The sequence below is a fragment of the Devosia aquimaris genome, assembly GCF_020169335.1.
Taxonomy (GTDB): Bacteria; Pseudomonadota; Alphaproteobacteria; order Rhizobiales; family Devosiaceae; genus Devosia; species Devosia aquimaris.
This window is the reverse complement of record NZ_JAIEZN010000001.1, coordinates 111,122-224,093: the sequence shown is the minus strand read 5'-3', so window position 1 is coordinate 224,093 and position 112,972 is coordinate 111,122. Positions and strand designations below refer to the sequence as shown.

Genomic DNA, 112,972 nt, shown 5'->3' with positions numbered 1-112,972 from the left:
CGACGACGAGGAGCGGCGGCGCCTGGGCAATGTGGGCCGGCAGCGCATTGGCGGCCCTGGCGCGGTGCAGGCGATTCTGGATTGCATAACGCCCCGCGACTGAGGTCACGGGGCGCCGGGCCGCTTGGCGTTGGCCAGACTTACTTCTTGTCGGTCTGCGGATCGAGCAGGCGGTGCAGGTGGACGATGAAATAGCGCGTCTGCGCGCTATCGACCGTCAGCTGGGCCTTCTGCTTCCAGGCCACCAGTGCACTGGCGTAATTGGGATAGAGCCCGACGATGTCGACCTTGTCGAGATCGGCGAAGGTGACGCCTTCAATGCTGGACAATTCTCCGCCGATGACCAGGTGGAGCAATTGTTGGCCGGGTTCTGTTTTTTCTGCCATGGGTCAAATCCGTTCGTCGGTGGTGTGCGCAGCAACCGCCTGGCCATCGGCCGGGCAGCCATAGACCTTGATCAGGGCTGCATGGACCAGCGGTTTTAGGCTCATGTCGCCAAGCGCCGCAAGCGCCCCGTGACGCACATCTCGTTTGTTAAATTGCGGGAAGCCCGCACAGACATCGGCAATATCGATGCCCGCCTCGTCCAGAATGACGGCCGCAGCAGCGATATCCCAGTCCTGGCTGCCGCGGCGGCTGGCCACGGCATCGAGCTTGCCGGTGGCCACCTGTACCAGGCGATAGGCCAGCGAGGGATAATAGGGACCGCGCGTATAGTTGAGGCCGGCCTGCTGGAGTTCCTGATGCACGGCGCCGGCCGCGGGAATGACCGGAGCCGCCCCCGGGCGCCGCACCCGGCGGATGATCTTGCCATTGAGCCGCGCGCCCTCGCCCCGTGCGGCGGCATACATTTCATCGCGCACCGGCGCATAGACCACGCCGGCCACGGGAATGCCGTTCTCGACAACGGCCAGGGAGATCGACCAGCTGTCCTCCCCGCGCAGGAAGCCGCCCGTGCCGTCGATGGGGTCGACAACAAAGACGCGTTCACAATCGAGCCGGGAGGGATTGTCGGTTGTCTCTTCGCTCAGCCAGCCATAAGTGGGCCGCGCCTGCAGCAGCGAGGCTGCCAGATAGCGGTCCACCATGATGTCGGCCTCGCTCACGGGCGAGGCATTCTCCTTGTTCCAGCTCTTGACGTCGCGGCGAAAGAAGCCGCTGGCAATGATGCCGGCAGCCACCGCGCTGGCGCGGAGCAATTCGAGGTCGTCGCTGTAAGTCGTGGCTGGAACTGGCATATTCGGGGCCTTTTAGGCTGGCCCCGGGGTTTGGACAAGGGCCGCTCACATCGGTGATCCCAGCCGGCCCGGCCAGGCAGGGTTAACGGGGCCCCATCGGGTGCAGTTAACCGGTTCCTACCCGGTGCAATACCCTGCTAACCCTCTCGGAAAACAAGATAAATTTAACCCAACCGATTAAGGTGGCAGGTAAGGGCCCGGGGTATGTTGGAGGCACAAAAGAGAGCACCAAAAATCAGCTCTCGAAGTTGACAGGAAGGCGAATTCAAATGGTTCATGGCGTTTCGATGGAAGGATCGTCGGTCGTTCTGGCATTTGGCACCCCCGCAGTTGCGGACCGGCGCTTCATTGCTGCAAACGACAATGGCCCCAAGGATCCGGTCAAGACCGTCACGGTCCGCCGCATGCTCGACCAGAGCGGGGTCGCCATCAAGATCAAGGTTCCGGTGACCGAGTTCATCGGCGTTGCCGTGGCCACGTCCATTTCCGGCGAAGGTGTTCTGACCAGTTCGATCGAACTGGTGCATTCCGACAGCGCGCTGAACTATCGCGTGTTCGAGGAAGAGGGCAATCAGAGCGTCGTCGCCGAATGGCAGAACTGGGGCAAGAAGCTGCGCCTGCCGCTGTTCATCAAGGCCGGCGACGGTGCCTACATGCCCTATAGCCAGCAGGTTGATGGCGTCATGCTGGGCAGCAGCGCCTCGCGCCGCAAGCTCGCCGCTGAAGCCGGTCGCCGCCCCCGTTTCCTCAACCGCCGCACGCCCGGCCAGGTTGACGCCTGAGTTCTGCTGCCTCCAAAGCACGTTGAAAGGGTTGACCGGTGGTGCGGTCAGCCCTTTTGACGTTTCCGGTAGCTACCAGACCCAGTCGGCCAGCAGCGCCAGCGATAGCGCCATGCCGACATAGGTGTTGGCGTGAAAGCGCACATAGGGGTTGTTGGGCACATCGGCATTGAGCGTCTGCACCTGCCAGGCCAGGAGCCCCGCCGCCACCAGCGAGAGCAGCGCGAAGACAATGCCCGCCCCGGCTACCGTTGCAGCGGCCAACCACAGCATATAGGCGCCGATATAGAAGCCCGAGACGATCAGCCGCGCCTTGTTGCCGAACAGGCGCGCCGTGGATTTCACCCCGATCAGCGCATCGTCCTCGACGTCCTGCAGCGCATAGATCGTGTCATAGCCGATCACCCACAAAATGGTGCCGAGATAGGCGAGCAGCGCCGGCATGGCCATGCCACCGGTCTGTGAACTCCAGCCCACCAGGGCGCCCCAGGAGAAAGCCAGACCCAGGAAAGCCTGCGGCCACCAGGTGACGCGCTTCATGAAGGGATAGATGGCCACGAGCACCAGCGAGGCCACGCCGGCCCAGACGGTGAAGCGATTGAACTGGAACAGGATCACCGAGGCCAGCAGCGCCTGGGCAATCATGAACGCCAGGGCGTCGCGGGCGGTGACATCGCCGGCGGGAATGGGCCGCTGGCGGGTGCGGGCGACATGGCCGTCGATGTCGCGGTCGACAATATCGTTGAAGGTGCAGCCGGCGCCGCGCATCAGCGCCGCCCCGATCAGCATCAGAATCGCTGCGCCCCAGTCAAAGCCACGTGTGGGCGCGGCCACGGCCGCCAGGCCCAGCCCCCAGACGCAGGGCCAGAACAGCAGCCAGATGCCGATCGGCGCATGCCAGCGGGCCAGCCGCGCATAGGGGCGAACCTGCCGGGGCAGGTAGCGATCGACCCAATTGTCCGAGGCTGCTGCGGCTGGACTGGTGGAACTGGATGCGGGCTGATTGGTATCGGACATGGTGCCACGATCTCCGTTTGGGGCGACGGGACCGGGCAGCGGGCCTGCCACGATCCCGTCCTTAGACAAGCTCAGGATGAGGTCTACTGTGTTCGCCGCGTTTAGAGTAGACCTCATGGTGAACCCGAAGTGCCACAAGGTCGTGGCAGAAACCTGCTGCGAAAACTGATGCCCCGTACCCACGCCACCCTGCCCCGCCTTTATGTCGCTTCCGATCTGGTCGCCGGAGCCCCGGTGGACCTGGGCAAGGATCAGTCGCTCTATCTGGCCGCCGTACTGCGCAAGGTGGTCGGCGACGAAGTGGTGCTGTTCAATGGCCGCGATGGCGCCTGGCGCGCCCGGATGACCAGCGATTCCAAACGCTCGGTGTCGCTCGACCTGCTTGAGCAGATTGCGCCTCAGCCTGCCCCCAGCGACCTCTGGTATGGCTTTGCCCCGCTCAAGTCAGAGCGGCTCGACTATGTGATCCAGAAGGCCGTTGAGATGGGCGTGGGCACCATCCAGCCGGTGCTGACGCAATTTACCCAGGTCAGCCGCCTCAAGCATGAGCGGCTCGTGGCCAATGCCGTCGAGGCTGCCGAGCAGTGCGAAGTGCTCAATGTGCCGACGGTGGCGCCCGAGATCAGCCTGTCGGCGCTGCTCGACACCTGGCCGAGTGATCGCCGGCTGATCCTGGCCGATGAGGGCGCGGCCTCGGCATCGCCCGTGGAACGGCTGGCCGGGCTGGCGAGCGAAAAGATCGGCTTGCTGATCGGGCCGGAGGGGGGATTTTCCGATACCGAACGCGAAAAGCTCCTGGCCCTGCCCTATGTCGTGCCGATCAGCCTGGGTCCGCGCATCCTGCGGGCCGATACGGCGGCCGTGGCCGGGTTGGCCGTCATTCAAGCTATCATCGGTGATTGGCGATAAAAGGCGATTGCTTTCGGCTTGGGCGACGCTATGTTCGCCCGCACTATTGACCCTCTTGAGACCGAGGACTCTTCATGGCCGGCGCAGACAGCTATAGCCCTCTTATCGAATCCCGCGCCGACCTGATCGAAGCGCTGTCGCGCGGCTGCAAGCCGCAGGCCGACTGGCGCATCGGCACCGAACACGAAAAGCATGTGTTCCACACCAACCCGCTGCGGCCGGTGACCTATGAGGGTCCCAACGGGATTCGCGCCCTGCTCGACGGGGTGCAGGCCGCAACAGGCTGGCAGCCTTTCTACGACGGCGACAATCCCATCGGCCTGCGCAACCACGAATATGCGGGCGGCATCTCGCTTGAGCCGGGTGGGCAGTTCGAACTGTCGGGCGCGCCGCAGGTTGACCTGCATGCCTCGGCCGCCGAACTGGCCGAGCACCTTGCCGTCAGCAAGGCGGCGGCAGCTCCGCTCGATATTCATTTCCTCGGCCTGGGCGTCACGCCCATCTGGTCGGTCGATGACATCCCGGCCATGCCCAAGTCGCGCTACGGCATCATGAAGCCCTATATGGAAAAGGTCGGCACGCTGGGCACATCGATGATGTTCCGCTCCTGCACCGTGCAGACCAATCTGGATTTTTCCAGCGAAGCCGACATGGTGAAAAAGCTCCGCGTCGCCCTGGCGCTGCAGCCGGTCGCTACCGCGCTCTTCGCCAATTCGCCCTTCGCCGATGGCGTCGATACCGGCTATCTCAGCTATCGCAGCCACATCTGGCTCAACACCGACAATGCCCGCACCGGCATGCTGCCCTTTGTCTTCGAGGAGGGCTTCGGCTTCGAGCAATATGTCGATTATGCCCTTGATGTGCCGATGTATTTCGTCATCCGCAAGGGTGCCTATGTCAATGTCGCGGGCGAGAGCTTCCGTGCCTTCCTCAAGGGCGAGTTGCCGCAGTTGCCGGGCGAAAAGCCGACAATCAAGGATTGGGAAGATCACCTCTCGACCATCTTCCCCGAAGTGCGGCTCAAGCAGTTCCTTGAGATGCGCGGCGCTGACATGGGCGACGAAAAATCGGTGACGGCGCTGTCGGCGTTCTGGACCGGTCTGCTCTATGACGAGATCGCGCTGGAAGCCGCCTATGAGATGATCAAGCCGTGGACGCCGGCGCAGCGCGAGCAGATCCGCAAGGATGTGCCCAGGCTCGGCCTCGAGACACCGCTCGATCGCAGCAATCTCTATGACTATGCGGCCCAGGCCGTCGGGATCGCCGAGGCGGGCCTGGTGCGCCGCAACCGGCTCAATGCCGCCGGCAAGGACGAGACCATCCACCTGGCGCCGCTCGAAGAGACGATCCGCCTCGCCCAGACGCCGGCCGAACGCTGGCGCGCCAAGCTCAATGGCGAATGGGGCGGCGACATCACCCGGATCTTCAGCGAAGCCGAGATGTAGGCCCGCGCTGCCCCGGCTTGGGGCGAAGAAATCCTTGCCTCCGCGCCGCTGGTCGTGCATCACGCGCCCAACAGGCACGGAGGGCGGCAGATGCGGGTTTTGGTGATCGGTTCGGGCGGGCGTGAGCATGCCCTGGCATGGAAGATCGCGCAGTCGCCGCTGCTGACCAAGCTCTTCATCGCCCCCGGCAATGGCGGCACCGGATCGGTGGCGGAAAACCTTGCGGTTGATGTGACCGACCATGCGGCAGTGGTTGCGCTTTGCCGGCAGCACCAGATCGACTTCGTCGTCGTCGGCCCCGACGCCCAGGTGGTGGCCGGGCTGGGTGATGATGTGCGCGCGGCGGGCTTTACCTGCTTCTGCCCGTCCAAGGCCGCCGGCCAGCTCGAAGGCTCCAAGGGCTTCACCAAGGCATTGTGCGACGAGATGGATATTCCCACCGCCGCCTATGGTCGCTTCGACAATGAAGCCGCGGCCCTGGCCTATCTCTATACCCAGGGCGCTCCGATCGTGATCAAGGCCGACGGCCTGGCCGCCGGCAAGGGCGTCACCGTGGCCATGTCGGTCGAAGAGGCCGAAGAAGCCATCATCGACTGCTTCTCCGGTGCCTTTGGCGCGTCCGGCGCCGAGGTGGTGATCGAGGAGTTCATGGAGGGCGAGGAAGTCAGCCTCTTCGTGCTCTGCGACGGCACCAACATCCTGCCCCTCACCACCGCGCAGGACCACAAGCGCGCCTTTGATGGCGATACCGGCCCCAATACCGGCGGCATGGGCGCCTATTCGCCGGCTCCGGTGATGACGCGCGAAATCTATGACGAGACCATCGAACGCGTCATCTGGCCGACCGTGCGCGGCCTGGCCGCCCGCGGCACGCCCTATCAGGGCGTCCTCTATGCCGGGCTGATGCTGACCGAAGATGGTCCCAAGCTCGTGGAATACAACGCCCGCTTCGGCGATCCCGAGACGCAGGTGATGATGATGCGCATGGAAAGCGATCTGCTGCCGCTGCTGCATGCCGTGGCCACCAGCACGCTGGCCGGCCATGATGTCGCCTGGAAGGACCAGTTCGCCCTGACGGTGATCCTGGCCACGCAGGGCTATCCCGGCAGCTATGGCAAGGGCTCGGAGATCAAGGGCGTCGACGCGGTCAATGCCGAGCACACCCATTTCTTTCACGCCGGCACACGTCGCGATGGCGATCGGCTCCTCGCCTGGGGTGGCCGCGTGCTCAATGTCACTGCGCTGGGCGATACGGTGCTGGAGGCGCAGCAGCGCGCCTATGCAGGGGTCGATGCCATCGACTGGCCGGAGGGCTTCTGTCGCCGCGACATCGGCTGGCGCGAAATCGCCCGCAGCCGCTGAACGGCACAGCTCTGAACCTTTCCTCAACTTCGCCGGACTAGTCTCTATGCTGGACGGTCACTGACGAGACGCCGTCGCAACCTCCTGTGGCCAGCGCCTTTTGTGCGCGCCACCGGTCGCCGACAGGGTGCTCTCGCGGGCGGCGGAGCGAGGCGAGATGAGCACGATTTCAGGTCCAAGGATCGGGGTTGCCCTGGGGGGCGGTTCGGCCCGCGGGCTGACCCACATTCCCTATATTGAAGCCATTGATGAGCTGGGCCTCAAGCCCGCGGTGATTTCGGGCACCTCGATCGGCGCGCTGATCGGCGCCGGCTGGGCCTCCGGCATGACAGGGTCCGAGCTGCGCGAGCATTCCTATGCGGTGCTGGGCACCATGCGCACCATTGCCACCAAGCTCTGGGCCATCCAGTTGCGCGGGCTGGGCGGCATTCTCAAGAACGGCATCTCCATGCAGCTTGATGCCTCGAGCATTGTGGACAGCTTCATTCCAGAGGGGTTTCCGCTCGAGTTCAAGGATCTCAAGATCCCGCTCTATGTCGTGGCCACCGATTTCCAGTCCTGGCACCAGGTGGTGTTCAATTCCGGCCCGCTGCGCCCGGCCATTGCCGGCTCGATTGCCATTCCGAGCCTGTTCAAGCCGGTGAGCTATGCCAACCACCTGCTCGTCGATGGCGGGGTGGTCAATCCGCTGCCGCTCGACCAGGCCGATATCGACACCGATTTCCTCATCGGCATTGACGTCAATGGCGATCCCTCCCAGGGCTTGACCAAGACGGACCACAAGGCGCTCGACATCTGGTTCGGCTCGGCCCAGATCATGATGCACTCGCTGACCGCGCACATGATGGCGGCCTATCCGCCCGACATCTATGTGCGACCGCATGTGGCCAATTTCGGCGCCCTGGAGTTCTGGCGCGTGCGCGAGATCGTCGCCCATGCCGACGCCGAGAAAGACCGGTTCAAGCGCATCCTCAGCCAGAAGATCGAGGACTATATCCAGAACCGCCTGCCCGCCGTGGGCATGTCCTGACCCTGCCCCGAAATCGCATCCAGCGCGTCGAATATGGACGGCGCCGACCGTCATGCTAGCATGGCGACCAGGGGGTCGCGCGCAGGGAGAGCGTGTCGTGATTATTGCCGGTTGGATTTTGAGCGCCTTGCTGGTGCTGTTCATTCTGGGCGCGTCGGTGACGCCCAAGCTGATGGGCATGAACGCGGCCATCGAGCCGCTGACCGTGGTGGGCTGGCCCATCAAATATATGGTGCTGATCGGCTGCATCGAGCTGGCCTGCATGGTGCTGTTCGCCATTCCACGCACGGCCCTGTTGGGTGCCATCCTGATGACGGGCCTCCTCGGTGGCGCGCTGGCCGCCAATCTGCGGGTCGACAATCCGCTCTATAGCCATACGCTGTTCAGCGTCTATTTCGGCATTGCCATGTGGGCCGCGCTCTGGCTGCGCGATCCGCGCATCCGCGAGCTGTTTCCGCTGAGCTAGGTCGTTTCACTCTGCATTGGATTTGCGGCTCCTTTGCCTCCCTCCCCCTTGAGGGGAGGGAACGAGGGAGGGGGTCCGTCGGTGGTCATCAGGACCACTCCCACCCCGACCCTCCCATCAAGGGGGAGGGGGCGATTGAACCGCGTCAATCTAGACTTGAAGCGAGCAAGGTCCCGCAAACAAAAAGGCCCGGCTGATGCCGGGCCTCTTCGTGTGGTCAATCGGTCGATCAGACTTCGCGCGGATCGACGTCGGCCGCGTAATCCACGCCGCCCAGACCGAAGCCGAACAGCTTGAGGAATTCCTCGCGGTATTTCGGCAGGTCGGCCAGGTCAGCCAGGCTTTCGGTGGTCAGGGCGGCCCAGCGTTTGGCCAGTTCGGCCTGCATGGTGTCGGACAGTTCCCAGTCGTCAACACGGATGCGGCTTTCCTCGTCCAGGGCAAGGTCGCCGGCCAGCTTGTCGCGGAACAGGCGGTCGATCTGCTGGATCGGGCCTTCGCCCAGGCCCATTTCGTCCTCGACCTTGATCAGCAGCGTCCCATAGAGCGGCACGACAGGAATGGCCGAGCTCGCCTGGGTCACCACGGCCTTGAGCGCCACGACATGGGCGGCGTGCTCGCCATGCTTGGCGCGGATGGCCGCAGCGGCGCGGTCGAGGTCGGCCTTGGCCTTGCCCAGCGTGCCCTTGTGATAGATCGGCCAGGTCAGCTTGCTGCCGAGATAGGTGTAGTTGAGCGTCTGGAAGCCATCGGCCAGCACGCCGGCTTCGGCCAGTGCTGCGATCCAGAGTTCCCAATCCTCGCCGCCCATCACCTTGACGGTGGCGGCGGCTTCTTCCTCGGTCGCCGGCTCGACGGAAATCTCGGAGACTTCACCGGTGCCGGTGTTGAGCGTCTTGGAGGTGACGGCGGCACCATAGGGCTTGATGGCCGAGCGATAGGTCACGCCGTCCTTGGGGTCGGTGCGCACCGGGGAGGCCACCGAATAGACGATCAGGTCCACCTGGCCGAGATTGGCGCGGATGGCTTCGATGGCCTCGGCCTTGACGGCGTCAGAGAAGGCGTCGCCCTCAATGGTCACGGCCACGCGGCCAGCGGCCTTGGCGCGCTGCTCGAAGGCACGGTTGTTGTACCAGCCGGCGCTGGCCGTCTTGGCTTCGCCCGGCTCGCGCTCGAACGACACGCCAACGGTGTCGGCATTGCTGCCAAAGGTGGTGACGATGCGCGAGGCCAGGCCGTAGCCCGTCGAGCAGCCCAGCACCAGCACGCGGCGCGGCCCGGTGGGGATGGGGCCCTTGACCACGACATGATCGATCTGGCGCTGGACATTGGTGGCGCAGCCGACCGGATGGGCCGTGGTGCAGATGAAGCCACGGATCTTGGGCTCGATAATCATGGGCGGTCTCCAATAAGCTCTTGCCTCTGCCAATAGCGCGCCGAAGCGGTTGCGGCTAGTGCAGCGCGGTCAGGACTGGCGTAATCCAACAAAGAACTGCTTGAGCATGGCCTCGGCGCGGGCCGCGCCAATGCCGCCGATCACCTCGGGATGGTGGTGGCAGCTGGGCTGGTCGAACAGGCGCACGCCATTGTCCACCGCCCCTGCCTTGGTGTCTTCGGCGGCATAGTAGACCCGGCGCAGGCGGGTATGGGCGATGGCCCCGGCGCACATGGCGCAGGGTTCGAGCGTCACATAGAGGTCGCAGCCGTCGAGCCGCCCGGTGCCGCGCGTGGCCAGCGCCGTGCGGATGGCCAGCATTTCGGCATGGGCGGTGGGGTCGCCAAGGGTCTTCATGCGGTTGCGCTCAGCCGCCAGCACCCGGTCGCCTTCCATGATCACGGCGCCCACCGGCGCCTCGCCATGGGCGGCGGCCTCTTCGGCCAGTGCCAGCGCCTGGCTCATCGGTGTGGGGGCCGTGTCGGACATGGCTTTGGTGATACTGGGCAAAGCCCTGCCGGGCAAGCCGGTCCTGCCCCGCTGAGGTGGCTCAACCGTCTTGCAGCGCCAGAAAGGCCGCGGCCGCCTGGGTGCGGTGCCGCTGGCGATGCCGCAGCAGGTAGAAGTCCCGCCGTACCGGCGGCGTATGGACGAGGCAGAGCAGCCCTGCCGCTAGATGGGCCCGGGCGACATTGCGCGAGACCAGCGTGGCCCCCAGCCCGGCCTCGACCACGCCGATCACCGCCTCGTTGCCCGGCAGGGCCATGGCGATTTCCGGGGTCACCCCGGCGCGCTGCAGCAGGCCATCAAAGGCAGCGCGCGTGCCCGACCCGGTCTCGCGCACCACCCAGGGCGTGGTGCCCAGATCGTCCGGCGCAATATTGCGCCCGGCCCAGGGGTGACCGGGGGCAACCACCACCACCATTTCGTCATGGTCCAGCAGGTCGCGGCTCAGCGGGTCGCGGTTGACATCGCCTTCCACCAGCCCCAGCTCGGCCCGACCGCTCTCCACCCCGTCGGCTACCTGGTCGGTATTGGCAAAGCCCAGTTCGATCTCGACCTGCGGATAGGCACGGCGAAAGGCCACCAGCCGGCCTGGCAGCCAATGATTGGCAACAGTCTGGCTGGCCATGATCGACAGCCGGCCACGCCGCAGCGCCGACAGGTCATCAAGCGCATTCTCGGCCGCCCGGGCGCTGTCGAGCACGGCGCGGGCTTCGGCCTGGAAAGCCCGTCCGGTATCGTTGAGCAGGATGGCCCGCCCAACCCGGTCGAACAGGCGCACGCCATGGCGGCTCTCCAGGGCCGCAACGGCGGCGCTGACAGCGGACTGGGTCAGATGCAGGCTCTGGGCGGCACGGGTGATGTGCTGCTGTTCGGCGACGGCGAGAAAGATGCGCAACTGCTCAAGGGTCATGCCTGATATTAATCGATTTTGTCGATCAATACTACGATAACGTTCTGTTGGATTGCATGGTCAGTCTGGCGCTATCTGGGCGCAGGAGACGCCCATGACCGTGATCGACACCAGCCCCCATCCCGCCATGCTGCCCCCGCTGGCCGGCAATGCCATCCGGCGCTTTGCTCCCAACTGGTTCGCCGCGACCATGGGCACCGGCGTTGTGGCGCTGGTGCTCGGCCATTTCGGTCAGGTGCCGGCGCTCTATCAGGCCGGCCGGTTGCTCTGGGGCCTCAACATCGGGCTCTTTGCCCTGTTCAGCGTGCTCTATGCGCTGCACTGGCTGCTGCATGCCGAGCAGGCGCGGTGCATTGCCAGCCATACCGTGCTGTCGATGGCCCTGGGCACGATCCCCATGGGCCTGGCGACCATCGCCAATGGTTTTGTGCTGTTCGGGCCTGCGCTGTTGGGGCCTGCGGCGATCAGCATTGCCCATGGCCTCTGGCTGCTCGACTGCGGTCTGGCGATCGCCGCCGGGCTGGGCGTGCCGCTATTGATGTTCACCCGCCAGAGCCATAGCCCGGCGCAGATGACCGGGGTGTGGCTACTGCCGCTGGTGGCCGCGGAAGTGGCCGCGGTCAGCAGCCTGCAACTGGTCACCCATCTGCCGCAGGCCGAACAGGACGGCGTGCTGCTGGCCAGTCTTGCGCTCTGGGCCTGCTCGGTGCCGCTGGCGCTGGGGCTTGTCGTGGTGCTGGTCGTGCGCATGATCGTGCACAGCCTGCCGCCTGCCAGCATGGCGCCAAGCTGCTGGCTGGCCCTTGGCCCGATCGCCACCGGCGCCCTGGGCATGGCGCTGTTCAGCCAGGTCGTGCCGGGCGCCCTGGCCAACACGGCCCTGGCGCCGCTGGCGCAAGCCATGGCCGGGGCCGCCCTTTTGCTGGCCACCCTGCTGTGGGGCTATGGCCTGTGGTGGGTGGGGCTCGCGAGCCTGATCAGCGCCCGCTATTTCGCCACGCCGGTGCCATTCAACCTGGGCTGGTGGGCCTATGTATTTCCGCTGGGCGTGTTCACCCTGGCCACGTGGGCGCTGGCCGATATCTGGGACAGTGGTATCCTCTGGGGCCTGGGCTTCGTGCTGGGGATAGTGGTGGTGGTCACCTGGATGATCGTGGCCCTGCGCAGCATCGGCAGCGCCTGGCACGGCAGCCCGGCAGGTGTTGATGCGGATGCGACCGTGGATCCTGGGTTCGATGATCACGGCAGCGTTCCGGCAAACGCTGTGTCCTCGCAATAGCCGACTGGCGCGCCGGTCACCGTGGCCAGAGCGCAGGCGCCACAGGCGATCAAGTGCGGCACGCAACCGTCACGTTCATCATGGCCCGTGTTGCAAATCCAAGCGAACCGTAGACCCGAATCGCGGCGGTATTGGTCTCAAAGACATGCAGATAGGGGCGCTTCGCCTTGGCACGAATGCGCTCCGCCACAAAGCCCGACAACAGCCTGCCCAGCCCCTGACCTCGCGCATCGGGGTGGACGCAGACGCCGCTCAATTCCACCCACTCCCCCTGACGCAGCCGTTCGCCGGCCATGCCGACCAGTCGGTCCTTCTGCCTTATGCCCCAGAACTCGCCCAGCCGCATGGACCGGGGTGCGAACGGACCGGGGCGCGTCAGCATGGCCAAAGCATACATTTCGGCCTCGTCGGCGGTCCCCAGGCGGACCAACCGATCCTGCTCCGGCATCGGCCAGGCATTGGGCGCCACCATTTGCACGGCGCGGGCTGTCGAGACAGCGGTCAGGCCAGGCGGCAGCACAATGGGTTCACTCTGGACCAGGATGATCTGTTCATCGGGCTCGACCAGGCCTTGCAGGGCCGCCAGGCTGGCTGCACTCTGGTCGGCGGGCGCCGCGAAGGGACTGATGTCGCGCTCGAAGCGCAGCGCGGCTGTTGTGCCCCGCGCCCAGGCAGCCTGCTCGCCGGTTAGGGCCGACCAGATGGGCCGATCAAGCGGGTGCGTCATGGCTCTTGCCCCTGTCCTTCAGTCCAGTCTCCGCCAGCCGATCCTCGATCGTGCTCAACTGCTCCAGCAGCGGCCCGTCCAGATCGACGCAGAGTTCGGCAACGGCGGCAGCCACCTCGGCCCAGACGCCGGCCTTTGATCGCATCACGAGATCGCGCCCGGCCGCCGTCAGGGAGACAACGCGCTGCCGTCCGTCTTCAGCGGAGGTCGCGATGTCCACCATGCCGAGCGCGCACAATTGCAACAGGCTGCGGGTGATGCCGGGCTGGCTGACGCCCAGGGCCTGCGCCATTTCACCAACGGTCAGGGCCCCCAGCCGGTCGATGGCCGCCAAGATGGGGAACTGTGCCGCGGGAACCTCGGTATCGAGGCGCGCCAGGATCTGCTGGGTTCCGGCCTGCAGCCGCTCGCCAATGCGCTTGAAACGGCTGCCCAGGCACAGATAGCCCAGAGCCCGAACCACATCCTCAATGTCGCGCTGTTTTTCCATAACTTGTTATGTAACAGGCCATGATCGTCGCGTCCAGACTGTGCAGCGCCGGAATGAGCATCGGAAACGTCTCGTGCATCGCCTATATTGGCGGCAGGAGAATCGCCCTTGCCCATCCGCCAACTGCCCGAAGATCTGATCAACCGCATCGCCGCCGGCGAGGTGGTGGAGCGCCCTGCCAGCGTGGTCAAGGAATTGGTGGAAAATGCCATCGACGCCGGCGCCTCGCGCATCGTCGTGACCACGGCCGGTGGCGGCAAGACGCTGCTGCGCATCGAAGACGACGGCCATGGCATGGATGCGGCCGACCTCGTGCTCTCGGTCGAGCGCCATGCCACCTCCAAGCTCGCCACCGACGATCTCGACGATATCCGCAGCCTGGGTTTCCGCGGCGAGGCCCTGGCCTCCATCGGCTCGGTGGCCGAGCTGACCATTTCCTCGCGGACAGAGGACGCCGAGTCCGGCCTGCGCATCGTGGTCGATAACGGCCGGCGCATCGGTCCGGTGCCGCAGGCGATGAACCGCGGCACCATTGTCGAGGTCAAGAACCTCTTTGCCCGCATTCCTGCCCGGCTCAAATTCCTCAAGTCCGACCGCTCGGAGGCCGGCGCCGTCACCGATGTGCTCAAGCGCCTCGCCATGGCCAATCCGGCGGTGCATTTCGTGCTCAATGGCAGCGACCGCTCGGCGTCGAACTGGCCAGCGGTCAGCGGCGCGGCCGCCCTGCAGTCGCGCCTGGCGCAGGTGATCGGTGATGATTTCGCGCAGAATGCGGTGACGCTGGCCACAGCCCGGCATGGCGTGGTGGTGGCGGGGCTGGCGGGCCTGCCGACCTATACGCGGGCCAATTCGCTGTCGCAGTTCTACTTCGTCAACGGCCGCTCGGTGCGCGACAAGGTGCTGGTGGGCGCCGTGCGCGCCGCCTATGCCGACTATACCTTCCGCGACCGCTTCCCGGTGGTGGCGCTCTATATCGCCATCGATCCGGCCGAGGTAGACGTCAATGTGCATCCGGCCAAGGCGGAACTGCGCTTCCGCGACGCCGGCGCGGTGCGCAGCGCCGTCATCCGGGCCATAGGCGAAGCGCTGACCGCCGCCGGTTTCAAGGCGTCGACCAGCGTCGCCGAGGGTGTGCTGGGGGCTTTCAGCGCCCCGGCCTATCCGGCACCCGTCGATGTGCCGGGCTCGACCCTGCCCTATCGCGTCCCCGCGCCCGGACCCTATTCCGGCTATGAGCGCAGCCTGCCGGCCGGCAGCGGCAATCCCTTCTCGCCAAGCTTCCGCCAGGGGGCGCTTGATGGCCTCAGCGAGCCCAGCGCCCGCGTCGAGCCCCATGTCGAGGCCAGCCCCGCCGAACTGTCCGAATATCCGCTCGGCACCGCACGGGCGCAGATGTTTGACAATTTCATCATCGCCCAGAATGGCGAGGGCCTCTTGCTGGTCGATCAGCATGCCGCCCATGAGCGTCTTGTCTACGAGCGCTTCAAGGCGCAACTGGCTTCAGGCCCCGTCCCCAGCCAGGCCCAGCTCATTCCGCTGGTGATCGAACTGCCCGAGGAAGATTGCGCGCGCCTCGAAGACGCCGCGTCCGAGCTCGAACGCTTCGGGCTCTACCTCGAGCGCTTCGGCCCCCGCGCCGTGGCGGTACGCGAAACGCCGGCCCTCCTGGGCAATTCCGATATCGACGGGCTGGTGCGCGATGTCGCCGATGGCCTGGCCGAATGGGACTCCATTGCCGCCGTCAACGACCGCATGGAAGCCATCATCGCCCGCATGGCCTGTCACGGGTCGGTGCGCTCCGGCCGTCGACTGCGCGTCGATGAAATGAACGCCCTGCTGCGCGACATGGAGGCCACGCCCCATTCCGGCCAGTGCATCCATGGCCGCCCCACCTATGTCGAACTCAAGCAGAAAGACATCGAGCGACTGTTCGGGCGGAGCCGATAGAACGCTAGAGGCAGGCCCCACCCTGCTCCACGGTGGCGGACGTCAGCAGATCACCCTGATCATACCCAACAACTACAAAAAGCTCACTGCCGCATGCTAGGTCACGTATCCCAGCCGACAGACGGAATCGCTGAACGCTCCGCGCCCCAGAGGGCATCTTCAGATAGGAGGTGTTCCACGCATCGAGGCCAGCCCCCAGCAAGTTACTCGCTACCTGTTCCTTGGGCTCACCGACCTTGAAGAGGTCGGGAACCAAGCTAATATCCGCGTTCCGTCCTGTCATGTTTCGATACTTGTAGAGATAGCGGGTTGTCTCGTTGAGAAGTAGATGCGGCATAAAACTCACGTAGGCGAATAGACCTATCGGCACCACGATCGCCAAGAGCATAGCGGACCCGACGACGATGGCCGCCAGGTCGAAAATGCGCCGCATAACGCCCATAGCGCTCGCCCTTCTGCCCTCTATTGAAACACGCTGGCGCCGCGGTCGGCCACGCCCACGAGGCTCCGGAACCCGGCGAAGAGTTCGCGGCCCATGCCGAAATGCTGGCTGCGCAGGTCCTCGGTGGCCGGGGTGCGGGAGAAGAATTCCTTCTCGTCGCCCAAAAAGGTCAGCGTGCCCAGGTTGGCGTCGAGACGGATCATGTCTCCATCGCGGATCTTGCTGATCGGGCCGCCGTCGACGGCCTCGGGGGTCATGTGGATAGCGGCAGGCACCTTGCCCGAGGCGCCCGACATACGGCCGTCGGTGAGCAGGGCCACCTTGAAGCCGCGGTCCTGCAGCACGCCCAGCGCCGGGGTCAGCTTGTGCAGCTCGGGCATGCCCAGGGCCTTGGGCCCGGAGAAGCGCACCACGGCGATCATGTCGCCGGTCAGTTCGCCGGCCTTGAACGCGGCCTGCAGGCCTTCCTGACCGTGGAAGACACGCGCCGGGGCTTCGATGACGCGGTGCTCGGGCTTGACGGCCGAGACCTTGATCACCGAGCGGCCGAGATTGCCACTCAGCAGCTTGAGGCCGCCGGTTTCCTGGAAGGGTGTCGCCACCTTGGTCAGCACCTTGGGCAGGGCCGATTCCTTGGGCGATGCCTCAAAGGCCAGCTTCTCGTCGATCAGCTTGGCCTCGACGGTGTAGTTGGAGAGGCCATCGCCCCAGACGGTCTTGACGTCCTCGTGCAGATGGCCGCTCTCGAGCAGCTCCTGGATCAGGAAGCCCATGCCGCCGGCAGCGTGGAAATGGTTCACGTCGGCCACGCCATTGGGATAGACGCGGGCCAGCAGCGGCGTTGCGTCGCTCAGATCGCTCATGTCGTCCCAGGTCACCTGCAGCCCGGCTGCGGCGGCGATGGCGATCAGGTGCATGGTGTGGTTGGTGGAGCCGCCCGTGGCGTGCAGGCCCACCAGCCCGTTGACGATGGCCTTTTCGTCGATGATGTGGCCCACCGGCGTATAATTGTTGCCCAGCGCGGTCAGCGACAGCGCGCGCACCGTGGCTTCGCGCGTCAGCGCATCGCGCAGCGGCGTGCCGGGATTGACGAAGCTGGCGCCGGGCAGGTGCAGGCCCATGATTTCCATGAGCATCTGGTTGGAATTGGCGGTGCCATAGAAGGTGCAGGTGCCGGCCGAGTGATAGGACTTGGATTCGGCTTCGAGCAATTCGGCGCGGCCGACCTTGCCCTCCATATAGAGCTGGCGGACCTTGGACTTTTCGTCGTTGGGAATGCCCGAAGGCATGGGCCCGGCGGGCACGAACACGGCCGGCAGATGGCCAAACGTCAGCGCGCCGATCAAGAGGCCCGGCACGATCTTGTCGCAGATGCCCAGATAGACGGCCGCGTCGAACATGTTGTGGCTGAGCGAAATGGCCGTGGCCATGGCGATCACGTCGCGGCTGAACAGGCTCAGGTCCATGCCCGGCTGGCCCTGGGTGACGCCGTCGCACATCGCCGGCACGCCGCCGGCTACCTGGGCGGTGGCGCCGATCTCGCGGGCCGCCTGCTTGATGATGTCGGGATAGAATTGATAGGGCTGATGGGCACTCAGCATGTCGTTGTAGCTGGTGACAATGCCCAGGTTCAGCGTCTTGTTGCCGGCCAGCGCGGCCTTTTCGGCGGGCGAGCAGGCAGCAAAGGCATGGGCAAGATTGCCGCATGACAGCACGGCGCGGTGCACCCCCGCTTCGCGCGCGCCGTCCAGGCGGTTGAGATAATCGCGACGGCTGTCGCGGCTACGGGCCGCAATGCGGTCGGTGACATCCTGAATGGCCTGACGAACAGACATAGGCGAGCTCCTGGTTCTCAGTGGAGCCCTTCGTGGCCAGGGCGGTCAATTGGGGACCGCCGAGGGGACTATGGGCACCAGTAGACGTTCACGGCGTGGCCGGACCGCAGGACGGCACGAATGGGCATGTCCTCGGTGGGACCCTCACCCAGTGCGGTGTCGAGCACGGCGGCCTTTTCCTCCCCTTCGATGTGAAGGTATAGCCCATCCGCCTGGAGGAGGCGCGGAAGGGTAAAGGTGATGCGCGGTTCGCCGGCGCCCGGCGCGCGAATGGAGAGCGTGGGGCCCTCGGCGGTCAATGCCTCGGCCAGCGTGTCGCCGCCGGGAAAGAACGAGGCGGTGTGCCCGTCGCTGCCCATGCCCAGCACAACGGCGGCAAAGGGGCGCGGCAGGTCGGCCAGCAGCGCATTGGTGCGCGCGACGCCGGCGGCGTCCGGTTCGCTGCCGCCCGAATAGAGCGGGAAGAAACGGGCAATGGCGGCCGGTCCCTGCAGCATCTTCTCGTTGACCAGCAGCGCATTGGAGCGGTCATTGGTTTCATCGACCCAGCGCTCGTCGACAAGCGTCACCACGACCTTGGACCAGTCGATGTCTTTGGTCTTGCCCAGCGCCTGGAAGAAGCGCGCCGGGGTCGAACCACCGCTGACGGCAATGGCGGCTTCACCGCGCGTCTCGATCGCCTGGCGAATGCGGTCGGCAACGGCCTCGGCCAATTCCTTGGCCAGAGTCGGCTTGTCGGCAAAGCTGCGGCGCTCGATGGTCATTGTATCTGTTCCAAATTTGTCGGCTCCGGCGCCCCCTCGCCCCTCAGGGGAGAGGGTAGCGGCGCCCGGAGCGCCAGCGACGTGGCAGAGCTGGGGTGAGGGGTGAAGGCCTTTTGGTAGCACTGCAGCGCTGAACCCCTCACCCGGCGCTGCGCGCCGACCTCTCCCCTCAGGGGAGAGGTGGCGACCGTCCGGTCCTTTGTGAGGGGTTGCAGCATGGCCTCAGTTGTCGTCCTCATACCAGGTGCGACCATCGCGCTCGATCAGGGCGATCGAGCCGCTGGGGCCCCAAGTGCCGGCGGTATAGCCCTGCGGCGGTTCGCTCGAGCGGTCCCAGGCCTGGCGGATGGGGTCGACCCACATCCAGGCTGCTTCCAGCTCGTCGCGGCGCATGAACAGCGTCTGGCTGCCGCGGATCACGTCCATCAGCAGGCGCTCATAGGCTTCCGGCGTGCGCTCGGAGAAGGCCTGGGCGAAGCTGAGGTTGAGCGGCACCTCGCGCAGGCGCATGCCGCCCGGGCCGGGGTCCTTGATCATCATCAGCAGCTTGACGCCCTCATTGGGCTGCAGGCGGATGACGAGCTTGTTGGCTTTTGGCGCGCCTTCGGCATGGTCGAAGATCGAGTGCGGAATCGGCTTGAACTGGATGCAGATTTCCGAGACGCGGTTGGCCATGCGCTTGCCGGTGCGGAAATAGAACGGCACGCCGGCCCAGCGCCAGTTTTCGATCTCGGCCTTGAGCGCCACGAAGGTTTCGGTGCGGCTGCCCTTCTTGTCCTCGGGCAGCTCGTCCTGGTAGCTGGCGACCGAAGTGGTCTCCGAGCTCACGCCCTTGTACTGGCCGCGCACGGTGTTCTTGGCCACATCCCCATTGGTGATCGGCTTGAGCGAGCGCAGCACCTTGAGCTTTTCGTCGCGCAGCGCATTGGCGTCGTCGCTGGCCGGGGGCTCCATGGCCACCAGGCACAGCAGCTGCAGCATGTGGTTCTGGATCATGTCGCGCAGCGCGCCGGATTCGTCGTAATAGCCGCGCGTGCCGGCGCCGACGCTCTCGGCCACGGTCAGCTGCACATGGTCGATATGGGCGCTGTTCCAGATCGGCTCGAACAGCGTGTTGGCAAAGCGCAGCGCCAACAGGTTCTGCACCGTCTCTTTGCCCAGGTAGTGGTCGATGCGATAGACCTGATCTTCCTTGAAGATCTTGGCCACGCCATCGTTGATTTCCATCGAGCTGGCCAGGTCATGGCCGAGCGGCTTTTCGATCACCACGCGGGCGTCGCGGCGATAGAGCTTCTTCTTGTGCAGATATTCGGCGATGGGCTCGAACAGATCGGGTGCCACGGCCAGGTAGAAGGCGCGCACGATCTTGGGATCGTCGCGCAGCGCCTTGCCCAGGTCGCCCGAGCCTTCGGGGTTGCTGGCATCGACCGGCACATAGCTGAAGATCTTGACGAAGCGGTCGATCACCGCGGCGTCCTGATATTCCTTTTCGACAAAGGCGGTGATGGCGTCGCGCGCTGCCTTCTGGAAATCGGCATCGCTCAGCTTGGAACGCGAGGCGCCGATGATGCGGCTATTCTCGTCGAACTGGCCATCCTTGAAGCGGTGATACAGAGCCGGGATCAGCTTGCGCTTGGTCAGGTCGCCAGTGGCGCCGAACACCACATAGTCAAAGGGCTGGACGGGAATGATACGGCTGGACACTGGGCAAGTCCCTGTTTGAGGCGGGGTTCAGGCGGAGAAATTCTGTTTGGCGAGGATCACCGCGCCATGCAGGGGTTCGTATTTGGGCAGGGCGACAAAGTCACCATGATGCTTCTGCAAAATGGGAAACAGGCGCTCGCCGAAGCCGCCGACAATGGCCATGACCTTGGCGCCATGGGCCTTGAACCAGCGGGCATAGGTGTCGATGTAGCCCAGCTGGATGTCGAGCATCCTGCGGGCCACCGGATCGTCCTTTTCCAGATATTCGATGAACAGCGGCATGAGCTTGCCGAACTCGGCCGGCGCGCGGCCGATCAGGGCATCGTCGCAGCCTTCCGAGCCGTCGCGGCTGATGATCTTGAGATCCATCTCGGTGGCAAAGGCCCAGCTCATCACGCTCTGGTTGCTGCCGCCCAGCCGCGCCACCACCGCCTTGGTCAGCGGCGAGGCCTCGACCAGGCCGTCCTCGGCCTCGACGGCATAGCGCACCAGTTCGCGCCCCAGGATGGCGCCGCTCATCTGGTCGCCGATATGGAAGCCCCAGCCGCCTGCCTGATGGCGCTTGCCATCGACAATGGACATGGCAGCCGAGCCGGTGCCGACGATGATGACGCCGCCCTCTTCACCACCCAGTGCACCGGCATGGGCAATGTCGATGTCGTCATAGACCTTGACCCCGGCGAAGGGCCAGTCGCGCGCGGCAAAGGCGTCGCGGGCCGAATCCATGCGACCACCGGCCATGCCAAAGCAGGCATAGGTATTGGCGGTTTCCGAGAAATCGAGCCCGGCTTCCTTGAACACGTCGCGCGTGCCGTCAGAAATGGCCTTGAAGGCCGGCTCGCCCGCATCGATCTGCAGATTGGAGCGACCGTTGCGCACTTCAGCGAGCGTTTTGAGATTCTCGTCGGCCAGACGCACGCGGCAATTGGTGCCACCGCCATCAACGCCAAGGTAGTATCTGGTCACGCTCGGATTCTCCGGATCGGAAACAAGGATTCTAGGAGCTGGTTTTGCGGCGGACCATAGTGCGAAAGCCGATAAGACGAAAGTAGGATAAGCCACAAAATGTCCACGCCAATAGGCAGGTTTGCATGGCTTGCCTGCTTGCTGCACAACAGGGGGCGGACAGGGACGGCGGACCCTGTGTTGCCCGCGATCGAAGAGGGAAGAGATCATGACACGACATGTGCTTGTGCTGGGCGGCGCCCGGTCGGGAAAGACAGCCTTTGCCGAGAATCTGGCGCTGCGCGGCAGCAACAAACCGGCCTATCTGGCCACGGCCGAGGCGCTCGACGCCGAGATGCGCGACCGGGTCGCCAGCCACAAGGCAGGCCGCGCCGGGCGCTTCACCACCATCGAGGAGCCGCTGGAGCTTTCGCGCGCCCTCATCAAGGCCGCCCCACACCATGATGTGATCCTGGTCGATTGCCTCACGCTGTGGATCACCAATTTGCTGATCGGCAATCACGACGTCGCCGACCATGTCGAGGCGCTGGGCACCACGCTCGAGCAGATCGAGGATTGCCGCATCATCCTGGTCAGCAATGAAGTGGGCCTCGGGATCGTGCCCGACAATGCCATGGCCCGCACCTTCCGCGACCTGGCCGGCAGTGCCCACCAGCGCCTGGCCGAGCTGTGCGACGACGTCTATTTCGTCGTCGCCGGCCTGCCCATGAGGCTCAAGGGCGAACGGCGGCTGCACCAGGCGTGAGCCAGTTGGCCCAAGAGTCGGCCCACGCTCGCGTTCAGGCTAACCGGCGCGCCACAGCAAGAGCGCCAGCACCGCGCTGACGCCGAGCAGCACATTGAGCGTTGCGCGATAGAGCCCCAGCGCGCGCAGGATGTCGCTGCCGGCCAGCGCGGATTTGCCATCGCCGAAGCTGGGGAGATCGACCATCTCGCCGTCGTAGCTGCGCGGACCACCGAGGCGAAAGCCCAGCGCCCCGGCAAAGCTGGCTTCCGGCCAGCCGGAATTGGGCGAGGCATGCTTGCGCGCATCGCGGCGCGCCATGGCCCAGGCGGCCGACGGGCTGGCATGGGGGGTGATGAAACAGGCCGCCGTGATCAGCACGGCGCTCAACCGCGCCGGGATCCAGTTGGCGAGATCGTCGAGCTTTGCCGCCGCCCAGCCATAGTCGATATAGCGGTCGTTGCGGTGCCCGATCATGGAATCGGCGGTGTTGATGGCCTTGTAGAGCGCGATGCCCGGCAGGCCGAAGATCACCAGCCAGAACCAGGGCGCGACCACGCCATCGCAGGTGCTCTCGGCCAGGGTCTCGATGGCAGCGCGGGACACGCCGGCCTCGTCGAGCGCCTGGGTATCGCGCCCCACGATATGGCTCACCGACTCGCGCCCGGCGTCCAGCGAGGTCCGCAAGGCCAGCGCCACCGCCTGCACAGCCCGGCCCAGTTCCTTTTGCGCGAGGAACGGCGTCGCCAGCAGGATTTCAAAGACAATCCCGCCCGGAAAGGCCCGCACCGCCTGCTGCACCATCACGCTCACCACCAGCACCAGCGCCAACAGCAGGCCATGGGCAACAATGCCGGCCTGGCGCCGCTGCACGGGGCTGCGCGTCGGCGTGTTGAGGCGGGTTTCGAGATAGTCGATCACCTTGCCGAACCACATCACCGGGTGGCCAATGGCCGCCACCAGTTGGGGGGAATAGCCCAGCACACGTTCGAGCAGCAGGGCGAAAGGCGCAATCAGCGCGGTCATGGGTGCGATCTCACCGGTTCGGCGAGCCCGAGCAGGGCATCGATATCAAGATGGGTCTCGAGATGGGCGGCCAGTGCATCGAGCACCGCCTCGATGCCCGCCTCATAGGCCAGATCGGGGCTGGCGACATGGCCCAGCAGCGCCCGGCGGAAGCCATCGGCCGCGAACAGCCCGTGCAAATAGGTGCCGGCGACGCGACCATCGGCGCTGATCGCGCCCTCGGGTACTCCGGACACATGAGCAAAGGGCCGCTGGCGATCGGGTCCCTCGGTCACGCCCATATGCATGTGATAGCCGCTGATCGCCATGCCCGTTGCAACATGGGTCGCCGCCTCGACCCGCAATTGCTTGACCGGCGTCAGCACCGTCGCAACATCGAGCAGGCCTAGGCCTTCCGACACGCCGGGCGCGCCTTCGAGCCCCTCCGGGTCGGCGATGGACTTGCCCAGCATCTGGTAGCCGCCGCAAATGCCCAGCACCTGCCCACCGGCGCGGTGATGGGCCGCGATATCGATGTCCCAGCCATTGGCGCGCAGCGCGGCGAGGTCCCCCCGCGTCGCCTTGGAGCCGGGCAGGATGATGAGATCGGCCTGGCGCGGCATGGCCTCGCCGGGCTGCACCAGCACCACCGTGACGCCCGGTTCGGCGCGCAGCGGATCGAGATCGTCGAAATTGGCGATGCGCGGCAGCTGCGGCACGGCAATCACATAGCCGCCGTCCCGGGCGCCGATACTGCCCTTGAGCCCCAGCACATCCTCGGCTGGCAGGCGCGCCGCATCGGCAAACCACGGCACCGGCCCCAGGCACGGCACGCCCGTGCGCTGCGCCAGAAAGGCGATGCCATCGGCAAACAGGGTTGGATCGCCCTGGAATTTGTTGATGAGACTGGCGCGGATCAGCGCGGCATCGGCGGGGTCGATCACAGCGAACGTGCCGGCAATGGACGCAATCACCCCGCCGCGTTCGATATCACCCACCAGCACCACCGGCACGCCGGCCGCCTGGGCAAAGCCGAAATTGGCAATGTCATTGTGGCGCAGATTGACCTCGGAGGCGCTCCCCGCGCCCTCGACCAGCACGACATCGACCTCGTCCGCCAGCTCGCGAAAGGCCGCCAGCACTTCAGGCATGAGTTGCCCGCGCTCGGCCCAATAGCTGCGCGCACTCATCGAGGCGCGGCGCTGGCCGCGCACCACTACCTGCGAGCCGGTTTCCAGCTCGGGCTTGAGCAGCACGGGGTTCATCGCCGTCACCGGTGCGCGGCGCGCCGCCCGCGCCTGCAGCGCCTGGGCCCGGCCGATCTCGCCGCCATCTTCTGTCACGGCGGCATTGTTGCTCATGTTCTGCGGCTTGAACGGCGCGACGCGGAGCCCGCGATTGGCGAGCGCCCGGCACAGCCCCGCCACCAGCAGGGATTTGCCCACATCCGAGCCAGTGCCCATGAACATCAAAGCGCGTGTCATGGCCTGCTTATGCCGCATCGATCACATGGGCGTAAGAGCCCATGACGCGCCCGATCACCGCGCCCATGTCCGGCAGGGCCTCGCCACGCGCATCGGTGGCGGCAAACAGCGGCTCCAGCCGGCTCTGGCGTGCCGAGGAATAATGGAACTCATGGCCATTGAGCCGCGCCGGCCAGGGCAGATCGCCTGCCTGCAACAGCCGGCGATAGCCGAGCACGCGCTTGGGCCGGTCGATGCGGGTGGTCAGCGGCAAGAGCCCCGTCATGGCGTGGCTCTCTCCCGCCTTGTCGACCAGCGCGTCGCCCAGCACCATGAAGCCCCCGCATTCGCCATAGATCAGCGCACCACGCTCCCGCGCCGCCAGCAGCCCGGTCTTGAACGTCGCGGCATTCGCCAGGGTGGCCCCATGCAGCTCGGGATAGCCGCCGGGCAGAAACACCGCATCGGCGCTGGCGTCCGGCGCCTCGTCGCGCAGCGGCGAAAATGGCGTCACCTGCGCGCCCATGGCCCGCCAGCCATCGAGCAGATGCGGATAGGCAAAGGCAAAGGCATCGTCGCGGGCAATGGCAATATGCTGGCCCAGTGGCGCCAGTGGCGCTGGGCCAGCGGCGCTGTCTCCCAGCGGCATGGCCAGGGCCAAGAGCGCATCGAGGTCAATGAAGCGGCCCGTGGCTCCGGCCGCTTCGTCGAGAAAAGCCTCAAAGGCCCCCACTTCACCTGGCAGCACCAGGCCCAGATGCCGCTCGGGCACCACGAGTGCCGCATTGCGCGGGATGGCGCCCAGACAGGTGATGCCGGTGGCCGCCAGCGCCTCGACCAGCATGCGCTCATGCTTGGCCGACGCGACGCGATTGAGGATCACGCCAGCCACACGCACGCCGGCGCGCCAATGGGCAAACCCGGCCACCAGCGGCGCAATGGATTGGCTCTGCCGGTCGGCATCGACCACAAGCACCACCGGCAGGCCCAGCTTTTCAGCAAGGTCAGCGGTCGAGCCCTGCCCGTCCGCTGCGCCATCAAACAGGCCCATCACGCCCTCGATCAGCAGCAGGTCTGCGCCCGTGGCCTGTGTGCCGGCGAGCTGACGCAGTCGTTCGGGCGCCATCGACCAGGGGTCGAGGTTGACCGCTTCGCGCATTGCCGCACGACCGAGAAAGGCGGGGTCGATATAGTCCGGCCCGGTCTTGGCCGGCGCCACCACCACGCCACGGCGCCGCAAGGCCGCGAGCAGGCCCAGGGTAATCACCGTCTTGCCCGAGCCCGAGCGCGGCGCGCCGATAACCAGGCCCTTAGCCAAACACATGCTCCCGGGCCTGGCCGACATACCAGTCGAGGCTCTCGCGATAGGCGCTCACCGGCCCCAGCACGACAATGGCGGGCGTTGGCACATCGGTCAGCGCGGCGGCTTGGCCCAGTGTGGTCTCGATGACGCGCTGCTGCGGGCTGGCAGCATGGGAGACAATGGCGAGGCGTTCATTCGGGTCCCGCCCGGCGGCCAGCAGCCGACCGGCAATGGCGCCCAGATGCTTGACGGCCATGAACATCACCAGCACAGGCGCTGCCTGGGCCACCGCCGGCCAGTCGACGCCCTGCGGCACGGCGCCGGATTCATCGTGCCCGGTGAGAAACATCACCGCATGATTGGTGTCGCGATGGGTGATGGGAATGCCGGCATAGGCCAGGCCACCCAGCCCGGAGGAAATGCCCGGCACGATGCGGAATTTTATCCCGGCGCGGTGCAATGCCCCGGCCTCCTCGCCGCCGCGACCGAACATATAGGGGTCGCCGCCCTTGAGGCGCAGCACACGCTTGCCGGCCTTGGCCAGGGCAATCAGTTGCAGCGAAATATCGGCCTGCTTGGGCGACGGCTTGCCGCCGCGCTTGCCGGCAAAGATGCGCTCGGCATGGGGCGGCGCCATGGCCAGAAGCTCGGACGAGACCAGCGCGTCATGCACGATCACATCGGCCTGACCGATGCCCGAAAAGGCCAGTAGTGAGACAAGGCCCGGGCCGCCCGGCCCGGCCCCCACCAGCCAGACCGTGCCGGGCTCGAGCTGCGGAAAATCGGCATGGTCGAGCGCAGCGAAATGGCCCTTGCGACGCGGTTTGCGGATCCAGCCAAACATCAGCGCTGCTCCATGAAGCTGGCGGCGCGCACGAGGCCGCGACCTTTGTGCGCTTGTGAGGCCCGGCCCGAACGGGCACAGTTCGCATGGGGAGGCCCGTTGCGACGATGAACATCCTGATCCTGGGCGGCACCGCGGAAGCGCGCGACCTGGCAGAACGCCTGGTGGCGCAGGGCCACGCGGTCACCACGTCGCTGGCCGGACGCACGCAGTCGCCTCTCCTGCCGCCCGGCGAAGTGCGCATCGGCGGCTTCGGCGGCGTTGCTGGCCTCGCGGCGACGCTGCGCGCCGGCGCGGTCGATTGGCTGGTCGATGCCACCCATCCCTATGCCGGGCAGATCTCGCTCAATGCCGTGGCGGCCTCGCGCGAAACCGGCGTGCCCCTGTTGCGCATTCTGCGTCCGGCCTGGACGCCGCCCGATGGCGCCAATTGGACCCATGTCGAAACAACCAGCGAGGCGGCCGCCTGCCTGCCACCAGGCGCCCGCGTGCTGCTCACCACCGGCCATGCCGGGCTCGAGCAGTTCCTTGCGCGCGAAGATTGCCAGTTCATAGTGCGGCTGATCGAGACCCCGGCCCTTGCCATCCCGCCGCACGCGCGCCTGCTGCAGAGCCGCCCACCCTATGGGCTGGCCGACGAGATCGCGCTGATGGATGGCGAGCGAATCACTCATCTGGTCACCAAGAATTCCGGTGGTGGACAGACGGCGGCAAAGCTGGACGCGGCCATGCGGCTGGGGGTCAAGGTCATCATGATTGCGCGCCCCGTCTATGGCCCGGCGATCGAGGTCGACAGTGTCGACGCCGCCGTCGCCCGGCTCAGCGCAGCGGGCTGACCGAAACGCGTCACCGCAAAATCCGGCGCGCAGCGCGCCAGGGCGCAGGTGGCCAGTGCCGACTTGCGCTTGGGCAGCACCAGCGTGCCCGCTTCGGCGGCCACGGCTTCAGCGACGCCGGGCACATCGCCCGACAGATCATCATCGGTCAGCAAACGCAGCGGCACATCGAAATGCGCGGCCAGCGCGGCCAGTTGGGACGCGCCCTGCTTGCGGACATGGGTGGCAATGGCAGTCAGTTGATCAGGCGTCATACCGGCTTCGCTGAGGCACGCGGTGACCAGCGCGACCAGCTCGTCGCTGCGGACAGCCGAGGCGAAGCCGATTCCGGCCACGATCCTGTCGGTGCGGGGCGGCAGTGCCGCAAAATAAGCCGTCATCATCGCCTCTTGGACAAAGAGGCAGGTTCGCTCAAGACCGTTGCAGCTCCGGAGTTGGTCCCCGATTTGGGTCGACCGCACCGAATTCTGTTTCAGTTCCTTCGTGGGAACTCTGCGCATAACCGGTTCTAGGTGCACAGAAGCGCTTGGTCAATCAATGGGTTGGCGCCTATGCGCTGCAGATAAGAATGCTTCTGAAAATGATTTGCAAATTCAAGGACTTGTCGCATCGCGCAACGGCGGCTATGGGCTTTATTTACACCAAGGCAGGACCCGCGCATGACCGCCACCGCAAAACGGACGTTGACCATTGCCGCCGCCAGCCTGGTGGTCAGCGTTGTCGTGCTGGCGCTCAAGATCCTGGCCTGGCGCGTCACCGGCTCGGTGGCGCTGTATTCGGACGCGCTTGAGTCCATCGTCAATGTGGTCACGGCCCTGGTCGCCCTGGTCGCGGTCTGGCTGGCGCAGAAGCCGGCCGATGCCGCCCTGCCCTATGGCTACCACAAGGCCGAGTATTTCTCGGCCGTCATCGTGGGCGTCATGATCATCGTGGCGGCGATCCTGATCGTGCGCGAGGCGGTACTGGGCTTCATGGCGCCCGAACTGCCCGATGCACCCATCCAGGGCATCGCCATCAGCGTGGCGGCCACGGCCATCAATGTGGTCTGGGCCCTGGTGTTGATCCGTTATGGCCGGCGCGTGCGCTCGGTGTCGCTGGAGGCCGATGGCAAGCATCTGATGACCGACGTGGTCTCGACCGGCGGCGTGCTGATCGGCCTGGCGCTGGTCTATCTCACCGGCTGGGCGCCGCTCGATTCGATCCTGGCGGCCTTTGTCGCGCTCAATATCCTGTGGTCGGGCTGGGGCGTCATCCGCGACAGCGTCGGCGGGCTGATGGACGTGGCCGTGCCCAAGGACACGCAGGCGACCATCCGCGAGGTCATCGCCACCAATGCCGAGGGCGCGATCGAAGCCCATGACATCCGCACCCGCCAGGCGGGCCGGATGACCTTCATCGATTTCCATCTGGTCGTGCCCGGCACCATGACGGTCGATGCCGCCCATGCCATCTGCGACGACATCGAGGCCAAGCTGCGCGAGGCGGTGCGCGAGGTGCAGATCACCATCCATGTCGAGCCCGAGAACAAGGCCAAGCATGCCGGCATCGTGGTGGTCTGAGGCGCCTTGCTTCAGCCACCGGGCGCTGGCAGACTCCCCGCCATGCGCGCCCTCGTCCTTATCCTGATCGCCCTCATGTCCGCCCCGGCCCTGGCCCAGGGCTGGCTGCATTATGACAATGCCCGCTTCGGCTTTGGTATTGATATCCCGCCCGGCTTTGCCGGCCAGGGCGAGAGCGACAATGGCGACGGGCAGACCTTCGCCATAGCCGGTAAACCCATCGACCTCCTGGTCTGGGGTGGCAATCTGATGGAGCCGGACTTTGAAAGCGAAGTGGCTGCGGCCATGGGCTACACCGGAGAGGCCGGCTGGAACCTCACCTATCAGGCCAGCACGCCGCGCTGGGCCAGCTTTTCGGGCACCCAGAGTGGCCGCATTCTCTACCAGCGGCTGATCCTGCTCTGCGACGGCACCACCTATGCCGCCTTCCGCATGGAATATTCCACCCGCGACCGCGGGGAGATGGACCCCGCCGTCGACCAAATGGTCGCCTCGCTCAAGGCCGGCGCCTGCTAAAACTCGATACCGGTCTGCGCCTTCACCCCGGCGCGGAAGTGGTGCTTGATCTCGGTCATTTCGGTCACCAGATCAGCGATCTCGATCAACTCGTCCTTGGCATTACGCCCGGTGACGATCACATGGGTACCGGCAGGCTTGTTCCTGAGGAACTCGACCACCTCATCGATCGGCAGATAGTCATAGCGCAGGCAGATGTTGAGCTCGTCGAGCAGCACCATCTTGTAGCTGGGGTCGAGGATCAGGCTCTTGGCCTGCTCCCAGGCCCGCCGCGCTGCCGCCAGGTCGCGCTGGCGATCAGCGACGTCCCAGGTAAAGCCCTCGCCCATGGCGTTGATGGTCACCAGCTCGGGGAACTTGAGCAGCACATCGCGCTCGCCGGTCTCCCAGACGCCCTTGACGAACTGCACCACGCCCACCTTGAAGCCGTGCCCCAGCGCGCGGAACACCATGCCAAAGGCCGCCGTCGACTTGCCCTTGCCCTTGCCGGTGTGGACGATCAGCAGGCCCTTTTCCTGCGTCTTGGTGGCCAGGATCCGGTTGCGCGCCTCGCGCTTCTTTTTCATCTTTTCGGCATGATAGGCGTCGCGCTCGGCCTCGCTCATCAGGTCGGTTTTCTTCAGGGGCTTTTCGGGCAGATCGGTCATGCAAGGCGCTCCGCGTGGGCGATGATGAGGCGCGCCGTTTCGGCGGGCTCGGTCAGTGTGGTGTCGAGGTCGATGCGATTGGGATGCTCGATCCGCAGCAGTGGCTCGGCCTGCCGCTTGCGCCAGGCGCTCTCGACATCGGTGTGCTTGAGCCGTTCAGCGCGTTCGGGCGTGCCAACGCGGGCCGCATGCGCCGCATCCGACGCCGTCAGCAGCACGGGCACGAAGACATTGCCGCGCCGCTCGGCCACGGCCTTGACCTGCTCATAGGCTTCGCGATCCCCCGGATCGCTGTCGAGCAGGCAATTGGTCAGCACGAAGCTGGTGTCGGCCGGCGTCATGGTCTCGATGGCCTTGAACGCCTGGTCGCGGATGACGCCGATCAGGTCCCACACACCCTGCGGCAAGGGCGTTTTACCGTCGGCGCGGATCAGCGAGAAAATGACATTGTTGGCCAGGTGATTGTCGAACAGCCGCGCATCAGTCGCCGCACAGATGGCCCTGGCCGTCGTCAGCTTGCCCACGCCATAGTGGCCGATCAGGTAAATGATGGTGTTGTTCATGTGGCCTCCCCCGCGAGCAGAGCGTAGGCCGAGTTCGAGCGCGGGGTCCACAGCCCGCGCTCACGCGCGTCGTTGAACTTGGCGATCAGCTCGTCATAGCCGTGGGCGTTGCTGGCCTGGATGAAGCCGCGCGTCGCCTCGTCCTCGATGAAGGCCTCGAAGGCCAGGTCGAAGTGATGCGTCTTGACCGCGCCGGTGGTGGCGGCAAAGGCGAACATGAAGTCCACCGTGGCGATGATTTCGAAGGCGCCGCGATAGCCGTGGCGCTTGACCCCGTTGAGCCATTTCGGATTGACCACGCGCGACCGCATGACGTGGCTGATCTCCTCCTCCAGCGTCTTGATCAGCGGCCGCTCGGGGCGCGAATGGTCATTGTGATAGGCCGCCGGCTGGCGCCCGGTCAGCGTCTCGGCTGCCACCGACAGCCCGCCGGCGAATTGGTAGTAATTGTCACTGTCGAGCAGGTCATGCTCGCGATTGTCCTGGTTGTGGATCACCGCATCGATGTCCGACAGCCGGGCAGCAAAGCGGGCGCGTTCGGGCGTGCCATTTGCCCTGGCGCCATAGGCATATTGGCCCCAGTCCAGCGTCTGGGTGGCCAGATCGGCCTTGGATGACCAGGCGCCGCTGTCGATCAGCGCATTGAGCCCGGTGCCATAGCTGCCAGGCTTCGACCCGAAGATGCGATGGCCCGCCGCCAGCCCCGCCGCCTCCTTGTCCTGCCCCTCGGCCATCAGCCCCAGCGCATCGCTGCGCATGCGGGCGGCGATAGGGTTGTCCTCCTCGGGCTCGTCCAGCGCGCCGATGGCGCGGATCGCCCGGTCGAACAGCGCAATCTGCGCCGGAAAGGCATCGCGGAAGAAGCCCGAGATGCGCAGCGTGACGTCGACACGTGGCCGGCCCAGTCTGGGCAGCGGAATGATCTCATAGCCCGAGACGCGCAGCGAGCCCGGGTCCCAGGTCGGCCGCGCGCCGATCAGCGCCAGGGCCTGGGCGATATCGTCGCCGCCGGTGCGCATATTGGCCGTGCCCCAGACCGAAAGCGCCACCGCGCGCAAATGCTGGCCATGGTCCTGCAGATGGCGCAGCACCAGGCTCTCCGCCGATTTCTGCCCCAACTGCCAGGCCGTCGGCGTCGGCACAGCGCGATTGTCGACCGAGTAGAAATTCCGCCCCGTCGGCAGCACGTCGAGCCGCCCGCGCGAGGGCGCCCCCGATGGCCCCGGCGCAATGAACTTGCCGTCCAGCCCATCGATCAGCGCCGCCATTTCCGCCGGGCCGGAGGCCTCCAGGCGCGGCCGGATGATGGCTTCCACCGTTTCCATCACGGCCCGCGTGGCGGTCCAGTCCGGCGGGATCGGCGCGCCATCGACCAGTTGCGCTGCAAGGTGCTCGAGATGTTCCACCACATCGCCCAGCGTGCGCATCACCGCGGTGCCCAGCGCTGGCCCCGTCCACGCCTCGCCCAGCTTTGCCGTCAGCGGGTCGAAACCCAGTTTGAGGTCATCGGCCAGCGCGCGGATCAGCGAGGCCTCGCCGGCCCCCTCGCCGCGCGGCACGCGGGCCAGCGCCACGATGAGATCGCGCTGCAGATCACCCTGCGGCGATTGCCCGAAGACATGCAGCCCGTCGCGGATCTGGGCTTCCTTGAGGTCGCAGAGGAAGTTGTCGATCTTGATCAGCGCCAACGTCTCGTCCTCGGGCAGGCCGATGTCGCGATCGAGCCGGCTGTCCCGGGTGAAATCGAGGATGCGGCGCTTGAGGTCGGCCAGCCGGCGCCGGTCCATGCCCGAGGCGGCGTAATATTCGTCGAGCAGCGCTTCGAGGTCTTTGAGCGGCCCATAAGTCTCGGCCCGCGTCAGCGGCGGCACCAGATGGTCGATGATCACCGCGCCGCTGCGCCGCTTGGCCTGCGTGCCTTCGCCGGGGTCGTTGACGATGAAGGGATAAAGATGCGGCAGCTGGCCCCAGAGCGCATCGGAATAGCTGGCGGCGTCGAGCGCGGTGGCCTTGCCTGGCAGCCATTCGAGCGTGCCATGCTTGCCATTGTGGATCAGCGCATGGGCGCCAAAATCCTGGCGCAGCCACAGATAGGCGGCCAGATAGGCATGCGGCGGCACCAGCGCCGGATCATGATAACTCGCGGTTTCGTCGAGCTGGTAGCCGCGCGCCGGCTGCAGCAACACGGTGACATTGCCAAAGCGCAGCGCCGGCAGATGAAAGCCATCGCCACGCACAAAGGGGTCACCGACCGGATCACCCCAGCGCGCCGTCACCTCGGCCCGGATCTTTTCCGGCAGCGCCGCGAACAGGTCCCGATAGCGCGCCAGCGACAACACCGCCGGCGAGCTGCCGCGCTGCGGCACGGCATTGGTCGGCCCCGCCTGCAGCCGTTCGATCAGTTCCGCCGCCGTCAAACCGCTGAGCGGCGCGTCGTCGGTGACGGCATACCCCGCCTGCCCCAGAGCCTGCAGCATGCGCACCGTGGATTCCGGCGCATCATAGCCCACGCCATTGGCGAGGCGTCCGTCGCGGATCGGGTAATTGGCCAGCACCAGGCCAATGCGGCGCTCGGCGCGCGGGGTGGCGCGCAGGCGGGCCCAGTTGGCGGCCAGTGCCGCCGCCCGCGCAATGCCCGAGGCGTCGGGCGCATAGGCCGTCAGCGGCACCTGGCAGCGCTCGTGCCAGACGGCGTCGGCGCGGTGGCCGACGATCAGCCCGCCGAGGCGGCCATCCACTTCCGGCATCACCAGGAACATCGCCATGTCCTTGGACGACAGGCCCTGGCTGTCGGCCTGCCACTGCGCCGCGGACCGGCCGGACTGGATCAGCTGGATCACCGGCGCGTCCGTGCCCGCAAAGGGATTGGCCTTGGCGTCGAGCCCGTCGATCCCCAGCGCAAAGCCGGTGAGATTGAGAATGGCGGCGGGTCGGACGGCGCCCAGCACCTGCTGCACGAAGCGCACACAGGCCCCCTCCTTGAGCGAGGAGACGAGGACGGGCACCGGCGCCAGGCCCTGATCCAGCAGACCCGAGATCAGCGCTTCAATTGTCGCGGTCCCCGCGCCTTCCAGTGCCGCGCGGTAAAAGAGAATGGGCACATGCGCGGGCGTCTGCCCCATGGGCTGGCAGAGCGCAGCCCTGATGCTGTCGGCATCGGTCACGCCCAGTCCGGGATACCAGAGCCCGAAGCGTGCGAAAGCCTGCGGCTGCAGGTCCTCTAGCCCCTGTCCATCGGCCAGGCGCGCAAACGCCTTGAGAATGGTATCGGCATTGTCCGGCCCGCCGGCGATGAACAGCGCATGCAACCGGCTCCAGTCGTCCGCACTGACGCTGGAGCGCTCCATCAGGATCGGGTCGGGATTGGCGTCGCCGGGGAGCAGCACCAGCGGAATGCGGCGATTGGCGCAGAGCGCCGTCAGCTCATCGACGCCATACTGGAAATAGGCCGCGCCGCCGATCAGCCGCAGCACCACCAGCCTGGCCTGGGCAATTGTCTTTTCCAGCCAGAGATCGACCGAGAGATTGTTGGACAGGCGCAGCGTATTGGCGAGGCGCAGCTCATCCTCGCCCGCCCGGTCGGCCGCGCCCGCCAGCATGGCCAGTTCACTGTCCGCCGAGCTGGCAAACACCAGCGCCCCGGGGCGCTGGTTGAGATCGATCGCCTCGCCCTCCTGCTGGATGGCGCCGGCCTGGGCGGACAGCAGGTGCATGGCGTTTCCTTTGGCCGCCTCTAGGCCGCCTTGGCCTCAGCCTGTTGCAGGCTGGCGGTGATCGCCTCACGGTCGAGCGGGCTCTCCCCGATTACCACCAGCGCGGTTTCGCGGACCTCGCCGGCCTGCCAGGGGCGGTCGAAATAGGCCGTGACGCGCGGACCCACGGCCTGGATGGCGAGGCGCGCTGCGGCACCCGGCACGGCGGCAAAGCCCTTGAGCCGCAGCACGTCGTGGTCCCGAATGGTCCGCTCGATGGTCGCCAGCAGCTCATCCTTGCCAGTGATGGTTGGCAGGCGCAGCGAGAAGCTGTCGAAGTCGTCGTGCTCGTGGGTTTCCCCGCCATGCTCCAGCTCGTGGTGGCTGGGGCGGTTGGCGATATCATCCTCCGAGGACATGCCCAGGCCGAGTAGCGCGGCGATATCGACATGACCATTGGCCGCCCGCACAATGCCGACGCCCGGGCGGAGCTCGGCGCGGATGTTCTTCTCAACGATGTCGAGCATGGCGGCATCGACCAGATCGGTCTTGTTGATGATCACCATGTCGGCGGCCGACAGTTGATCCTCGAACAATTCGCCCAGCGGCGTCTCGTGGTCGAGCATCTCGTCCTTGCGGCGCTGCGCATCGACGGCGGCTTCGTCGCTGGCAAAGCGGCCTTCGGCCAGTGCCGCGGCGTCAGCCACCGTCACCACGCCGTCAATGGTCACCTGCGCCTTGATCTCGGGCCAGTTGAAGGCGCGGATCAGGGGCTGCGGCAGCGCCAGACCGGAGGTCTCGATGACGATGTGATCGAACTTGTCCGGCCGGGCCAGCAGCGCCTGCATGGTGGGGATGAATTCATCGGCCACCGTGCAGCAGATGCAGCCATTAGAGAGCTCGACCATATCCTCTTCGCGGCAGGTCTCGTCGCCGCAGCCGGCGAGGATGTCCTTGTCGACGCCTAGATCGCCGAACTCGTTGATGATCAGGGCGATGCGCTTGCCCTTGGGGGCATGGGCCAGCATGTGGCGTACCAGCGTGGTCTTGCCTGCGCCCAGAAAGCCGGTGATGACGGTGGTGGGGATCTTGGTGGTCATGCGGTGGCTCCGGCGGGCTGGGCGAGACTGCGGTGGGCAAGGACGTCATTGACCTTGCCAAAGATGGTGCCGAGCAGCAGCCAGAACACCATGGACGCGCCCAGGGTGACGGCGGCGAATTCGGTGGCCAGATGGGCCGGCACGGCGCTGGCCTCATCGGGCGCCGCTGGCGCGCCCACGATATGGGGCACCAGCACCAGAGCGGCGGCGACAGCAAAGGCCCAGCCGGCGCGGGTCTTGGCGAGCAGCAGGCAGGCGCCGGCGGTCGAGAGCGCGGTCGCGCCCCACCAGAGCTGGCGCGCGGCGAGATCGCCTGCCGGCATGCCCGGCAGTTCGGGCGGCAGGCCAAAGGCCGGCGCCAGCGAGAAGGCGAGATAGCCCGCCAGTCCCCAGACAAAGCCATTGGCAAAGGTGATCGGGATATTGGCAAACATCGAGACGGCGCCGATCACCAGCGCAAAGCCGGCAGCGGCCAGCATGGTGGCCAGTGTGGTGTAGGCCGTGCGCTCAAAGCCATCGGCGGGGGCCCATTGCGCGGCGTCGCCATGGTCGTGGGCAGCCGGGGTTGCCTCGGCATGGGCATGGTCAGCCGGTGCGGCGTCGTCGTGGCTGTGCCCGGCCTCGCCCTCAAAGGTCTCGGCATGCAGGATCAGCGGCACGACGCGGAACTGCTGGATGGTTGCGGCCACCAGGCCAGCACAAAACGCTGCGACCAGCGCAGCAAAGAACAGATTGCGGATCATTTCTTGTCTCTCGTCGCCCGCCTTAGTGGCAGGGGAAGCCCATGGCGTGGCGCGTGTCGTGCGCACCATTGTGCAGGCGGAAGTCGCCGGCAAAGCCGGTGCCCACCAGAAGCGTCAGGCCCAGCATCAGGGCCAGCGATCCAGCGATCAGACGCTGCGAGAGAGAAAGGGAAAGACCGGAATTGGAAACGGTCGTCGTTGCGGTATTCATGCTGCACCCTCCGTGCGCGGAATAGACAATGGGCTCTGCGCCCGGCTCATGCAACGGCAGGTCTCCTGGCTCGCGGTGATGACCACCTCGCCCGCCTTCCCGGCTTTCGCCAGTGGCTCATGGGCAATGTGCACCGCTTACAGTTGCGGGGGCAGCCACGGTTTTGGCCCCTGATGGGTAATCCGCACCGTGTTCCCTTTTGATCCCCTAGCCGCTGTGGGCGCGGGGAACCGTTACAGCTTTGACATCTACGCGCTGGGCGGGTTGGGGTCAATCCATCGGCAGGAGTTGGACGGCTCAGTCGTCGCCCTCGGGGCCCGGATAGCTGATGCTGACCATGGTGACGCGGGTGTCGAGCTTGGCCAGCAGCGGGTCGGTGGAGGGGATGATCACCTCGCCCGAGACCGGGCCAAGGTCGATGTCGCCAAAGTCCTTGTCGGCCGGGCTGAAGCGCAGCGAGAGGTAGCAATCACTGTCGTTGGAGGCCAGGGTGCCGCTCTCGAACATGGCATAGCCGCCATAGTCCCACCAGAAGCCGCCGATGGTGTAGGGCTGGCCATTGATCGCGGCGATCTCGTCCACCGTCATGCCGATCTCAACGCCATGCGGACCTTCCATGCCGGGCGGCAGGTCGACATAGCTTAGGCCTTCCAGCTTCTCCTCGTCCCACCAACCAAATTGCAGCGTCCTGGCGGGATCGTTGGGAAACACCGTCGTGGCCAGCATGGTGGTGCCTTCGGGTCCCGGCACCTCGCCCGTCACCACATTGTCCGCCCCAAAAGTGGTCTTGAGCAGCGCTTCGGAGCTGTCGGCGCCAAAGGGGCCAGAGCAGGAAAATCCTTGCGCATCCATGGCCAGGGCCGGACCGGCCAAAAGCGCTGAGCAGAGGGCAATCACGGATGCACGGGCGAGCATGGTCGGGGTCCATCAATGGCGGCGGATGGCGCGAAATCTGGCACCAAACGCCCCACCCGGCAAGCGGGCTCGCGCGGCCCCGCCGCGCCTTCTCCGGCACATTGGCGTGAGCACTTTGGCGCTTGGCAGGCGGCACCGGCGCGCGACTCGGCTAAGGCTGGCGCAACAGCCATTCGAGCCGGAGCCAACCATGAAGCCGATCAAGTTCAGCCGCGAGGAAACCAAGGCCATTGTCGGGGAAATCCAGGACTATTTCCGCGAGGAACTGGATCAGGACATCGGCGCCATTCCCGCCGAAATGCTGATGCTGTTCTTCGCCGACAAGATGGGCGCCTATTACTACAACCGCGGCGTCTATGACGCGCAGGGCGTGATCCGCGAGCGCATCGAGAACCTCACCGACGAATTGTTCGCGCTCGAGCAGCCGACCAAGCATCTGCGCTGACGCGGGTTTGTGAAGCGGCCATGCCGGATTGGGGCTTCCAGCGCTGCAATCGCCTCGCTAGAAAGCGCGACCGGCGTGGTGCCGGTTTGCGCAGGAGGAAGCCTTGGGCTTCAATTTCGCCAGCCTGGCCCCCATCGGGCTGCTGCTTGCATCCAATATCTTCATGACCTTTGCCTGGTATGGGCACCTGAAGTGGCCGTCCTCGGCGCTGTGGGCCGCCGTGCTGATCAGCTGGGGCATTGCCTTTTTCGAATACTGGCTGGCGGTGCCCGCCAACCGCATCGGGGAAGCGGTCTATAGCCCGTCCGAACTCAAGACCATTCAGGAGGTCATATCCCTCTCGGTCTTTGCGGTGTTCACCGTGTTCTATTTCGGCGAGAAGCTGACACTGAACCATGGCGTCGGCTTCGGGCTGATCGCGCTGGGCGCCTTCTTCATCTTCAAGGGTCCGATCAAATAGCTCACCAGGCCGGGAACGGGTCCGGCAGGCTGGTCCAGGCCTCGGGCGTGAAGCCCTTGGCCGGCACCAGACACGCGTCGAGCGCGCGGTAGATCGCGGTCTCGTCCATGGGGCCGGTGCCGATGAAGACGATCTCCTGCCGCCGGTCGCCCCAGGTGCGGTCGAGATAGGGTTCCATGCTGGCCTGCCACTCATCATTGTCCGGCCAGCGCTGACGCGGCACCGATGCCCACCAGATGCCGCGCCGCTGCGTGCGCACCAGCGCGCCGGCGAGGCTGAATTCCCCGACATGATGCGGGCGCGTCGCCAGCCAGAAAAAGCCCTTGGCGCGGATGACGCCGGGCAGTGACGTCTCGATGAAGCGCTGCAGCAGCAGCGGGTTGAACGGCCGCCGCGCGCGATAGACAAAGCTGCGCACGCCATATTCGAGCGTCTCGGGCACATGGTCCTTGAAGCCATTGAGCTCCTTGAACCACAGCGGATTGGCCTCGGCCGCCTCGAGGCTGAACAGGCCCGTATCGAGCACATCGCCGAGATCGACCTGGCTGAAATCGGTCTCGATGATCTTGGCAACCGGGTTGAGCGCCTTGAGGATCGTGCGCGCGGCCCTGAGATCATCGCCGCTGGCCGTCGAGACCTTGTTGAGCACGATGACATCAGCAAATTCGATCTGGTCGACCAAGAGGTCCACCAGCGCCCGCTCATCCCCCTCCCCGGCCACCTGGCCGCGGTCGGCCAGGAAATCGGTCGAGGCATAGTCCTTGAGCAGATTGGCGCAGTCGACCACGGTCACCATAGTGTCGAGCCGTGTGATGTCGGAGAGCGAGACGCCGCGCTCGTCGCGGAAGTCGAAGGTCGTGGCCACCGGCAGCGGCTCGGAAATGCCGCTCGATTCAATCAGCAGATAGTCGAACCGCCCCTCCCCGGCCAGGCGCGTCACCTCGGCCAGCAGATCGTCGCGCAGCGTGCAGCAGATGCAGCCATTGCTCATCTCCACCAGAGTTTCCTCGGTGCGGCTGAGATTGGCGCCGCCATCGCGCACCAGTGCGGCGTCGATATTGACCTCGCTCATGTCGTTGACGATCACGGCGACCTTGAGCCCCTCGCGATTGTTCAGGATGTGGTTGAGCAGCGTGGTCTTGCCAGCGCCCAGAAAGCCGGAGAGCACGGTCACGGGGAGCTTGGGTTTGGCGGTGTTTGCGGCAGTCATGGCGGGTTCGCAATCGGCAGGTGGACAATGCGCGATTTGTTATGTTATTACATATCGCATTGCAAGCCACTGAACGGTCGAGCTCTGCGTTGACAGCCAAAACGTTATTACGTTACATGCGCCTCCCCAATCCGGCCGACCTCCAGCAGGACCGCACCCCCTATGCTCGAACCGCGCACGCCGCCCCGCCCACAGCAAGCCTTTCGCGTCAGCCGCACCGACCTGGCCCAGGCCAGCGCCTGGTCGCGGCTCTTGCTGATCGCACCGGTTCTGGCGCTGGTGTGGCTCGTGCTCATTGTGCTGGTGCAGGCATGAGCGCCATTGTCATCGACGATCTGACGCTGGGCTATGAGGGCCACCCAGCTGTTCACCACCTCAACGGCAGCTTTGCCCGTGGCTCGCTGACGGCGGTGATGGGCCCCAATGGCTCGGGCAAGTCGACCCTGCTCAAGGGCATCATGGGTGCGCTCAAGCCGCTGGGCGGCAAGGTGGTGCTGGATGGCTTCGGTCAGCGCGACATTGCCTATCTGCCCCAGATCGCCGAGATCGACCGCAGCTTTCCCGCCGTGGTGGCAGATCTCTTGGCCCTGGGCTTCTGGAAGCGCCGCGGCGCCTTCTCGGCCATTCGCGGCGTCGACCACAGGGAGATGGAGGCCGCGCTCGCCCGCGTCGGCCTTTCCGGCTTTGAGCGCCGCACCATCGATACGCTCTCGGGCGGCCAGTTGCAGCGGGCCCTGTTTGCCCGCGTGCTGGTGCAGGATGCCCCGGTGATCCTGCTCGACGAGCCCTTTGCCGCCATTGACGAGCGCACTGTCGCCGATCTCACCGATCTCATCACCCATTGGCATGGCGAAGGCCGCACGGTGATCGCCGTACTGCATGATGCCGAGCTGGTGCAGGCCAGTTTCCCGCAGACGCTGTTGCTGGCACGCGAACCCATCGCCTGGGGCGCCACCGCCACCGCGCTCACCGCCGACAATCTGCGCCGTGCCCGCCAGATGGTCGAGGCCTGGGACGATCAGGCACCCTGGCATGACCACGACAGCGATCATAGTCATGGTCACCACCATCATCCCGCCGGCTCGGGAGGGGCACACTGATGAACCTCTATGATCTCTTCCTCGCGCCGTTCATGCAGTTCGGCTTCATGACGCGCGCCCTCGCCGGCGCGGTGATCCTGTCGCTGAGCGCCGGGCCGGTGGGCGTCTTCCTCATGCTGCGCCGCATGAGCCTGACCGGCGATGCCATGGCGCACGCCATTCTTCCGGGCGCGGCTGCGGGGTTCCTCGTCTCGGGCCTCGCCATCCTGCCCATGACGCTGGGCGGCTTTGCTGCGGGCCTTGTGGTCGCCGTGCTCTCGGGCCTCGTCTCCCGCTTCACCATCCAGCGCGAAGACAATTCGCTGGCCGCCTTCTATCTCATCTCCCTGGCGCTGGGCGTCATGCTGGTGAGTCTGAAAGGCTCCAATGTCGATCTGATGCACGTGCTGTTCGGCACGGTGCTGGCGCTCAACAATGATGCGCTGATCATGATCGGCGCCATTGTCACCGTCTCCCTGGTGGCCCTGGCCCTGTTGTGGCGGCCGCTGGTGGCCGAATGCCTTGATCCCACCTTCCTGCGCAGCGTCAGCGGCGCCGGCCAGCCGGTGCATCTGCTGTTCCTCGCATTGGTGGTCATCAATCTCGTCGGCGGCTTCCAGGCGCTGGGCACGCTGCTGGCCGTTGGCCTGATGATGCTGCCGGCGGCGGCGGCTCGCTTCTGGGTCCGCAGTCTTGAGGCCATGTGTGCGCTGGCCATCGCCATCTCGGTGGTGTCGAGCTATCTGGGGCTCCTGGTCTCCTATCATCTCAGCGTCGCCTCCGGCCCGGCCATCATCCTGGTCGCCGGCGCGATCTATGTGCTGTCCATGCTGTTCGGCAGTCGCGGGCTTGTCTCCAGCAATCTGCGGCCACGCCGACACCGCGTCGCCTGACGTTCTACCCGGGCGCCTCCTCGCCCAAATCTGTTGAAAGGCCTATGACATGATCCGTTCCAAGCTCCTGATTGCGGCCCTGATGGGCACCGTGCTGGCCCTGCCGGCCAGTGCCGCCGAGATCAAGGCTGTCGCCAGCTTCTCCATCCTGGGCGACATCGTCTCCCACGTCGGCGGCGACCGGGTCGAGGTCACCACGATCGTCGGTCCCAATGCCGATACCCATGTCTACGAGCCCAAGCCGGCCGATGCGCAGGCGCTGAGCCAGTCGCAGGTGTTTTTCATCAATGGCCTGGGCTTTGAGGGCTGGCTCGATCGCCTGGTGGAAGCCACCGGCTTCACCGGCCCCGTCGTGGTGGCCAGCGCCGGCATAGCCACCCACACCATGGCCGATGACGGGCATGGCCATGGCGAAGCCGAGGGTGAGGATCATGCCCATGATGCTGCCGCAGAGACCGAGGCCGGGCATGACGACCACGCCCATGCCGAAGAGAGCGGCGAGATCACCGATCCGCACGCCTGGCAGAGCCTGAAGAACGGGCTGATCTATGTGCAGAACATTGCTGACGGCCTCTGTAAGGCCGATCCCGATGGCTGCGCCACCTACCAGGCCAATGCCAAGGCCTATTCGGCCGAGATCAGCGCACTGGACGCCGAGGTCGTGGCCGCCGTCGACAGCGTGCCGCAGGCGCAGCGCAAGGTCATCACCACGCACGACGCCTTCGGCTATTTCGGCGAGGCCTATGGCGTGCAGTTCCTGGCGCCCGAGGGCATTTCCACCGACAGCGAGGCCTCGGCCGCCGATGTCGGCAGGCTGATCGAGCAGATCCGTGCCGATGGGGTCAAGGCGCTGTTCATCGAGAACATGAGCGATGGCCGGCTGGTCGAGCAGATCGCCCGCGAGACCGGCGTCACCATCGGCGGCGAACTTTATGCCGATGCGCTGTCCACACCCGATGAGGGGGCCTCGACCTATCTGGACATGTTCCGGCACAATGTCGATCTGCTCGTCCCGGCCATGGCCGGCACGCCGGCACAGTAAGGAGACCGCAGCAATGGCGCATTCGCATGACGACCACGCCGGCCATGATCACGTCTGGGCTGCGGATCTGACGCGCAACCAGGCATTGGTGCTGGGCGCGCTGGCGCATGCGGATACGCCGCTGTCGGCCTATCAACTACTCGACCAGCTGCGCGCCGAAGGCTTGCGGGCACCACTGCAAGTCTATCGCGCGCTGGAAAAACTGGTCGAGCGCGGCCTCGCCCATCGCCTTGAATCGCTCAATGCCTTTGTCGCCTGTGCCGACGAGCATTGCCACCGCACCGGGCTGATCGCCTTTGCCATCTGCAGCACCTGCGGCAAGGTCGACGAATTCGCCGATACCATCATCGAAGACCGCCTCGGCGCCTGGTCAGAGGGGCAGGGTTTTACCGTCGAACGCACCACCATGGAAATCCGCGGCACCTGCGGCAGCTGCGCCGCCAGCTAAGCAGCAAGACAACCTGGATTCTCGGCTCCTGTGCCTCCCTCCCCCTTGAGGGGAGGGACCGAGGGAGGGGGTCCTTCAGTGACCCACAGAACCCCACCTCTCCCCTGAGGGGAGAGGTCGCCGCATAGCGGCGGGTGAGGGGTTCAGCCTCTCGGCGCGAGGAAACTGGCCCGCGTCAGAATGCGCCTGACACGAGACTATCGCCTCCTCCGTCAAGGACGCTCTCGGCTCCTGTGCCTCCCTCCCCCTTGAGGGGAGGGACCGAGGGAGGGGGTCCATCAGTGGTCCACAGAGCCACCCGCCCCTGCCCTACCCGAGTGGCGAAGGGGCGATCGAACCACGTCAATCTGGATTTGCATCGATCTAGGCCTGCGCCTCAGCCAGGCTCAGGAAATGCACCGCTGCAGCCCCATACTCGCGGCGATCATCCAGCACAAAACCCTCGGGGATGGCCACTTCGGCCTCAACGCTTTCCTCGAACACGATGACCGCATCATCGGCCAGCCAGCCATTGGCCAGCAGGCCCGCCAGCGCCTTTTCACCCAGGCCCTGGCCATAGGGCGGATCAAGGAACACCAGGTCGAACTTGCCGAAGGTGCCAGGCACGCCCAGCTCGGTGGCGTCGCGGCGCAGCAGCTTGGTGATGCCGCCGACGCCAAAGGCCTCGATGTGATCGCGCACCAGCCCGCGCGCCTCGGCGCCAATGTCAACGAACGTGGCGTGTGCGGCGCCGCGCGACAGGGCCTCAAAGCCCAGTGCGCCCGTACCGGCGAAGAGATCGAGCACCCGCAGCCCGTCGAACACCGGCCCCAGCCGCGAGGCCAGGATGTTGAACATGGATTCCCGCACGCGATCCGCCGTCGGGCGAATGGAATCGTCCGAGGGGGAGATCAGCTGCTTGCCGCGGAACTTGCCGGCCACGATACGCATGGGGGGAACCTTTCAGTAGCCCTCATGGTGAGCTTGTCGAACCACGAGGGCGTGACGCAATGGTGCCACGACCTCGTCCTTCGACAGGCTCAGGATGAGGTCTGTTGAGAACTCAGGCCTTGGGCCGACGCGGACCCGCGCCCGGGCGACCGGCGCCACCGGACGGACGACCACCACCCGAAGGGCGCCCTGCCCCACCGGGACGACCGCCGGCAGCCGGGCGGCCACCGGGCTTGCCATAGCCACCCGGCTTGGGCCCGCGCTGGGGCGCGGCGCCATCGCGCTTGGGCATGGGCTTGCCATCGGCGCGGGTGCGCGGCTTGCCATAGGTCTTGGCTTCCGAGCCCAGATGGTCACGACCGGGGCGGTCGGCGCGGTCCGGACGGGCCGGGCGATCCGAATAGGCCGGACGGTCGCCGCGCGGCTTGTCGGCAAAGTTGCGGCCCGGGCGCTTGGCTTCGCCCTTGAAGGCTGCGCCAGCGCTGCGTTCGCTCTCGGGACGCGTGCGCGGCTCGAAGCTGCGGGCGGGACGATCCCCCGCCGGGGCATCGCCACGGCGCGGACCGCGCGGCGTGCCGGTGAATTCGCGGTCACGCGGCGGACGGGCACCGCCCTCGGGCCGCGTGCGCGGCTCAAAGCCCCGCGACGGGCGTTCGCTGCGCTCGGCAAAGGGACGTGCACCAGCCGGGCGACCCGCACCGGGGCGGTCGGCGAAGCTGCGGGCCGGACGATCACCATCCTCGCGGCGCGGGCCGCGCGGCTTGTCGCCAAAGGCCGGACGATCGCCATAGGGCTTCTTGTCCCCATAGGGTTTCTTGTCGCCGTAAGGCTTCTTGCCCCCGGCGGCGGGGCGCGGCGCCTTCTTGCCATAGCTGCTGGCCGGCTGGTCGTCCGGGTCGCGCCAGGCCGGGCCCTTGCCCAGGTTCTTCTTGACGAACTGCTCGGGCGCGCGACCGTCCTCGTCGAAATGGATGTGGCGCGGCGGCGGCGCATCCTCTTCGTCCCGCGGATCAACGCGCTTGCCCATCGGCTTGCGGCTGTCGAAACGGCCAGGACGATCCTGGCGCGGGCGCTCGGCGCGGCGCTCTTCCTCGGTCTGCTCGGCGCCATCGGTGAAGCGGAAGCGCTGGCGGGCGATCTCGACGGTATTGGTGCCGCGGCCGGTCAGGCGGTCGCGCGTCGGCTTGCCTTCGAGCGCATTGGCCTCGGGCATTTCGCTGTCGAAATCGACATCGGCGGCGTCGGCCAGCTTCTTGCCGAGCTGGTCACGCAGCATCTTGGCCTTGATGGTCTCGATGCCGCCCACCGGAATATCGCCGAGCTGGAACGGGCCATAGCTGACGCGGATCAGGCGGTTGACCTCCAGGCCCAGCGCGCCCAGCACGTTCTTGACCTCGCGGTTCTTGCCTTCGCGCAGCGCCAGCACCAGCCAGACATTGGCGCCCTGCTCGCGCTCGAGCGTGGCTTCGATGGAACCATATTTGATGCCGTCGATCTCGATGCCGTCCTTGAGCTTGTCGAGCGCCGCCTGGGTCACCGTGCCATGGGCGCGCACGCGATAGCGGCGCAGCCAGCCGGTGGCGGGCAGTTCGAGCACGCGCTTGAGGCCGCCGTCATTGGTCAGCAGCAGCAGGCCTTCGGTATTGATGTCGAGCCGGCCAACCGTCACCACGCGCGGCAGGCCATGGGTTTCGAGATGCTCGAAAATGGTCGGGCGCCCCTCGGGGTCCTTCTCGGTGACCACCAGGCCGGCGGGCTTGTGGTAGAGCCACACGCGGGTGCCCTGGCGGGCGGCCAGCGGCACGCCATCGACCATGATCTTGTCGCGATCGGTGACGTTGAAGGCCGGGGTCAGCACCTTCTTGCCATTGACCACCACGCGGCCGGCGGTGATCCACACTTCGGCGTCGCGCCGGGAGCAGAGCCCGGAGCGGGCGATGACCTTGGCGAGACGGTCGCCGGTGTCGGGTTTGGCGGGGGAGGCGTCGTTCAGTTCGCGCATTTGGCGTGCCTTGATGTCATGCGGGACCCATGTGGGCGGCGCAGAAAGGAGAAAGCGGCCGGATCATCCGGCCGCTTGAAGGTTTGAGGAACCGATCGGAGATCAGTTGCCGCTGTTGGTCGTCTCGGCCTTGGTCAGCGACATGCCATTGCTCATCGCCGAGCCGCTGACGGAATTGGCCTGGCGCGCCAGCGCCTTGCGCACATCCTCGGGGCACTGGGGATCGCGGATCGACACCAGGGCACCATTGGGCGCAGCGCAAACCAGGTCGGCATCGCCGACGCGGGTGAAATATTCGTCCGGCGGCAGGTAGAGCGGGCGATCCCCGGTCTTGACCCGCACATCGGCATTGGCGTTGCGCAGGCGCGCCATCAGCATATTGGTTTCGGATTCGGTCAGCGGGCGGCCCGAGATCGAGCGCAGGTCCACCACCTTGGCGTTGCGCAGGCGGGCAAGGTCGGCCTCGGTCAGATTGCTGGTGTCGATCTGGACATTGTCGCTGTCCTTGGGCAGCTGGGCCGCCGCGACCTCGGTGGTCGGCGCCGGCAGCGCCTGGCCGGCCTTGGGCAGGGCAAGCGGCGCGCGCGCCTGGGTGAGTTCGGGCTTGGGCTCTTCGCCGGGGATCAGGCCGACGCCGCGCGCAGTGGTGTTCATCACCTCGCGCTCGAAGGTGCCGGGGTCGGTCAGGGCATTGGTGCCCTCCACCGTGGTGCAGGCGCCCAGCGCCAGGGCCAGCACGAGACCAAGCGAGGCCAAACCGGCCCGGGAGGCCGCCCGAAGAGCAGCATTCTGCCCGGTCAATCCATTACGCATGCAAGGTCCTTCAACATGTCGGAGGCGCTTATAACCCATTGTGGTCGGTAAGACCAGATTCTGGCTGCACCGTGTCAACCTGCCTCAATCGGCCGCTTTTCGCCGTCGCCCCAGGCCAATCATGTCGGCGATCAGCAGGATCACCCCCAGGGTAATGGCAACGTCGGCGATATTGAAGATGTAGAATGACCAGCTGCCCCAGTGCAGGTGGAAGAAGTCGGCCACCGCGCCATAGATCAGCCGGTCCAGCGCATTGGACAGGGCGCCGCCGATACACAGCGCCAGCCCCATGCGGATCAGCGCAGAGTCAGCGCGCACCCACCAGATGGCCAGTGCCACGATGGCCACCAGCATGATCACGCCCAGGCCCCACACCGGCATGCCGCCGAGCAGGCCATAGGAAATGCCGGTGTTCCACACCAGCACATAGTCAAAGAAGTCGGTGACCTTGACCACCTCGCCGCCGCGCCAGCCGGTCATGGCGAAGGGCACATAGCTGGTGAAGACCTCGACGCAGGGCGCGGCACCAATGGCGACACAGTCGCCAGCCACTTGGAAGCCCTTGTGCGCCCGGTCCAGGCCAAAGGCGAGAACGGCCGCCGTCAGCGAATAGTAGACCGACAGGTTGAACAGGGAATTGGTCTTGTCTGTCACCGAAAGCTCCGTTTGCGCCCCTCCCCCTTGAGGGGAGGGTTGGGGAGGGGGTCCCTCAGGTCATCACAAGACGACTCCTTCCCCAGCTTCGCCAGGCCCTTGGCCAAGCTGCGCTACCCTCCCGGGGGAGGGCGGGAGAGAGCCGCTGCCGGGTCCTACAGACCCGCTGCCGCGCGTTCGCGCAGCGCCTGGGCGTCGCGCAGCGTGACATCGGGATAGTCGGGATCGCTGCCCACTTCGGGCAGCACTTTCCACGAGCGGGCGCAGCGCTTGCCTTCGGCCAGCGTCGGGATGACGCTGACGCCGGGCACATCGTCCAGGCGGAAGCCGTCGGCCGGTCCCTCGCCCGCAACGATGGTCACGGCAGAGGTGATGGCGATCTCGGCCAGGTCCTGACCGTCGAGCGCCGCCGCCAGACCTGCGTCGGCGATGTGTACCGTCGGCGCCGCCTCGAGCGAGGAACCGATGCGCTTTTCGCGCCGTTCGATTTCGAGCGCCCCGGTGACCACGCGGCGCACCTGGCGGATCTTCTGCCATTTGGCGGCCAGGCCATCATTGAGCCAGTCTGCCGGCACCTCGGGGAAGAGGCGCAGATGCACCGAGGAAGTGGCCTCGGGATGCCGCTCCAGCCACACCTCTTCCATGGTGAACACCAGGATGGGGGCCAGCCAGGCCGTCAGGCAGTCGAACAGATGGTTGAGCACCGTCAGCGCCGACTTGCGGCGGACGGCGCTGATCGGGTCGCAATAGAGCGCATCCTTGCGGATGTCGAAATAGAAGGCGCTCAGCTCGATGTTCATGAAGTTGGTGAGCAGCGTCACCACCTTGCGGTAGTCGTATTCCTTGTAGGCGCCGCGCACCTGAGCATCGAGCTGGGCCAGGCGATGCAGGATCACCTGTTCGAGCTCGGGCATGTCCCTGGCGTCCACCACGTCGGTGGATTTGTAATGCGCCAGATTGCCCAGCAGCCAGCGCAGCGTGTTGCGCAGCTTGCGATAGCTGTCGACCGTGGTCTGGATGATTTCCTTGCCCAGGCGCAGGTCTTCCGAATAGTCGGACGAGGCCACCCAGAGGCGCAGGATGTCGGCGCCGTATTGCTTGATGATGTCCTGCGGGGCAACCGTATTGCCCAGCGACTTGCTCATCTTGCGGCCTTCGCCATCCATGGTGAAGCCATGCGTCAGCACGCTTTCATAGGGGGCGTGGCCATTGGTGGCGCAGCTTTCCAGCAGGCTCGAATGGAACCAGCCGCGGTGCTGGTCGCTGCCTTCGAGATACATCGAGGCCGGGAATTTCAGATGCGGCCACTTCTGCTTGTTGCGCAGCACATAGGCGTGGGTCGAGCCGGAGTCGAACCAGACGTCGAGCACGTCGGTCACCATCTCGTAGTCGTCGGCCTTGTAGCCATCGCCCAGGAACCGCTGGGCGGCCCCGTCCATGTACCAGGCGTCGGCGCCCTCTTCCTCGAAGGCCTGGGCGATGCGGTGATTGACCGTCTCGTCCTTGAGCACCTCGTTGGTGCCCTTGTTGACAAAGACCGTGATCGGCACGCCCCAGGCGCGCTGGCGGCTCAGCACCCAGTCGGGGCGGTCGGCGATCATCGCGCGCAGCCGGTTCTGCCCGGCCGCCGGGTAGAATTTGGTCGCGTCGATGGCCTTGAGCGCGCGGTGGCGCAGGGTATCGCCCGCTGCGCCCTCGATGTCGCGGTCCATATAGACGAACCACTGCGGCGTGTTGCGGAAGATCACCGGCTTCTTGGAGCGCCAGGAATGGGGATACTGGTGCTTGACGCGGCCACGGGCGACCATGGCATTGCGTTCGGCCAGCGCCGCGATCACGCGGTTATTGGCATCACCCTTCTTGCCATTGTCGTCGATGACGCGTGCACCTTCCAGACCCGGCGCGTCCTTGGTGTAGAAGCCGTCATCGCCCACCACATAGGGGATCTCGGACGAGATGCCCTTGTCGGCCAAGAGGCGGAACGAGTTCATCCAGATTTCAAAGTCGTCCAGGCCATGGCCGGGCGCGGTGTGCACAAACCCGGTGCCGGCATCGTCGGTGACGTGGTCGCCATCGAGCAGTGGCACTTCGAACTCGTAGCCGCCACCAAGGCCGCGCAACGGATGGTTGCAGGAGGTGATGTGCGCAGGGTCGACGTCGCCGATGCGCACGAAGGCCTCGACCTTGGCCTTGGCAAAGACTTCGGCAGCCAGCTTGTCGGCCAGGATGTATTTCTCGCCCTTGGCCGCCCAATTGCCCTCGGGCGCCTCGGCGACTTCATAGAGGCCGTAGGCGATCTTGGACGAGAAGGAGATGGCCCGGTTGGCCGGGATGGTCCAGGGCGTGGTGGTCCAGATGACCACCGAGGCGTTGAGGTCATGGAAGGCCTTGGACGTGATCTCGCCGCCGCCCGAGCGGACCGGGAATTTCACCCAGATCGTGTCGCTCTCATAATCGGCATATTCGATCTCGGCCTCGGCCAGCGCGGTGCGTTCGACCACGCTCCACATCACCGGCTTGCTGCCGCGATAGAGCTGGCCGGTCATGGCCACCTTCATCAGCTCGCGGGCGATCTGCGCCTCGGCGTCAAAGCTCATGGTGAGGTAGGGATTGTCCCATTCGCCCAGCACGCCCAGGCGCTTGAACTCTTCGCGCTGGGTATCCACCCACTGCTCGGCAAAGCTGCGGCATTCCTGGCGGAATTCCACCACCGGAACCTCGTTCTTGTCCTTGCCCTTGGCGCGGTATTGCTCCTCGATCTTCCACTCGATGGGCAGGCCGTGGCAGTCCCAGCCCGGCACATAGGCCGAGTTGTAGCCCAGCATCTGCATGGAGCGGCTGACCATGTCCTTGAGCGTCTTGTTCAGGGCGTGGCCGATATGGATATTGCCATTGGCGTAGGGCGGGCCGTCATGGATGGTGAACAGCGGACGGTCCTTGGCCTGCTCGCGCTGCATGGCATAGATGTCCATGTCTTCCCAGCGCTTGAGCCAGGCGGGCTCGCGGTCGGGGAGACCCGCGCGCATGGGAAAATTGGTCTCAGGCAGGAAGAGAGTGGCCGAATAGTCGGTTTCGGCGGCGCCGGTGGCGGTATCGGTCATGGGAACGGCAATCTTGTGGGAGTTTGGGCTGCCTTTTAGCAAGGCGCAGCCCTTGGGGCAAAGGATGAATTGGGACAGCGGGCGTCGGTGGCAATCAGCCGATGAAGCCCAGTTTGCTGTCAAGCGCGCCCAGGGGACGCGCGGTGGTAATCAGCTCGCGCGCCTTGCGGCTGTCGCGGTCCATCGCCGCGATGAGTTCATCAAGGCCGGAGAACACTTCCTGCCCGCGAATGAAGCCGATCAGCGCCACCGAAATGGTCTGTCCGTAGATGTCTTCGTCGAAATCGAACAGATGGGTTTCGAACGGCGGCTGCTGGTTGTTGAACATGGGCTTGCCATAGGCGGCGACGCCATCAAGCAGCCGGTCACCCAGCCGGGCGCGCACGGCATAGACGCCCTGGGCGAGCTGGAAATTGGGCTGGGTCATAGTATTGGCCGTCGGATAGCCCAGTTCGCGCCCGCGCTGGTCGCCCTTGACCACGCAGCCGTCGAAGAACCAGTGATAGCCGAGCAGGCGATTGGCGGCCGTCACCGCGCCTTCGGACAGCGCGGCGCGAATGCGCGAGGACGATATGACCTCGTGTCCCTCGTCCATCAGGTCCACCACCTCGACGGCAAAGCCATGCCGCTCCCCGGCCTCGCGCAGGAAGTTGGGCGTGCCGCGGCGCTGGCGGCCGAAATGGAAATCGGCGCCCACGGTCACCCCGCTGACGCCAAGCGCATCGAGCAGGAAACGGGCAACGAAATCCTCTGCCTCGATCTGGGAAAAATCCCGGTCGAACGGCAGGATAACAATGGCGTCCAGCCCCAGCGCTTCGGCCAGGCGCGCCTTGGCGTCGCCATGGGTCAGGCGAAACATGAAGGGCGCTGGCGCAAAGACGTCGCGCGGGTGCGGCTCGAAGGTCAGCAGCACGGCCGGGCGCCCGGCCGCGGCGGCGCGCGCCTTGAGGGCGCTCAGCACCGTCTGGTGCCCGCGATGGATGCCGTCGAAATTGCCGATGGCCACATAGGCGCCGCGCAGCGCGTCGGGCACGGCATCGAGATTGTTGAGGCGCAGAAAACTCGGCATCGCGTTCCTACCAGGATAGTCTGGGCAGGAAGCCGGCCATATGGGCGCGGCTGGGGGCGACCAGGTCGGCAATGGCCTGGGGATCGGGCTTGCCGAAGGCGTCGAGTTCGGCGGCATGGATCGAGCCGGTGACGAACAAGAGGTCGAGCCCGAACTGCGCCGCGCCAGTGGCGTCGGTGCGCACGCTGTCGCCGATCGCCAGCACGCGCGACTTGTCGAGACTGCGGCCGGCGGCCACCTCGGCCAGGCGGAACGCCTCTTCGTAGATCGGCTGATAGGGCTTGCCGGCCATCAGCACCATGCCACCCATGGCAGCATAGAGATCGCCCAGCGCGCCGCCGCAATAGATGATCTTGTCACCGTGCTCGACCACGCGGTCGGGGTTGGCGCAGATCATGGGCAGCTTGCGTGCCAGCCACTGCCGGGCGCGCTCGCGATACATCTCGGGCGTGTCGTCATCGGTGTCGAGGTCGGTCACCACCACCGCATCGGCCTTGTCAGCACTGGTGCGGGTGACGTTGAGGCCCTCATAGAGCGCATCGTCCTCGGTAGGCGGGCCGACATGATGGATGCCGCGGCCGCTGTATTTGGCGATCATCACGCGGGTCGCATCGCCCGAGGAGACAATGGCGTCATAGGCCTCGCGGGTCACGCCCAGCCGATCGAGCATCTCGATCAGCGGCGCCGAGGGGCGCGGGGCATTGGTGATGAACACCACCCTGCCCCCGGCCTTGCGATAATTGACCAGGGCCTCCACCGCGCTGGGAAAGGCCGCCACGCCATTGTGCACCACGCCCCAGACGTCGCTCAGCACCGCATCGTAGCGGCCGGCAAGATCGGCTAGGCCGGAGATCGAAGGCAGGGAGCTGGTCATCGCGACTTCCGATGCGAACAGGATGCAGTTCTATGTGGCAGCTTGCCCTTGAGGATCAAGCATAAACCGACGGGCGGATGGCTATCATGCGCGCAGTGGCAGTTGCAAATCCCGGGCAATGGCGCGGGCGGTTGCCTCCGGGCCCTGCATGTCGGTTACCACAAGTGCGCTGAACGGCCGGCTGGCATAGCCCTCGGCATACATCTCCCGGGCGCGGGCAATTTCGTCGGGCGACAATTGCCGACCGCCGCGATCGGCGAAGGCGACATCAGCCGGCGGGTTGAGCGTGACAACGCGCAGCTGTGCGCCCACGCTTTCCGCCTTGTCCCGCAAACGCCGGTAATCCTCGTCGCGCAGCGGCACCGCGACAAAAAGTGCGACACCTTCTGCGGCGATTATGTGGGACTCGATGTGAGCCATTGAGGCGCTTATGCGCACAGCAAGTGGCGCATCATCGGGGGCGTCGTGATCATCGCCATCGACAAAGCTGGCATCGGCCACCAGTCGCGCCAAAGCGCGACCCGTCGTGCTCTTGCCGGCATTGATCGGCCCATTGAGGACGATAATCTGCATGGAAAATCAAGCGTCTGCGCGGCGCAGCGGGGTCACGGCGGCGCGTTGCCGCTCGACCATCAGGTCGGGCCGCACCGGGCCGGGCGCGGCAATATGGGGCCCCTGCACCAGCGCAATGCCGTCCTCGAGCAGTTCGACGATCTGGCGCTCGCTGGTGATCCCCGTCGCCATGAGCGCCACCTCGAACCTATTGAGATAATTGGCAATATCGGAGGCGTGGAAATCGGTGAAGGCTTCGGGCTCGTCGATGAATCGGGCCGCATCAATGCGCAGCGACCGCACATTCTGCGCCGCCATCTCGGCCACATCGACGCGTAAGGTCTTGACATTGCTTATGGAAAATCCGGCGCCCTTCTTGGCCACGGCATCGACCACGGCGCGCTCGGCCGTGCTCAGGCTCTGCCAGTCGGCCTGGCTGATGGCAAAGATCAACCCCGGCGCAAACGCCCGGTTGGCCTCCATGGAAGCAATCAACTGGTCGGCCGAAACGGTATCGGACAAGGTCGCGCGCGACAGTGGTACATAGAGCTTGACCGGCTGGCCATTGGCGCTAGCACGGCGCGATATGGTAACCGCTTCGACAAGGCCCACACCATCGATCATGCGCAGCACGTCTTCGCCGCCGCGCCGTGGCAAAAAGTCAGCGCGATCAGCCATTTCGCCGTCCTGCAGCATCAGGCGTGGCACCAGGTCATAGCCCTGTGGCCGGCGCTGCGGCAGCGTCACAATCGGCTGGACGTGAAAGATCAGCCGGTCTTCAGCCAGTGCCTGCCGCAAGGTTTGCAAGGGGATGACGGGCTCTGGCTCACGCGAAGCGGTGTCCGCGCGCGGCGCCGGGGCAGCGGTTGGCGCGGCGATCATGCGATCGCGCGGCTCGGGCTTGGGCCTGGCAACCCGATCCTCCATCTCCGCCACCGCCTCGGCCACCTGGCGAATGACGGTGCCCAGCACGGAGATATCAGCCTCCACACCCTCAAGCCGGCTGCCGGCGTTGATGTCGGCCATGGCATTGATGCGTTGGCCCAGCACAGCACCGGCCTGGGCGTCGGTCGCGAGCAGCCGTGACAGGTCTTCGATGGCCTTTTCCAGGCGGTTTTCGGCGCGCTGGCGCAGTTTGCGCTCCATCAGCACGATGCTCACGCAGCCGAAGACGATGGCCACGAGGATGGCCTCGGCGGGCGTAAAGGTCAGCCCGAAATAGGCGGTGGCGCCGGCGCCGGCAGCCGCCAGGGCAATTAACGTGTAGACCAATGCCTGCACGGACAAACCTCAGGCCCCTTGTTCAATGCCGGGATTCGGCATCCCCTCTTAGCATTGCCGGGCACAGGGCAAAAGGCGAGCGCTGCTGTCTTCCAAGCCTAATTGCGCACCGTCAGGTGGCCATCAGGTTCCAGGCACGCGAGAAAAAGCGATCAAACAGCAAGAGTTGCGCCGCGCCAACGCTGGCACCAACGCTACCCACCCTGCCCTTGACCGCCGGTGGCGGCCGCTGGGTGATGGTGGGGAGTTGCTGCAGATGATGGTTCACGCGTTCCAGCAGGCGGTCCGCGATGGCGTCTGGCAAGGGACCATCGATGACGGCAGCCTCAATATCGATGACGGCACTGACGCTCATGATGCCACGGGCGAGGGCCTGGCCGGCGCAGTTGGTCCAGGGCTCGACCACGGGCTCAAGCGCAGCCCAGTCCCAGTCTGCCGGGGCACCAGAGGGCTTGGGGAGCCCGGCTTTCTCTGCAGCCCGCATGAAGGAGCCGAGCGACGCGAGGTAGTGCACGAAGCTGGGTGCAACCAGGCCATCGCAGATCATGATGGCGCCCAGCTCGGCCGGGCGGCAGCCGCCCTCGCCAAAGCCTCCATCGAGCACAAGGCCGCCACCGACCGCTATGCCGATCTGGAAATGGGCAAAGCTGCGCATGCGCGGATGTGGCTGGGCGATAAGCTCTGCCCAGGTTGCGGCGTGGCCGTCATTATACCATTCGACCGGCAGGCCGGTTGCTGCCTGCAGCCGCGACTTGAGCTCGAGCCTGTCCCAGGCCTGGGGCGGCTGGTCGGTGACGCCGGCAGGCTGCAGGTTCTTCTCGATTGATGTCGGCGAGGACAGGCCGATACCGACAAGATGCTCGCGCTGCTCATTGGTCAGCGATTCGCGCAGGCGCGCGACTTCGGCGGCAACCTGCTGCAGCAGCGCATCGGCATCGGGTTGGTCAAAATATTGGCGCGTCGGTCGGACGGAAACGCCGGCCATGTCCACAAGCACCACTTCGAAGTGCCGCCAGCCGATTTCTACACCGATGCAGAAGGCACCATTGGGATTGATGAACAGCGGTGTGGCGGGCTGGCCGCGGCGGCCGCGCAGAACCTGGCCGCGCAGAATCAGCCCGCGCTCTTCCAGTTCGGAAACAATTCGGGAGGTCGTCTGAGCGCCCAGGCCCGACAGGCGTGCCACATCGGCATTGGAACTGCCCGGTCCAATGGCGATCAGGCCAAGCACGGTCCGCTCGTTGGCAAGTCGGACACCCGACTGCGCCACGCCACGAACCATGACCTGCATTCTCTCATTCGCGGATTTTTTTTGCATGGGCAACAACTTAACCGAGCTTGGCGGAGGCTAGCAAGAGAGACATCAAAAATACGTTACGTGAGGTGTTGAACGGAAAATTTACCCTGTTGCCCAACAATCGCAACCGACCAGACCTGACGACGGAAGTCGCTCAAGGGACCGGATTTTGTGACCAGACTAGTACGAGGGCCGGGCCGTATGGCGATGCAAGACCAGAGCAATGGCGCCCCGGGTGGACAGCTGATGCTGATCGATCAAGATCAGAATCATGCCCGTTCTGTGGCAGATGCGCTCTCGCAAAGCCTGGACCGATTGACGCAAGTCTGCATCGTAAGCAGCGGTCGCGCCGCTGCAGACCTGCTGCGCGATTCCAGCTTTGACATCATCCTGGCCGATCTTGGCAGTCTGCGCGACCTGGCCGACCATAGCGACGACGCAATGGCGCGGCTAGTGCGCCTGGCAAGCGGCGCGCTTGTGGTCGCGGTCGCGAACGGCACCTCGGTCACGGCCGCGGTCGGGGCGATGCGTGCAGGTGCACATGACTATGTCGCCAAGCCCATCAATGGACAGGCCATGGCCGCGCGGATCAGCGAGCTGGCCCTGCGTCATGGCAAGGGTCGTTCGCTGGGTATCGAATGCCGCGATGGCGCTGCCATCAGCGACTTCGCCGGCTTTATCGGCGCGTCGAGCGCCATGCAGTTCGTCTATGAACAGATCGGACGGATCGCTGCTTCTTCGGCGCCGGTGTTCATTACCGGAGAAAGCGGCACCGGCAAGGAAGTCTGTGCAGAGGCACTGCACAACAAGGGTCACCGCGCCGGCAAGCGTCTGGTCGCCATCAATTGTGCGGCTATCCCGCGCGATCTTATGGAAAGCGAATTGTTCGGCGTGGCGCGCGGCGCCTTCACCGGAGCGCATGAAGACCGCAAGGGCGCAGCCGAACTGGCTGACGGCGGCACGCTTTTTCTCGACGAGATCGGCGAGATGGATCTGTCGCTGCAATCGAAGCTGCTGCGCTTCCTGCAGACCGGCATGCTCAGCCGGGTCGGCGAGGCCGGCGTGCGCCGCGTCGATGTTCGGGTGATCTGCGCCACAAATCGCAATCCGATGCAGTTGATCGCGGAAAAGAAGTTCCGCGAGGACCTGTTCTACCGGCTGCATGTCCTGCCCATTCACCTGCCGCCGCTGCGGCAGCGTCCCACTGACATCATGCCCTTGGCGCGCCACTTCCTGGCGCACTTCGCCAGTGAGGAGCACAAGCGCTTCTCGGGTTTTGCGCCAGAGGTGTCGGCGCTGCTGACAGCCGCCGAGTGGCCGGGCAATGTGCGCCAGCTCCAGAACCTGGTGCGACGCCTGGTGGTGATGTTCGACGGCGGTGAGATCAGGGCCGACATGCTGGCCAAGGCCGATATAGAGGCCAAGGACAACCTGCGCATTGCCGAACCGGAGGCCAAGGCCAGTCGCCGACCGGCTATTCTGCCGATGTGGCAGCAGGAGCAGCGCATCATCGAGGATGCCATCGCCTGCTTTGGCGGCAATGTGTCACTTGCCGCCGCTGCGCTCGAGATCAGCCCGTCGACGATCTATCGCAAGCGCCAGAGCTGGGCCGACATGGCCGTGGCCGGATAGTATCCACGCTGCTGACAAAGCCTGACAGGACACTGCGTTAGCTGCAACCGCATCAACAGCGGGAGCACACTATGACGACCGGCCATATCTTCATCGGCATCAGTCTGGACGGGTTTATTGCCCGGCGGAACCACGACATCGGCTGGTTGACGGAATATCCAACACTAGGCGAGGACCACGGCTTCAATGCCCATATGGACCGGGTTGATGCCGTGGTGATGGGGCGCGGCACCTTCGAGGTGATCAAGGATATGCAGCCCTGGTATTATGCCAAGCCAGTGGTCGTGCTGAGCCACTCGCTCCGCCAGAGCGCGCTGGCAGAGGACATCGCCGACAAAGTGGAAATCCTCGAAGCTAGCCCGCAGGCGGCGATGGACATGTTTGCGGCGCGTGGCTGGAGCCGGGTCTATGTCGATGGAGGCCAGGTGATCCAGTCTTTTCTTCGCGCAGGGCTGATCTCGGACATGGTGATCAGCCGCATTCCCGTGCTGATCGGCGACGGCATCCCGCTGTTTGGCGCGCTGGATGCCGACATGGTGCTCGATCACGTCGAGACCAGATCGTTTCCCTCGGGCATGGTGCAGTCAGTCTATAGGGTGAAGTCTTAGGGCGTGTTGGCTTCGCGCGCCTTGGCGCGGTCCAGTCCGAGATAGTGCTCGCGCAGGATGACGGCGATGCCCGAGGCGACGATGATGGTGGCGCCCGCAATCATCGCAAGGGTCGGGACTTCGGCAAACACCACCATGCCGATGATGATCGTCAGCAGCAGCGAGACATATTCGAACGGCGCGATCACCGACATGTCCGCGTAGCGGTAGCACGAGGTCAGCAGGAGCTGGCCGACGCCGCCGGCAAAGCCGGCGCCGATCAAAAGGGCCGCCTGCTGTGGCGTGGGCATGACCCAGCCGAAGGGAATGGTGAACAGCGACAGCACCGTGGCGCAAATGAAGAAATAGATGACAATCGCCTCGGTCCGCTCGGTCTGCACCAGCTTGCGCACCTGCATCATGGCGAAGGCGGAAAATATGGCAGCGCCCAGCGACGCCGCAGCGCCCGTGGCTTCATCCGCACCCATGGCTGCGCCACTGGAGAACAGCGTCAATCGCGGCCAGAGGATGATCAGCACACCCAGGAGCCCGATCAGCACCGCGGTCCAGCGAAAGACATGCACCTGCTCCTTGAGCAGCACGGCACTGAATACAACGATCAACAGTGGAGAGGCGTAGCCGATGGCGGTGGTTTCGGGCAGCGGCAGCCGGGTCAGAGCAAAGAACCCCAGACCCATGGATGTGACGCCTATGAAGGCCCGGAGCACATGTCCAAGCGGGCGGCTGGTGTAGAGCGCGCTGCGCAGTTGGCGGCGCCAGGCGAGATAGGCCACGACCGGCAAAATGGCAAAGAAGCAGCGGAAAAAAACCAGTTCCCCGGCCGGGATGGTCTGGGTCGCCTTGAGCATGGAGGCCATGACGACGAAGGCGCAGACCGACAGCACCTTGAGCGTGATGCCACGCAGGGGACCGCCGGCCAGTGAAGCCAAGCGATCAGGGGCAACGGGCGCGGGGCGGGTCAAGGTCAACTCGTCGCTGGGATCGAGGCAGGAGCAGGCGCGCCGTGGTGGCGCGCCGGCCGATTAGCGGCTGGCAGACTGTTCCAGCTTTTCCTTGGCGATACGCGCGGTGGCGAACGCCTTGTGCTCGGGGCCAACGGCGCTGCCGGTCTTGACGACCTTGCCGGTGGAATCGTGGATTTCCCAGTGCCAGTTGGCATTGGGGCCGCTGCCGCCCTTGAGGCGCAGCTTGATCTGAAGTGTGTTTTCCTGGGTCATGTCTGCCTTATGGCTCAGCTTTGGCCGGTGCGAAAGAGGCCGCGCAAAAAAAGCGCGGCGCAACCGCGACGCTCCTGGGCAAGGCGGAGCGCCGCAGCGATACCGTTGGAAGGGCCGCTAGACGGCGGAGTAGCGGATTTCGATCCGGTCGCCCCAGAAGGCCAGCATATCGCGGATCGGCTCCACCAGCGGACAGGGGTCGGGATAATACCAGACCTGGTCAACGCCGGTGGCGGTGAGCGTCTTGATGGTGCAGTAGGAGGCCTCGCCCTTGTAGGGGCAGGTTGTGCGCGTCTCGGTTTCTTCGAGGATGCCGGGCTGGATATCGTCGCGCGGAAAATAGACGCGGCGCGGGCAACCGGGCTCATCGAGATGGAGGGCGTTGGTGGAACTGCCGATCTCGGCGTCGTCAAATATGACGTGAACGCGGCCTTCCACGGGGGTGATCTTGATATCCTTGTCCAGACATTGGCGTGTCATGTGATCCTGCCATGGGTTGATGAAAGAGGCAGGCTAGCCCCTTGCTGTGCACAAACTGAGGCCGCCCGATCTTGACTCGCTGACAGGCCGGTCCTATATGCCCGTCAGCTTGTTAGCACTCTCCATGAGCGAGTGCTAACAAGCTCCGAAATTGCATCAAACCCTGCTGCCACCAAGGAGCATATCATGGGCTTCCGTCCTCTGCACGACCGCGTGGTCGTCCGCCGTCTCGACAGCGAAGAAAAGACCAAGGGTGGGATCATCATCCCCGACACCGCCAAGGAAAAGCCCTCCGAGGGCGTCATTGTTTCGGTTGGCCCCGGCGCCCGTGACGAAAACGGCAAGATCAATGCCCTGGACGTCAAGGCCGGCGACCGCGTGCTGTTCGGCAAGTGGAGCGGCACCGAGGTCAAGCTGAACGGCGAAGACCTGCTGATCATGAAGGAAAGCGACATCATGGGCATCGTCGAAGGCTAATCGCCTGTCATCGATCTCCATATTCGTTTCAACCCGACCTAAGGAGCGCCTACAATGGCTGCTAAAGAAGTAAAGTTCTCCACCGACGCCCGTGACAAGATGCTGCGTGGCGTCAACATCCTGGCCAATGCGGTCAAGGTGACGCTGGGCCCCAAGGGCCGCAATGTCGTGATCGAGAAGTCGTTCGGTGCCCCGCGCATCACCAAGGACGGCGTGTCGGTTGCCAAGGAAATCGAACTGGAAGACAAGTTCGAAAACCTCGGCGCCCAGCTGCTCCGCTCGGTTGCGTCCAAGACCAATGACGTCGCCGGTGACGGCACCACCACTGCTACCGTTCTGGGCCAGGCCATTGTTGTTGAAGGCGTGAAGGCTGTTGCCGCCGGCTTCAACCCGATGGATCTCAAGCGCGGCATCGACATGGCTGTCGAAGAAGTCGTGGCTTCGCTCAAGGGCTCGTCCAAGAAGATCACCTCGTCGTCCGAAGTTGCCCAGGTCGGCACCATCTCGGCCAATGGCGAGAAGGAAATCGGCGACATGATCGCCGAGGCCATGCAGAAGGTCGGCAACGAGGGTGTCATCACCGTCGAAGAAGCCAAGACCGCTGAGACCGAGCTCGATGTCGTTGAAGGCATGCAGTTCGACCGTGGCTACCTCAGCCCCTATTTCGTCACCAATGCCGAGAAGATGACCGCCGTCCTCGAGGACCCGGTGATCCTGCTGCACGAAAAGAAGCTCAGCAATCTGCAGGCCATCCTGCCGATCCTGGAATCGGTTGTGCAGTCGCAGCGCCCGCTGCTGATCATTGCCGAAGACATCGAAGGTGAGGCTCTCGCGACCCTCGTCGTCAACCGTCTGCGTGGCGGCCTCAAGGTTGCTGCCGTCAAGGCTCCGGGCTTCGGCGACCGCCGCAAGGCCATGCTGGAAGACATCGCCATCCTGACCGGTGGCCAGGTGATCTCCGAAGACCTCGGCATCAAGCTGGAAAACGTGACCCTGGACATGCTGGGCACCGCCAAGCGCGTCGAGATCACCAAGGAAACCACCACCATCGTTGATGGTGCCGGTGCTGCCGACGACATCCAGGGCCGCGTTGGCCAGATCAAGGCGCAGATCGAGGAAACCACCTCGGACTACGACAAGGAAAAGCTGCAGGAACGTCTGGCCAAGCTGGCTGGCGGCGTTGCCGTGATCCGCGTCGGCGGTTCGACCGAAGTGGAAGTCAAGGAGCGCAAGGATCGCGTCGACGACGCTCTGAACGCGACCCGTGCTGCCGTTGAAGAAGGCATCGTCCCCGGCGGCGGCGTGGCTCTGCTGCGCGCTTCCAATGCCCTCAAGGTCAAGGGTGCCAATGCCGATCAGGAAGCTGGCATTGCCATCGTCCGTCGCGCTCTGCAGGAGCCGGTGCGTTGCATCGCCAACAACGCCGGTGCCGAAGGCTCCGTCGTGGTCGGCAAGATCCTCGAGAACAGCTCGCCCACGTTCGGCTACAATGCCGCAACCGGCGAATATGGTGACCTGGTTGCCCTGGGCGTGATCGACCCCGTCAAGGTCGTCCGTCATGCGCTGCAGGACGCCGCTTCGGTTGCCTCGCTGCTGATCACCACCGAAGCCCTGATCGTTGAAGCCCCCAAGAAGGACGCAGCTCCGGCAATGCCCGGCGGCGGCATGGGCGGCATGGGCGGCATGGACTTCTAAGAAGTCCAAACGCCCAAAGCGTAAAGTGCTCGGACCGGTCAAGCCGGTCCGAGTGGCGGCATGGACTTCTAGGAAGTCGAAACGCCAAATCAGTTCTGGAGTTCGTTTCTTCCCAGTCACGGACTTCACAAGAAAGGCGCGGTGGCAACACCGCGCCTTTTTGCTTGGTGGTGGCGTCTGGAAATGATGGGCCAAGGTGCCGGGCCGTTGTAGCGTCAGGTGCAGCAACCAGGGCCGATTCGATGAAACCCACCCGACGCAGCGGCAGCGCCCTTGATCAGGCCGAGGCCGCGTTCAAGGCCGTGACCACCAAGCCGGTCGCGGCGCCCGCAACCGAACGCAAGCACCCTGAAGGCAAGGAAATGGTGACGTTGCGGCTCGACCGCGCCGTTCTGGAGCATTTCCAGGACGATGGTCCGGGCTGGCAGGATCGCATCAATGCAGCGCTGCGCAGTGCTGCGGGACTGGACGAGGCCTGACCTCTGCCCTTAGCGCGTCAACAGGATGCGCAAAGCCAGGGCAATGGAGACCACGACCACAAGTGGCCGAATGACCTTGGCGCCAAAGCGGATGCCGGTGCGTGCGCCGAGATAGCCCCCGGCCACCTGCCCCGCCGCCATGGCGAGGCCAGCGGGCCAAACCACGTCGCCGGCAAGGATGAAGATGCTCAGCGCCGCCAGGTTGGAAACCAGGTTCAGGACCTTGGTGTTGCCCGAGGCGCGCGTGAGGCCGAGCCCGAACAGGGTGACAAAGCCAATGGCGAAGAAAGAGCCCGTGCCGGGGCCGAACACGCCATCGTAGAAGCCGAGACAAAAGCCCATCACGGGGACGAAGACGGGAAAGCTCAGGCGCGCTGTGCGATCGACATCAGACAGATTGGGCGCAAACAGGAAGTAGAGCGCGATCCCGATCAGCGCTGCGGGGACGGCGATGTCGAGAAGACTGACGTCGAGCTGCTTGACCACCAGGGCGCCGCTGAGGCTGCCAGCGAACGTGAGCAACATGGCCGGCAGCAGGGCGCGGATCGACACCAGTCCACGGCGCCAGAAGGTCAGCGCCGCCATGGCGGTGCCAATGGAGCCCTGCAGCTTGTTGGTGGCCAGTGCCGCGACCGGGGACAGACCGGCAGAGAGCAGCGCGGGCAGCGCGATCATGCCGCCGCCGCCCGCAATCGCGTCGACAAACCCGGCCAGCATGCCGACGCCGGCCAGGGCCAGCAGAACAAGGGGATCAAGCATGATGGCGGTCAGGTCCTGTCGGTGCTGCGGCGACGCTGCAGATGATCGTCCGGTGCGGCCATGTCGGCCAGGCGCCGTTCGTAGATGGGAATGTTGATCATCGACGACATGAAGCCGCTCATCATCAACTGGAAGCCGCAGACGAGCGAGGTGGTGGCGAGGATCACCGGTCGCATGGTCCGGCTGGGATTGAGCGGGCCATAGTCGCGCGCCGCCCATTCCGAGAGGCCCCAGACCAGCGCCGCCAGCCCCACCACCATGAGCACGACGGCAACAAGCAGGATGCGCTCCAATGTCAGGCTCTCCAGCAACCGGTCATAATTGCCGGAGCGGGGGATGAAGCCATAGCGCGAGGCAAAGCGCCGGCCGATGATGGCAAAGGCAATCGACTGCAGCCCGACGATGACGCAGAGCGCGGCCACCAGAAAGGTGTGAATGTCCAGCGTGATGGTCCCCAGCCGCGCCGGCCCGGGCAGGAGAATGCCGCCCACCACCAGGCCGATGCACAGCAAGGCCGCGCCCGGATAGAGAAACAACCAGCGCGGCGAGAACAGCAGCAGAAAGCGCAGATGGCGCCAGCCATCGCGGAACGAACGCAGATGCGGTGGGCGCGACCGCCCGTCCTTGGCTAGCGTCGTGGGCACCTCACGGATGTCGAGCTGGGCGAGCGTGGCCTTGACCACCATCTCGGACGCGAATTCCATCCCCATGGTCCGCAACTTGAGGCCCTGCACGGCAGCACGCGAGAAGCCGCGCAGGCCGCAGTGGAAGTCTCTGACATCGGTGCGGAACAGCAGGCGGCCGACGAAGCTGAGCACGGGATTGCCGATATAGCGGTGGTGCCAGGGCATGGCGCCGGGGGCAATGCCGCCGGCGAAGCGATTGCCCATCACCAGGTCGGCGCCATCGCGCAGTTCGGCAACAAAGGCGTCCAGGCGCGAAAAATCATAGCTGTCATCGGCATCGCCCATGATGACATAGTGTCCGCGGGCAGATGCAATGCCGGCAGCGAGGGCGGCGCCATAGCCCCGTTCTTCAACGGCAATGACGCGCGCGCCGTGCGCCTCGGCAATGGCCTGCGAGCCGTCGGTGGAGCCATTGTCGGCAATCAGCACTTCGCCGGCAATGCCCGTGCGGGTCAAAAAACCCTGCGCCTTGCCAATGCAGACAGCCAGGGTTTCGGCCTCGTTCAGGCACGGCATCAAAATGGTCAGCTCGACAGCGTCGGCCATATGGTCCCCCGGCCTGCCCCCGATTTGTGCCGTGAATCGGGAGGGCTGACAATGTGTTCGTGCCTAGCGTGCTGCGGAGAGCCCCAAGCGTGTCAGGAAGCTTTCCATCAGCGCCGCTTTTTCCGCGGACCAATCGGGCTTGCGCGCGGCAAACAGGCAGGCCTGGCTCTTGAGCATCACACCATCTTCCAGCACGCGCAGGCCATTGGCAGCCAGCGTCGAACCCGTGGTGGTGATGTCGACCACGATGTCGGCAACGCCTGAGGCCGGGGCTGCCTCGGTAGCCCCCAGGCTTTCCACCGTGCGGTACTCGGCAATGCCGGCAGCGGCGAAATGCTGGCGGGTGATGGTGATGTATTTGGTGGCGATGCGCATCCAGCGGCCATGGCGGCTGCGGAAGTCCGACGCCACGTCGGCCAGATCATGCATGTGCGTCACGTCGATCCAGGCTTCCGGCACGGCAACCACCACATCGGCACCGCCAAAACCGAGCGGCTTGAGCGTTTGGACGGCGGCAGGCCCGGTTTCGCTGGTCTCGTGGATCAGATCAAGGCCGGTCACGCCCAGGTCGATGGCGCCGCGGATTAGTTCGCGGGCAATCTCGGAGGCGGGAAAGAAGCGCACAGTCACGTCGGGAACGCCGTCGATGGCGCCAAGATAGGAGCGCGCGCCGCCGGGGCGGGTGATGGTCAGGCCATTTTCGGCAAACCACTCGCGCGTCAGTTCTTCGAGCCGCCCCTTGGAGGGCACGGCAAGGGTCAGGCTGGGGGTGCTCATGCGCGAACCTCGGCTTCCAGACGATCGACCCACACCGAGCAACCCGAGGCGGCGATGGGCGCTGTGGCGCCCAGGCGCTCGAGCAGGCGATCATACTGGCCACCGGACGCCAGCACGTCGCCGCCCGCGCCGGTCATTTCAAAAACGATGCCGGTATAATAGTCGAGGCGCGGCGAGAAACTGGCGTCGAAGACGACAGGGCTTTCGCCCAAGGCATTGAGATGACGGCGGATGGCGCGAATGGGCGCGCCCAGCATCAGCCGGTGCTGTTCGGCCAGTGCTTCGATGCGCGTCAGGGCCTGCAGCGCCGGGCCGGAAATGGAGAGGTAGCTGCGCAGCAACGCCAGGGTCTCGGCCGGAACATGGGCCGCGTCGAGCGCCTGTTGTTCCAGGTAGCGGTCAACGATCTCGGCCGGCCCCCTGCCCTCGTTGAGGCTGAGCCCCGTGGCAACCATTTGCGCGGTCACATCTTCCAGCAGCGCTTCGCGGTCTGGCTGGGCCTCGCGCGGCAGGTCGGGCGCGGCTTCAAGACGGGCCAGCAGCCGCTGCAGGGCCTCGGTGTGGCCGAAGCGATTGCGAATGCGTGGGCGCCAGGCGTCGGGCATGTCGGCCTGCACCAGCAGCGCTTCGAACAGGCCAACACCACCCAGGCGCACCTGCGGGGTGATGCCGTAGATCGAGATCGCAGCGCGGGCAAAAGTCAGCACCTGGTCCAGCGCAACATCGCCATCGGGCTGTGCCAGCAATTCGATACCGGCCTGGTCGAACTCGGCGGCGCCAGTCTCGCGCTGGCGGAAAATCGGCCCGAGATAGGAGAAGGCCGCGGGGCGACCGACGCCATCGGCGATGTAGGCCTGGACGATCGGCAGGGTGAAGTCCGGGCGCAGGCAGTGTTCGGCGCCGGTGGAATCGGTGGTCAGCAGCAGGCGACGGCCGAACTCCTCGCCGGCAAGGTCGAAATAGGCATCCGCGGAGAGCAGCAGCGGCGGCGCAGCACGCGTTGCGCCCTGGGCTTCCACCAGGGATTCCAGATTGACCCGACGGAGCGCGGCGCCGCTCATTGCTGGCTCAGCAGGGTCTGGATGGCGGAGACGAGTTCGTCGCGCTTGATCTCGAACTGGCCGGGGCGCGCCGCTTTCCATTCGGCATTGTCGGCAATTTCCGCAGCGGCCTGCTTGCCGGCAATCAGATCCTTGATCTGCAGGATGCCCTGTTCGCGCTCCTGGCTGCCTTCGATGACCACCGCAGGCGCATTGCGCTTGTCGGCATAGGCCACCTGCTTGCCAAAATTCTTGGTATTGCCCAGGAACATTTCGGCACGGATGCCGGCATTGCGCAGCTCGCTGACCATGGCCTGGTAACGGGCGGTCTGGTCCTTGTCCATCACCAGCACGACCACGGGGCCAACCGGCTCGCTGGCCTTGAGATTGCCGGTGAGCTTGAGGGCATTGGCGAGACGCGAGACGCCAATGGAAAAGCCGGTGGCGGGCACCGGTTCGCGGCGGAAGCGCGACACCAGGCCATCATAACGGCCACCGCCGCCCACCGAGCCGAACACCACGTCCTGACCCTTTTCGTTCTGCACCTTGAAGGTCAGTTCGATCTCGAACACCGGGCCGGTGTAATATTCGAGGCCACGCACCACGGACGGATCGAGCAGCACGCGATCAGAGAACCCGCCGGCCGAGACAAGGCCGAAAATGGAGGCCAGCTCCTGCACGCCCTGCAACCCGGCTTCCGAGCCGCCGATCAGGCCCGCCAGCGCGTTGATGGTCGACACAACATGGGCATTGCTGCCGCGTTCGACGCCAGCTGCGGGAATGCCGCTCTCGACATAGGCGATGATGGAGTCGATCTGGTCGGAGGAGAGGCCGGCGCCCTTGGTAAAGTCGCCGCTCTCGTCCTTGCGGCCGGCGCCGAGCAGCAGCTTGACGCCTTCAGGGCCGAACTTGTCGAGCTTGTCGATGGCGCGCAGCACGGTCAGCTTCTGCTCGTCGGAGCTGACGCCGGCGGTGGCCAGCACGCCGTCGAGCACCTTGCGGTTGTTGACGCGCACCACATACTGGCCCTTGAGGCCCAGCGCATCCATCACGTCGGCCATCATCATGCACATTTCGGCATCGGCCTCGGGGCCGGCGGCGCCGACCGTGTCGGCATCGAACTGCATGAACTGGCGGAAGCGGCCCGGACCGGGCTTTTCATTGCGGAACACATAGCCCTGGCGATAGGAGCGATAGGGCTTGGGCAGGGTCTCGAAATTCTCGGCGAAGTAGCGGGCCAGCGGCGCTGTCAGATCGTAGCGCAGGCTCATCCATTGCTCGTCGTCATCCTGCAGCGAGAAGACACCGGCATTGGGCCGGTCGGTATCAGGCAGGAACTTGCCCAGTGTCTCGGTAAGCTCGAGCAGCGGGGTTTCAACCGGATCGAAGCCATAGCGCTCATAGACCTGCCTTATGGTGTCGATCATGGCGCCCACCGCCGCGATCTCGCCGGGCGTGCGGTCTTCAAAACCGCGCGGCAAACGCGGGGCGATCAGCTTGGTCTTTTCGGTCATTTGGCAGTTCCTGGACGTCGGGCCGTTCCTAGACGATTGGCCCGGAGTAAACAACAGTGGCGCGGCGGGTCGGCGACCGGGGAGGACCCCGGCCGCCATGGACTTTCAATGCCGTCTCCGGTTGTCGAGTCTGGGCACTGCAGGCTGCGATGGCACCGAGTACCACAACAGCGGGCCTTCTGCGGGCGGCAGGCCGACGTCGGCCCGCAGGCTGTCGGGCAGATCGGTCGGCATGCGGGGCCGATTCCACCAGGCCGACACAGCGGCAACAATTACGGAGAACAGCCCACGCTGATGCACAGCGTCGGCGATGGAGAATTCAAGGCGCAGCACGATGCTGCCCTCGGAGAGAGGGTTCTGTGACATGATGACATCCGGGTGCGCGCAAACGCAGTCCGGCCTTCTTTGGAGTCAGGGGAGCAATGAAGGGAACTGGAGTCGCACGCGACCCGGTTTCGATTCAGAGCTGGCTAGGGTTGGAAAATGTCCGCGGTCCAAAGACCAGATTCAGAATGCAGGTGACGCTCAGCGTCGGGTGCATACCGGGTTTGCCATAGCCTGGAGGAGATGATGCGATGCTGTCATTGATACGCCTCCCTCAGGTTAGCACGATGTGGACACTTCCGCTCTAACTCACAGTGTCGTGAGCCGCAACATGTCATGCGACAGTCTGTCCTCGAGACACCAAATTGTTGCGCAATAGCAACACTTAAGCAGAAGCCGGGGCAGGCCTCTTGAACTGGTCGCGCTCGGCTTCGACAGCGCTCCGGCAGAAGCAGTCTTCGGTGTGGTCATTGACCAGTCCCATGGCCTGCATGAAGGCGTAACATGTTGTGGGGCCTACGAATTTGAAGCCGCGCTTGCGCAAATCCTTGCTGAGCGCGCGGGACGCATCTGTCTGCGCCAGCAGGCGCAGGGCGGGCCAGCTCAGATCGTCCGGCCTGTGTTCGGGCCGCGTCTCATAGCGCCAGAAATAGGCGGCCAGCGAACCAAATTCACGCTGCAATTCCAATGCCTTGCCCGCGTTGTGAATCGTGGCAACAATCTTGCCGCGATGGCGAATGATGCCGGCGTCACCCAGCAGGCGCTCGATATCAGCCTCGGTCATCGCCGCGACGCGAGGGATGTCAAAGCCGTGAAAGGCGGCCCGGAAGTTCTCGCGCTTGCGCAGGATAGTGATCCAGGACAGGCCTGACTGGAATCCCTCAAGGCAGATCTTCTCGAACAGACGCGTGTCGCTCACGACCGGCCGCCCCCATTCCTCGTCGTGGTAGTGGCGATAGAGGGGATCATTGCCAGCCCATGGGCAACGCGGCAGGCCATCGAGCGGGGTTGCGGCATCGGAGCCGGGATTTGACATGGCCTAGGCCCTTTCACTATCCAGATGGGCGAGTGCCATGGGGCGGCACCGACGCGAATCGCTGAATGCCATTATCGTCACCGGCACAGCGGCGACCATCCCCGGGGGGCAGAGGGTGATCATTCCAGGACGCATGCGTGCGCTGGTGGTGGACGACAATACATATGCACGTGCGATCTGTGCAGCGAGCCTGGAAAAGCTCGGGGTTCGCGACATTGTCGAGGCCGACGGCGGGGCCGAAGCCATATTGGCGCTGATGACAGCACCGTTCGATGTGGTGCTGATGGACTGGTACATGCCCGACGTGAACGGCGCCGGGCTGATGACGGTGCTGCGCGATACGCGTTTCGGCGCAGCGCGCGAGACGCCAGTCATTCTGATGACTGCCTATGCCAGCCCAGACAATGTCGCCCGTGCGCGGGCCCTGGGCGTCAACGATGTTCTCATCAAGCCGTTTGGCACGCCACAACTGGGCGCAGCGCTCGGACGCATCATGGGCCAGAGCCAGCTGGCTGCCGGTGATGACGCCTACTATCTCTAGCCCGTTAAGCCCCCGCTAAGGATGTCTTTCGGCAATGGCTTAACCATGCCGGTTCATCGAGCATTGGCCATTTTGCAGCATCATCGCCTCTCGGACGACCTGGTGTCGAAGAAAACGAGTGTGACGATGGATAAGCAGATCGTGGCGCGTGCAGGAGTTGCGCTGGCAGTGGTCATGTCTCTGGCCGTGCCGGGCCACGGCGCGGGACTGCAGCCCGGCTGGCGCTTCATGCCGCCCCCAGGCATCACCATTACAGATTCGCGACCGCGCAACGCCTTGCAGCTGCAGGCGAACATGACGGTCAATCCGATGTATCTGCGCCAGGTCGTGCGCTACCCAACGCAGGAACGCAGCGGCACACTGGTGGTCGATACCAAGGCGCACTTCCTCTATTTCGTGCTTGGGGACGGACGCGCGCTCCGCTACGGCATCGGTGTCGCCAAATCCGGCTTCGAGTGGAACGGCACGCACCAGATATCGCGCAAGGCCGAATGGCCGACCTGGACTCCCCCTGCCGAAATGCGCCAGCGTCGCCCCGACCTGCCGCATTCCATGGCCGGTGGACCGAACAATCCGCTGGGTGCGCGTGCGCTCTACATCGGCAGCACGCTCTATCGCATCCATGGCACCACAGAGCCCTGGAGCATTGGCCAGGACGTTTCCTCGGGCTGCATCCGCATGACTAACGCGGATGTGATCGACCTGTATGGTCGGGTAAAGATCAACAGCAAAGTGGTGGTCTTTTAATAAGGAATTTGGCCGACATTGGTGAACGCCTCGCCATGGGGCGTTGAACCTATGGGTCTCTGCCATGCCACCTTTCTTCGATCTTGTTTCGCGTTTCGGGCGGGATGAGCGTGGCGTTTTCGCGGTGATGTTTGCCGTGATGGCCATCGTGCTGATCGCACTGGCCGGATCGGTGGTTGACTATGTAACGCTTGAGCAGACCCGCAATCGGGCCCAGATTGCACTCGACGCGGCGGCGCTGGCGCTGCAGCCGGAAATCTTTGAGACAAACTACACCAAGGAGCAGCTCCGGGCAAAAGCCGAAAAGCTGATGCAGGACCGGATTGGTACCGCCTTCAATGTCACTGCAGCAGTGACGGGAATCGACATCAACGTCCCCGACGGCACGCTCTATCTCAAGGCAACCATGACCTATCCCACCATCGTCGTGCGCCTGGTGGGCATCCAGCAGATGACGGCCACGATCGAATCGGAGGCCACGCGCAAGAAGCTGGCGCTGGAAGTCGCCTTCGTTCTGGATAACTCGGGCTCCATGTCATACACGGGCGCCGGATCCAATGGCACACGGCAGCGCATCCAGTTCCTCAAGGACGCGGCCAACTGCGCGACGAATACACTCTTCTACGACAAGGTCGAAACCAGCTCGACCAACCCGGACACCTGCGTCCCGGCGACCGGCGCCAAGCTGGTGCCCAATGTGCGCGCCGCAGTGGTGCCATTTACAATGTATGTCAATGTCGGCGCTGGTAACTCCAACGCCAGCTGGATCGACACGACGGGCAGTTCCGTTGCTGCCAATGACAATTTTGACAATGACGATAACGAAGACCTCCCTCCGGCCAGTGTGCCGAACCGCTTTACGCTCTTTTCTGCAACCGGCGTTGCCTGGCGCGGTTGCGTGGAGGCGCGCCCGCATATCAAGACTGGCAGCACGGTCAACCAGTATCTCGATACGGACGATGTGACGCCAACGTCGGGTAACTCGCTGTATGTTCCGCTGTTGTCACCGGACATGGTCGATGGCGTCGGTTCCAACAGCTACATCGGTGACACGCCGGCGGTCTGCGATCGCCCGGCCTATAACGGCACGACCTGCACGATCACTGAAGGACGCAGTTGCTATTGGTGGGGCTGCGGCGGATCGTGGACCGTCTCGGTCGTCCCCACAGGTCCGACCAACTTCAACCACAACAGCAAATACTCAGGCGCTTACTACGGATCCCATGCGCCAACGTGCTCGTGCCGCAGCATCAGCTGGGGCGGCTGGAGCTCGGGCGGCACTCAATATCGCACAGGCACCTGCACTGGGGGCGGCTATGTGCCTGGTGGCCTAAGCCAGCGTGAGTTGCAGGAACGCGTGTGCAAGTACTATCAGGCCGCACCCGACGATTTCTCCTGGGGACCCAATGCGGACTGCACCCGAACCGCCATTCTGCCGCTCACCACCTCGCCGACGAGCGTGATCAACACGATCAACGCCATGAGTGCGGAAGGCGGCACCAATATTCACCAGGGCGCGGTCTGGGGTTTCAACGCGCTGTCGCCGACAGCGCCGTTTACTGAGGGATCTGCCTACAACTCTGCCACCTCAAAGGTGATGATCCTGATGACCGACGGCGAGAATACCGCCTACAATTTGTCATCCCACTGCGACGATCCGCAGCGCAATCTCAACGGCAGTTGCTACAACTCGGCATATGGGTTCCCCTATAACTCCAAGAACACCAACGGCAACTCCTCGAGTGGCGGGAACATTGAACGCCTGGGCTATCTCGGCGCGCCCAACAGCACGCTGGTGACCGATATGAATACGCGCACCAGCCAGACCTGCGAGAACGCCAAGGCAGCCGGGATCACCGTCTACACGATCGGTCTGGCAACCAGCCAGGCACAGCAGAGCACGCAACAGGTTGTCGAGACCATGCTGCGCAACTGCGCCAGCACACCCGAGCGCGCCTTCTTCCCGCAGACACCTGGGGAATTGCGGTCCGTGTTCGCGGACATTGCCAACGACCTGTCGGCACTTCGGCTGGCTCTGTAACGGGGGAGTGGTACCGCCTCCCCGGATTGAACGGGGGACCTCTAGATCCACAATCTAGCGCTCTAACCAACTGAGCTAAGGCGGCAAGGGGCTCATCAAGGGAGCAATCAACATCGCGTCCCGACAGCGCGCGGAACATAGGTTGAGAAGATCAGGATGACAAGCACCCTTTTTGCCTTCGACGCTGTCAATTTTGCCGCAACCGATCCTGTGGGAAATCTCGCGAGCCGACAGCACGATGACAATATCGTAAGGGATTGCGCTTTAACCATTTTGCCAGAAGCCGGGAGGTCCGGCGGGCGGTCGCTCTGGACCGTCCCCTGCCCGACCTATATTGAAGAAAGCTTAAGGTTCCGGGCACAGTTGTGTCGGAATGGCACACTAGGCTGCCACACGCCGGAACGGAGATGACGAAGGTTCATGGATGCTGACTGGATCACATCGCCAAGTGCCCGCCGTGTGCAGCAGCACGCGGATGATCCACGTCCCGCATGGCTGTGGTCCCAGGACGGGCAGACACTGATCTGGAGCAATCCGGCGGCAGAGTTGTTTCTGGCCAAGCTCAAGAAGCACGGTCTGAAGCGGGCACAGCCCGCGGTGCCGATCAAAGGCCAGGTCAGCCGCAATATCCGGCTCGGATCTCCGGGACGGACCAGCCTGGCGCGCATACAGTTTCTGGCGGGCGACAAGCCGGCTTCTGCCACTTGTGCCACGACGCCGCTGATTTGGCAGGATGGACAGACCGTGCTGCTTATCGTGGCGGTCGACCCCATTGCCGACGCCGTACTGGCTGAAGCTTCAGGTGAGTCCAGTGCACCTGAACCCCTGCCGAGTGAGACGGAAGAGCACGCTCCTGTGCCGGACTTGCCGCCAGAGGCCGCGGAAAGCTCGCCCGACGATCTGGCGGCCTGGAGCGCGGCGGCCGAGGCTGCCAGCGAGACACCTGCCGAGCCCGAAGCGCCGACCGAGATGCCAGCGCAGATCGAGACGCTGATCGCCCAGGACGAGGCCGCCTATGCCCATGAGCTGGAAAGCTGGCGGGCCGCCGAACAATCTGGCCACTCCCCGATTCCCGAGGATCAGGCCATACCCGACGACGCCGATGTCGAGAGGCCTGAGGCGGACGACGAGGCAGCGTCTGCCTCTGCCTCAGAGGCGGACGAACCAATCTCGGCTGATGCGGCAGCTCCGACAGGATCGCGGCTGAGTGCCTTGTTGGACCGCCTGGCGGCCGATGAAGCGCTCTATACACCCCTGACGGAAGAGGACGACCGGCCACCAGTCTCGCCACCGGTTGAACCCCTCGATGCGCATGACGCAGCCGAGCCGGAGACCGCAGAACCGGCGCAAGATCTGTCGCATCAGACTGCGCCGGCCGAGACCGACGGAGCGGCCGAAGCAGAACAAGAGAACTCGACTCTCTTCCGCGTGACTGGCCAGGGCTTCCGGCCGTTGTCACAGCGGGCCGACGACACCCAGCCCAAGTCTGGCGATGAGCTGCTGGCGCTCGACATGGCTGAAGACGCCCAGGACCAGGCCGAGCTGGCCCGGCTCGATGGCGCCGATGCGCCGGCTTCTGACCGGCCTTTGGCGGCCGAAGAACCGCAGCCGGACGGCGACGCGCTGGCAGCTGTCGGTACGCCCACTCTGGACACGGAAGTGGTCGAGCGGGTGTCGCGCTACAACTTTGACGAGCTCTCGCGCATTCTCAACGATCGCGTGGCCGATATCGGCATGCCCCCGGCTGCCGTTGCGACGCCGGCGACCGCCAACACCAGCGCCTCCCTGGTCAATCTGGGCGGCGAGACGCTGGTGCTGAACCGTCTGCCGCTGGGCATATTGGTGTTTCGCGATCAGCAAATCCTGTTTGCCAACCGCGCGATCACCGACATGGTGGGCTATGAATCGGTGGAGGAACTGCGGGCCGCCGGGCTGGCCGCGGTATTCCCCGCAGCCGGACCGGATGGGCAGGAGGCTGGCCCGGTCAATCATCTGGTGCAACGCGACGGCACGCTGGTGCCGGTGACGGCGCGGTTGCAGTCCATGTCCTGGCAGGGGCGCCCTGCCCTGATGCTGTCCGCGAGCGCCACCGAAGTGCGGACCGGACACGAGGCCGCCGTCAACGCCTTTGCCCAGAGCCTGGCTGATATTGTCGGTGATGGATTCTTCGAAGCCACCCGCAATGGCGTGATCAAGTCCATGTCGCCCAAGGCAGCCAGCATGCTGGAGCAGTCCGGGCCGACCGAGGGCAAGGCGCTTGCCAGCCTGATCGCGCCCGAGGATGTGCCTGCACTGCGCAACTTCCTGGATCGGCCGGCGCGATTTGCCGAAACCGAGCGCCCCTGGCTGACTATCCGGAGCGGCGCCGGCGCGGCGGGCGTTACCCTGTTCGCCCAAGGCCAGGCCGGCGTGGTGACCGGCTATTTCGGCTTTGTCCGCGCCCGGACCGTGCCGCAACTGCGCCTCACCAGCACGCCAGACGCCGACCCCGCCCTGTTGGGCCGGATCAGCCGCGGCGTTCGACGCCCGCTGAACTCCATCATCGGCTTTGCCGACATGCTGCATGCCGCGGGGCCCGATATCGACGCAGAACGGCTGGCCGAATATGCGCGTGACATCAGCCATGCCGGACAGGACATTGCCGCGCTGGTGGACGAGTTGGAAGACTATGCGCGCCTGCGCGACGGCCGCTATCTGGCGCAGCGGGCCACCATAGAGTTGACCGAGTTGCTCGAAGGCTGCGTGCTGCGCATTCGCCAGCATGCCAGCAACGGCCGGGTGCTGGTGCGCAATGCCATTTCGGAAACGCTGCCCCGCCTGACAGCGGACCGGGCGTCGCTTGAACAGGCAGTGCTGAACCTGTTGGCCAGCGCCATCGACCAGACGCCGGCGGGTGGTGCTGTGGTCATTTCCGCCCAGCGCACCGACGATGGGGGAATTGCCGTGCATGTGCGTGACAGTTCGAACCACAATGTCGACATGGGCGAGCGCTTCGTGGTGTTTCGCGACGGCACAGGCCGAAACGGACAGGCGCTGACTCCGGTGCGTTCGAGCGTCGGGCTGGCGCTGACGCGATCACTATTGGCCGTCAATGCCTTCTCGTTGTCGGTCGATCCGGCTGGCGAGCAGGGCATGCTGTTCACCCTGACCATTCCGGCAGATCTGGTCGCGGCGCCCGGCGAGGATCAACCGCAGGCCTGAGCGCGACCATGCGGCGGTTTTGTCGCACCAGAAAATGTCGATTGTGACAATCAGCTAATCATCTGTTTTTGCAGCGCTATTGCGCCAGAGATTTGAACCATTCTAATTGGCAAGTCTTTGATTTTGCTAGCTATATTGACTTCCATTGGCGTATCGACCAGAACGCATCCGTCTCAGCGGGACCTTGAACCCCGCCGCCAATCGGAGAACAACATGACCCATACAGCGCGCCTGGCCCTTGCACTTCTCGCATCCGTCACACTGACGGGCATGGCTGCACCCGCATTTGCCCAAAGCGGTGAAGTCAATATCTACAGCTATCGCGAACAGAGCCTGCTGCAGCCGCTGCTGGACCGTTTCACGGCTGAATCCGGCGTCAAGGTGAATGTGCTCTATGCCGGTGACGGCCTGCTGGAGCGTGTCGCCGCCGAGGGCGAACTGTCCCCCGCCGACGTCGTGCTCACGGTTGATATCGGCAATCTGGTGGGCGCCGAAGAGCAGGGCCTGACGCAGAAGATCACGACGCCTGTGCTGGACGAACGCGTTCCGGCTGCTTTCCGCGATGATGACGACAACTGGACCGCGCTGTCGCTGCGCGCCCGCGTTTTCTTTGTCTCCAAGGAGCGCGTCGACGCCACGGCACTGACCTATGACGACATTGCCAAGCCGGAATGGAAGGGTCGCGTCTGCACCCGCCCCGGTGACCATGCCTATAATATCGGCCTGATTGCCCAGCGCATCGCCGCCACGGGCCTGGACGCCACCCGCACCTGGCTGACCGCCGTGCGCGACAACCTGGCCTATCCGCCTTCCGGCAATGACCGCGAAGGCGTCAAGAACATCCTGGCCGGCACCTGTGATCTCTCGATCAGCAACACCTATTACATGGGCGTGATGCTGAACAACGACGCCGAGCCTGAGCAGAAGGAATGGGCCAATTCCGCCCGCATCGTCTATCCCGATGCAGAGACTGACGGGACCCAGGTCAACGTGGCCGGCGGCTTCATTGCCAAATATGCCCCCAATGTCGAGAACGCCAACGCGCTGATCGCCTTCCTGCTGTCGGACGAAGCCCAGAGCATCTATGCCGACACCAATTACGAGTTCCCTGTGGTGCCGTCGGTTTCGCCGTCGGAACTGACGCTGAGCTGGGGCACGCTGAAGCCCGCCAGCACGCCCCTGTCGGAGATTGCTGCCCATCGCGCCGAGGCTGCAGCCCTTGTCGATGAGCTCAAGTTCAACGAAGGTGCGCAGAACTAAGCGCGGCGGAGTCGCCTGATCTCAAGATTTTCAGACAAGCGACGGACTTTCTGGACCGGCGGAGCGCATGCTTCGCCGGTCGCTGCGCTTTTGATCGCCCTGTTGATGGGCCTGCCGATTGTGTGGTTGGGCTGGTCAGCTGTCGGCGCAGTGGCGACGGGCAGCAACGGGCTCGCGGCGACCATGCTACCGACCGCGCTGCGCGAAACCGGCACGCTGATGGTCAGTGTCGGGCTCATCACCGGAAGCGTGGGCCTTGTGGCAGCCTGGCTGGTGACACATTACGAGTTCCCGTTTCGCCGGCTGTTTGACTGGGCGCTGGTGTTGCCGCTGGCGGTGCCGACTTATCTGGCTGCCTATAGCTATGTCGAGTTCCTGGGCTTTCCAGGCCCGGTGCAGTCGGCCCTGCGGGCGATCAATGGCGGCACGACGCTGCAGGACTACTGGTTCCCCGATATCCGCAGCAATTGGGGCGCGGTGATCGTGCTCTCGAGCGTGCTCTATCCCTATGTCTATGTGGCCTGCCGCGCGTTCTTTCTGATGCAGTCGGCTTCGCTCAATATTGCGGCGCGGACGCTCGGCGCTGGCGGCATGCGCACGTTCTTCTCGGTGACCCTGCCCCTGTCACGCCCGGCCCTGGTGGTGGGTGTGACGCTGGCCATGATGGAAGTGGTGAACGACCTCGGTGCGGTGCAGTATTTTGGCGTCAACGCCATCACGGCCATCATCTATTCCACCTGGATCAATCGCTCGGACTTTGGTGGTGCGGCACAGCTGGCGGTGACCGTGGTGGTGGTAATCGGGCTGCTGATCGCGGCCGAACAGCGCGCGCGGCGTGACCGCGTCTATCTGGGGCGGCGGGACAGTCGCGTGCCGCCAGCGCGTGAGGCACTGATCGGTGCCCGGCGCTGGCTGGCGTCGGGCTTTTGCCTGATCCTGCTGGCGCTGGGCTTTGGCATACCGGTGGGGCAGCTGACCTATCTGGCGCTGCGGCTGGCTGCGCCTGAATCGGTGCAGATGACCCTTGCAACCCTGGTCCCGACGCTCACCCTGGCCAGCCTTGGCGCCATTATCACGGTGACCATAGGCCTTGTGGCCGCCAAGCTAGCGCATGGCTCAGGCAGCCTGGCAAAAGGCGCGATCCGCATCGCCACGCTGGGCTATGCCATTCCCGGCACCGTGCTGGCGCTGGGGCTGCTGCAGCCGCTGGGCCAGGCCGATTTGTGGTTCAACCGGATGACCATGGCACTGGCAGGCTGGAGACCGGGCCTGGTGCTGTCGGGTTCGCTGGCGGCGCTGCTCTATGTCTATGCCATCCGCTTTCTGGCTGTGAGCCACTCGACGCTGGACGCGGCGATGAAGAAACGCGGTGACGGCGTGCTGGATGCCGGACGAGTGTTGGGCGAACGGGGCCTGGGCCTGTTGCTGCGCATCGACCTGCCCACGTTGATGCCTGCCTTGTTGAGCGCTGCCACGCTGGTGTTCGTCGAGATCATCAAGGAATTGCCCGCCACATTGCTGCTGCGCCCCCTGGGCGTGGATACGCTGGCGACTCTGGTCTATTCGCGGGCAAATGTTGGACTTTTCGCCCAGGCAGCGCTTCCCGCACTCTGTATCGTCCTTGCGGGGCTTATTCCGGTGGTTCTTGCTACGCGGCTGGGCGATCGTAGGAAAGTATAACACCGGCGCATGCTGCCATGTTAGTGCCGATCTCCTATATGCTGCGCCTGACACCGTCCGAGCCATTGGCAGGGCGGGGCAAGCTGCTCACCGGTAGACTGTCGGGCGCAGCACACGGATCAGACGGCGCCAGAGGCGCCGCAAGCGGGAGTGACGCGATGAACAAGATGCTCAAGGCCTTCGGGATTGTCCTGGGGATGAGCGCCGCCCTGGCTGGCGTGGCACAGGCCGCACCGACCGAAGTGCGGATTGGCGTGGCGCTGGAGCCACCCATGCTGGACCCCACTGCCGGCGCCGCTGAAGCCATCGACATCGTGGTCTACCAGAACATCTTCGAAGGGCTGACCCGCATCGACCAGAATGGCGAAGTCCAGCCCGGGCTGGCCGAGAGCTGGACGATCTCTGATGACGGGCTGACCTACACCTTCAAGCTGCACGACGGCGTGACCTTTCACGACGGCACCAGTTTCGATGCCGAAGACGTCAAGTTCACCTTTGACCGCATTCTGGGTGAGAACAGTGTCAATGCGCACAAGGAGTTCTATACGCCGATCACCGCGATCACCGTGGTGGATCCGCTGACGGTATCCATGACGCTTGACCATGTCGTGGGTCGGTTCCTGTTTGACCTGGGCCGCGGCGACGCGGTGATCGTGGCGCCGGAAAGCGCCGACAACAATGCCAATGAGCCCATCGGCACCGGACCGTTCGCCTTTGTGCAGTGGGACAAGGGCAGCCGCGTGGTCCTGGAGGCCTATGGCCCCTATTGGGGCGCCCCCGTGCACCTGACCAAGGCCACCTATGTGTTCATCAGCGACACGGCCACCGTGACCAATGCGCTGCTGGCTGGCGATATCGACGGCACCAATAATTTCGCCGCTGAAGCCCTGGCCGTGTTCGAGGGCAATCCGCAATTCAAGGTGCTTGTCGGCACCACTGAAGGCGAGACAATCCTGGCCACAAACAACCGCAAGGCCCCCTTCGACAATCTCAAGGTGCGCCAGGCCATGGCCCATGCCATCGACCGCAAGGCCATCATCGATGGCGCCACCTATGGCTATGGCACGCCGATCGGGGCACCCTTTGCCCCGCACAATCCCTATTATGTCGACCTGACCGACACCTATTCCTATGATCCTGCTGCGGCCAAGGCCCTGCTGGCGGAAGCGGGCTATCCCGATGGTTTTGCCGCAACGCTGAAGCTGCCGCCGGTGGCCTATGCGCGCCTGTCTGGCCAGATCATTGCCAGCCAGTTCGCAGAGATCGGCATCAAGCTCAACCTGATCAATGTGGAATGGGCGCAGTGGCTGGAGGACGTATACTCCAACAAGGATTTCGACCTGACCATCGTCAGCCATGTGGAGCCGTTCGACATTGGCAACTATGCCAACCCGGACTACTACTTCGGCTATGACAACAAGCAGTTCCAGGCGCTCATCGAGACGCTCAACGGCACAATCGATGAAGCCAAGCGCAAGGAACTGGCCATCGAGGCCCAGACGATCCTGGCCAAGGATGCCGTCAATGGCTATCTGTTCGAGCTGGCCCAGACGGGCGTGTGGAATGCCAAGCTCACCGGCATGTGGCAGAATTCTCCCATCGAGGGCCTGGTGCTGCGTGATATCGCCTGGACCGAATAAAGCGACCCGAACTGCGGGACTGACATCGCGCCCACTCATTGCGCCCGCAGATGCGGGCGCAATTTCGCCTGGGGGGCAATGGGCCCCTCAGCGATCATGACCGCCTATATCGCGCGCCGCCTGATCGGCTTTGGGGTCACGCTGCTGGTTGCGGCGATGGTGATCTTTTATCTGCTGGACCTGCTCCCGGGTGATCCGGCGCAGTTCATCCTGGGCATCAATGCCACGCCTGACTCCGTGGCGCGGCTGCGACTGCAGATGGGGCTGGATGCGCCGGCGTACCAGCGTTTTGTCGAATGGCTGGGCGGCATGCTGCGCGGCGATTTCGGCATGTCCTATACGCAGCGGGCTCCCGTTGCATCGCTGATCTGGGACCGGCTCGGCGTGACACTGCCGCTGGCACTGGCCGCGATGGTGATCTCGATTTTGGTCGGTCTGCCGCTGGGCATTCTGGCCGCGCGGCGGCGGGGCAAGGCGCTGGACACCAGCATCATGGTGCTGGCGCAGACAGGCGTGGCCATCCCCAACTTCTGGTTCGGCATGTTGCTGACCCTGATCTTTGCTGTGGGGTTGCGCTGGCTGCCGCCGGGCGGCTTCACGCCCTGGGGCGAGGACAGCGGGGCGGCCCTGCGCGGGTTGATTCTGCCTAGCCTCGCGCTGGCGCTGCCACAGGCCTCCATCCTGGCGCGGGTGATGCGCACATCGCTGGTTGAGGTGGCTGGGCAGGATTTCATACGCACCGCGCGGGCCAAGGGGCTGACGATGGATGAAGCGCTCTGGCGCCATGGCGTGCGCAATGCAATGCTGCCGGTGCTGACCATCCTGGGCCTGCAGTTTGCCTATCTGATCGCAGGCACCATCGTGGTCGAGAATGTATTCTACCTGCCCGGACTGGGCCGACTGATCTACACGGCCATCCTGGAGCGGGACCTGATCCTGGTGCGCGGCGCCACAATCATCCTGATCATTGCGGTAACCAGCACCATGTTGCTGACCGATATTGCCTATGCGGTGGTGGACCCGCGGCTTCGGGAAGGGTCGCGGACATGAAGCGGCTGCTTGCCCATCCGAGCCTGGCCATTGGCCTGAGTGCAACCTGCATCTTTGCCCTGTTGGGCCTGGTGTCGCTGGTGTGGACGCCGTTCCCCATTACCGAGATCGATATCGGCCGACGCTTTCTTGCCCCCACGGCCGAGCACTGGCTGGGAACCGACAACCTTGGCCGCGATATGGTCTCGCTGCTCATGTCTGGTACGCTGACAAGTTTCTCGGTGGCGCTGCTGGCGGTGGTGATCGGTGTGGGCGTTGGCGTGCCGCTGGGTCTGGCGGCCGTGGCCTGGGGTGGCTGGGTGGAATGGCTGGTGTTGCGCCTGTCCGACTTCGTGTTCGCCTTTCCGGCCGTGATCGTGGCCATTCTGATCACCACGCTCGTCGGCCCGGGCGCCATCAATGCCATCGTCGCGATCGGCATCTTCAACATCCCGGTCTTTGCGCGGGTGGCGCGCGGCGGAGCGCTGAGCATTGCGACACTCGACTTCGTGGCGGCGGCACGACTGGCTGGCCTGAGCAATGCACGCATCGCGCTGCGACACCTGCTACCCAATATCATGAGCCTGATCATCGTGCAGGGCACGATCCAGATGTCGCTGGGCATCCTGTCCGAAGCAGGGCTGAGCTATATCGGGCTGGGCACACAACCGCCCGAGACCAGTCTGGGCCTGATGCTGCGCGATGCGCAGAGCCTGTTCCTGATCCATCCGCTTCTGAGCATCATTCCGGGGCTGTGCATCGTCGCCATCGTGATCGCGCTCAATATCGCCGGCGACGGCTTGCGCGACGCCATCGACCCCCGCCTGCGCCAGGGACCTCGCAATGTCCTTGCTTGATGTGAGAGATCTGGTCGTCCGCTTTGGCGACGTGGTGGCGGTGAACAGTATCGATCTCACGCTCGACAGCGGCGAGCGGCTGGGCATCATCGGGGAGAGCGGCTCAGGCAAGACGCTGACAGCGCTCGCCATCACCGACCTCCTGCCGGAAGGCGCCACGCGCGCCGGGCGCATCAGCATCGATGGCGCGCCGACACCGACTACGGAGCGCGCCATGGCGCGCCTGCGCGGCAAGCGTATCGGCATGGTGTTCCAGGAACCCATGACCGCGCTCAACCCGCTGATGCGCATCAATGACCAGATCGCCGAAGCCATCAACCTCAACTGCCTGCATGCATCCGCCCAGATCGATACGCCGCAGCTGCTGGCCGAGGTCGGGCTGGAGCAGAAGCATGGCGACCGCTATGCGCATCAGCTGTCTGGCGGACAGCGACAGCGTGCGATGATCGCCATGGCCCTGGCCAGCCAGCCCGACATTCTGATTGCCGACGAGCCCACGTCCGCTCTCGATCTGATCACGCAGCGCAAGGTGTTGTCGCTGATCGTGGAGATCTGCGCGCGCCGACGGATGGCGCTGCTGTTCATCAGCCATGATCTCAAGGCCGTGGCGCAGGTGTGCAGCCGCGTTGCCGTGATGCACAAGGGGCGCATCGTCGAGACCGGTTCGGTGAGCAATGTCCTGGGTGCACCCAAGGAAGACTATACGCGGCGGCTGATCGCGGCGTCGCGTTTTGATGTTTCGACGCACCAGCAACACAGCGTCGGCGCGCCGCTGCTGGAGGTTGAGGGCCTGACGCGCGACTACCGCCAGCGCAATGCCTTCCTGCTGGCCGGCAAGCCCCTGCGGGCGGTCGACAATGTCCACTTCACCATCGGCACCGGCGAAGTTCTGGCGCTGGTCGGCCCGTCCGGTTGCGGCAAGACCACGCTGGCCAAGATCATTGTCGGGCTCGATACCGCGACGGCGGGGTCGGTGCGCTTCGCCGGCCAGAGCTATCGCGGCAGGGACTTGCCCAAGGCGCTGCGACGCGACATTTCGCTGGTGTTCCAGGATCCGTTCAGCAGCTTCGACCCGCGCCTGACCATCGGCAACTCGCTGGCCGAGCCGCTGCACCTCGAAACCGGCCTCGATCGCGCGCAGACGCCGGCCCGACTGGCGGAAGCCGTCAGTGCTGTTGGCCTCGACCCGGCCATGCTGGATCGCTATCCGCATGAATTCTCCGGCGGACAGCGACAGCGGCTGGCGATTGCACGCGCCCTGGTGACACGTCCGCGCCTGCTGGTGCTCGACGAACCGGTGTCGGCTCTGGATGTTTCCGTGCGCGGCGAAGTGCTCGACCTGCTGGCCCGATTGCGGGCGCAGTTCGGCCTGACCTATCTCATCATCAGCCATGACCTCGACATGGTTGCCGCCATGGCCGATCGCGTCCTGGTGATGCAGGCCGGTAAGATCGTTGAAGAGGGCCGGCCGAGCGCGATCTTCAGCCAGCCGCAGCACCAGCTGACACAGGATCTGGTGGCGGCACGCCTACCCGAGCTGGGGTGAACCTTCTGCGGGAGAGTGAGAGACCAGCCTGGCAAGGCCGCTCGCGCTCTAGATACGGGCCAGATAGGCGGCGAAGGGCTCGAGCGCGAGTTTGTCACCAACCGGGGCGGCCGTGACGCCGGGGCAGCCGATGTCGGTTGGCACGAGCCCGGCCGGCAGGACATAGCTGGCCTCTGAATCGCCCATGTTGAACACGCAGAGCAGGCGCTCGTCGCCATGCTGACGGATGAAGGCGAGCACATTGCCCACTGTGTCGAGCAGTTCGATACTGCCCTTGGCCAGGGCCGGATGTGCCCGCCGGAAGGCCAGCATGGACCGATAGAACTCAAGCGGCGAGCCTTCGACCTTGTCCTGCAGGTCCACGGCGTGGCTCAGGTGCTCCGCCGGGATCGGCAGCCATGTCCGATTGGCAATCGAGAAGCCACCATTGGCGGCATGGGACTGCCAGACCATGGGCGTGCGGCAACCGTCGCGGCCCTTGAACTCGGGCCAGAACTCGATGCCATAGGGATCGACCAGATCGGCAAAGGACAGCTCGGCTTCCTTGAGGCCGAGTTCTTCGCCCTGATAGAGGCACACCGAGCCGCGCATGGAGAGGATCAGGGTGGCGGCCAGGCGCGTGAAGGCGGCCTCCTGACCATGGGCCGCCCAGCGGCTGACATGACGTACGACGTCGTGGTTGGAGAAGGCCAGGCAAATCCAGCCATCAGGGGCCTGCTGTTCGGTGGCGGCGATGGCTGCGTGGAAATGGGCAGCCGAGAACTCGCCGCCCAGGTAGTCAAAAGTGTAGGCCATATGCAGCATGTCCTCACCGGAGGTGTACTGCGCCATCAGTTCAAGCTGGTGCTGGCTGTCGCCGATCTCGCCCACGGTGGTGCGGCCGGGATATTCGTCCAGCAGTGCGCGCAGGCGCTTGAGGAACGCCAGGTTCTCAGGGCGCGACTTGTCGTAGATGTGCTCCTGGAAATTGTAGGGATTGACCGCCGGCGCGGTGGAGGCGTTGAAGTCCTCTGCCTTGACGACGGGATTGTTCTCCAGCCCCAGCGAACAGAAATAGAAGTTCACGGTGTCCAGGCGAAAGCCATCAACGCCACGCTCCAGCCAGAAGCGCATCTCGCCCAGAAGGGCGTCCTGCACATCCGGATTGTGGAAGTTGAGATCGGGCTGGGAGACCAGGAAATTGTGCAGATAATACTGCATGCGCCGACTGTCCCAATGCCAGGCGGAGCCGCCGAAGATGGAGAGCCAGTTGTTGGGCGGGGTGCCATCGGGCTTGGCATCGGCCCAGACATACCAGTCTGCCTTGGCATTGGTGCGCGAGACGCGGCTTTCGGCGAACCAGGCATGCTTGTCGGAGGAATGGGAAATCACCTGATCGATGATGACCTTGAGCCCCAGCGAGTGCGCCTTCTGCACCAGTCGGTCGAAATCCTCGAGCGTACCGAACGAGGGATCGATGTCGCGATAGTTGGAGACGTCGTATCCGAAGTCCTTCATGGGCGAGGTGAAGACCGGCGACAGCCAGATGGCGTCCACGCCCAGATCGGCGACATAGTCGAGCCGGCTGGTAATGCCCACCAGATCGCCAACGCCGTCGCCATCCTGATCCTGGAAGGAGCGCGGGTAGATCTGATAGATCACCGCCCCGCGCCACCAGTCCGCATCGATGGCGGCGTTATCGATCTTCTTCTGCTCGGTCATGAGCGGGTTGGCGGTCATTGTCGGCTCCGGTGCAGCGGTGGTCTTCCACACCTAGCACCTCGCGCCCCTGCCCTGAAAGAGCGGCTCACCGGCTATTGTGCAGCAACCCCTGGAATGCCCGATAGCTCGCCTTGGGCGTGCGGACCTGTGTCTTGTAGTCGACATGAACCAGACCGAAGCGCTTCTCATAGCCTTCGGCCCATTCATAATTGTCCAGCAGCGACCAGGCAAAATAGCCGCGCACGTCGGCGCCCTGCTCGCGCGCGGTCAGCACGGCCTTGAGATGCTCGTCGTAATATTTGACGCGGCGCGGATCGTCTTCACCTTCAACCTCGGCCATGCCGTTCTCGGTCACGTAGAGGGGAATCTTGGTGTATTCGTTGGACACCCGCACCAGCAGGTCGCTCAAGCCCTTGGGGTAGATTTCCCAGCCGATGTCTGTCTTTTCCAGCGGACCGGGAACCTGTTCGATGGGATTGCCGGGCGTGTTGGAGGCCTTGTAGAGGCTGCGTGTGTAGTAGTTGATACCGAGCCAGTCGAGCGGGCGGGAGACGACATCCATGTCGGCCTGATAGCCGGCGGGCATGTGCTCACCGAGGAAGTCCAGCACCACCTGGGGATATTGCCCCTTGAGGACGCCGCCTAGGTACCAGCGGTTGAAGAGGGCATCGCCCAGGTCCAGAGCCGCGAGGTCTTCAGCACTATCGCTGGCCGCTTCGGATTTTTCCAGATTGAGCACGATACCCAGGTTCTTGGCTCCGTTTGCGCGCAGGGCATCAATGGCTGTGCCATGTGCAAACAGGACGTGGTGCATGGCGCGGGCAGCAGCGCGCAGGTCGCGATAGCCGGGTGCGTGGATGCCGAGATAGTGGCTGAGGAAGGCAACGCACCAGGGCTCATTGATTGTGGCGATGGCTTCGAGCCGATCCCCAAACTTGTTGGCAATCAACACGGCATAGTCGGCGAACCAGCTGGCGATATCGCGGTTCATCCAGCCGCCCTTGTCCTGCAGGGCCGACGGCAGATCCCAATGATAAAGGGTCGCATAGGGCTTGATGCCGCGCTCGAGCATGCCATCGACGAGGCGATCATAGTAGTCGACGCCAGCAGCGTTGACGGCGCCGGTCCCCTCGGGAATCAGCCGCGGCCAGGCGAAGGAAAATCGATAGGCGTCAAAACCGGCGTCGCGGATCAGATCGAGATCGGCAGGCCAGAGTTCATAGTGATTGCAGGCGTTGCGCCCGGTGTCGCCGTTGCGAACATTGCCTGGGGTGGCCGAGAAACTGTCCCAGATGGAAGGCCCGCGTCCGTCCATCTGCCCGCCCTCGATCTGATAGGCGGCCGTCGCGGCACCGAAAGTGAAGCGCGGGCCGAATTGCTGGCGGTCAAAGGAGAACATGGCGATCCTTGCAGGTCTGTCGCGGCGATAGGCAGACTAGCCGATAGCGCAGCGGAAAGGCTTATGCAATCGATTGCGGAAGGGAATGGCCGCCGATCAGGCGAGCTTCATCATCGCGTCGGCCTTGGCCGCGATCTCTTCGGCCTTGGCCTTGTTGGCCGCGTTGACGCGCGTCGAGACTAGCTGTGAGGTGAGCTGAATGCCATTGGAGACGGTCTGGTTGATGTTGTTGGACATCGCAGAGCGCACCGATTCCGAGCGCGCCATGGCTTTTTCGGCTGCTTCCTTGCGCGCGGCCGAACGCGCTTCGGCCAGCGCTGCCGCGTCGGCACGGCGGGCCCGCTGGTTCATAATAGCGTCGTACGCGCTCACTCGCTGAATGATAGCCATGGCTCAAGTCTGAAGCCGGCCCGCTAACAAATGATTAACGCGCTGGCACGTCAGACGGCGACCTGAGCCAGAATGCGGCGTGCTATGGCGCGATAGGCCTGAGATTCCGGGCCATCGGGCGCAGCGACCAGCGGTGGAACGCCGCTGTCAGAACCCTCGCGGATGGACATGACCAGCGGCACGGCGCCCAGGAATGGCATGCCCAGTTCGCCGGCAGCGCGCTCGGCGCCGCCAGAGCCAAAGATGTCGTAGCGATTGCCGGTGTCGGGCGCGATGAAATAGCTCATGTTCTCGACCAGGCCGAGCAGCAGCACGTCAAAGCGCTTGATCATGTCGATGGCCTTCTTGGCATCGATCAGGGCCAGATCCTGCGGCGTGGAGACGATGACCACGCCGTCGACGGTGGCCTGCTGGAACAGAGAAATCTGGATATCGCCGGTGCCGGGGGGCAAATCGACCACCAGGGCGTCGAGCTCACCCCAGTCCGTCTCGCGCAGCAATTGGCGGAGCGCCGAGGTGGCCATCGGCCCGCGCCAGACAACCGCCTGGTCCTTGACCAGCATGGAGCCGATCGACATGGCCTTGAGGCCAAAGGCGGCATGGGGCGTGAAGATGCCATCGTCGCGGATGGCCGGTTGGCCTTCGAGCCCCAGCAGCTTGGGGATGGAGGGCCCATAGAGATCGGCATCGAGTACGCCCACGCGCAAGCCTTCGGCCTGCAGCGCCAGGGCGATGTTGACGGCGGTGGTGGATTTGCCAACGCCGCCCTTGCCGGAGCCGACAGCAATGATCCGGCGGACGCCGGGAACGGCGGTCTTGCCCGGCGGGACCGGCTTGCCATGCGAGAAGGTCGGGCCAGCCTTTGGTGGGGCCTTGCCGCCCGTGAGCGAGACCATGACCTTGCGGGTGCCGGCAACGGCCTGGGCTGCGTGCTGAGCGGCTTCCCGCGCCGGGCCGAAGGCGGCCTCCATGCCGGGAGCCACGGCGATGGCAAAGGCCACGGCCGAGGGGGTGACGATAATATCGGAGAGGCCGGCATAGCCAGCAAGGTCGCCGCCACCGGGGATTTCCACGGCAGCGAGGGCAGATTTGATGGCGGCGGCAAGATCGGTGTCAGCCATGAGGGCCTCTCAAAGCAAAAGACCTCACCCTGAGCGTAGCGAAGGGCGAGGTCTCGGTAGCATGGCCTTGTGATCCGCCGTGCGCACCACCAGGTCGGTTATTGGCTTGCGACGCCCTAGAGGATGGACTGGCCGGTGGCCTTCCAATCCTTGAGGAAGCCGTCGATGCCGGCGTTGGTCAACGGGTGGTTGGCCAGCTTGCGGATCACGTCGGGCGGAATGGTGGCCACATCGGAGCCGGCCAGCGCAACCTGGGTCACGTGGTTGGGCGAGCGGATGGAGGCCGCCAGGATCTGGGTGTCAAAGGCGTAGTTGTCGTAGATCTGGCGGATGTTCTCGATCAGCTCGACGCCGTCGAGGTTGATGTCATCCAGACGGCCCAGGAAGGGCGAGATATAGGTCGCGCCGACCTTGGCAGCCAGCAGGGCCTGGTTGGCCGAGAAGCACAGGGTGACGTTGGTCTTGATGCCCTTGTCGAAGAAGTACTTGGTGGCCTTGAGGCCATTGAGCGTCAGGGGCAGCTTGATGACCACGTTCTCGGCGATCTTGGCGAGGTGCTCGCCTTCGGCAACCATGCCTTCATATTCCAGGCTCGCCACTTCGGCCGAAACCGGGCCGGGAACCAGGGCGCAGATCTCGGCGATGACTTCCTTGAAGTCACGGCCCGACTTGGCGATCAGGCTGGGATTGGTGGTGACGCCATCGAGGAGACCGGTCGCATAGAGCTCCTTGATGTCCTTGATTTCCGCAGTGTCGACGAAGAACTTCATGGTTCCCTCCTAAATGTCTTCAGACTTGCCCATGGGCAAAAGGTGTAGCACGGCAAAGACTTGCCGCAAGGCCAATTGCTGGGGCTATTTCATGGCCGACAGGAATGCGTCAGCGAGATCATCGACCCGATCTTCGGGGATGCCTGCGACGTTGATGCGACTGTCGCCGATCATATAGACCCCATTGTTGGCCTTAAGATGTTCGACCACGCTGTTGGGCAGGCCCAGCAGCGAGAACATGCCGCGATGATCGGCAATAAAGTCGAAATCGGCCGAATTGCTCTTGGTGCGGATAGCAGCGCTGAGCTTTTCGCGCAGGCGGATCATGCGGGCGCGCATCAGGTTGAGCTCGGCCTCCCACTCGGCGCGCAGCTCAGCATCCTCAAGAATGGTGCGGATGATCTCGGCACCATGATCGGGCGGCTGGCTATAGGCGCCGCGGATGATATTGAGCAGCTGGGACTGCGCCACATCAGCCTGGGCAGCGTCGCGAGCCACCAGAATGGCGGCGCCGACGCGTTCGCGATAGAGGCCGAAGTTCTTGGAGCCCGAGAAGGCAATCAACGCCTCTGGAACCGAGGAAATGACCTTGCGGGTGCCATAGGCGTCTTCGAGCAGGCCGTCGCCAAAGCCGAGATAGGCCAGGTCGATGAAGGGCAAGGCGCCGGTGCGCGCCAGGCTGGCAGCAACCTTGTCCCACTGGGCATTGGTAAGGTTCGCGCCGGTGGGGTTGTGGCAGCAGCCATGCAGCAGCACGACATCGCCCGGGCCCATCTTGTCGAGGGCAGCCAGCATCTGTTCGAATTTGACGCCGCGGGTGGCGGTGTCGAAATAGGGATAGGTCTTGACCACAAGGCCGGAGTTTTCGGCGATGGGATTGTGGTTCGGCCAGGTCGGATCGGACACCCAGACGGTGGCGCCGGGCTTGGCACGGTTGACCAGTTGCATCAGCACCCAGAGCGAGCCGGTGCCGCCGGGCGCCTGGGCAATGCGGACGCGGCTGCGGTCAACGCTGTCGGCCAGGGCCAGATCGAGCACGGCAGCGCCGTAGCCCTTGTTGCCGGCAATGCCGAGGTAAGTCTTTGTCTTACCTTCGGAAAGGATCTTTTGCTCGGCCTTTTTGACCGAGGACATGATGGGGGTGACGCCCTGCTCGTCTTTGTAGACGCCGACGCCAAGGTCGATCTTGGTGGGGCGCGGGTCGGCCGCGTATTCGCCCATGAGCGCCAGGATCTTGTCGCCGGGGGCCTTGGAGAGGGTCTCAAACATGGCAGGAGTCGTTCCGGTGGGAATGCGGGGCCTTTATAGGCGCCGGCAGGGATTTTGCAATCGCAGACAGGCGTTGGTTTTTGGTCGAATGGCTCAGCGCTTGACGCCGAGCCTTTCCAGTTCGGCGGTCAATTTCGGTACAATGTCAAACAGATCGCCGATAAGGGCGACGTCAGCGAGCTTGACCAGCGGGGCTTCGGGATCGGTGTTGATGGCGATGATCTTCTTGGCGCCCTGAATGCCGGCCAGGTGCTGCAGGGCGCCGGAAATGCCAATGGCGATATAGAGATCGGGGGCGATGATCTTGCCGGTCTGGCCGACCTGCCAGTCATTGGGGGCAAAGCCTGCATCGACGGCAGCGCGGGTTGCGCCGATGGCTGCGCCGAGTTTTTTGGCAAGTTTTTCAACCAGTTGGAAGTTCTCGGCCGAGCCAAGCGCGACGCCGCCGCCGACGACGACCTGTGCCGTCGCCAGGTCTGGCGTGTCACTGGGCGTGCGATGGGTGGCGATCAGTCGGACTGCAGATTGCATTGACAGATCAAGGCGTTCGACGGGCGCGGCATTGCCTGTCGCCGCGGCGCGGAAGGCCGAGGCACGGATGGTCAGCACATGGATGGGCTGATCATCACGCACGGTTTCCAGGGCGTTGCCGGCGTAAATCGGCCGCACGAAGCGGTTGGGCGCCAGGATCTGGATGATGTCGGTGACGGGCATGACATCGAGCCGGGCTGCTACACGCGGCATGCGATCTCGACCGACACTTCCCGCCGATTGGACAACAAAGTGATAGCCTGACGACAGCGCAACAATAGCATCGCTGTCCGCATCGACGGCAACCGGGCCCTTGGCCACGAGAACGCGGGCGGTGCCGACCAGATTGGCGGCTTCGGCAGCCGCCGCATCGGCATCGTCGCCCAGCACGAGCACGTCAACCGGACCCAGGCCGGCGACGGCGGACAGCACGCGGGCCGTGGCGGGCGCGAGGGCACCCTGATCGACATCGGCAATCAGCAGAACGCTCATCACAAGGCCTCCATGGTGGAGAGATCGGTGGCGATGATGCCCGCCAGTTCGGTGACCGAGGCGACGGTCTTTCCGGCCACGCGCTCGGGCGGCGGCGATATGGTTTCGATGACGAGGCGCGGCGCCACATCGACGCCGAACTCGGCGACGGGGCGCACGGCCAGCGGCTTGGAGCGCGCCTTCATCACCTGCGGCAGGGCGGCATTGCGCGGCGTGTTGAGGCGCAGGTCGGCGGTGACGATGGCCGGGAGCGGCAGGGCCAGGGTCTCGCGACCGGAATCGATCTCGCGGGTGACCTCAAGCCCCTGCCCGACCACCTTGATCTCGGAGGCAAAGGTGGCCTGGGGGCGATTGGTGAGGGCCGCCAGCATCTGGCCGACATGATTGCTGTCGTCGTCGACCGCCTGCTTGCCCAAGAGCACCAGATCGGGCGTTTCCTCATCGACAACCTTGGCCAGGAGCTTGGCAATGGCGAGGGTTTCGAGCGCAGCGTCGGTCTCGATGAGCAGGCCACGATGGGCGCCCATGGCCAGCGCAGTCAGGATCACATCATTGGCGGCCTTGGGGCCGATGGAGACCACGACGATCTCGTCGCCATGCCCGGCTTCGGAGAGCTGCACGGCAGCCTCGACGGCATGCTTGCAGAAGGGGTTCATCGACATGCGCACGCCGGTGGTTTCCACGCCAGAGCCATCGGGCCGCACGCGGATGCGGACGTTGTGATCGACGACGCGCTTGATGGCGACCAGGATTTTCATGGGCTGCTCCGCAAGGTTGGCGGTGTCATGTCAAATTGCGCGCAACGGGACAAGGCGCAGGCGGGGAAATTTGGGCTAGGGCGCGGGGGATTGTTGGAAAACACTGCCGGATGTCGCCGTGCCCCTGACAACCTGAACAGGGCGCGCATGGCCGGGAAAGCCGCGTAGCCAAGCGGTCGGCGGCGACTGTCTCCTGCCTGGCGCCGCATTTGCGCCCCGGAAGTTTAACGACTGATGCGCCTCAATTTTCGGTGGATGTCTGTCCTTTTGTCATAGTGGTGCAGCCAGGGACAGCGGATAGTGCCACCCATGGCGCGCTGCCACCGATTCCAGGGCAGCTGAACACGATGACTGGGCCAGTATTTCATCCAGATCGTGCGCCAATTGCGAGGGGCAGGCGCAATTTTCCGCCCAAGCATTTGTGAAGGCAAGGGTTTTGACAATCTCAGTTCAGGTTTTCCGCCCCGCTCCCGGCGAGAGTTTCGATCTTGCACCAGTGATGAACACCGTAGGTCGCGTGAGCGGCTCTGCAGGCCTCTTGCTGGCGACAGCGCTGTCGCCGCTGTTGGGTATGCTGCTATTGGCCAGCCCCGCAGAGGCAGCCTGTTCGGTAACCGGCAATGCCAGTGTCGTCAGCTGCACCGGCACCGCCATCACCATCACGCCGGTGGACGGCACGGTCTCGGCAACGGTCGACTCGGTGACATCAGGCGAACTGAACTTCAACCCTGCCACCGGCACCACCGCCACGCTGGACGCCACGCTCAACATCATCGGCACCACGACCATTCATCGCACCGACTATCCGGCGGTGGCTGTGTTCAGCAACCGGGCCAATACCAATCTGTCTGTGATGGTGGGCAAGGATGTGAACCTGACTTCTGATCGCGACATGGGTGCGATCTGGCTGCGTAATGAAACCTCGGGCCGGGTCTATGCCAACTCGGCCGGTACGGTGCGGGCCAATGGCGCAGGCCAGGACGGCATTACCCTGACCTCCAACAATGGCGATGCCACGCTGATCAACAGCGGCTCAGTGCGGTCGGTTCAGGCGCGCGGGCTCTATGCTGACGGCACTGGCGTGGGCGGCACGGTGAGCATCGACAATTCCGGCGATGTGATCGCGGCCCTGGCGGCAGCACGGGCCATCAGCTACAACGGGCTGGCCAAAATCACCAACAACGGCACCGTGGAAAGCCAGACCCGGCAGGGCCTGGTCGCCTGGTCCAGCAATGGCAAGGCCTCGGTCACCAATAGCGGCACGGTCACGGCCAAGGACGATATCGCCCTTGTCGCCTGGTCGACCCAGGACGACGCGTCGGCGACCAATAGCGGGCGATTGATTTCGCAGAACGACCTGACTCACACCGATACCGGTGCCGGCCACCATGGCATCCATGCCCAGGCCGACACATCGGGCAATGTGGTGGTCACCAACCAGAAGGGCGGCTCGATCGAGGCCAACCAGATCGGCATTCTGGCAGAAACGCCATCGGGCAAGGTCACGGTGACGCAGGACGGCAGCATCACTGCCGCCGGCAATGGTGTCAAACTGGCCGGCACCACCAATGTCCTGGAGAACACCGGGACAATCATCTCCACGTCGGCCACCGAGGCGGCCGTGGTGACCGGGGATGGTGACACGACCATTCGCAATTCTGGCACCATCAGCAACAACAGCGGCGGCAAGGCAATCCAGTTCGGCAATGGCACCAATCGCCTGGTGCTGAACGCGGAGACCTACAAGATCGACGGCGTGGTGCAGGCCGGCACAGGCAGCAACACGCTGGTGCTCGAGACCGGCAGTTCGGCTTCCGTCTCGCTGCTCTCGGTGGGGACGACCGGCCAGTTCCGCGACTTCGACAGCATCGAGAAGACCGGGGCGGGCGTGCTGACCTTCTCGGGCGACGGCGGCGGCTTCACCGGTACAACGCTGGTCTCAAGCGGCCAATTGGTCGTCAACGGCAACAATGGCAGTTCCGCGGTGACCATCGCCAGCGGCGCGCGCCTTTCGGGCTCGGGCACGGTTGGGCCCACCACCGTGCAGAACGGGGCAACGGTCGCGCCAGGGAACAGCCCTGGAACGCTCAATGTGGCGGGCAATTTCGTGCAGGCGGCGGGTTCGACCTATCAGGCCGAAGTGGTGCCGGGCAGTGCGACGTCGGACCTGATCGCGGCAACCGGCACGGCGACTATCGGCGCCGGTGCCGTGCTGAACGTATCCAAATATGGCAGCGGGGCCATCGCACCTGATGCCAGCTACACCGTGCTGACGGCGGCAGGCGGCATCACAGGAACCTATACGCTGACCGGCGATACCGCGATCTCGGCCTTCTACACCTTGGCGGCGGACTACAGCGTCAATGCGCTCAAGCTCAAGGGCGTGCAGACGGCCAGTTTCGCCTCGGTCGCCCAGACGCAAAACCAGCTTGCAACCGCCAATGCGGTGACGGCGCTGGCGGCGGGCAATAGCTTGCGCATCGGCATTGCGGCCTCGGCGACGGCCGCCGAGGCGCGCGCCAATTTCGATCAGCTCTCGGGCGAAGCCTATGCCTCGGCCCAGACCGGCCTGATCGAAGACAGCCGCTTTGTGCGGGGCGCGACGAGCGGGCGGATCGCCCTGTCGAGCGGCAGTACGGAGACCGCGGTCTGGATGCAGGGCTATGGCGCCGTGGGCACATCGGCCGGCAATGGCAATGCCGCCAGCATGACACGGACCGGCGGCGGCTTCCTGCTTGGCGCTGACGGGGAAGTGGTCGACAATTTCCGCCTCGGCTTTGTCGGCGGCTATGGGCATTCGACAATGGCGGTGGACGATGGCCGCGGCAGTGTCAATGCCGACACCTATAGCGTCGGCGTCTATGGCGGCGGGCAGTGGGATGCGGTTGGCTTCAGCTTTGGCGTCAACCATGGCTGGAACGAGTTGTCGAGCAAGCGCACGGTGAGCCTGAGCGGGGTGAGCAACGCACTGTCGGCCAAATATGGTGCGGGTACGACCCAGGCCTATGGTGAGCTGAACTATTCCATGGATTTGGGCGATGTGGCATTCGAGCCCTTCGCCGGCCTCGCCTATGTCAACGTCAACACGGCCGGCTTCAGCGAAACGGGCGGCGTTGCGGCCCTGTCGGGCAGTGGTTCGGTGGTGGATGCAACCTTCACCACGCTGGGCCTGCGCGCCAGCACGAGCTTTGACCTCAATGGCACGGCCATCACCGCCAAGGCCATGGCGGGCTGGCGGCACACCCTGGCCGGCGCCACGCCGTCCAGCAGCAATACCCTCGTCGGCAGCGGCGCCTTCACCGTGTCCGGCGCGCCGGTGGCGCAGGACCTCGCCGTGGTCGAGGCCGGCTTCAGCGCCGCAATCACTGCGGCGACGGCGCTGAGCGTCAATTACAGCGGACAGTTCGGCGCCGGAGCGGCGAACCAGGGCCTGAGCGCAAGCCTGAGCGTCAAGTTCTGACGCGACAGCGCTACTGCGCTGTGCCGGGACGACATCACATGAGGCGCCCTGCTCCGGCAGCGGCGCCTCTTGTCATTGCAACTGGCCGCAGCGCGCTAGCTGGACGGCGGCTGGCAGGACGAGCCCAGGATCAGCTTGGGCACGGCGATATGCTGGCGGGGTGGACCACCGCGGCCGATGATGCGTTCGAGCAGCCAAGCGGCGGCAATGTCGGCCAATTCGTCGACCGGCTGGGCCACTGTGGTGATGCGCGGCTGGATGACGCCGCCCCAGGGCACTTCGTCGACGCCGCAGAGCGAGACATCGCGCGGGCAGTTGAAGCCGAGATCGTTGATGGCCTGCAGGGCCCCGATGGCCATCATATTGCTGGCAGCCAGGATCGCCGTGGGGCGCCGCGTCATGGTCATCACCCGCATGGTCTGCGCATAGGCCTGATCGGCGCTGTAGTCGGCCGTGATCTCCATGGTTTCGGCTTCCGGCACGCCAGTGGCGGCGAGGCCATCGCGAAAGCCCTGGCGGCGGAGGACCGAGTTGGAGAGATCGAGCCGCCCGCCCAGATAGCAGATGCGCCGATGGCCCATGCGCGCCAGATATTCGGTGAGCATGCGGGTGGCCAGGGTATTGTCGGAGCCGACATAGTCGAGGCGCACATCATCGACATTCTGATCGACCAGCACGGCGGGCATGTCCAGCGTGCGCAGGCGGCGCTGGAGGGCAGCATTGTTGCGCAGCGGCGCCATCAGCACGCCGGCGGGGCGATAGCGGCGGAGCTGATCGAGGGCGCGGATCTCGCGCTCCTTGTCGATGCCGGTCATGGAGACGATCAGCATGTGATCGACGGCGGAGACGGCGGCATCCACCCGATCGAGCATGCGGCCGAAGAAGGGATTGTAGACATCGCCCAGCAGGATGCCGATGAGCCGGCTGCGACCGCGCTTGGCGCCGTGTTCGACCGGACCGGTGTGATAGTTGAGATCGCGCGCGGCGGCCTCGACCCGGGCGCGCGTCTCCGCGCCCACCGGGCCGCTATTTGTGAGGCACAGGGACACGGTGGAAACCGAGACTCCGGCCAGTCGGGCGACATCGCGCATTGTTGCCATTGAAACAGCCTCGGGTTCGATGAATTTTCGAAGAAGTTCGAGCGCTGTTCGACTATTGTCAATGGGGTTTTCGGTCCTATAGTCGCCACAGGACCCGAGATTACCGAACATGTTCGGCAGAGGGCTCCGCACTGGTTCGGCCGCTGTCGGCCGCACCTTCACGTCGATCGCGAAAGGTTGCCCAATGCTCATGATGCCTCGCATGCGCGCGCTTGTTGCCGCCGCTACGCTGGCGACTCTCGCCGGCGGTTCCGCCCTGGCGCAGGACGCTGTCACCATCAAGATGTGGACCCTGGACAATACCGGCTATCCGGAATTCATCGCCCAGGCCGCCGAAGAGTTCAAAAAGACCCACCCCAACGTCACCATCGAACACCAGACCTTCCCCGGCGACCCCTACAAGACCGGGCTGCAGGTGGCGCTGGTGGGCAGCGACGGGCCGGATGTGTTCTTCAACTGGTCTGGCGACGATGCCAAGCGGCTGGCCAAGGACGGGCTGGCGCTGGACCTGACCAGCTATGCCGATGCACCGGGCGCCTTTGGCACCACGGTGGGCGAAGGCTATCTCGACGCCTTCCGCTATGACGGCAAGCTCTATGGCGTGCCGGCCGACGCGGTGAGCAAATATGTGTTCTACAACACCGCCTATTTCGCCGAGCACAAGCTGGAAGTCCCCAAGACGCTGGCCGAGCTGGGCACGCTGTGCAAGGCCATCCGCACGATCGACCCCAACACCGTGCCGATGCCGCTGGGCAACAAGACGCGGTGGAAGGCCATCCACTGGATGACCATGCTCAATGAGCGCGAACTGGGCGTGGACGGTACCGCTGCCGACTATGATCTGTCGCGTCCCGCCGACGAGCTCTACACCGACGCCGGCTATGCCAAGGCCTTCCAGGACCTGCTGGACCTGCAGGACGCCGGCTGCTTTGAAGAAGCCCCGAACGCCACCGACTACACCGTCGCTGACACCATGTTCTCCAGCCAGGCCTCGCCGATGGAATTCTGCGGCAGCTGGTGCATCTCTGGCTTTGAGACGGCAGGCTTCACCGACGTCGGCTTCTTCCGCCTGCCGGTGGTTGATGGCGGCCGCGGCGATGCCGGCGCCAACTTCCTGGTGCCCGAAGGCTTCCAGGTGTCGGCCAAGACGGCGCATCCGCAGGAAGCCGTCGATTGGCTGAGCTTCCTGGTGTCGGACGACCAGGCTGCCAAGTTCGTCGAATACACCAAGTTCATGCCCTCCAACCCGGCCAAGATCGACACGGTCGAAGGCGTGAGCCCGCTGTTCAAGGAACTGGCTGCCGATGTCGGCACTTTCACCCAGGGCGTCAATGTGCTCGACGTGCTGCTCGATGCGGCCGTGTCGGAAGCCTATCTCAACGCCACCGTGGAAGTGCTCAACCGCACCATGACGCCTGACCAGGCCGTCGAAGCCATCCGCAAGGTGGCGCTCGAAGCCCAGGCCAAGGCCGCCAGCTAAGCGAACCACTCTCCCTGGGGGGCGGCGGCCGGCTGGTCGTCGCCCCCTCCCTTCTGGCCAGCCACAGGTCTGCCGCGTGTCACAATCCCCCTCCCGTATGCTCGATCGCTGGATGTCCGCCGGCATGCTCGCGCCGGCCTTGCTGCTGGTCGGCGTGCTGGTGCTGATCCCCTCCGTATTGGCCGTGGTCGGCTCGTTCTATGAATTCGGCATCACCTCGCAGAACTGGGTGTTCGTGGGTCTGAGCAATTATGCCCGCGCCATGGCTGACCCGGTGTTCTGGACGGCGCTGAAGAACAACATCTTCCTGATCATCGGCTCGATCATCACCCAGGTGGGCCTGGGCACGCTGTTTGCGGCGCTGCTCGATCGCGGGGTGCGCCGGGGCAATACGTTTTACCGCACCATCATCTTCATGCCGGTGATCATCTCCTCGATCGCGGTGGCCTTTGTCTGGATCCTGATTTTTGATCCCAATGTCGGCCCGCTGAACGCCGTGATCAAAGGCATTGGCCTGACGCCGCCCCGGCTGGGCTGGCTGGGCGACCCCAATATCTCGCTTTACATGCTGCTGGTGATCGCGGCCTGGCAGAACGTCGGCTTCCAGATGGTGCTGGTGCTGGCCGGGCTGCAGGCCATTCCCAAGGAACTCTATGAGGCCGCCGCGCTGGACGGGGCCAAGGGCTGGCGTGCCTTTGTGCACATCACTCTGCCGGGCATTCGCAATGTGCTGATGGTGGGCACGCTGATCTGCATCATCGGGGGCCTCAAGGTGTTCGACCTGGTGTTCGTGACCACCGGCGGCGGGCCGGCCAATGCCACCCAGGTGATCGGCAGCTACACGTATCTGCAGGCCTTTACGCTGGGCAACATGGGCTATGCCGACGCCCTTTCGGTCATTCTTCTGGTGGTGGCGCTCGGCTTCGGCTGGCTGCAGCTCACCTTGTCGCGCAGGGGCTGAGCCATGAACGGACGTACACGGCTTGTCGCCATCGGCATGCACCTGATCCTGACGGTGTGGACCATCTTCGTGCTGGCGCCCATCGGGCTGATGCTGATCTCGGCCTTCAAGAGCCAGGCCGAAATCTTCACCAAGCCGCTGAGCCTGCCGGGGAGCCTCAACCTCTCCGCCTTCCAGCGCGCCTGGAACATCGGCATCGGCAGCTTCATGCTCAATTCGCTGCTGGTGACTGTGCTGTCGGTGGCGGTGATCATCACCACGTCGGGCCTGGCCGCCTATGTGCTGGCGCGCTCGGAAGCCAAGGTGATGAAGTGGCTCTATATCCTGATCATCGCCAGCTTCGCCATTCCGGTGCAGAGCGTGCTGGTGCCGCTCTACCAGATGGTTTCGGGCGGCCACATGCTCAATTCCCAGCTGGGCATTGTGCTGCCCTATGCGGCCTTCGGCATCCCGTTCACCACCGTGCTGTTCTACGCCTTCTTCCTCGAATTCCCGCGTGAGCTGGAAGAGGCAGCGCGGCTGGATGGCTGCAGCCGGTTGCAGATCTTTTTTCGCATCGTGGTGCCGCTGTCCGGCCCGGTGGTGGCGAGCGCGGCGATCTTCCAGGCGGTGTTCAACTGGAACGAGTTCCTTCTGGCGCTGATGATGCTGACCGAGAAATCGGTGCGCACGCTGCCGGTGGGCATCTATGGCCTGACCACCCAATACAGCTCGGACTGGCCGGCGATCATGGCGGCGCTGACCATAGCCACCCTGCCCCTGCTCATCCTCTTCATCCTGGCGCAGCGCCACTTCGTGCGCAGTCTCGCCGGCCTCGGCAAATAGGAGGCATCATGCCCAGTCTCGAAATCGACAATGTCAAGAAAAGCTACGACAATTTCCAGGCCCTGAAAGGCGTGAGCTTCCGCGCCGAGCCGGGCGAATTCGTGGTGATGGTGGGCCCTTCGGGCTGCGGCAAGTCCACGCTGCTGCGCTCGATTGCCGGGCTCGAGACCATCAGCTCGGGCGCCATCCGCATCGATGGCCGCGACATTGCCCATGACGATCCGTCCCAGCGCGGCGTGGCCATGGTGTTCCAGAACTATGCGCTCTATCCGCATATGACAGTGGCGCAGAACATGGGCTTCGCCCTCAAGATGGCCGGGCGCCCGAAGGCCGAGATCGATGCGGCGGTGCAGCGTGCCGCGCAAATCCTGCGCATCACCGAGCATCTGGAGAAAAAGCCCAAGGCCCTGTCGGGCGGGCAGAAGCAGCGCGTCGCCATTGGCCGCGCCATCACGCGCTCGCCCGATGTGTTCCTGTTCGACGAGCCGCTGTCGAACCTGGATGCCGCGTTGCGCTCGCAGATGCGCATCGAGCTGGGGCGTCTGCATGCCGAGCTCAAGGCCACCATGGTCTATGTGACGCATGACCAGACCGAGGCCATGACCATGGCCTCGCGTATCGTCGTGCTCAATGCCGGGCAGATCGAACAGACCGGCACGCCGCTCGAGCTCTACAACCGGCCGACCAACCGCTTTGTCGCCGGGTTCCTGGGCACGCCGCGCATGAATTTCTTCGCCGGCCGCGTGGTGCGCCAGGATGGCAGCGCGATTTCGGTGCAATTGCCGGGCGTGGACCTCAATCTTGACCTGACGCTGGAGGGCGAAGGGCCGGGCGTGGGCGGCGAGATCGTGCTGGGCGCCCGCCCCGAGGCGCTCGATGGCGCCGGCGGCATCGAGATCAAGGGCACCACCGCCGTGGTGGAGAACCTGGGCCGCGAGGCCCTGGTCTATGTCGACACCGGCGCGTTGCGCACCTTCGATTCCGAATCCCAGGAAGGCTATGTCGCGGTGCACCGGCCCTATCAGGTGGAGGCCCGCTTCGGCGCGCACACCAGCATCAGGCTGGATGCCAGCCGGCTTTATGCCTTCGGCCCCGACGGCCGCAGCATCGCCTTCCCCCGTTCGCTCTAGTTACCGAGTTACCCCGGCCATGCGCTTCCGCCAGATTCACCTGGATTTCCACACCTCGCCCCTGATCGAGGGCATTGGCACGGCCTTTGACCCCAAGGCCTTTGCCGGCGCCTTCCGCGATGCGGCAGTGGATTCGGTGACGGTGTTTTCCAAATGCCACCACGGGCATTCCTATCACCCCACCGAGATCGGGCGGATGCATCCCGGCCTGGGCTTTGACCTGCTGCGCGGGCAGATCGATGCGCTGCATGGCGCCGACATCAAGACGCCGGTGTATCTGTCGGCCGCCTGGGACGAATATGCCGCCGATACGCATCCGGAGTGGCGGCTGGTGTCGCCGCCGGGTGAGACGCTGGTGCGCTCGCGCGACAACAATCCGACGGGCTGGGCCTTTCTCGACTTTTCCTCGCCCTATCTCGACTATCTGGGCCGACAGATCGATGAGGTGATGACCAATTATGGCGATGCCGATGGCATTTTCATCGACATCTGCTTCCAGATGCAGTCGGTGTCGATCCATGCGCGACGCGCCATGGACCGGGCCGGACTGGACTGGGAGAACGAGACCGACCGTGAACGGTTCGTGCGCGACAGCGTGCGCAATTTCTACGAGACCGTGACCGCCACCGTACGCCGGCACGATGCCAAGATGCCGTTGTTCTTCAACTCGGGGCATGTGGTGCGCGGTCCGGCGGCGCGGCACCAGGCTTACAATACCCATCTCGAGCTGGAATCGCTGCCGACGGCGGGCTGGGGCTATGACCATTTCCCGGTCAGCGCGCGCTATGTCGATCCCCTGGGCATTCCCTTCATCGGCATGACGGGCAAGTTCCATTTCACCTGGGGTGAAATCGGCGGCTACAAGCGCCCCGAAGCCCTGGTCTATGAATGCGGGGCGATGCTGGCGCATGGGGCGGGATGCTCGATCGGCGACCATCTGCATCCCACCGGCCGGATCGACCCGGCGACGATGTCAATCATCAGCCCGGCCTATCAGTGGGTGGCCGAGCGCGAGCCCTGGGCGCGCGGCAGCCAGAACCGGGCGCAGATTGGCCTGCTGTCGCTGGAAGCAGTGGAGAGCACACAGGAATCGGGCGCGCCGGCGCGGCATTCGAGCGTGGACGATGGCGCGGTGCGCGTGCTGCTGGAAGCCGGCTATTGCTTTGACGTGCTCGACACGGAAAGCGATTTCAGCCGCTATCAATTGCTGATCCTGCCCGATGCCGTGCCGGTCGCCGAAGCGCTGAAGCAAAAGATCGAGGCCTATGTGGCCAAGGGCGGCCGCGTGCTGCTGACCGGGCGTTCGGGTATCGACGCCGAGACCGGCTTTGTGTTCGATCTTGGGGCCGAGTGGCAGGGCACCTCGCCCATGGTCGGCGGCGACTACGCGCGGCCCATTGCAGCGCTGCAGGCGGACGGCATCGGCGAGCCGATGTTCATGTATGTGCCCAGCGAACGCATCCACGTCACCGACGGCGAAAGCCTGGGCGATGTGCATGAGCCCTATTTCGACCGCACGCCCAAGCATTTCTCCGGCCATATCCACTCGCCGGTGCGGCCGGAGGCCTCGGGCTATGCCAGCGGCGTGCACAAGGGCAATTACGTCTATTGCAGCCACCCGGTGTTCTCGGCCTATCACCAGGTGGGCGCCGTGCGCATGCTGGAAATGGCGGAAAAGCTGATCGGTTTCGCGCTGGGTCAGACAAAGCTGGTCGAGACCTCGCTGCCGCGCGCCGGACGGGTGACGGTGCGCCACCAGGCCGACGAGCAGCGCGATATCGTGCATCTGCTGTTCGCCACCCCCGCCATGCGTGGCAATCTGTGGGACGCCAATATCCAGCCGATCCAGGACCTGATCGAACTCAAGGACATCAAGGTGCGGCTGCAGGTGCCGACACAACCCAAGTCAGTGACGCTAGTGCCATCCGGCACGACAGTTGACTTCGTCGCCCGCGACGGCAGCGTCGATTTTGTGGTGCCGAGCCTGTTGGGGCACCAGATGGTGGCGGTGAACTACTAGGATGCTCGGCCGGACTGGCCGGGCCGCATGGCATTGGCGGGTGGGATAGGCTAGTGTTGACCGCATCGATTGGGTCAGCGACACTGACCCAGAATTGACTGCTTCGGACTTCACCCCATGCCCGTAATCAACCGCATCGCCGAATTTGCCGACGAAATCGCCGCCTGGCGGCAGGACTTTCACGCGCATCCGGAGATTCTGTACGCGGTTGAACGGACAGCGGGAATCGTGGCGGAGCGGCTCACCCAATTCGGCTGCGACAGCGTGGTGACGGGCATCGGGCGGACCGGCGTCGTCGGCATCATCGAGGGGCGCAGCAACAGCAGCGGACGCACCATCGGCCTGCGCGCCGACATGGATGCCCTGCCGATGACGGAAAAAACCGGCAAGGCCTATGCCTCGTCCGTCGACGGCAAGATGCATGCCTGTGGCCATGACGGGCACACCGCCATGCTGCTGGGCGCGGCCAAGTATCTGTGCGAGACGCGCAATTTTGACGGGCGCATTGCCGTGATCTTCCAGCCCGCCGAAGAGGGCGGCGCCGGCGGGCGCGCCATGCTGGAAGACGGGCTGGTGGAGCGCTTCGGCATCGACGAGTTCTATGGCCTGCACAACTGGCCCGGCATGCCGGTGGGGCATTTCGGCATCCGCGCCGGCGGCATCATGGCGGCGACCGACCGGTTCTATATCGACATCGAAGGCCGCGGCGGCCATGCCGCCCGGCCGCAGACGACGATCGACCCCATCATCGTGGCCGCGAACATGATCGTGGGGCTGCAGTCCATCGTGTCGCGCAACGTCGACCCGCTGGCCAATGCCGTTCTGTCGGTGACGATGGTGGAAGCCGGCGAGGCCGACAATGTGATCTCGCGCACCGCCAAGATCACCGGCACCGTTCGCACGCTGGATCTGGAGGTTCAGGACCAGATCGAGCAGCGCCTAGCCGATTTCGTACCGCAGTTTGCCCGCAGCTTTGGTGCTGAAGCCAGCGTGCGCTATGCGCGCGGCTATCCGGTGACGGTGAATTCGGCGGCGCAGGCCGAGTTTGCGGCCGAAGTCGCGAGCGACGTGGTGGGGGCCGAGCGGGTGGACGCCGAGGTGCAGCCATCGATGGGCGGGGAAGACTTCTCGTTCATGCTGGAAGCGCGGCCCGGGGCCTATATTTTCCTGGGCAATGGCGACAGCTCGGAACTGCACACCGACACCTATGATTTCAACGATGCCGTGATCCCGGTGGGGACCAGCTATTGGGTGCGCCTGGCAGAGCGAGCACTGCCCGTGGCCTGACCACGGGTAGGCTCGCCGGGTCTTTCCGCGTCGGCTGCAACCAAGGACGGCCCGCCTCCCAGCGGCGTCCTGTTTCGTCATCTTCAGGCACTATGTCAGCACTCCCAGCCCAGCTGCGTTCGGTTCTCCCTGTGGTCCTCACCCTGCTGGTCTCGGCAGCGGGCGGCGGCCTGGCGACCCTGGCCGGGCTTCCGGCTGGCTGGTTGATGGGTGGCGCGCTGGCGGTGGCGCTCGCGTCCATGGCCGGACTGCCCATGCGCATGCCGGACCGGCTGCGCGACGTGGCCTTTCTGCTGATCGGCATGTCGATGGGCGCGAGCGTCGCGCCGGACAGCCTGACGCTGATGTCGAGTTGGCCAGTGAGCATCGCTGCCCTGGCAATCGAGCTGGTGTTGATCGTTGCGGCGACGGGCTGGATGCTGGCGCGGCTGTTCAAGCTCGACGCCGGCACGGCCTATCTCAGTTCCTTTCCCGGACATCTGTCGTTCGTGATGGGCATTGCCTCGGCGGGTGTCGGCAATCCGCGCCAGATCGTGATCATCCAGGTGATCCGCATCCTGATGCTGACCATCTGCGTGCCGATCGGCGCAATGTTCCTGCCGATCGACCATTTCGAACCACGGGTGGCGACCTCATTCCTCGGCATCGGGCCGTTGCTTGGGCTGGCTGCCGGCTGTGCGGTTGTCGGCTACATCTTCCTGCGCCTGCGCGTTCCGGCCGGCTTTGTGCTGGGATCGATGGCCGCGGCCACTGTGGGCAAGCTCGCGGGGTTCTATAGCGCGGCCATGCCGCTGCCGCTGGTGACGGTTACATTCATCCTGACGGGCGCCCTGATCGGCTCGCGCTTTGCCGGTATCGGGCGGCAGGAGTTTCTGGCCGCGGCAAAGGGGGGGCTGATCGCGACGAGCATGACCGTGGGCATCGTGACCCTGATGGCTGGCCTGGTGAGCCTGGTTGTCGACATGCCCTATGGCCAGATCTGGCTGGGACTGGCCCCCGGCGCGCTGGAGGGCATGGGCGCACTGGGCGTGGCGCTGGGCTATGACACCGCCTTCATTGCGGCCCACCATGTGTTGCGCCTGCTGATGCTGTCGCTCGCGATACCCACGGTGGTGCTGCTGATCCGGCGACGCGAGAGCGCCACAATGGCGACGCATGATGACGGGCAAAGGAGACCCTGAGATGTTTCGCACCGGTCTGGCCGCGTTCGGCCTTGTCGTGTTCACAGCCCTGCCCGCAAGCGCCGCCATCTGCAGCGGCAGCGGCGAGGGCCTGAGCTTTTCGTTCAACCTGGGCCTGGGCGCCGACATCAGCGAAGACGACCAGAACCAGTTTGACCTGATGAACCTGCGTCGACTTGGTGTGGACGCCACCCGCGTCGAGCGCTGGGGCGGCTGCCTTCGCGCCTATGTGCGCAAGCCCGAGGGCGGCGAGGAGATGCAGTATTTCGAGCCGGGGACTTATCGCCGCGTGCAATAGCACACGTGCGAAAGTGACCTATCGCCGCGTGCAATAGGGTCGCGACTGAAGGTGCGGAGTTGCCGCAGCGAGCGGGAAGCACACCGTCACACGCGGGCAAAAGTGGACGGAACCTGTCCAGCACATTGCCGGGCAATTTCCTAGATTTCATTGATATGACAAAGCCTTAACTGGCGACCAGAAGGGCCCCGGGGCTAGATGGAGACGTTCCATCTTCTCCCGAACAAAGGACCTTCAAAATGATCAAGACCCTTATCACCGCCGCCTTCGCCACTGTTTCGATCGTGGCCGTCAGCATTCCGGCTCAGGCCGCCACCGGCGCCGAGGACGTCAGCTGCGACGCCGGCTATTCGATCAGCGACAATGCCGACAGCCTGATGCAGCGGCTCGAAGCCAAGGGCATCGCCGTTTCGGGCGTGGAAGACTGGAGCGGCTGCGTGCGCGCCTATGTCACCAAGGCCGATGGCAGCACCGGCATGGTGATCCTGGATCCGGTCTATCTGACCCCGGTCAGTGGCACGACGGAAGCCACCACCATTTGATCGCGGCCCAAACCCCTATGGCCCGGGGCCGCGACAGGCGGCGCCCCGGGTCAGGTCGAAATGGCCACGCTCAGCGTTGTCTCTGCATCCAGAGCGACAAAGGCATAGCCATTGGCCCCCAGTTGCAGCGAGCGGCCAGTGATCGCCGCACTTTCCGACACCGGCTCGAGCACGGCGCCGGCCGGAAGGCCGGCCAGTGTCAGCTGATGTGCGCCGGCTGACAGATTGAAAATGCAGAGCATGGATTGCCCATCGAGCGTCCGGCGGAAGGCCAGCACCGGCTCGCTGACATCGAAGAAGGCAATATCGCCCAGCGCCAGAACAGCCTGCGTCTTTCGCCAGGCCAGCACCCGCCGATAGAAAGCCAGCGTCGAATTGGCATCACCAGCCTGGCTGGCGACGCTGAGCGCCGACTGGGCCGGCTTGACCGGCAGCCAGGGCGTGCCGGTGGTGAAGCCATTGGGCGCCTCGCCGACAGTCCAGGGCATGGGCGTGCGACACCCGTCACGGCCCTTGTCTTCGGGCCAGAAGCGAATGCCGCGCGGATCGGTGAGCTCTTCAAACAGCAGTTCCGTTTCCGGCAGGCCGAGCTCCTCGCCCTGATAGAGGCAGACCGAGCCGCGCAGGGACAGCACCAATGCCAGGGTCTGACGCGCCAGGGCCGGCAGGCTGACCGCATGCGCGGCCCAGCGGCTGATATGGCGCGGGACATCGTGGTTGGAGAAGCTCCAGCACGGCCAGCCATCGGGGCCGGCCTTGAAGAACCGCTCAATGCGGCTGCGGAAATGGTGCGCCGTGAACTGCGGCCCCAGGAAATCGAAGCCATAGCACATGTGCAGACGGTCACCGCCGGATGTGTAGGCCGCCATCAAATCGAGCGATTTGTGGCTGTCGCCCACCTCGCCGACGCTGGTGCTGCCGGGGAATTCATCGAGCAGCGCCCGCGCGCGACGCAGGAAATCGAGGTTTTCCGGCTGGCTCTTGGAATATTCATGCACCTGCCACTCATAGGGGCTGGGGGCATGGGGACCCTTGAGGACCTTGGGATCGGGCGGGTTGGAGCGCAGCTTCTTGTCGTGGAAATAGTAATTGACGGTGTCGAGCCGGAAGCCGTCGACACCGCGCTCGAGCCAGAAGCGCAGGACATCGAGAACCGCGTCCTGCACCGCCGGATTGTGGAAGTTGAGATCGGGCTGGCTGATCAGGAAGTTGTGCAGGTAGTACTGGCCGCGCGTGCCGTTCCATTCCCAGGCGCTGCCGCCGAACACGGCCGGCCAATTGTTGGGTGGCGAGCCATCGGGGTTGGGATCGGCCCAGACATACCAGTCGGCACGCGAATTGGTGCGGGAGAACTTGCTCTCCTGAAACCACTGGTGCTGATCGGAGGTGTGGCTGATGACCTGGTCCATGATGACCTTGATGCCCCGTGCATGGGCCTGCTCGATCAGCGTGTCGAAATCTTCCAGCGAACCGAACAGAGTGTCGACCTCGCAATAGTCCGACACGTCATAGCCCATATCCGCCTGCGGCGATTTGGTGATGGGGCTCAGCCAGATGCAGTCGATGCCCAGGCTGGCGATGTGATCGAGCCGGGAGATGATGCCGGGCAGATCGCCGACGCCGTCGCCATTGCTGTCCTGAAAGGAGCGAGGATAGACCTGATAGATCACCCCACCGCGCCACCATTGCGTCATCGCCAGAACTCCGTCCACTGCCCAGGACCGAGTCGCAACCATGCACCCGGCTTGCATGAACCCTAACCAGTCAAAGCGGTGGAGGGAAACCCTGGGCACGCAGGTTTGCCGTTCCCCCAAAGCAGGGTGGGCGGATCACGAAGCGGTTGGATGAGACGCGGCGAAGGCGGGGATATCGAGGCTTCGCCGGGCCAGGGCGTCCAGGCGCGGCCGCCCGGTTGCGTCGGAAAAATCGGCAATCGTACCCAGGAAATCCACCGTCGCGACCACTGCAGCGTCGGCGCCATTGGGCGCGTCACCACCAAACCAGCCCGATTCCGGCGCCTGTGCCTCCAGAGATGCAAGGCCTTGCCGCAACTGGGTTGCCAGACGCTCGACCCAGGCCTGCCAGACCAATTCTGCTGGCCGCCGCTCGGTCTCGTAGACATAGGCCACGCCCTTTTCGGCAATGGCATTGGCGAGGGCGATGACCTGCAGACAGGCCACACGCTCGGCGCCGGCAGCAGGCAGAAGGCGCTGATCGGGAGCGGCGGAGGTTTCGAGATAGTCGATGATGGCCGCGGTCTCGATGAGATCGCCATGCGGGGTGGTCAACACCGGAACGCGGACCAGCGGATTGCGGGCGGAAAAGCTCTCGAAGTCGGCGCCGAAGATGTCGGCAACCTCACGCGTGTAGGGCGTGCCCTGGAGGGCCATCCAGATGGCCACGCGGCGGACGAAGGGCGAGCGCTTGCCACCATAGAGCGTCAGCATGGTCAGACCACCGCGCTCAGCAGCGGCTCTCCGGCGAAATGCGCGTCGAGATTGGCGATGACCAGGGCGCCCATGGCGTCGCGCGTCTGGGTTGTCGCGCTGCCCTGATGGGGCGAGAGCACCACATTGTCGAGGCCGAAGAAGGCCGCGGGAACATTGGGCTCATCGACAAACACGTCGAGCGCCGCGCCACCCAGGCCGCCGGACTGCAGCAGCTCGAGCATAGCCTGTTCATCCACGAGCGTGCCGCGGGCGACGTTGACCAGCCTGCCCTTGGGGCCAAGGGCGGTGAGCACCTCGCGGCTGACGATGCCTTCGGTTCCCTTGCCGCCGGGGGCAATGATCACCAGCCAGTCGCTGTCGCGGGCCATGTCGACCAGATTGTCGTAGAAGATATGTGGCTCGGTAGGCTGCCGCTTGCGGCCGTAATAGACCACGCGCATCTTCATGGCCTGAGCCCTTGTGGCGATCTCCTTACCGATGCGGCCCAGACCGAGAATGCCCACGGTCTTGCCGGTGAGCTCGGAAAAGAGGCCAAAGCCGGCGTTGGGCCACTTGCCCTGGCGCACGAACTGGTCGGCCTGGGGAATGCGGCGCGCCAAAGCGACCATCAGCCCGATGGTGAGCTCGGCCACGGCATCGTTGAGCACACTGGGCGTATTGGTGACGCGCACATTGGCGGCCCGCGCCGCAGCGGTGTCGATGCTGTCGTAGCCGACGCCGAAATTGGCGACGATCTCGAGCGCGGGGAGCTGGGCGATCAGCGCGGAATCGACATTGCCGCCGGCGATGGCGCGGATACGCGGGCCGACCTCGGCCAAAAAGGCGGCGCGGTCGGATGCCTCATGCAGCTTGTGGACGGTGTAGCGCTCGGCCAGGCCCGCCTCGCAGGATGCCAGCAGCTTGTGGGTCTGCAGGATGTCGATGGCGGGCTTGGTCATGGGCACGTCCTTTTGTTTTGGCGCGCAGCTTAGCGGGTGGGCCTGCCATCGCAAGCCCAACTTGGGCGCCAGGCGTCAGAAAGCGACATGCACGGCCTTCACAGCGGGCAATCGAGTCTGTGCCGCGATGGCGGCTGGACGGATGCTTACAAATGTGTAGCAATGTGAAGGCGATGGGACGAGCCGCACACCACTCGGAGTAGAATGGCCGAAAATCCGCCGTTTGACGAAATGTACAATCCGGATGGCAGCGTCCGCGAACCTTATCGGGCGCTGGCGCAATGGCTTGAGGAGCAGCCCGACAAGGCGCTGACGCTGATGCAGTCGGATGCGGAGGCAATCTTCCGCAAGCTGGGCATCACCTTTGCGGTCTATGGATCTGCCGAGGGCACGGAAAAGGTGATCCCTTTTGACGTGATCCCCCGCATCATTGCCGCGCAGGAATGGCGGCGCCTGTCCAAGGGCATCGAACAGAGGGTGAAGGCGCTCAACGCCTTTCTCTATGATATCTATCACCGCCAGGAGATCCTCAAGGCGGGCCGCATCCCGGACAAGCTGATCCTGCAGAACGAGGCCTTCTGCCCCGAGATGATGGGGCTGGAGCCGGCGCGCGGCATCTATGCCCATATCATCGGCGTGGACATCGTGCGGGTGGGCCCGGACGCGTTCTATGTTCTGGAAGACAATCTGCGCACCCCCTCGGGCGTTTCCTACATGCTGGAAGACCGCGAGGCGATGATGATCCTGGCGCCGGACTTGTTCCAGCGACAGAAGGTTGCGCCGGTCGAGAACTACCCGGAAAACCTGCGCCGGACGCTGGAAAGCGTGGCGCCGGCCAATGCCAGTGCGTCGCCCAATATCGTGGTGCTGACCCCGGGCATCTATAACTCGGCCTATTTCGAGCATTCGTTCCTGGCCGACCAGATGGGCGCAACGCTGTGCGAGGGGCCGGACCTGTTTGTCGATGGCGGCAAGGTCTATATGCGCACCACCACGGGCCCCGAGCGTGTGGACGTGATCTATCGGCGCATCGACGATGATTATCTTGACCCGCTGACGTTCAACCCTGGCTCGATGCTGGGCGTGCCGGGGCTGTTCGACGCCTATCGCGCCGGCAATGTGACGCTGGTCAATGCGCCGGGCACCGGCATTGCCGACGACAAGGCGGTCTATACCTATGTGCCCGAGATCATCGAGTTCTATCTCGGGGAAAAGGCGCTGCTGCAGAACGTGCCGACCTACAACTGCACCGACGAGGAACAGCGCAACTGGGTGCTGTCCAATATCGGCGACCTGGTGGTCAAGGAAGTGCACGGTTCGGGCGGCTACGGCATGATGGTGGGGCCGACCTCGACCAAGGCCATGCACGCCGAATTCCGCAAGAAGATCGAAGCACGGCCGGACAATTACATCGTGCAGCCGACGTTGGCCCTGTCCACCTGCCCGACCTATGTGAACGCCGGCATTGCACCGCGCCATGTCGACCTGCGGCCCTATGTGCTGATCGGCGACGAAGTGCGCATCACGCCCGGGGGCCTGACACGCGTGGCGCTCAAGAAAGGCTCGCTGGTGGTCAACTCCAGCCAGGGCGGCGGCACGAAAGACACCTGGGTGCTGGAAGATTGAAGATGAAGTCTAGCATTCGAAAACAGCATGTATCGTTCTGCCTTCCATACCTGGTCACAAGGGGGGCGACCCCATGACCATGTTGGGACGGACGGCACAGAACCTGTTCTGGCTCAGCCGCTATGTGGAGCGGGCGGAGAACATGGCCCGCCTGCTTGAGGTGGGCTATCGCATGAGCCTGACCAGTCGGCGCGAAGGCGGGGCATCGGAGCACCTGGTGTCCATGATGCAGGCGGCCGAGGTCGACGAGGCCTTTGCCAGCAAGGACCGCGTGGCCGATGTGGACACCGTGGCCAATTTCATGATGTTCGACCCGGACAACTTCAGTTCGGTCTATTCATGCCTGTTGGCGGCGCGCACCAATGCGCGCTCGGTGCGCACGGCGATCACCAGCGACATGTGGGAGTCGATCAATTCGGCCTGGCTGGAATTTTCCCAGATCAAGCCGCGCGACGTGCGCGGGGCCAAGCTGCTGGGCCTGCTCGAATGGGTCAAGGACATCGGGCACCAGTTCCGCGGCGCGCTGCTGGGCACGATCCTGCGCGACGATGGCTTTGCCTTCCTGCAGGCGGGCAATTTCATCGAGCGGGCCGACAATACGGCGCGCATCCTCGACATGAAATATTACGTGCTGCTGCCGCGCGCGAAGATGGTGGGCGGCGATCTCGACATCCAGCAATGGACGCTGATCCTGCGGGCCGCGTCGGCCCATCGCAGCTACCGCCATGTCTATCATGACCGCTACAAGGCGCATAACATCGCCGACTTCCTGATCCTGCGACCGGAAATGCCGCGCTCGCTGATCTTCTGCGCAAAGTACATCGAGGACAATCTGGCGACGCTGAGCCAGTTCTATGGTCAGAAGCAAAGCTGCGACGAGGCCGCAAGCCAGTTGCGCAGCATGGTGGATGGCACGGACATGGACACCATCTTCACCTACGGCCTGCATGAATTCCTGACCGAATTCATCGCCCGCAACAACCGCGTGTCGGACACGCTGTCAGAAAGCTATAATTTTTACTGATGCGCATCTCGATCGAACACCAACTGAGCGTCACGCCGCCAGCCGGCACGGTCCATGCCGTGTTGCAGGTGATGCTGACGCCCATCAACGGGCCCAGCCAGAGCGTGGACAGCTGGAGCGTGGAGATGCCCGGCATCGGCAATGCGGCGCGTTTCGCCGATGCCTATGGCAACAGCGTGCATCTGGTGAACCAGGCGCGGCCGGAGGGGACGCTGCTGGTGACAGTGCGCGGAGAGGTGACCACGACGGACCGGCACGGCGTGCTCGGCCGGGTGAGTGGCGAGCCCGTCGCGGCCCTCTACAAGCGTGTCACAGCGCTGACCCGGCCGCCGGTGACGCTGTATGGCAAGTTCCGCAGCAGCAAGGACAACCGCATCGACATCCTGCATGCGCTGATGGCGCGCGTCGGTGAGACGCTGGGCGTGGCCGATGCCGGGGAGCAGAGCCAGACCCAGATGAGCGCCGATGGCGCGCAGAGCCAAAGCCAGGGTACGGCGAGCGGACAAACGGCCCGGCCACCGGCCAGCGCCGCCGACCTGGCGCATGCCTTCATCGGCAGCTGTCGGGCGCTGGACATTCCGGCACGCTACGTCACCGGCTACCTTGCACCGGGCGGCCCCGAGGCGGAGGACAAGCTGACGGGCTTTCATGCCTGGGCCGAAGCCTTTGACGACAGGCTGGGCTGGATCGGGTTTGATCCAACGCTGCAGCTCTGCCCGACGGACCGTCACGTGCGGCTTGCCGCCGGTCTGGACGGCCTGACAACCACGCCACTGCGGATTGTGCCGGCTGGCGATGGCGTTGCTATGCAGGAGGCGGTCGTCAGCATCGCCTGAAACGGCAGAAGACCTGTCGGACGCCAAATGCCATAATTCGCTATA

The 112,972-nt window shown here is 64.7% G+C and carries 106 protein-coding genes, 1 tRNA gene and 1 riboswitch (1 of these 108 only partly in view); of the genes, 48 read left to right on the top strand and 59 right to left on the bottom strand.

The features are described from left to right. Positions 1-103 carry the 3' end of a glycosyltransferase family protein gene (locus tag K1177_RS01105; RefSeq protein ID WP_224701414.1) on the top strand. The gene continues 1,049 nt to the left of window position 1, outside the view, so the window shows 103 of its 1,152 coding nt (coding positions 1,050-1,152); its start codon lies off the left edge, out of view; its stop codon occupies positions 101-103. 37 nt (positions 104-140) lie between these two features. Here K1177_RS01105 and K1177_RS01100 read toward each other — a convergent pair whose 3' ends face one another. Further along, complete coding sequence (locus tag K1177_RS01100) at positions 141-386, bottom strand: DUF4170 domain-containing protein (RefSeq protein WP_224701412.1); 246 nt, start codon at positions 384-386, stop codon at positions 141-143. Positions 387-389: 3 nt separating this feature from the next. Beyond that, positions 390-1,238, bottom strand: coding sequence for a 3'(2'),5'-bisphosphate nucleotidase CysQ (locus tag K1177_RS01095; protein WP_224701410.1), 849 nt, complete (start codon positions 1,236-1,238; stop codon positions 390-392). 269 nt (positions 1,239-1,507) lie between these two features. Here K1177_RS01095 and K1177_RS01090 point away from each other — a divergent pair, with 269 nt between their 5' ends. Then, positions 1,508-2,020 carry a DUF6101 family protein gene (locus K1177_RS01090; RefSeq protein ID WP_224701408.1) on the top strand — a complete coding sequence of 171 codons (513 nt, stop codon included), beginning with the start codon at positions 1,508-1,510 and terminating at the stop codon, positions 2,018-2,020. Between the two features lie 72 nt (positions 2,021-2,092). Here the strand turns inward: K1177_RS01090 and ubiA are convergent, their stop codons facing one another. After that, positions 2,093-3,037: a 4-hydroxybenzoate octaprenyltransferase gene (ubiA, locus tag K1177_RS01085; RefSeq protein ID WP_224701406.1), complete on the bottom strand. Its 945-nt coding sequence runs from the start codon at positions 3,035-3,037 to the stop codon at positions 2,093-2,095. A 168-nt stretch (positions 3,038-3,205) separates the two neighbouring features. Between ubiA and K1177_RS01080 the strand changes: the two genes are divergently transcribed. The 5 genes from K1177_RS01080 to K1177_RS01060 all read left to right on the top strand — a co-directional run bounded on the left by K1177_RS01080 (position 3,206) and on the right by K1177_RS01060 (position 8,249). Further along, positions 3,206-3,946 carry a 16S rRNA (uracil(1498)-N(3))-methyltransferase gene (locus K1177_RS01080; protein ID WP_224701404.1) on the top strand — a complete coding sequence of 247 codons (741 nt, stop codon included), beginning with the start codon at positions 3,206-3,208 and terminating at the stop codon, positions 3,944-3,946. A 74-nt stretch (positions 3,947-4,020) separates the two neighbouring features. Further along, complete coding sequence (locus K1177_RS01075) at positions 4,021-5,391, top strand: glutamate--cysteine ligase (RefSeq protein ID WP_224701402.1); 1,371 nt, start codon at positions 4,021-4,023, stop codon at positions 5,389-5,391. A gap of 90 nt (positions 5,392-5,481) precedes the next feature. After that, a complete protein-coding gene (gene purD / locus K1177_RS01070; protein ID WP_224701400.1) occupies positions 5,482-6,753 on the top strand; it encodes a phosphoribosylamine--glycine ligase in 1,272 nt (423 codons plus the stop codon). 157 nt (positions 6,754-6,910) lie between these two features. Next, on the top strand, positions 6,911-7,783 hold the full coding sequence (locus K1177_RS01065) for a patatin-like phospholipase family protein (protein ID WP_224701398.1): 873 nt from the start codon (positions 6,911-6,913) through the stop codon (positions 7,781-7,783). Between the two features lie 97 nt (positions 7,784-7,880). Continuing rightward, on the top strand, positions 7,881-8,249 hold the full coding sequence (locus K1177_RS01060; RefSeq protein WP_224701396.1) for a DoxX family protein: 369 nt from the start codon (positions 7,881-7,883) through the stop codon (positions 8,247-8,249). 229 nt (positions 8,250-8,478) lie between these two features. Here K1177_RS01060 and fabV read toward each other — a convergent pair whose 3' ends face one another. The 3 genes from fabV to K1177_RS01045 all read right to left on the bottom strand — a co-directional run bounded on the left by fabV (position 8,479) and on the right by K1177_RS01045 (position 11,101). After that, the gene (gene fabV, locus K1177_RS01055) at positions 8,479-9,645 is read right to left on the bottom strand and encodes an enoyl-ACP reductase FabV (RefSeq protein WP_224701394.1); all 1,167 of its coding nucleotides are present in this window, start codon (positions 9,643-9,645) and stop codon (positions 8,479-8,481) included. Positions 9,646-9,714: 69 nt separating this feature from the next. Further along, a complete protein-coding gene (locus K1177_RS01050) occupies positions 9,715-10,173 on the bottom strand; it encodes a nucleoside deaminase (RefSeq protein WP_224701393.1) in 459 nt (152 codons plus the stop codon). A gap of 61 nt (positions 10,174-10,234) precedes the next feature. Further along, positions 10,235-11,101, bottom strand: a complete 867-nt coding sequence (locus K1177_RS01045) for a LysR family transcriptional regulator (protein ID WP_224701391.1) — start codon at positions 11,099-11,101, stop codon at positions 10,235-10,237. 94 nt (positions 11,102-11,195) lie between these two features. Between K1177_RS01045 and K1177_RS01040 the strand changes: the two genes are divergently transcribed. Then, entirely contained in the window at positions 11,196-12,380 is a 1,185-nt protein-coding gene (locus K1177_RS01040) for an SLAC1 family transporter (RefSeq protein ID WP_224701389.1), read from the top strand. 49 nt (positions 12,381-12,429) lie between these two features. On the opposite strand, the gene K1177_RS01035 is transcribed toward K1177_RS01040, so the two are convergent. Both K1177_RS01035 and K1177_RS01030 read right to left on the bottom strand, forming a co-directional pair. After that, on the bottom strand, positions 12,430-13,107 hold the full coding sequence (locus tag K1177_RS01035) for a GNAT family N-acetyltransferase (protein WP_224701387.1): 678 nt from the start codon (positions 13,105-13,107) through the stop codon (positions 12,430-12,432). Then, positions 13,091-13,597, bottom strand: coding sequence for a MarR family winged helix-turn-helix transcriptional regulator (locus K1177_RS01030; protein ID WP_224701385.1), 507 nt, complete (start codon positions 13,595-13,597; stop codon positions 13,091-13,093). The genes K1177_RS01035 and K1177_RS01030 overlap by 17 nt, the downstream gene beginning before the upstream one ends. Positions 13,598-13,705: 108 nt before the next feature. On the opposite strand from K1177_RS01030, the gene mutL reads away from it, so the two are divergent. Beyond that, positions 13,706-15,544, top strand: a complete 1,839-nt coding sequence (mutL, locus tag K1177_RS01025) for a DNA mismatch repair endonuclease MutL (protein ID WP_224701383.1) — start codon at positions 13,706-13,708, stop codon at positions 15,542-15,544. A gap of 4 nt (positions 15,545-15,548) precedes the next feature. Here the strand turns inward: mutL and K1177_RS01020 are convergent, their stop codons facing one another. From K1177_RS01020 to K1177_RS01000, 5 genes are all read right to left on the bottom strand, one after another. Then, the gene (locus K1177_RS01020) at positions 15,549-15,986 is read right to left on the bottom strand and encodes a hypothetical protein (RefSeq protein WP_224701381.1); all 438 of its coding nucleotides are present in this window, start codon (positions 15,984-15,986) and stop codon (positions 15,549-15,551) included. A 20-nt stretch (positions 15,987-16,006) separates the two neighbouring features. Beyond that, positions 16,007-17,821 (bottom strand): phosphogluconate dehydratase, encoded by a 1,815-nt coding sequence (gene edd, locus K1177_RS01015; RefSeq protein WP_224701379.1) that lies wholly within the window; start codon positions 17,819-17,821, stop codon positions 16,007-16,009. Positions 17,822-17,889: 68 nt separating this feature from the next. Next, positions 17,890-18,585, bottom strand: coding sequence for a 6-phosphogluconolactonase (gene pgl / locus K1177_RS01010; protein WP_224701372.1), 696 nt, complete (start codon positions 18,583-18,585; stop codon positions 17,890-17,892). Between the two features lie 222 nt (positions 18,586-18,807). Continuing rightward, a complete protein-coding gene (zwf, locus tag K1177_RS01005) occupies positions 18,808-20,289 on the bottom strand; it encodes a glucose-6-phosphate dehydrogenase (RefSeq protein WP_224701370.1) in 1,482 nt (493 codons plus the stop codon). A gap of 27 nt (positions 20,290-20,316) precedes the next feature. Then, positions 20,317-21,255: a BadF/BadG/BcrA/BcrD ATPase family protein gene (locus K1177_RS01000; protein WP_224701368.1), complete on the bottom strand. Its 939-nt coding sequence runs from the start codon at positions 21,253-21,255 to the stop codon at positions 20,317-20,319. A 208-nt stretch (positions 21,256-21,463) separates the two neighbouring features. Here K1177_RS01000 and cobU point away from each other — a divergent pair, with 208 nt between their 5' ends. Next, positions 21,464-22,000: a bifunctional adenosylcobinamide kinase/adenosylcobinamide-phosphate guanylyltransferase gene (cobU, locus tag K1177_RS00995; RefSeq protein WP_224701366.1), complete on the top strand. Its 537-nt coding sequence runs from the start codon at positions 21,464-21,466 to the stop codon at positions 21,998-22,000. Positions 22,001-22,039: 39 nt separating this feature from the next. Here cobU and cbiB read toward each other — a convergent pair whose 3' ends face one another. From cbiB to cobA, 4 genes are read right to left on the bottom strand one after another with little or no spacing between them, the layout of a single operon-like run. Next, positions 22,040-23,005: an adenosylcobinamide-phosphate synthase CbiB gene (gene cbiB / locus K1177_RS00990; protein ID WP_224701364.1), complete on the bottom strand. Its 966-nt coding sequence runs from the start codon at positions 23,003-23,005 to the stop codon at positions 22,040-22,042. Then, the gene (locus K1177_RS00985; RefSeq protein ID WP_396120124.1) at positions 23,002-24,453 is read right to left on the bottom strand and encodes a cobyric acid synthase; all 1,452 of its coding nucleotides are present in this window, start codon (positions 24,451-24,453) and stop codon (positions 23,002-23,004) included. The genes cbiB and K1177_RS00985 overlap by 4 nt, the downstream gene beginning before the upstream one ends. A 22-nt stretch (positions 24,454-24,475) precedes the next feature. Next, positions 24,476-25,771, bottom strand: a complete 1,296-nt coding sequence (locus tag K1177_RS00980) for a cobyrinate a,c-diamide synthase (protein WP_224701360.1) — start codon at positions 25,769-25,771, stop codon at positions 24,476-24,478. Next, positions 25,758-26,594, bottom strand: a complete 837-nt coding sequence (gene cobA, locus K1177_RS00975) for a uroporphyrinogen-III C-methyltransferase (RefSeq protein ID WP_224701358.1) — start codon at positions 26,592-26,594, stop codon at positions 25,758-25,760. The genes K1177_RS00980 and cobA overlap by 14 nt, the downstream gene beginning before the upstream one ends. A 107-nt stretch (positions 26,595-26,701) precedes the next feature. On the opposite strand from cobA, the gene K1177_RS00970 reads away from it, so the two are divergent. Continuing rightward, complete coding sequence (locus K1177_RS00970; RefSeq protein ID WP_224701357.1) at positions 26,702-27,430, top strand: cobalt-precorrin-6A reductase; 729 nt, start codon at positions 26,702-26,704, stop codon at positions 27,428-27,430. Here the strand turns inward: K1177_RS00970 and K1177_RS00965 are convergent. After that, positions 27,364-27,810: a cobalamin biosynthesis protein gene (locus K1177_RS00965; RefSeq protein WP_224701356.1), complete on the bottom strand. Its 447-nt coding sequence runs from the start codon at positions 27,808-27,810 to the stop codon at positions 27,364-27,366. The two genes, K1177_RS00970 and K1177_RS00965, sit on opposite strands and share 67 nt — an antisense overlap. 279 nt (positions 27,811-28,089) lie before the next feature. Here K1177_RS00965 and K1177_RS00960 point away from each other — a divergent pair, with 279 nt between their 5' ends. Both K1177_RS00960 and K1177_RS00955 read left to right on the top strand, forming a co-directional pair. Continuing rightward, positions 28,090-28,989 carry a cation diffusion facilitator family transporter gene (locus K1177_RS00960; RefSeq protein WP_224701355.1) on the top strand — a complete coding sequence of 300 codons (900 nt, stop codon included), beginning with the start codon at positions 28,090-28,092 and terminating at the stop codon, positions 28,987-28,989. Positions 28,990-29,031: 42 nt separating this feature from the next. Beyond that, positions 29,032-29,505: a hypothetical protein gene (locus tag K1177_RS00955; protein WP_224701354.1), complete on the top strand. Its 474-nt coding sequence runs from the start codon at positions 29,032-29,034 to the stop codon at positions 29,503-29,505. Here the strand turns inward: K1177_RS00955 and cobO are convergent. The 7 genes from cobO to K1177_RS00920 form a co-directional block, all read right to left on the bottom strand. Beyond that, positions 29,502-30,152 (bottom strand): cob(I)yrinic acid a,c-diamide adenosyltransferase, encoded by a 651-nt coding sequence (gene cobO / locus K1177_RS00950; RefSeq protein WP_396119130.1) that lies wholly within the window; start codon positions 30,150-30,152, stop codon positions 29,502-29,504. The genes K1177_RS00955 and cobO overlap by 4 nt on opposite strands. Next, entirely contained in the window at positions 30,149-30,715 is a 567-nt protein-coding gene (locus tag K1177_RS00945; RefSeq protein ID WP_224701353.1) for a hypothetical protein, read from the bottom strand. Before K1177_RS00945 ends, cobO begins: the two co-directional genes overlap by 4 nt. Continuing rightward, positions 30,712-34,428, bottom strand: a complete 3,717-nt coding sequence (gene cobN / locus K1177_RS00940; RefSeq protein ID WP_224701352.1) for a cobaltochelatase subunit CobN — start codon at positions 34,426-34,428, stop codon at positions 30,712-30,714. Before cobN ends, K1177_RS00945 begins: the two co-directional genes overlap by 4 nt. Positions 34,429-34,448: 20 nt before the next feature. Then, positions 34,449-35,507, bottom strand: a complete 1,059-nt coding sequence (gene cobW / locus K1177_RS00935; protein ID WP_224701350.1) for a cobalamin biosynthesis protein CobW — start codon at positions 35,505-35,507, stop codon at positions 34,449-34,451. Continuing rightward, on the bottom strand, positions 35,504-36,250 hold the full coding sequence (locus tag K1177_RS00930; RefSeq protein ID WP_224701348.1) for a CbtA family protein: 747 nt from the start codon (positions 36,248-36,250) through the stop codon (positions 35,504-35,506). Before K1177_RS00930 ends, cobW begins: the two co-directional genes overlap by 4 nt. 22 nt (positions 36,251-36,272) lie before the next feature. After that, positions 36,273-36,461: a CbtB domain-containing protein gene (locus tag K1177_RS00925; protein ID WP_224701346.1), complete on the bottom strand. Its 189-nt coding sequence runs from the start codon at positions 36,459-36,461 to the stop codon at positions 36,273-36,275. Positions 36,462-36,499: 38 nt separating this feature from the next. Beyond that, a riboswitch (cobalamin riboswitch) is annotated at positions 36,500-36,711 on the bottom strand. A 47-nt stretch (positions 36,712-36,758) separates the two neighbouring features. Next, the gene (locus K1177_RS00920; RefSeq protein ID WP_224701344.1) at positions 36,759-37,376 is read right to left on the bottom strand and encodes a hypothetical protein; all 618 of its coding nucleotides are present in this window, start codon (positions 37,374-37,376) and stop codon (positions 36,759-36,761) included. A 190-nt stretch (positions 37,377-37,566) separates the two neighbouring features. Between K1177_RS00920 and K1177_RS00915 the strand changes: the two genes are divergently transcribed. Together K1177_RS00915 and K1177_RS00910 are read left to right on the top strand one after the other, a co-directional pair. Next, on the top strand, positions 37,567-37,821 hold the full coding sequence (locus tag K1177_RS00915) for a DUF2164 domain-containing protein (protein WP_224701342.1): 255 nt from the start codon (positions 37,567-37,569) through the stop codon (positions 37,819-37,821). A gap of 103 nt (positions 37,822-37,924) precedes the next feature. After that, positions 37,925-38,281 carry a DMT family protein gene (locus K1177_RS00910; protein ID WP_224701340.1) on the top strand — a complete coding sequence of 119 codons (357 nt, stop codon included), beginning with the start codon at positions 37,925-37,927 and terminating at the stop codon, positions 38,279-38,281. Between the two features lies 1 nt (position 38,282). Here K1177_RS00910 and K1177_RS00905 read toward each other — a convergent pair whose 3' ends face one another. After that, complete coding sequence (locus K1177_RS00905) at positions 38,283-39,491, bottom strand: GTP-binding protein (protein ID WP_224701338.1); 1,209 nt, start codon at positions 39,489-39,491, stop codon at positions 38,283-38,285. 162 nt (positions 39,492-39,653) lie between these two features. Here K1177_RS00905 and K1177_RS00900 point away from each other — a divergent pair, with 162 nt between their 5' ends. From K1177_RS00900 to K1177_RS00880, 5 genes are read left to right on the top strand one after another with little or no spacing between them, the layout of a single operon-like run. Continuing rightward, on the top strand, positions 39,654-39,806 hold the full coding sequence (locus K1177_RS00900; RefSeq protein WP_224701336.1) for a hypothetical protein: 153 nt from the start codon (positions 39,654-39,656) through the stop codon (positions 39,804-39,806). Then, the gene (gene aztA, locus K1177_RS00895; protein ID WP_224701334.1) at positions 39,803-40,591 is read left to right on the top strand and encodes a zinc ABC transporter ATP-binding protein AztA; all 789 of its coding nucleotides are present in this window, start codon (positions 39,803-39,805) and stop codon (positions 40,589-40,591) included. Before K1177_RS00900 ends, aztA begins: the two co-directional genes overlap by 4 nt. Further along, on the top strand, positions 40,591-41,463 hold the full coding sequence (gene aztB / locus K1177_RS00890; RefSeq protein WP_224701332.1) for a zinc ABC transporter permease AztB: 873 nt from the start codon (positions 40,591-40,593) through the stop codon (positions 41,461-41,463). Before aztA ends, aztB begins: the two co-directional genes overlap by 1 nt. A gap of 49 nt (positions 41,464-41,512) precedes the next feature. Then, positions 41,513-42,505 carry a metal ABC transporter substrate-binding protein gene (locus K1177_RS00885; RefSeq protein ID WP_224701330.1) on the top strand — a complete coding sequence of 331 codons (993 nt, stop codon included), beginning with the start codon at positions 41,513-41,515 and terminating at the stop codon, positions 42,503-42,505. A 13-nt stretch (positions 42,506-42,518) separates the two neighbouring features. After that, positions 42,519-42,953: a Fur family transcriptional regulator gene (locus K1177_RS00880; protein WP_224701328.1), complete on the top strand. Its 435-nt coding sequence runs from the start codon at positions 42,519-42,521 to the stop codon at positions 42,951-42,953. A 363-nt stretch (positions 42,954-43,316) separates the two neighbouring features. Here the strand turns inward: K1177_RS00880 and rsmD are convergent, their stop codons facing one another. From rsmD to K1177_RS00830, 10 genes are all read right to left on the bottom strand, one after another. Beyond that, complete coding sequence (gene rsmD, locus K1177_RS00875; RefSeq protein ID WP_224701326.1) at positions 43,317-43,883, bottom strand: 16S rRNA (guanine(966)-N(2))-methyltransferase RsmD; 567 nt, start codon at positions 43,881-43,883, stop codon at positions 43,317-43,319. A 112-nt stretch (positions 43,884-43,995) separates the two neighbouring features. Further along, positions 43,996-45,885: a pseudouridine synthase gene (locus K1177_RS00870; RefSeq protein WP_224701324.1), complete on the bottom strand. Its 1,890-nt coding sequence runs from the start codon at positions 45,883-45,885 to the stop codon at positions 43,996-43,998. A gap of 102 nt (positions 45,886-45,987) precedes the next feature. After that, positions 45,988-46,698 (bottom strand): hypothetical protein, encoded by a 711-nt coding sequence (locus K1177_RS00865; RefSeq protein ID WP_224701322.1) that lies wholly within the window; start codon positions 46,696-46,698, stop codon positions 45,988-45,990. 84 nt (positions 46,699-46,782) lie between these two features. Further along, entirely contained in the window at positions 46,783-47,352 is a 570-nt protein-coding gene (gene lspA, locus K1177_RS00860) for a signal peptidase II (protein WP_224701320.1), read from the bottom strand. Positions 47,353-47,507: 155 nt separating this feature from the next. Continuing rightward, on the bottom strand, positions 47,508-50,453 hold the full coding sequence (gene ileS, locus K1177_RS00855) for an isoleucine--tRNA ligase (protein WP_224701318.1): 2,946 nt from the start codon (positions 50,451-50,453) through the stop codon (positions 47,508-47,510). A 94-nt stretch (positions 50,454-50,547) separates the two neighbouring features. Further along, on the bottom strand, positions 50,548-51,522 hold the full coding sequence (locus K1177_RS00850) for a bifunctional riboflavin kinase/FAD synthetase (protein ID WP_224701316.1): 975 nt from the start codon (positions 51,520-51,522) through the stop codon (positions 50,548-50,550). A gap of 7 nt (positions 51,523-51,529) precedes the next feature. Then, entirely contained in the window at positions 51,530-52,396 is an 867-nt protein-coding gene (locus K1177_RS00845; protein WP_224701314.1) for a TIGR01459 family HAD-type hydrolase, read from the bottom strand. Between the two features lie 84 nt (positions 52,397-52,480). Continuing rightward, on the bottom strand, positions 52,481-52,969 hold the full coding sequence (locus K1177_RS00840; RefSeq protein ID WP_224701313.1) for a shikimate kinase: 489 nt from the start codon (positions 52,967-52,969) through the stop codon (positions 52,481-52,483). Positions 52,970-52,975: 6 nt separating this feature from the next. Continuing rightward, positions 52,976-54,229 carry an EAL domain-containing protein gene (locus K1177_RS00835; protein WP_224701311.1) on the bottom strand — a complete coding sequence of 418 codons (1,254 nt, stop codon included), beginning with the start codon at positions 54,227-54,229 and terminating at the stop codon, positions 52,976-52,978. A 112-nt stretch (positions 54,230-54,341) separates the two neighbouring features. Then, a complete protein-coding gene (locus K1177_RS00830) occupies positions 54,342-55,520 on the bottom strand; it encodes an ROK family transcriptional regulator (protein ID WP_224701309.1) in 1,179 nt (392 codons plus the stop codon). A gap of 252 nt (positions 55,521-55,772) precedes the next feature. Between K1177_RS00830 and K1177_RS00825 the strand changes: the two genes are divergently transcribed. Both K1177_RS00825 and K1177_RS00820 read left to right on the top strand, forming a co-directional pair. Continuing rightward, the gene (locus K1177_RS00825; RefSeq protein ID WP_224701307.1) at positions 55,773-57,158 is read left to right on the top strand and encodes a sigma-54 dependent transcriptional regulator; all 1,386 of its coding nucleotides are present in this window, start codon (positions 55,773-55,775) and stop codon (positions 57,156-57,158) included. Between the two features lie 71 nt (positions 57,159-57,229). Then, positions 57,230-57,766 (top strand): dihydrofolate reductase family protein, encoded by a 537-nt coding sequence (locus K1177_RS00820; protein ID WP_224701305.1) that lies wholly within the window; start codon positions 57,230-57,232, stop codon positions 57,764-57,766. On the opposite strand, the gene K1177_RS00815 is transcribed toward K1177_RS00820, so the two are convergent. The 3 genes from K1177_RS00815 to K1177_RS00805 form a co-directional block, all read right to left on the bottom strand. After that, a complete protein-coding gene (locus K1177_RS00815) occupies positions 57,763-58,728 on the bottom strand; it encodes a DMT family transporter (protein ID WP_224701303.1) in 966 nt (321 codons plus the stop codon). The genes K1177_RS00820 and K1177_RS00815 overlap by 4 nt on opposite strands. 60 nt (positions 58,729-58,788) lie before the next feature. Next, the gene (locus tag K1177_RS00810; protein ID WP_137151081.1) at positions 58,789-58,983 is read right to left on the bottom strand and encodes a hypothetical protein; all 195 of its coding nucleotides are present in this window, start codon (positions 58,981-58,983) and stop codon (positions 58,789-58,791) included. Positions 58,984-59,100: 117 nt separating this feature from the next. Next, complete coding sequence (locus K1177_RS00805) at positions 59,101-59,463, bottom strand: DUF427 domain-containing protein (RefSeq protein ID WP_224701301.1); 363 nt, start codon at positions 59,461-59,463, stop codon at positions 59,101-59,103. A 186-nt stretch (positions 59,464-59,649) separates the two neighbouring features. Between K1177_RS00805 and K1177_RS00800 the strand changes: the two genes are divergently transcribed. The 3 genes from K1177_RS00800 (at position 59,650) to K1177_RS00790 (ending at position 62,114) form a co-directional block, all read left to right on the top strand. Further along, entirely contained in the window at positions 59,650-59,940 is a 291-nt protein-coding gene (locus K1177_RS00800; RefSeq protein ID WP_224701299.1) for a co-chaperone GroES, read from the top strand. 54 nt (positions 59,941-59,994) lie between these two features. Then, positions 59,995-61,635, top strand: a complete 1,641-nt coding sequence (gene groL, locus K1177_RS00795; protein ID WP_224701297.1) for a chaperonin GroEL — start codon at positions 59,995-59,997, stop codon at positions 61,633-61,635. A gap of 242 nt (positions 61,636-61,877) precedes the next feature. After that, complete coding sequence (locus K1177_RS00790; protein ID WP_224701295.1) at positions 61,878-62,114, top strand: BrnA antitoxin family protein; 237 nt, start codon at positions 61,878-61,880, stop codon at positions 62,112-62,114. Positions 62,115-62,123: 9 nt separating this feature from the next. On the opposite strand, the gene K1177_RS00785 is transcribed toward K1177_RS00790, so the two are convergent. From K1177_RS00785 to K1177_RS00755, 7 genes are all read right to left on the bottom strand, one after another. Continuing rightward, positions 62,124-62,873, bottom strand: a complete 750-nt coding sequence (locus K1177_RS00785; RefSeq protein ID WP_224701293.1) for a TSUP family transporter — start codon at positions 62,871-62,873, stop codon at positions 62,124-62,126. An 8-nt stretch (positions 62,874-62,881) separates the two neighbouring features. Then, on the bottom strand, positions 62,882-64,105 hold the full coding sequence (locus tag K1177_RS00780; RefSeq protein WP_224701291.1) for a glycosyltransferase family 2 protein: 1,224 nt from the start codon (positions 64,103-64,105) through the stop codon (positions 62,882-62,884). Positions 64,106-64,168: 63 nt separating this feature from the next. After that, the gene (gene hisG / locus K1177_RS00775; protein ID WP_224701289.1) at positions 64,169-64,882 is read right to left on the bottom strand and encodes an ATP phosphoribosyltransferase; all 714 of its coding nucleotides are present in this window, start codon (positions 64,880-64,882) and stop codon (positions 64,169-64,171) included. Continuing rightward, positions 64,879-65,943, bottom strand: coding sequence for an ATP phosphoribosyltransferase regulatory subunit (locus tag K1177_RS00770; protein WP_224701287.1), 1,065 nt, complete (start codon positions 65,941-65,943; stop codon positions 64,879-64,881). The genes hisG and K1177_RS00770 overlap by 4 nt, the downstream gene beginning before the upstream one ends. Then, entirely contained in the window at positions 65,940-67,436 is a 1,497-nt protein-coding gene (hisS, locus tag K1177_RS00765) for a histidine--tRNA ligase (protein ID WP_224701285.1), read from the bottom strand. Before hisS ends, K1177_RS00770 begins: the two co-directional genes overlap by 4 nt. Positions 67,437-67,541: 105 nt before the next feature. Continuing rightward, positions 67,542-67,802: a hypothetical protein gene (locus K1177_RS00760; protein WP_224701283.1), complete on the bottom strand. Its 261-nt coding sequence runs from the start codon at positions 67,800-67,802 to the stop codon at positions 67,542-67,544. A gap of 343 nt (positions 67,803-68,145) precedes the next feature. Further along, a complete protein-coding gene (locus K1177_RS00755) occupies positions 68,146-68,796 on the bottom strand; it encodes a DNA-3-methyladenine glycosylase I (RefSeq protein ID WP_224701281.1) in 651 nt (216 codons plus the stop codon). A gap of 37 nt (positions 68,797-68,833) precedes the next feature. Here K1177_RS00755 and K1177_RS00750 point away from each other — a divergent pair, with 37 nt between their 5' ends. The 3 genes from K1177_RS00750 to K1177_RS00740 all read left to right on the top strand — a co-directional run bounded on the left by K1177_RS00750 (position 68,834) and on the right by K1177_RS00740 (position 72,125). Then, positions 68,834-69,337 carry a response regulator gene (locus tag K1177_RS00750; protein ID WP_224701279.1) on the top strand — a complete coding sequence of 168 codons (504 nt, stop codon included), beginning with the start codon at positions 68,834-68,836 and terminating at the stop codon, positions 69,335-69,337. Positions 69,338-69,358: 21 nt separating this feature from the next. Continuing rightward, positions 69,359-70,084, top strand: a complete 726-nt coding sequence (locus K1177_RS00745) for a L,D-transpeptidase (RefSeq protein ID WP_224701278.1) — start codon at positions 69,359-69,361, stop codon at positions 70,082-70,084. Between the two features lie 64 nt (positions 70,085-70,148). Beyond that, complete coding sequence (locus K1177_RS00740) at positions 70,149-72,125, top strand: TadE/TadG family type IV pilus assembly protein (protein WP_224701277.1); 1,977 nt, start codon at positions 70,149-70,151, stop codon at positions 72,123-72,125. Positions 72,126-72,133: 8 nt separating this feature from the next. Here K1177_RS00740 and K1177_RS00735 read toward each other — a convergent pair. Beyond that, a tRNA-His gene (locus K1177_RS00735) sits at positions 72,134-72,210 on the bottom strand. A 335-nt stretch (positions 72,211-72,545) separates the two neighbouring features. On the opposite strand from K1177_RS00735, the gene K1177_RS00730 reads away from it, so the two are divergent. The 7 genes from K1177_RS00730 to K1177_RS00700 all read left to right on the top strand — a co-directional run bounded on the left by K1177_RS00730 (position 72,546) and on the right by K1177_RS00700 (position 83,338). Further along, positions 72,546-75,326 (top strand): PAS domain-containing sensor histidine kinase, encoded by a 2,781-nt coding sequence (locus tag K1177_RS00730; protein WP_224701276.1) that lies wholly within the window; start codon positions 72,546-72,548, stop codon positions 75,324-75,326. A gap of 213 nt (positions 75,327-75,539) precedes the next feature. Further along, positions 75,540-76,586, top strand: coding sequence for an extracellular solute-binding protein (locus K1177_RS00725; protein ID WP_224701275.1), 1,047 nt, complete (start codon positions 75,540-75,542; stop codon positions 76,584-76,586). Between the two features lie 105 nt (positions 76,587-76,691). Continuing rightward, on the top strand, positions 76,692-78,266 hold the full coding sequence (locus tag K1177_RS00720; protein ID WP_224701274.1) for an ABC transporter permease: 1,575 nt from the start codon (positions 76,692-76,694) through the stop codon (positions 78,264-78,266). Between the two features lie 158 nt (positions 78,267-78,424). Continuing rightward, positions 78,425-79,906 (top strand): ABC transporter substrate-binding protein, encoded by a 1,482-nt coding sequence (locus K1177_RS00715; protein ID WP_396119106.1) that lies wholly within the window; start codon positions 78,425-78,427, stop codon positions 79,904-79,906. A 96-nt stretch (positions 79,907-80,002) separates the two neighbouring features. Then, positions 80,003-80,956: an ABC transporter permease gene (locus K1177_RS00710; RefSeq protein WP_224701273.1), complete on the top strand. Its 954-nt coding sequence runs from the start codon at positions 80,003-80,005 to the stop codon at positions 80,954-80,956. After that, positions 80,953-81,792, top strand: a complete 840-nt coding sequence (locus tag K1177_RS00705) for an ABC transporter permease (protein WP_224701272.1) — start codon at positions 80,953-80,955, stop codon at positions 81,790-81,792. The genes K1177_RS00710 and K1177_RS00705 overlap by 4 nt, the downstream gene beginning before the upstream one ends. After that, complete coding sequence (locus tag K1177_RS00700) at positions 81,779-83,338, top strand: dipeptide ABC transporter ATP-binding protein (RefSeq protein WP_224701271.1); 1,560 nt, start codon at positions 81,779-81,781, stop codon at positions 83,336-83,338. Before K1177_RS00705 ends, K1177_RS00700 begins: the two co-directional genes overlap by 14 nt. Positions 83,339-83,386: 48 nt before the next feature. On the opposite strand, the gene bglA is transcribed toward K1177_RS00700, so the two are convergent. From bglA to K1177_RS00660, 8 genes are all read right to left on the bottom strand, one after another. Continuing rightward, positions 83,387-85,057, bottom strand: coding sequence for a beta-galactosidase BglA (gene bglA, locus K1177_RS00695; RefSeq protein WP_224701269.1), 1,671 nt, complete (start codon positions 85,055-85,057; stop codon positions 83,387-83,389). A gap of 67 nt (positions 85,058-85,124) precedes the next feature. Further along, complete coding sequence (locus tag K1177_RS00690) at positions 85,125-86,438, bottom strand: GH1 family beta-glucosidase (RefSeq protein ID WP_224701267.1); 1,314 nt, start codon at positions 86,436-86,438, stop codon at positions 85,125-85,127. A gap of 96 nt (positions 86,439-86,534) precedes the next feature. Then, positions 86,535-86,789: a hypothetical protein gene (locus K1177_RS00685; protein WP_224701265.1), complete on the bottom strand. Its 255-nt coding sequence runs from the start codon at positions 86,787-86,789 to the stop codon at positions 86,535-86,537. 89 nt (positions 86,790-86,878) lie between these two features. After that, a complete protein-coding gene (locus K1177_RS00680) occupies positions 86,879-87,949 on the bottom strand; it encodes an Mrp/NBP35 family ATP-binding protein (RefSeq protein ID WP_224701263.1) in 1,071 nt (356 codons plus the stop codon). Positions 87,950-88,065: 116 nt separating this feature from the next. Beyond that, positions 88,066-88,719: a fructose-6-phosphate aldolase gene (fsa, locus tag K1177_RS00675; protein WP_224701260.1), complete on the bottom strand. Its 654-nt coding sequence runs from the start codon at positions 88,717-88,719 to the stop codon at positions 88,066-88,068. A gap of 84 nt (positions 88,720-88,803) precedes the next feature. Further along, on the bottom strand, positions 88,804-89,988 hold the full coding sequence (locus tag K1177_RS00670) for an amino acid aminotransferase (protein ID WP_224701258.1): 1,185 nt from the start codon (positions 89,986-89,988) through the stop codon (positions 88,804-88,806). 93 nt (positions 89,989-90,081) lie between these two features. Continuing rightward, positions 90,082-91,011, bottom strand: a complete 930-nt coding sequence (locus K1177_RS00665) for an electron transfer flavoprotein subunit alpha/FixB family protein (RefSeq protein ID WP_224701256.1) — start codon at positions 91,009-91,011, stop codon at positions 90,082-90,084. Beyond that, positions 91,011-91,769, bottom strand: a complete 759-nt coding sequence (locus K1177_RS00660; protein WP_224701254.1) for an electron transfer flavoprotein subunit beta/FixA family protein — start codon at positions 91,767-91,769, stop codon at positions 91,011-91,013. The genes K1177_RS00665 and K1177_RS00660 overlap by 1 nt, the downstream gene beginning before the upstream one ends. 517 nt (positions 91,770-92,286) lie before the next feature. Between K1177_RS00660 and K1177_RS00655 the strand changes: the two genes are divergently transcribed. Then, complete coding sequence (locus K1177_RS00655; RefSeq protein WP_224701251.1) at positions 92,287-95,229, top strand: autotransporter outer membrane beta-barrel domain-containing protein; 2,943 nt, start codon at positions 92,287-92,289, stop codon at positions 95,227-95,229. Positions 95,230-95,324: 95 nt separating this feature from the next. Here K1177_RS00655 and K1177_RS00650 read toward each other — a convergent pair whose 3' ends face one another. Further along, entirely contained in the window at positions 95,325-96,329 is a 1,005-nt protein-coding gene (locus K1177_RS00650) for a LacI family DNA-binding transcriptional regulator (protein ID WP_224701249.1), read from the bottom strand. Positions 96,330-96,531: 202 nt separating this feature from the next. Between K1177_RS00650 and K1177_RS00645 the strand changes: the two genes are divergently transcribed. From K1177_RS00645 to K1177_RS00605, 9 genes are all read left to right on the top strand, one after another. After that, positions 96,532-97,809, top strand: a complete 1,278-nt coding sequence (locus K1177_RS00645) for an ABC transporter substrate-binding protein (protein ID WP_224701247.1) — start codon at positions 96,532-96,534, stop codon at positions 97,807-97,809. Between the two features lie 76 nt (positions 97,810-97,885). After that, on the top strand, positions 97,886-98,770 hold the full coding sequence (locus tag K1177_RS00640) for a carbohydrate ABC transporter permease (protein WP_224701245.1): 885 nt from the start codon (positions 97,886-97,888) through the stop codon (positions 98,768-98,770). A gap of 3 nt (positions 98,771-98,773) precedes the next feature. Then, entirely contained in the window at positions 98,774-99,595 is an 822-nt protein-coding gene (locus K1177_RS00635) for a carbohydrate ABC transporter permease (protein WP_224701243.1), read from the top strand. A gap of 8 nt (positions 99,596-99,603) precedes the next feature. Beyond that, positions 99,604-100,725 (top strand): ABC transporter ATP-binding protein, encoded by a 1,122-nt coding sequence (locus K1177_RS00630; protein WP_224701241.1) that lies wholly within the window; start codon positions 99,604-99,606, stop codon positions 100,723-100,725. Between the two features lie 19 nt (positions 100,726-100,744). Then, positions 100,745-102,745 (top strand): beta-galactosidase trimerization domain-containing protein, encoded by a 2,001-nt coding sequence (locus tag K1177_RS00625; RefSeq protein ID WP_224701239.1) that lies wholly within the window; start codon positions 100,745-100,747, stop codon positions 102,743-102,745. 117 nt (positions 102,746-102,862) lie between these two features. Further along, positions 102,863-104,032, top strand: a complete 1,170-nt coding sequence (locus K1177_RS00620; protein WP_224701236.1) for a M20 aminoacylase family protein — start codon at positions 102,863-102,865, stop codon at positions 104,030-104,032. Positions 104,033-104,124: 92 nt separating this feature from the next. Next, positions 104,125-105,213: an AbrB family transcriptional regulator gene (locus K1177_RS00615; protein WP_224701234.1), complete on the top strand. Its 1,089-nt coding sequence runs from the start codon at positions 104,125-104,127 to the stop codon at positions 105,211-105,213. Between the two features lies 1 nt (position 105,214). Next, positions 105,215-105,511, top strand: a complete 297-nt coding sequence (locus K1177_RS00610; RefSeq protein WP_224701232.1) for a hypothetical protein — start codon at positions 105,215-105,217, stop codon at positions 105,509-105,511. A gap of 239 nt (positions 105,512-105,750) precedes the next feature. Next, on the top strand, positions 105,751-106,053 hold the full coding sequence (locus K1177_RS00605; RefSeq protein ID WP_224701230.1) for a PepSY domain-containing protein: 303 nt from the start codon (positions 105,751-105,753) through the stop codon (positions 106,051-106,053). Between the two features lie 50 nt (positions 106,054-106,103). Here K1177_RS00605 and K1177_RS00600 read toward each other — a convergent pair whose 3' ends face one another. The 3 genes from K1177_RS00600 to K1177_RS00590 all read right to left on the bottom strand — a co-directional run bounded on the left by K1177_RS00600 (position 106,104) and on the right by K1177_RS00590 (position 109,441). Beyond that, positions 106,104-107,747, bottom strand: coding sequence for an alpha-glucosidase family protein (locus tag K1177_RS00600; RefSeq protein ID WP_224701228.1), 1,644 nt, complete (start codon positions 107,745-107,747; stop codon positions 106,104-106,106). A gap of 135 nt (positions 107,748-107,882) precedes the next feature. Then, entirely contained in the window at positions 107,883-108,500 is a 618-nt protein-coding gene (locus K1177_RS00595) for a glutathione S-transferase family protein (protein WP_224701226.1), read from the bottom strand. A gap of 2 nt (positions 108,501-108,502) precedes the next feature. Further along, complete coding sequence (locus K1177_RS00590; RefSeq protein ID WP_224701224.1) at positions 108,503-109,441, bottom strand: 2-hydroxyacid dehydrogenase; 939 nt, start codon at positions 109,439-109,441, stop codon at positions 108,503-108,505. Positions 109,442-109,645: 204 nt separating this feature from the next. On the opposite strand from K1177_RS00590, the gene K1177_RS00585 reads away from it, so the two are divergent. The 3 genes from K1177_RS00585 (at position 109,646) to K1177_RS00575 (ending at position 112,927) form a co-directional block, all read left to right on the top strand. Continuing rightward, complete coding sequence (locus tag K1177_RS00585; protein ID WP_224701222.1) at positions 109,646-111,067, top strand: circularly permuted type 2 ATP-grasp protein; 1,422 nt, start codon at positions 109,646-109,648, stop codon at positions 111,065-111,067. 73 nt (positions 111,068-111,140) lie between these two features. Next, on the top strand, positions 111,141-112,091 hold the full coding sequence (locus tag K1177_RS00580; RefSeq protein WP_224701220.1) for an alpha-E domain-containing protein: 951 nt from the start codon (positions 111,141-111,143) through the stop codon (positions 112,089-112,091). Then, entirely contained in the window at positions 112,091-112,927 is an 837-nt protein-coding gene (locus K1177_RS00575; protein ID WP_224701218.1) for a transglutaminase family protein, read from the top strand. The genes K1177_RS00580 and K1177_RS00575 overlap by 1 nt, the downstream gene beginning before the upstream one ends. Positions 112,928-112,972: the final 45 nt, after the last annotated feature.

What these genes read in the sequence shown, in the direction of transcription:
- rsmD (WP_224701326.1), bottom strand. Translation starts at nt 43,883, where the DNA reads ATGCGTATCGTGGCCGGCAAGTTCCGCGGCAAGCAGCTGATCTCCCCC.
- aztB (WP_224701332.1), top strand. Translation starts at nt 40,591, where the DNA reads ATGAACCTCTATGATCTCTTCCTCGCGCCGTTCATGCAGTTCGGCTTC.
- fsa (WP_224701260.1), bottom strand. Translation starts at nt 88,719, where the DNA reads ATGAAGTTCTTCGTCGACACTGCGGAAATCAAGGACATCAAGGAGCTC.
- K1177_RS00820 (WP_224701305.1), top strand. Translation starts at nt 57,230, where the DNA reads ATGACGACCGGCCATATCTTCATCGGCATCAGTCTGGACGGGTTTATT.
- K1177_RS00965 (WP_224701356.1), bottom strand. Translation starts at nt 27,810, where the DNA reads ATGACGGCTTATTTTGCGGCACTGCCGCCCCGCACCGACAGGATCGTG.
- cobU (WP_224701366.1), top strand. Translation starts at nt 21,464, where the DNA reads ATGACACGACATGTGCTTGTGCTGGGCGGCGCCCGGTCGGGAAAGACA.
- K1177_RS01035 (WP_224701387.1), bottom strand. Translation starts at nt 13,107, where the DNA reads ATGACGCACCCGCTTGATCGGCCCATCTGGTCGGCCCTAACCGGCGAG.
- K1177_RS00635 (WP_224701243.1), top strand. Translation starts at nt 98,774, where the DNA reads ATGAACGGACGTACACGGCTTGTCGCCATCGGCATGCACCTGATCCTG.
- K1177_RS00750 (WP_224701279.1), top strand. Translation starts at nt 68,834, where the DNA reads ATGGGGCGGCACCGACGCGAATCGCTGAATGCCATTATCGTCACCGGC.
- K1177_RS01075 (WP_224701402.1), top strand. Translation starts at nt 4,021, where the DNA reads ATGGCCGGCGCAGACAGCTATAGCCCTCTTATCGAATCCCGCGCCGAC.
- K1177_RS01050 (WP_224701393.1), bottom strand. Translation starts at nt 10,173, where the DNA reads ATGTCCGACACGGCCCCCACACCGATGAGCCAGGCGCTGGCACTGGCC.
- K1177_RS01090 (WP_224701408.1), top strand. Translation starts at nt 1,508, where the DNA reads ATGGTTCATGGCGTTTCGATGGAAGGATCGTCGGTCGTTCTGGCATTT.
- K1177_RS00955 (WP_224701354.1), top strand. Translation starts at nt 29,032, where the DNA reads ATGCGCGCCCTCGTCCTTATCCTGATCGCCCTCATGTCCGCCCCGGCC.
- K1177_RS00785 (WP_224701293.1), bottom strand. Translation starts at nt 62,873, where the DNA reads ATGCTTGATCCCCTTGTTCTGCTGGCCCTGGCCGGCGTCGGCATGCTG.
- K1177_RS00650 (WP_224701249.1), bottom strand. Translation starts at nt 96,329, where the DNA reads ATGGCAACAATGCGCGATGTCGCCCGACTGGCCGGAGTCTCGGTTTCC.
- K1177_RS00810 (WP_137151081.1), bottom strand. Translation starts at nt 58,983, where the DNA reads ATGACCCAGGAAAACACACTTCAGATCAAGCTGCGCCTCAAGGGCGGC.
- K1177_RS00580 (WP_224701220.1), top strand. Translation starts at nt 111,141, where the DNA reads ATGACCATGTTGGGACGGACGGCACAGAACCTGTTCTGGCTCAGCCGC.
- K1177_RS00660 (WP_224701254.1), bottom strand. Translation starts at nt 91,769, where the DNA reads ATGAAAATCCTGGTCGCCATCAAGCGCGTCGTCGATCACAACGTCCGC.
- K1177_RS00805 (WP_224701301.1), bottom strand. Translation starts at nt 59,463, where the DNA reads ATGACACGCCAATGTCTGGACAAGGATATCAAGATCACCCCCGTGGAA.
- K1177_RS00970 (WP_224701357.1), top strand. Translation starts at nt 26,702, where the DNA reads ATGAACATCCTGATCCTGGGCGGCACCGCGGAAGCGCGCGACCTGGCA.
- fabV (WP_224701394.1), bottom strand. Translation starts at nt 9,645, where the DNA reads ATGATTATCGAGCCCAAGATCCGTGGCTTCATCTGCACCACGGCCCAT.
- K1177_RS00980 (WP_224701360.1), bottom strand. Translation starts at nt 25,771, where the DNA reads ATGTGTTTGGCTAAGGGCCTGGTTATCGGCGCGCCGCGCTCGGGCTCG.
- K1177_RS00705 (WP_224701272.1), top strand. Translation starts at nt 80,953, where the DNA reads ATGAAGCGGCTGCTTGCCCATCCGAGCCTGGCCATTGGCCTGAGTGCA.
- K1177_RS00745 (WP_224701278.1), top strand. Translation starts at nt 69,359, where the DNA reads ATGTCTTTCGGCAATGGCTTAACCATGCCGGTTCATCGAGCATTGGCC.
- ubiA (WP_224701406.1), bottom strand. Translation starts at nt 3,037, where the DNA reads ATGTCCGATACCAATCAGCCCGCATCCAGTTCCACCAGTCCAGCCGCA.
- K1177_RS00575 (WP_224701218.1), top strand. Translation starts at nt 112,091, where the DNA reads ATGCGCATCTCGATCGAACACCAACTGAGCGTCACGCCGCCAGCCGGC.
- groL (WP_224701297.1), top strand. Translation starts at nt 59,995, where the DNA reads ATGGCTGCTAAAGAAGTAAAGTTCTCCACCGACGCCCGTGACAAGATG.
- K1177_RS00885 (WP_224701330.1), top strand. Translation starts at nt 41,513, where the DNA reads ATGATCCGTTCCAAGCTCCTGATTGCGGCCCTGATGGGCACCGTGCTG.
- K1177_RS00630 (WP_224701241.1), top strand. Translation starts at nt 99,604, where the DNA reads ATGCCCAGTCTCGAAATCGACAATGTCAAGAAAAGCTACGACAATTTC.
- K1177_RS01040 (WP_224701389.1), top strand. Translation starts at nt 11,196, where the DNA reads ATGACCGTGATCGACACCAGCCCCCATCCCGCCATGCTGCCCCCGCTG.
- K1177_RS00905 (WP_224701338.1), bottom strand. Translation starts at nt 39,491, where the DNA reads ATGACTGCCGCAAACACCGCCAAACCCAAGCTCCCCGTGACCGTGCTC.
- K1177_RS00985 (WP_396120124.1), bottom strand. Translation starts at nt 24,453, where the DNA reads ATGTTCATGGGCACTGGCTCGGATGTGGGCAAATCCCTGCTGGTGGCG.
- K1177_RS00610 (WP_224701232.1), top strand. Translation starts at nt 105,215, where the DNA reads ATGTTTCGCACCGGTCTGGCCGCGTTCGGCCTTGTCGTGTTCACAGCC.
- K1177_RS00680 (WP_224701263.1), bottom strand. Translation starts at nt 87,949, where the DNA reads ATGGCTGACACCGATCTTGCCGCCGCCATCAAATCTGCCCTCGCTGCC.
- K1177_RS00770 (WP_224701287.1), bottom strand. Translation starts at nt 65,943, where the DNA reads ATGAGCGGCGCCGCGCTCCGTCGGGTCAATCTGGAATCCCTGGTGGAA.
- K1177_RS00690 (WP_224701267.1), bottom strand. Translation starts at nt 86,438, where the DNA reads ATGTTCTCCTTTGACCGCCAGCAATTCGGCCCGCGCTTCACTTTCGGT.
- ileS (WP_224701318.1), bottom strand. Translation starts at nt 50,453, where the DNA reads ATGACCGATACCGCCACCGGCGCCGCCGAAACCGACTATTCGGCCACT.
- K1177_RS00600 (WP_224701228.1), bottom strand. Translation starts at nt 107,747, where the DNA reads ATGACGCAATGGTGGCGCGGTGGGGTGATCTATCAGGTCTATCCTCGC.
- K1177_RS00645 (WP_224701247.1), top strand. Translation starts at nt 96,532, where the DNA reads ATGCGCGCGCTTGTTGCCGCCGCTACGCTGGCGACTCTCGCCGGCGGT.
- K1177_RS00585 (WP_224701222.1), top strand. Translation starts at nt 109,646, where the DNA reads ATGGCCGAAAATCCGCCGTTTGACGAAATGTACAATCCGGATGGCAGC.
- K1177_RS00930 (WP_224701348.1), bottom strand. Translation starts at nt 36,250, where the DNA reads ATGATCCGCAATCTGTTCTTTGCTGCGCTGGTCGCAGCGTTTTGTGCT.
- K1177_RS00915 (WP_224701342.1), top strand. Translation starts at nt 37,567, where the DNA reads ATGAAGCCGATCAAGTTCAGCCGCGAGGAAACCAAGGCCATTGTCGGG.
- K1177_RS00605 (WP_224701230.1), top strand. Translation starts at nt 105,751, where the DNA reads ATGATCAAGACCCTTATCACCGCCGCCTTCGCCACTGTTTCGATCGTG.
- K1177_RS00790 (WP_224701295.1), top strand. Translation starts at nt 61,878, where the DNA reads ATGAAACCCACCCGACGCAGCGGCAGCGCCCTTGATCAGGCCGAGGCC.
- K1177_RS01020 (WP_224701381.1), bottom strand. Translation starts at nt 15,986, where the DNA reads ATGGGCGTTATGCGGCGCATTTTCGACCTGGCGGCCATCGTCGTCGGG.
- K1177_RS00590 (WP_224701224.1), bottom strand. Translation starts at nt 109,441, where the DNA reads ATGACCAAGCCCGCCATCGACATCCTGCAGACCCACAAGCTGCTGGCA.
- K1177_RS00830 (WP_224701309.1), bottom strand. Translation starts at nt 55,520, where the DNA reads ATGCAGGTCATGGTTCGTGGCGTGGCGCAGTCGGGTGTCCGACTTGCC.
- K1177_RS00925 (WP_224701346.1), bottom strand. Translation starts at nt 36,461, where the DNA reads ATGAATACCGCAACGACGACCGTTTCCAATTCCGGTCTTTCCCTTTCT.
- K1177_RS00615 (WP_224701234.1), top strand. Translation starts at nt 104,125, where the DNA reads ATGTCAGCACTCCCAGCCCAGCTGCGTTCGGTTCTCCCTGTGGTCCTC.
- hisG (WP_224701289.1), bottom strand. Translation starts at nt 64,882, where the DNA reads ATGAGCACCCCCAGCCTGACCCTTGCCGTGCCCTCCAAGGGGCGGCTC.
- K1177_RS00625 (WP_224701239.1), top strand. Translation starts at nt 100,745, where the DNA reads ATGCGCTTCCGCCAGATTCACCTGGATTTCCACACCTCGCCCCTGATC.
- cobN (WP_224701352.1), bottom strand. Translation starts at nt 34,428, where the DNA reads ATGCACCTGCTGTCCGCCCAGGCCGGCGCCATCCAGCAGGAGGGCGAG.
- K1177_RS01080 (WP_224701404.1), top strand. Translation starts at nt 3,206, where the DNA reads ATGCCCCGTACCCACGCCACCCTGCCCCGCCTTTATGTCGCTTCCGAT.
- cobO (WP_396119130.1), bottom strand. Translation starts at nt 30,152, where the DNA reads ATGACCGATCTGCCCGAAAAGCCCCTGAAGAAAACCGACCTGATGAGC.
- K1177_RS00730 (WP_224701276.1), top strand. Translation starts at nt 72,546, where the DNA reads ATGGATGCTGACTGGATCACATCGCCAAGTGCCCGCCGTGTGCAGCAG.
- K1177_RS00800 (WP_224701299.1), top strand. Translation starts at nt 59,650, where the DNA reads ATGGGCTTCCGTCCTCTGCACGACCGCGTGGTCGTCCGCCGTCTCGAC.
- K1177_RS00665 (WP_224701256.1), bottom strand. Translation starts at nt 91,011, where the DNA reads ATGAGCGTTCTGCTGATTGCCGATGTCGATCAGGGTGCCCTCGCGCCC.
- bglA (WP_224701269.1), bottom strand. Translation starts at nt 85,057, where the DNA reads ATGACCGCCAACCCGCTCATGACCGAGCAGAAGAAGATCGATAACGCC.
- K1177_RS00825 (WP_224701307.1), top strand. Translation starts at nt 55,773, where the DNA reads ATGCTGATCGATCAAGATCAGAATCATGCCCGTTCTGTGGCAGATGCG.
- K1177_RS00945 (WP_224701353.1), bottom strand. Translation starts at nt 30,715, where the DNA reads ATGAACAACACCATCATTTACCTGATCGGCCACTATGGCGTGGGCAAG.
- K1177_RS01065 (WP_224701398.1), top strand. Translation starts at nt 6,911, where the DNA reads ATGAGCACGATTTCAGGTCCAAGGATCGGGGTTGCCCTGGGGGGCGGT.
- K1177_RS00620 (WP_224701236.1), top strand. Translation starts at nt 102,863, where the DNA reads ATGCCCGTAATCAACCGCATCGCCGAATTTGCCGACGAAATCGCCGCC.
- K1177_RS00850 (WP_224701316.1), bottom strand. Translation starts at nt 51,522, where the DNA reads ATGCCGAGTTTTCTGCGCCTCAACAATCTCGATGCCGTGCCCGACGCG.
- K1177_RS00840 (WP_224701313.1), bottom strand. Translation starts at nt 52,969, where the DNA reads ATGCAGATTATCGTCCTCAATGGGCCGATCAATGCCGGCAAGAGCACG.
- K1177_RS00755 (WP_224701281.1), bottom strand. Translation starts at nt 68,796, where the DNA reads ATGTCAAATCCCGGCTCCGATGCCGCAACCCCGCTCGATGGCCTGCCG.
- K1177_RS00740 (WP_224701277.1), top strand. Translation starts at nt 70,149, where the DNA reads ATGCCACCTTTCTTCGATCTTGTTTCGCGTTTCGGGCGGGATGAGCGT.
- K1177_RS00780 (WP_224701291.1), bottom strand. Translation starts at nt 64,105, where the DNA reads ATGGCCGACGCTGTCGAGCTGACCATTTTGATGCCGTGCCTGAACGAG.
- K1177_RS01095 (WP_224701410.1), bottom strand. Translation starts at nt 1,238, where the DNA reads ATGCCAGTTCCAGCCACGACTTACAGCGACGACCTCGAATTGCTCCGC.
- K1177_RS00760 (WP_224701283.1), bottom strand. Translation starts at nt 67,802, where the DNA reads ATGTCACAGAACCCTCTCTCCGAGGGCAGCATCGTGCTGCGCCTTGAA.
- K1177_RS01030 (WP_224701385.1), bottom strand. Translation starts at nt 13,597, where the DNA reads ATGGAAAAACAGCGCGACATTGAGGATGTGGTTCGGGCTCTGGGCTAT.
- K1177_RS00880 (WP_224701328.1), top strand. Translation starts at nt 42,519, where the DNA reads ATGGCGCATTCGCATGACGACCACGCCGGCCATGATCACGTCTGGGCT.
- hisS (WP_224701285.1), bottom strand. Translation starts at nt 67,436, where the DNA reads ATGACCGAAAAGACCAAGCTGATCGCCCCGCGTTTGCCGCGCGGTTTT.
- K1177_RS00900 (WP_224701336.1), top strand. Translation starts at nt 39,654, where the DNA reads ATGCTCGAACCGCGCACGCCGCCCCGCCCACAGCAAGCCTTTCGCGTC.
- K1177_RS00725 (WP_224701275.1), top strand. Translation starts at nt 75,540, where the DNA reads ATGACCCATACAGCGCGCCTGGCCCTTGCACTTCTCGCATCCGTCACA.
- pgl (WP_224701372.1), bottom strand. Translation starts at nt 18,585, where the DNA reads ATGACCATCGAGCGCCGCAGCTTTGCCGACAAGCCGACTCTGGCCAAG.
- K1177_RS00715 (WP_396119106.1), top strand. Translation starts at nt 78,425, where the DNA reads ATGAACAAGATGCTCAAGGCCTTCGGGATTGTCCTGGGGATGAGCGCC.
- cobA (WP_224701358.1), bottom strand. Translation starts at nt 26,594, where the DNA reads ATGTTTGGCTGGATCCGCAAACCGCGTCGCAAGGGCCATTTCGCTGCG.
- K1177_RS01100 (WP_224701412.1), bottom strand. Translation starts at nt 386, where the DNA reads ATGGCAGAAAAAACAGAACCCGGCCAACAATTGCTCCACCTGGTCATC.
- cobW (WP_224701350.1), bottom strand. Translation starts at nt 35,507, where the DNA reads ATGACCACCAAGATCCCCACCACCGTCATCACCGGCTTTCTGGGCGCA.
- aztA (WP_224701334.1), top strand. Translation starts at nt 39,803, where the DNA reads ATGAGCGCCATTGTCATCGACGATCTGACGCTGGGCTATGAGGGCCAC.
- K1177_RS00670 (WP_224701258.1), bottom strand. Translation starts at nt 89,988, where the DNA reads ATGTTTGAGACCCTCTCCAAGGCCCCCGGCGACAAGATCCTGGCGCTC.
- K1177_RS00960 (WP_224701355.1), top strand. Translation starts at nt 28,090, where the DNA reads ATGACCGCCACCGCAAAACGGACGTTGACCATTGCCGCCGCCAGCCTG.
- K1177_RS00700 (WP_224701271.1), top strand. Translation starts at nt 81,779, where the DNA reads ATGTCCTTGCTTGATGTGAGAGATCTGGTCGTCCGCTTTGGCGACGTG.
- K1177_RS00685 (WP_224701265.1), bottom strand. Translation starts at nt 86,789, where the DNA reads ATGAACCAGCGGGCCCGCCGTGCCGACGCGGCAGCGCTGGCCGAAGCG.
- K1177_RS00845 (WP_224701314.1), bottom strand. Translation starts at nt 52,396, where the DNA reads ATGACCAGCTCCCTGCCTTCGATCTCCGGCCTAGCCGATCTTGCCGGC.
- K1177_RS00710 (WP_224701273.1), top strand. Translation starts at nt 80,003, where the DNA reads ATGACCGCCTATATCGCGCGCCGCCTGATCGGCTTTGGGGTCACGCTG.
- K1177_RS00920 (WP_224701344.1), bottom strand. Translation starts at nt 37,376, where the DNA reads ATGCTCGCCCGTGCATCCGTGATTGCCCTCTGCTCAGCGCTTTTGGCC.
- cbiB (WP_224701364.1), bottom strand. Translation starts at nt 23,005, where the DNA reads ATGACCGCGCTGATTGCGCCTTTCGCCCTGCTGCTCGAACGTGTGCTG.
- edd (WP_224701379.1), bottom strand. Translation starts at nt 17,821, where the DNA reads ATGTCTGTTCGTCAGGCCATTCAGGATGTCACCGACCGCATTGCGGCC.
- K1177_RS00865 (WP_224701322.1), bottom strand. Translation starts at nt 46,698, where the DNA reads ATGCGTAATGGATTGACCGGGCAGAATGCTGCTCTTCGGGCGGCCTCC.
- K1177_RS00870 (WP_224701324.1), bottom strand. Translation starts at nt 45,885, where the DNA reads ATGCGCGAACTGAACGACGCCTCCCCCGCCAAACCCGACACCGGCGAC.
- K1177_RS01045 (WP_224701391.1), bottom strand. Translation starts at nt 11,101, where the DNA reads ATGACCCTTGAGCAGTTGCGCATCTTTCTCGCCGTCGCCGAACAGCAG.
- K1177_RS00595 (WP_224701226.1), bottom strand. Translation starts at nt 108,500, where the DNA reads ATGCTGACGCTCTATGGTGGCAAGCGCTCGCCCTTCGTCCGCCGCGTG.
- purD (WP_224701400.1), top strand. Translation starts at nt 5,482, where the DNA reads ATGCGGGTTTTGGTGATCGGTTCGGGCGGGCGTGAGCATGCCCTGGCA.
- K1177_RS00720 (WP_224701274.1), top strand. Translation starts at nt 76,692, where the DNA reads ATGGGCCTGCCGATTGTGTGGTTGGGCTGGTCAGCTGTCGGCGCAGTG.